Here is a 115343-nt window from a genome sequence, read left to right on the forward strand (position 1 = left end):
ACTGATCGCCTGCCTGTGGCACATCATTTAATCCAGTAATTTCTACCGGAGTAGATGGACCAGCCTCATTTACCCGCTTCCCAATATCACTGACCATTGCGCGTACGCGGCCATATGTGTTACCAACTACAACAGATTCCCCTACACGCAATGTACCATTTTGGACAAGCAATGTTGCCACGGAACCTCTTCCTCTATCCAATTGGGCATCAATAACTGTACCAAATGCATTTGCTTTTGGATTTGCTTTTAATTCTTCTACTTCTGCAACCAAGAGAATCATTTCCAGTAAATCATCAATTCCCTCACGTTTGATGGCAGATAGGTTAACGAAGATGGTGTTTCCGCCCCAATCCTCAGGAATTAATTCGTATTCTGTTAATTCCTGCATCACACGATCTGGATTAGCTGTTTCTTTATCCATTTTATTGACAGCGACAATAATTGGTACTTCTGCCGCTTTTGCATGACTAATTGCTTCAACTGTTTGTGGCATTACACCATCATCTGCAGCAACAACCAGTACCGCAATATCCGTAACCTGTGCACCACGTGAACGCATGCTTGTAAATGCAGCGTGGCCTGGTGTATCCAAGAAGGTTACTTTCTTACCTTCACTTTCCACTTGGTATGCACCAATATGCTGCGTGATTCCTCCAGCTTCACCTTCCGTTACCTTTGTATGACGAATCGAATCAAGTAAAGTTGTTTTACCATGGTCAACATGCCCCATAATCGTTACAACAGCTGGACGTTCTACTAGATTCTTTTCATCTTCTTCTTGAATATATTTATCAAAATCTGTATCTTCTAAAATAATTTCCTTTTCAACCGCTACGCCAAACTCTTCACAAATTAACTCAATTGCATCATCGTCAAGATCCTGGTTTTTCGTAGCCATTACACCAAGAAACATCAGCTTCTTAATAATTTCTGTCGCATCTTTATTAAGCTTTTCAGCCAGCTCACTAACGGTTAATGTGCCGCTATATTTTATTTCTTTTGGCGTCTCTTTCACAACAGGCTGTTGCTGCTGTTGTGGGGCTTTTCCTTTTTTACCCTTTGCTCGTTGTTGATGCGGTTTTTGCTGCTGTTTATTTCCTTGTCGCTTATTCGGATGCTGCTTATTTTGTTGCTGTGGATTATTTTTAGCCTGTGGGCTCTGCTGATTTTGCTGTTTTTGCTGCCCTGAAGCTTGTTGCTTTCCCTGTCCTTTACCCTGCTTATTTTGGGATTGCTGTTGCTTGCCCTTTGACTGGCCAGATTGCTTTGATCCCTCTTGTTGGGTACGTTGTGGCTGTTTAGCACGTTGTCCGTCCACTTGTTTGTTTGATTTTGAGCCGAATTTTTCATCCAGCTTAGATTTTACTTGTTCACTGATCATAGACATATGATTAGAAACTTCTACATCCATACTTTTCAAAAATTGAATTACTTCCTTGCTTGTCGTATTATTTTGTTTTGCATATTCATAAACACGCATTTTACTCATACGTTCACCCCCGGGTTTAATTGCCGAGCAGCGATTGGATTTTGGCTGCAAATCCCGCATCCAAAATAGCGATAGCTACCCGTTGTGACTTTCCAATAGCGTGGGATATTGTCTCCCGATCGTCCACTATCGCAAAAGGCACCTGGTATGACTTACATTTATACGTAATTTTCTTCATTGTTTGGGGACCGGTATCGTTTGCCAGCAAAACCAGCTTCGCACGATTACGCTGAATATCTTTCACAATCGTTTCTTCTCCAAGTGAGCATTTTCCAGCCCGGATAGCCAAACCTAACATATTTAAATAATTATTTTTCATTGTTTCTTATTTGCCAGTTGTTTAAGTTCTTCATAAATGGCATCCTCAATTTCAGTTTGAAGCTGACGATTTAATACACCTGATTGTTCTGCTTGATTGATGACATCTAAATCAATCGTAAGATACGCACCGCGTCCATTCTTTTTACCAGTTGGGTCAACAAATACTTCCCCGTCTTTATTACGAACCACACGAATTAATTCTTTTTTCGGCTTCATTTCATTCGTTACGATGCATTTCCGCAGTGGCACTTTTCTTTTCTGTACCATAAGGCATCCTCCCCCTTTTAACATCAGCTTATTCTATTAAAAAAGGCATTATGGAAGCATTCCATCAATGGAGGTTTTATTGAAACAGGTCATCCTCGAAAGCATCTTCCTCAAATTCATCAGGCTCATCCATTTTCAATGCATCTTCATCCAATAATCCTTGTTCTTTCGCTTCTGTTTCACTTTTAATATCAATCTTCCACCCTGTTAGCTTAGCTGCCAGTCGTGCATTTTGACCACGTTTTCCAATTGCCAATGACAGCTGATAATCAGGAACAATAACAGTCGTTGCTTTTTCTTCTTCATCAACAATTACATCGACAACTTTAGATGGACTTAATGCATTTGATACATACACTACTGGGTCCTCTGACCATTCAACGATATCGATTTTTTCACCTTTTAATTCATTTACAATTGCTTGCACACGCTGACCCTTTTGGCCAACACACGAACCAACTGGATCAACATCTGGATCCGGTGCATAAACCGAAATCTTAGAGCGGTCTCCCGCTTCTCGTGCAATCGATTTAATTTCTACAATACCATCAAAAATCTCTGGTACTTCCATTTCAAATAGTCGTTTTAAAAGGCCGGGATGCGAACGTGAGATAAAGATTTGTGGACCTTTACTTGTATTCTCAACCTTCGTTACATAAACTTTAATGCGGTCATGTACATCGTATTCTTCAGTTGGCATCTGTTCTGTATCTGCCAGCTTAGCCTCGATTTTCCCAAGATTAACATAAACAAATTTGGAATCTTTTCTTTGAATAATACCTGTCATGACATCTTCTTCACGATCCGCATATTCATTAAAAATGACGCCACGTTCAGCTTCACGTACACGCTGCGTAACAACTTGTTTTGCTGCTTGTGCCGCAATTCGACCGAAATCTTTCGGAGTTACTTCTACCTCAATAACATCTTCAAGCTCATAATTAGGATCCATGTCCTTTGCAGACGCTAATGAAATCTCCTGTTGGCTATCTTCTACTTCATCCACAACTGTTTTACGGGAAAACACCCGCATCGTACCAGCAGTTTCATCCAAATCCACTCGGACGTTTGATGCTGATTTAAAGTTTTTCTTATATGCTGAGATAAGTGCTGCCTCTAATGCTTCCAATAGCACTTCCTTTTCAATCCCTTTATCCTTTGCCAAATATTCAATTGCTTCAAATAACTTGCTGCTCAACTTTTTTCTCCCCCTTAAAATGCAACTGCAAGCCTTGCCTTTGCAATTTTATCAAATGGTATTTCAATTTCCTTCGTTCGTGTTTTTACCTTATAGGAAACTACGGCAATTTCATTATTAAAATCCTTCAAAATACCTTCAAATTCTTTTTCGCCATCGATCGGGCTATAAAGTTTTATCAGGACGTTTTTTCCAATGTTATTAGCAAAATCCTGTTTGGTTTTCAATGGGCGCTCTACTCCAGGTGAGGAAACCTCCAAGAAGTATGCATCCTTAATCGGATCGACACGGTCGAGTTCTTCACTTAGAAGCTCAGATACTTCTCCGCATTCTGTTATATCTATCCCGCCTGGTTTATCAATATAAACACGCAAAAACAGATTCGGACCTTCCTTTACATATTCGATGTCAACCAATTCCAGATTTTTCTTCGTTAAAATCGGTATCACTAATTCTTCCGTTGTTTTAATTACAGCGCTCATTGCTCATCCTCCTTCACCTACATATTCCTATTATGGACTAATAACCAATTTTTCATTTGAAGCTCATCAATATAAAACCCTTGCCGGTAAGGGATGGCAAGGGAATGTCAGCGCTAGATGGGTGGTAATAAGACGAAAGAGTGGGGAAATCCCACTCTTTTAACGAACATATTGCTACGTACAATATGAATATAACATAAGTAAAAAAATCATGCAACAATGAGCATTGCCAGCACTTGGGTGTCTTTTTATCGTTGCAATTGTAATTGATTAAGGCAAATAAGCTTCTATGATTTCCCATTCTGCAGGTTGCCCATTTTTTATCTGGTATTTTAGGAGTAAAGCGCCTGCTGCTGTGCTGTTTACCACTGGTGCATAGACCCATTCATGCGATAGCACAATAATATCCCCAGCCGGATAAAACTGTGCCGTTCCATCTTCATTCCAAGCATCTGGAATGATCTCAGGATGTGCTGTAACTTCGTGTTGAATATCTGTTAGAGTACCTTCAAAGCCTAACTTCCTTAACTCCTCAATGGTTGCTTGTTCAGGTTGTAATCGTTCATCCAAGAAAGTTTCATCCGATTCCTCCTGTGATTCTGCATCATCAAAATGCGTCGCATCATACTCACTACTATCTTCTAAACCATATTGCTGTGGCTGCTGAAGAATGTTATAAAAGATAAACCCAAATACACAAACTGATACTAGAATTCCTAATGAGACAGCAAGATGGTAACCTGTTCTTTTTCTGGGCTTTGGCTGCTTCGTCTGTGATAGAATGTGTTGTTTTTGCTGCTCTGTAAAGAAGGGTTCTTCACCTAGAACCTGCTTAATGCCTGCTTTAATATCTTTTCTATCCATTGTGCATTCCTCCTTCAAGCCCAGTCCATAACGTCTTCAGCTTTATTCTAGCTCGGCGCATTCTTGTTTTAACTGTGTTGGAAGAACAGCGTAGCAGCTGTGCTATCTCGTCTACAGAAAAATCTTCATAATAATAAAGGATAATGACCTCTCGGTACAATACGGGTAGTTTTAAAATTGCTTGACCAAGTGCTTCCTTTTGATCCAGCTTTATTGCTGTTTCTTCCGGTTCGTTCCCCTTAGAAAATATACCAGTTATTTTATCCGTTAAAATCATGTTCCGATACGACCAACTACGAAAATAATCATGGCAACGGTTAATCGTCATTCGGTATAGGTATGTTTTATAGGTCGACTGTTGTCGAAATTGATGAATCTGTTCAAATGCTTTCATAAAAACATCCTGAATGATGTCTTCAGCAACTGCTCTATTTTTTACATATAAATAAGCAAGCCTTGTCAATTCTTCCCCATGCTGTTCCATTAATCGTATAAACAAGGAATCTAATTCTTTATTATTTATTTCAGACTGTTCTTCCATGCACCTGACCCCCTATACCCTTATGATTAGACGAAACAGAATCAATTAAGGTTTCATAACGTTAAATTGTCTCATACTAAACCAATTCACTACTCCCCAGATGCTTTATGATTAAAAAGGCAGACAAAACACGAATGTGTATGTCTGCCAATCTGTGCTTAAAATAAGGATAACTGATTTTTTTCTTCCATTCCTTCTAAACAGCCGTGCTGATCCAAGTATTCGAGTACAGTTTTGGAAATTTTACTTCGTTCCCGCAAGTCTTCCTTGGAGAGAAACTCTCCCTTCTTTCTTGCTTCCACGATATTGATTGCTGCATTTGTTCCAAGTCCGTCAACTGCATTGAATGGTGGAATCAAAGCATTACCATCTACTAAAAATTCGGTTGCACTCGATTGATATAGATCTACTTTTTTAAAGGAAAATCCTCTTTCACACATTTCCAATGAAATTTCAAGCACAGTCAGTAAGCTTTTTTCTTTAGGCGAAGCATCATTTCCTTTAGCGATGATCCCATCTATTCGCTGTTTTATTGCAGCAGATCCTTTAATCATTGTATCCAATTCAAAGTCACTGGCACGAACGGTGAAATAAGCTGCATAAAATAAAATCGGATGATGCACTTTAAAATAAGCAATTCGGACTGCCATTAAAACATATGCGGCAGCATGTGCCTTTGGAAACATGTATTTGATTTTTTTACAGGATTCAATATACCAATCTGGAACACCTGTTTTCTTCATTTCTACAATCCATTCATCCTGTAAGCCGCGACCCTTTCGCACAGATTCCATGATTTTAAACGCAAGCGATGCTTCGAGTCCTTGGTGCATTAAATACACCATAATATCATCACGACAACCAATAACATCTGGAAGCTCACATATTCCTTCGTTGATTAATTCTTGCGCATTTCCGAGCCACACATCCGTACCATGGGAAAGTCCCGAAATAATAACAAGCTCCGAGAAAGTATTTGGTTTTGTATCCTCCAGCATCTGACGGACAAACCGTGTACCAAACTCTGGCACACCGAGTGTACCTGTTTTACAGTCAATTTGCTCTGGGGTTACCCCTAGTGACTCTGTACCAGAAAATATCTTCATCACTGCTTCATCATCGATAGGAATCGTTTTCGGATCCATCCCGCTTAAATCCTGCAGCATCCGAATGACAGTTGGATCATCATGTCCAAGTATATCGAGCTTTAAAAGATTTTCATCAATGGAATGGAAGTCGAAATGCGTTGTACGCCATTCACTATTTCGGTCATTAGCCGGAAACTGGATTGGTGTAAAATCAAATATTTCCTTGTTATCTGGAACAACGATAATACCACCAGGGTGTTGACCCGTTGTTCGTTTCACACCTGCACAGCCTTGGACAAGCCGCTCTACCTCAGCATTTTTAAATACAAGCTGATGATCCGATGCATAGCCCTTTACATAGCCAAAAGCTGTTTTTTCCGCAATGGTTCCAATCGTTCCTGCTCGGTAAACATAATCCTCACCAAATAGTTCCTTTGTGTAATGGTGTGCCATCGGTTGATATTCACCGGAAAAGTTTAAGTCAATATCCGGCACCTTGTCTCCTTTAAAGCCAAGGAATGTTTCAAATGGAATATCTTGTCCATCTTTTAATAGCTCAGAGCTGCAATTCGGACATGATTTATCCGGCAAATCAAAGCCGCTTCCATAGGAGCCATCGGTAATAAATTCATGGTAATTGCATGATTCACACACATAATGTGGCGGAAGTGGGTTCACCTCTGTTATTTCGGTCATAGTTGCTACAAGGGAAGACCCTACAGAACCACGCGAACCGACTAGATAACCGTCATCCAATGATTTTTTTACTAGTTTATGAGAGATTAAATAAATTACCGCAAAACCATTATCAATAATACTTTTCAATTCTTTTTCCAATCGATCGGTGACAATTTTGGGAACAGGATTACCATAAATCGCTTCTGCCCGTTCGTAACAAAGTCGCTTAATTTCTTCTTCTGCCCCATCAATTTTCGGGGTAAATAAGCCGCTTTTTACCGGTGATATTGCTTCAATTTGATCAGCTAGAGCATTTGTATTCGTAACAACAATTTCCTTAGCTAATTCATCTCCTAAAAATGAAAAACATGTCAGCATTTCATTCGTCGTACGGAACGGTGTATCAGAAAGCGTTTGGCGGTTTAATGGGTTTCCCGCCTGAGAAGCAATAAGGATTTGACGATATAGCTTCTCATGATCATCAATATAATGAACATTACCTGTCGCAACGACCAGCTTATCCATTTGCTTCCCCAGGTCAACCAGTTTGGTGATGATTTCCAATAGCTGTGCTTCATTTTTGACGAGTTCTTTTTCAATCAAATGTGCGTAATTTGCCGGGGGCTGTACTTCTATATAATCATAGAATTCAGCTGCTGATTCAGCTTCTTCTGCTGATTTTTGCATCATTGTTTCAAATACTTCCCCTTGATCACAAGCTGTGCCAACCAATAATCCAGCACGATATTTCTGTAACAATGATCTAGGTATTCTTGGAACGCGATAAAAATAATCAATATGCGCGTAGGACACAAGCTTATATAAGTTTTTTAAGCCTTCCTCATTTTGAGCCAATAGCGTGCAATGGTAAGGGCGGGAACGTTGATATGCATCTCCTTCCCCCATATGGTCATTTAAATGGATGTGATTCGTTATGTCCTTTTCGATAAGCTTTCGAATCATTTTCCAGAATAGATAACCTGTCGCTTCCGCATCATAAATCGCTCGGTGATGTTGGGTGAGTTCCACATCCATCAGCTTACACAAGGTATTCAAACGGTGGTTTCTAAGTTCTGGAAATAAGAATCGAGCCAGCTCTAACGTATCAATAACTGGATTCTCTACTTTGTTGTAATCAATTCGTTTATAGCCTTGATTTAAAAACCCGATATCAAAGCTGGCATTATGCGCAACAAGTGCTGAATCACTTGACCATTCATAAAAGTCCTTCAAAACATCTTCAACCTCAGGTGCATCCCGTACCATATCATCCGTAATACCTGTTAAGTCCGTAATGGTTTGCGAAATCGGCTTATGTGGATTTGCAAAGGATTCAAAACGGTCAATTATTTCCCCATTTTGTATCTTTACACCTGCTAGCTCAATGATTGTGTCATAAATAGCAGATAAACCCGTTGTCTCTACGTCAAATACAACATACGTAGCTGATTCCAGTTCAAGGTCTTTTTCGTTATAAGCAATTGGTACACCATCATCAACGATATTGGCTTCCACTCCATAAATCACTTTCATATCATGCTTTTGGGCAGCGCCATGTGCCTCAGGGAAACCTTGCACAGCCGCATGGTCGGTTATCGCTATTGCAGAATGCCCCCATTTTGCTGCTTGCTCCACCAATCTAGCGGGAGAAACAACAGCATCCAACTGACTCATCGTCGAGTGCGCATGAAGTTCAACCCGTTTTTCTCCTTCGGGTGCTTCGTCTTTACGCAGTTCTACCTTCACTTCCATTAAATCATTTGCCATCATTGCCAATTCATTCGTATACATATCTGTTTGGATGCTACCGCGCGCTTTGATCCACATTCCTTTTTTAAGTTGTTCAAACTTAGCTGCGTCTTCATCATCTTTGGAAAACATTTTGATTTGAAGTGAATCCGTATAGTCTGTTGCCTTTGCAATAAGAAGACTTCTACCTGAGCGAAGTTTGCGTATTTCTACAGCAAAAACATAGCCCTGTACAGCAACACGGCGTTCTTCATCCTGGATATCTTCCATTTGCATTGGTTCATCTTGGATTTGATAACCGATTGCAAATGGTTTGTTTTGCTCCTGATCCATTCTGTTTTGGTCACGTTTTTCCTTATCACGCATCGTTTTCATCACAAGCTGCTTATCTTCCAAAGCCTTTTGCTCACGAAAACTTTCCAAATCAAGGGCAGACTGATCAATATTAATTTCCAAAGTGAATTGCGGTAAACCAGCTTTCGTACAGTATTGACGAAAACCTTCTTCCACTCGTTTTTTGAGTGCTGATGCTTCTGCTTCATTTCTTGCAGTTAATAAAAGCTTCTTATGCTCAAGCTTCGGTGTTTGGTTCTCAACCAAATCTTTATAAGCTGGCGATAGTCTTGCACTTGTTTGTAAAAACATCCGCCAATAATCACAAATGAGCGCCTCTTCACAGTCCGGGTTAACCGATTTAATAGTAACCTCTACAGCAGCAGTATGCTGAAACGTATGCTGTAGCTTCCCTACTAATAATTGATAGATTTCAATAGGAAGTACTTGTTGGACAGTCAAATGAAAATGCCAAAGCTTTTGTTGCCTGTACACCTCCAATTTATCCAAATATGCATCTTTAAAATATGTATGCATATCATCCTCAGACATTTCCAATTGCGTTAGAAGATGATGTAGTTTATCACTTTTAGAAATGTTCATGGTAACCTCCTGTAACAATGCAAATTCAGCTGCTTCCCTATCGGTGGAAAAACTCTACCTTTATATGGTAAAACCCTTGTCAAAATGGCAGGACAAGGGTTTTAAACAGCATAAACATTCTTATTTAAATCCATTATAGAAATAATCTTTGGATGTCATTCCATGTGACAACGATCATTAAGAGCATCAGCAGTGCAAATCCAATAAAATGCACCAACCCCTCTTTTTGAGGATCAACCGGCTTGCCTCGAACTGCTTCAATACCGACGAACAAGAGACGTCCGCCATCAAGAGCAGGAAGTGGAACCAGGTTAATAATCCCTAAGTTAACACTTAAGATAGCTGTCCACATTAAAAAGTTATGAAAGCCCGTTTGCACTACCTGATCTGTTATATCATAAATACCAACAGGACCAGAAAGCATATCAATTGAATATTGCCCTGTTACAAGCATAAATAGATTGGTCAATATTAGAGAAGTCGTTTCATACGTTTGAACAAAACCATATTTCAAAGTGCCCATCGCTGATTTTTCAAAAGCTCGTTGCACACCAATTTGACCAATTTTATCCCCTTGCTGAGATTCCACACTTCGTGGCACCACCGTTAAATCGATGACCTCTTTACCTCTCGAAACGGACATGTTCAATTCCTTATCCGGGCTTTTTATGACAATACCAGTAAATTCCTCCCAGGTGGAAATTGGTGTTCCATCGATTGCCACAATTTCATCGCCATCTTTAAAACCTGATGTGGCAGCAGGACTGTCTGGCTGTACTTGGTCAATCAATGCTTTTTCAGCTGGTACGCCTTGTATGACACCCAAAATAAAGAACAGCACCATCGCCAATAAAAAGTTCATCATTGGACCAGCAAATAATTGCATCGCACGTTGCCCAACACTTTTGGAAGCAAACTGACGATCAAAAGGGGCAATCTGTGTTTCTTTTTCATCCATGATAAAGAAAGCTTTCTCATCCACATCAAAGTGCAGCTTTTCATCTGTTTCATCAACCTCATAGCCTTCGATAACCAGTTGATGATCCAAATCAACATGCTCTACTTCAATTACCCTAGCTTCAGGATGCTTTGATTTATTGTTTACGATAATTTGATTGACCTTACCTTGATCATTGAACGTCAAACCGATATGGTGTCCCGGTTTTAATTCAATGATTTCCGGATCCTCCCCGGCAACACGAACATAGCCTCCTACCGGAAGTAGTCGAATCGTATATAATGTTTCATTTTTGGTAAAGGAAAATATTTTTGGCCCAAAGCCAATCGCAAATTCACGTGCAAGCATGCCTGCGCGTTTAGCAAAAATCAAATGACCTAGCTCATGGATAAATACGAGCAAGCCAAACATAAATATAAATGCAATGATTGTATTCAAAAAGATACACCATCCTTTTTCCATGCGCAAAGCGGAGCCGAGTCACGCATCATTCATTCCTAGTTTACCTCTTTTTCCTCTGATTGTACAAGTGACATTTACTATCCTATGCCAGTACTATTTTGGAAATACGGTTCATTAGAAAAAATGTATAAAATATAGCATTGGAAATACAAATAACAGACTATCAAAACGGTCTAGAATTCCGCCATGACCAGGAAGTAATTTACCTGAATCCTTCACTTGATAATGTCGTTTAAATGCCGATTCAACTAAATCACCAAGCTGCCCAAACACGGAAACAAGGATAGTCACCCCAATAATAATCCAAATCGAGTAATCAAATGGGTGAACCAGATGAAAAATGATACCAACAACTACTGCAAGCAATACGCCGCCTAATGCACCCTCAATTGTTTTTTTCGGACTTATTTCCGGCCAAAGTTTATGTTTACCATAAGCTCGTCCAAAAAAGTAAGCACCAGTATCAGTTGCCCACACAACAAAAAGGACATAAAAAATATTAGCAAGGCCTGCAGCCCGTGTTTCTGAAAAGTAGAAGAATCCCATCCCTACGTAAATAATCGACAATAACACAAATCCTGTGTCATCAAAGGTAAATTTATTCTTCACTAATACAGAATAGCTTAAAAGTAAGACTACGAAAATCATGATGAAATCGGATTTAGCAAATCGTGAGTAATCTGTCAATTCAATTGTACTTGGTAACAGAATCACCCATAGCAAAATTATTGCAAATAACGATGCAAAGGATAGCAATTGTATTTTTCGCATTCGTAATAATTCTAAAAGACCAATGGTTGCCAGTAAATATATAAAAATTGTAAATGGCCATCTTCCATAAATGACAAAAGGTACAAAGATAATTATGGCAATAATGGCTGTAATAATGCGTTCCTTCATAAACCATTCACCACCCTATAAACCTCCGTAACGCCGTATGCGCTGATCATATTCTACAAGCGCCTGATAGAAAATCGTTTCATTGAAATCAGGCCATAATGTATCTGTAAACCAAAATTCTGAATAAGCCAATTGCCATAACAGAAAATTACTTAATCGTTGTTCCCCACTCGTACGGATAAGTAAATCAGGATCTGGTAACCCGTTTGTAAATAAATAACGGGAAAATACAGATTCATCGACAGCATCTGCCTGTAGTTCCTTATTTTCTATATCAGCAGCCAGTTGTTTCACTGCCTTCATAATTTCAAATCTGCCACCATAATTAATGGCAAAGTTTAATAACAACCCGTCATTGTTTCGGGTCTTTTCTTTTGCATGATTAATTACTTTTTTGGTTCCTTCCGGTAATCCTTCAAAATCACCAATTGTCTCAATACGCACATTATTTTCAATGAGTTCAGGGAGATATACATGCAAAAATTCCTTTGGCAGCTTCATTAAAAAATCTACCTCAGGTCTTGGACGCTTCCAATTTTCAGTCGAAAATGTAAAGAGCGTTAAAATTTTTATATCATACTTGATTGCTGTTCGTACCGTATTCTGTACAACGTCCATTGCAGCTTTATGTCCTGCAATCCGAGGTAATCCTCGCTTTTTAGCCCATCTGCCATTACCATCCATAATAATTGCCAGATGATGTGGAACTTTACTTAATTCCGTATTTTTTAACACTTTTATTTGTTTGTTTTTAAAAAAAGGAAGTTTCATTGACATCGTTTGTCCTCCAGATCCTGCTTAACAGGTCATGAATCACATAATCCATTAAGCATGAGAGCATATCATGCCTGCAAAATTTTCTTCAACAGGTGTACGAAGCCACCTCTTTGTAATGCGGTTTAGACCATACCCCTATTCATGCAAGCAATAACTCAAAAGTATAGTGCTTATACCTAACCTCTAAATGTAGGCAAGCGAAACCTCATTATATCATTTTACCATACTTATTATAACGATTTTTACACAGGTTGGGAAATTTTTTTTATGTAAGGTTGTTTGAGAGGACATGAATGTTTGTATGCCATTATGATTAGCAGGCTTTTTCACTATTATTATATGTGATGGTATCGATAGTTAGTTATTCTTTTTCTTAATCGGTGAACTTAAGGAAAAATTAGTGCATGAAAAAAATTACAGTACATTCAAATCATAGGATAAAAACATTTTCTTTTTGTATTTCCAGGACTGATTTAAATCCAAATTTGAACATCTATTAAACTCAAGAAAAGCCCTCTATTACAAGAGGGCTCATAACTCTTTTACTTATGGATGATTATACTTCCATAATTTCATTTTCTTTTGTTTTAACCATTTCATCAATGGTATCGATGAACTTATCTGTTTCCTTCTGTACGCTGTCCTGTGCATGACGTAGTTCATCTTCGGTCAATTCCGCATTTTTCTCTGCCTTACGTAATTGATCGTTAGCGTCACGACGAATATTTCTTACTTGGACACGTGACTCCTCTGCATATTTCCCGACAATTTTAACGAGATCTTTACGACGTTCTTCTGTTAAGGCAGGGATACTAATACGAATCACATTTCCATCATTAGATGGGGATAATCCAAGGTCCGCTTTTTGAATCGCTTTTTCAATATCATTTACTGCTGATTTATCATATGGTGTAATCATCAATAGTCTTGGTTCTGGTGCGGAAATAGTGGACAACTGGTTTAATGGTGTAGTTGCCCCATAATAATCAACAAATACATTATCCAAAAGGCTTGGATTGGCACGACCTGCTCTAACGGTTGCCAAGTTTTTTGCAAATGCTTGGGTAGCCTGATCCATTTTATCGCGCATCTGTTTCATAATTGAGTCTGTCAATGTTATTTCCCCCTTATCGTTGTTCCGATGGTTTCACCTTGAACAACCCTTTTAATATTACCTTCTTCTACTATTGAAAATACAATTAATGGAATATCATTATCCATGCATAGTGTGGAGGCTGTTGAGTCCATTACACCAAGTCCTTCATTAAGCATGTCCATATACGAAAGCTCATCATATTTACGCGCATCTTTATTGGTTTTAGGATCATCTGTATAGACGCCATCCACATTATTTTTTGCCATTAAGATAACTTCAGCTTCTATCTCCGCCGCGCGCAGAGCAGCCGTTGTATCTGTGGAAAAATACGGATTACCCGTACCTGCTGCAAAAATCACAACACGTTTTTTCTCCAGATGACGGATTGCTTTCCTTCTTATGTATGGTTCTGCAACCTGTCTCATTTCAATTGAGGTTTGTACCCGAGTAGGAATTCCAATCGCTTCCAGGCTATCCTGTAATGCCAGCGAATTCATAACTGTAGCGAGCATTCCCATATAGTCGGCGGATGCACGATCCATGCCCATTTCGCTGCCTACTTTACCGCGCCATATGTTACCGCCACCTACAACTACAGCAACCTCTACACCAAGTTCAGCTACTTCCTTCACCTGGGTTGCAATGGATTGAATAACCTTTGGCTCAATCCCATAGCCTTGACTGCCGCTTAATGCTTCTCCACTAAGTTTCAGAACGATTCTATTATAACGAGCTCCTGACATAATAACCTCCATGGAATGTATATTTAGATGTTTGATACATGCTGTCTGTCTCTTTATGGTGAAATAGGGAACATCATATGTTCCCTATTTCGACCCAAAGCATCTGCATGCAGCAGATGCTTTGGATTCCCATGCATTATTTTTTAATTTGGCTCATTACTTCGTCAGCAAAGTTTTCTTCACGTTTTTCCATGCCTTCGCCAACCTCATAACGGGCAAATGCTTTTACAGTTGCATTATTATTTGCTACGAAAGTTTTCACTTTTTCATCCGGATTCTTTACGAAGTTTTGCTCAAGCAAGCAAATTTCTTCAAAGAATTTACCAAGACGACCTTCTACCATTTTTTCTACAATTTTTTCTGGCTTACCTTCGTTCAACGCTTGTGTTTTCAATACTTCGCGCTCGCGGCTTACTTCGTCCTCTGCTACATCATCACGGGAGATGTAACGAGGATTAACTGCAGCAATATGCATAGCAACGTCACGTGCAACTGCTTCATCAGTTGTACCTTCTAGTAATGTCAATACACCGATTCGTCCACCCATGTGGAGGTAAGAACCGAAAGCATCCTGATCTGTTTTCGTTAATAATGTAAAGCGGCGTAAAGAAATCTTTTCACCGATTTTAGAAACGGCAGTATTGATCAATGCATCTACAGTTTCACCTTCACCATGCAGTTTTTGTTGTAAAGCTTCCTCTACATCAGCAGGCTTTTGGCTAGCGATGTGCTTCGCAATGTCAGATAGTAATTCTTGGAATTGCTCATTTTTTGTAACGAAGTCTGTTTCACAGTTTACTTCGATTAAAACGGCAGTATTGTTATCTACTTCAATATAAGTTGAGCCTTCAGCAGCAATACGGCCTGCTTTTTTAGCAGCAGAAGCCATTCCTTTTTCACGTAGAAAGTTAATTGCTTTCTCCATGTCACCGTTCGTTTCAGTGAGTGCTTTTTTACAATCCATCATACCAGCACCAGTTTTTTCACGAAGTTCTTTAACCATTTTTGCAGTAATTGCCATGTTCATTTCCTCCTTAATTCGATTTCGTCACCTATTGAATCCTCTTAAAAAAGGTGATAAAAGGCTTATCCTCTTATCACCTGACCTTTTTTTAGAAATTATGCTTCTTCCGTTTCTGCTGCTTCTTCTGTAGCTTCAGCTTCCACTTCTTCTAATTCTTCACCCTGTTTCACTTCCAAAATTGCATCAGCCATCTTGGATGTTAGCAATTTAACGGCGCGAATCGCATCGTCATTTGCAGGGATTACATAATCAATCTCATCTGGATCACAGTTCGTATCAACGATTCCGATAATCGGAATGTTCAATTTATGAGCTTCTGCAATCGCAATACGCTCTTTACGAGGGTCGATTACAAATAGAGCATCTGGAAGTTTTTTCATTTCTTTAATTCCGCCCAAGAATTTTACAAGACGGTCTTTTTCCTTCATAAGCTCTACAACTTCTTTTTTCGGAAGTACTTCAAATGTACCGTCCTCTTCCATACGCTCGATATCCTTCAAACGATTGATACGTTTACGGATGGTTTGGAAGTTTGTTAGTGTACCACCAAGCCAGCGTTGGTTAACATAAAACATTCCAGAACGTGTTGCTTCATCGCGAACAGAATCCTGTGCTTGTTTCTTTGTACCAACAAATAGAATGGTTCCACCATTTGCTGCGATTTCCTTCACATAATTATAAGCTTCATCAACCTTTTTAACAGTTTTCTGCAAGTCGATGATGTAGATGCCATTTCTTTCCGTGAAAATGTATTTTTTCATTTTCGGATTCCAACGGCGTGTCTGATGACCAAAGTGGACACCAGCTTCCAGCAATTGTTTCATTGAAATTACTGACATGTCTATTCCTCCTAATTGGTTTTTTCCTCCGATTGCATCATCTCTGTTTGAACACCAGCCCTCGGGACTGACACCAGTCAAACAAATCAGCAAACGTGTGTTTTTTTATAGTTGTCCATGACATACTATTTACACCAAAAATTAATATACCATATACCGCTCTGCCAATCAAGCATTTCTTATCCTTTTTTTTCATGTAGTTTTACGATTAATTCAACCTCCGTTTTACCGATACCAAGTTTTTTTGCGATCTCTGTCTCTGTTATTCCGTCTTGATGTAATTGAAGCACCTTTGATTCTACGGAGGCTTCCATCGTATCATTCACCTCGGTTGATAATAGAGGAAGTTGAAAATCCTCCATTTCCTCATTCAAAGCGGTACCGCGGGGAATCTCTTCTTTCTCATTGTGTGTGGTTAATGCTTCAGATGGCTGTGCGCTCGTTGCTGTCTCGTCAAATTGTCGTTCCATTCGTTTATTTTCTGCTCTAATTTCTGCCAATGTTTCTTCAAGAATAGAATGTAACACTTCATTTTGCGACTGTTCCTGCTCTCGCACTCGAACTTTCATAACCAATTGATAAATAATTGCGAACGTCACTATATGCAAAAGAAAACTAATTAAAAATAAAAATGATATCATGTTCATGCCTTCTTTCTAACCATTTAGATCTATACGTTTACCAAGATAAGGATGTGATGCTCGTTGTTCATTTTTGTCTGAAGGCTGATTTTCTTTATTATGCTGATGCTGGGATTGTTGTTGTGATGGGTCTTCTTTATTTTTTCCAAGTGCTGCTTGTTCCACATCTTCAAATGTAACAACCTGTTTCCTTTTTAATTCTTCCTCTTTTAATTGGGTTTGGGCAAGTGATTCTTGAAATTGCTGGTTTTGTTTCATTTGTTGTTCTTGAAGCTTCCCCGCATCCTGTGCCCGAGGCAAAGCAACTTGCATTTCAACTGATTTCCAGCTCATTGAAACGACTTCCCTTCCTGATTAAATGCATGGACATCATTTAGCCTCTAGCCTGTACAGAAATCTCCTGATCCGCTAAACAAATTCGAACTGCCTGATGGTTTGTCTTGATGATTCTCTTGTATTTTCCAAATGCTATAATAACATTCGGATACAATTGATTGCGTACCACGATACTTGCTTCGCGTTCACTGCCCAAAAATGCATTGATACGTAGAAGCTGTTCCTCCACATCGTGTAGCTTAGCTTTTGTTTTTTGATACGAATTTTTTTGTCGTAGCATCGTAATTCTCATCTTAGCATCCATATCTTCTGGATTCGTTTGGGCAAGTTTTTGACCAATGTAATCCAATTTCGATAGCGTTTCCTTTAATTCTTTTTCTTTTGCACGCAATGTCCTCTCATGTTCCAGTGTAGCATAATCGCGTCCAATACATACTTCCGTTTTAGTGCTAAGACGGTTTCCAATATCCTTTGCATCTACGAGCTGTCCAGCTGAAATAACACCACCAATAATATTACCTTGCTGGCATTTAATCATTCCACGTGCCGTACATTCACTATGAATAATAGACTGTGATACAATTATATTTCCCCTCGCATATGCCTTACCTTGATTCATATAACTAATATGTATGTCTTCTGTTGCCTTGAGTTCCCCTTTTTTAACACCTGACATGCCTTCAGAAATATAAATGGAGCCACCAGCGATAATCGACGCAGCCTCAACCATGCCAAAAATCTTCACATCTCCTGCGGCTTTTACCGTATAACCAGATGGAACATCACCACGGATGACAACGGAACCAATAAAGTCAATATTACCTACCTTCATGGAGAGCGATTCATTCACTTCATATACGGCATAAACATGTAAATAAGGACTATTCAAACTAATTTGACCATCTGCAGTTGCATAAAAGCTCGCATCCTCTTCACGATAGACAACATTTTTCCCTGCTTTTAAAACAGCTTGTTTTCCGGGCTTGGCTGCCACTTGTTTCCCGAAAACATCATGACCTGGCTCCCCTGCTTCAGGAGGAATTAATCTAGCTAATTTTTGGCCTTGTTTGACGGTTGGGATTTGCATCATATCACGAAAGCTAATCACATCATCCTTCGAAATATGTTTCTCTGTTGATAAGTCCAATGCAAAGTCCACCTGGCCATCCTTGCCTGCAATGGGGTGTTTACCAATCGCAATTTCAACTGGAAAAACGTCAGAAGATGGCTTTGCAACAATTGTTTCAATTGCATCCTGCTGAATGCCATCTACAATCTTATGTTTCTTCAATAATTCATGAATCATCGCTTCACTACATGTCCAATCTGCACTGCTGTAAGCATCCGTACAATCAATCTCAGCTCGCATCCCATCTGCCGAGGAGCGGATAATCAAATACGTATGAATAGACGACAAATCGATTCCCCCTTTGTTATAGAACTACATATAGCTCTTTAAGGTTTTTCTCAACTTGCTAATGGCAGTCTTATGAATTTGGGAAATTCGTGATGTTGTAAGATCCATGACTTTTCCAATTTCCGTTAAAGTTAACTCTTCATGATAAAGTAAACTAACAACCAGCTGCTCATTTCGATTCAATTGTTTAATAGCTTGGATAAGATTTTCATTTGTTTCTTCCTGGAGCAAATGTTCTGCTGGCAAAATTGCTGTATCATCAGGGATAACATAGCCAATTCCTTCCATCTCCTGATCAGCTTCTACCATTGTTTTGTTTTCAATTGACACGACACTCGCATACAATGTATCGCGCATGACCGTTTCCACTTCAGGTATGGTCATCCCGATTTCATTTGCAATTTCCTCCATATTTGGTGATCGATGAAGCCTTTGTTCCAGTATTTGGGTAATGGCTTCTATTTTTTTCACCTTTTCACGTGCTGTTCTTGATAATCGATCTTCCTTGCGTAATCCATCAATGATTGCCCCACGGATTCGAAAGGATGCATAAGTGTCAAACTTTAAATCTCGAGCTGGTTCAAACTTTTTTAGTGCATCAAACAATCCCATCAGCCCAAAACTTACCAAATCATCCCTTGAAACATTACGTGGCAGATGGCTCGCAGTACGATCAACATGGAAATTAACTAAATACATATAATGCTGAATGAGCTCGTTTGCAGCATGATTGTTCTTTGTCGTTATCCAATTATTCCATAATCGTTCTTCTTCTAATAAAGAATACTCCGCACTCATAACGTAGTTCCTCCCATCTATTCCTCATTTATTCCCCATCAGACATTCCATTAAATGTAGCTTTCACCTTGATTAACGGTTCGGATTAATAGTTTTCCGGTTTCTGGATCAAATTCAATCGTTCTTCCACAATTTCCACCAACATCTGAAGCAATAATCGGTATTCGCAATTCGTGTAGCTTTTCTGTTACTGCATCAACATTTCTCGGGCCGATTCGCATGATGTCAGAACCAGACGACAACTGAAACATTTGTGCTCCGCCTGCCAGCTTAGCTTGAAGCTTGTACTTTCTAGCTCCAGCAAGGATTAATTTTTCTACTAGGGCAGCTACGGCAGTATCTGCATATTTTGCTACATGAATGTTTTTTTGCTTAGCCAAACTGGAATCCGGAAGCATAATATGTGCCAATCCACCAATACCGTTTCTTGCATCATAGATGACAACACCGACACAGGATCCAAGCCCAGATGTTCTTATCACATCTGGCGTTTGCACGATATTCATATCGGAAATTCCAACCTTTACAATGGTTTGCAGCTTAGTCATGATCAGATACTCCCAATGCTTGAAATATTTTCTTAAATGAATCCGGAGTTGGTAATAACAAAATTTGGCCACTCATTTTATTGGCTTCTCCCACATCATTCATTTTTGTATCTATGATGATGGCATCATCAGTGTAAGGTGATAATTCCATTAAACCAATGGATAAGATTGCACCTGCCATATCCATCAACACTTGTGGGACAGATGGATGGATATGGATATTTATAAAATCGGAAAGTGCTGTTAAATAGGAACCAACGATGATATTCCCAGCTTCCTGTAATACGGATAACAGCATGTCATTTGGCACTGTCTGAAAATCAACTTCTCCTTCAGCGTCCGGAAATAACTTATGGATTAAATAATTTGCTTCCTCTCTTGTCAATAGAAAGTAAACCATACCAGCTGTGTCACCTTGAATTTGAAATAAAATGGCTACCATTGGTTGCTCAGGACCACCAACCAAGTCGACCACATCTTCAAATGGGACTACTTGAACGGAAGGAATTTGCATATCTATTCTTTCATTTAATAATACGGACAAAGATGTTGCTGCATTTCCAGCACCAATATTTCCAACCTCTTGGAGAATCTCTTTTTGCCATTCCGATAGCTTATTTGGTTCCATTGATTTGTTCCTTTTGGCGCCATTCTTCCAAATCAGCTACTGATAAAATATGTGTTAAATCCAATATATTAATTAACTGATTATTCATTTTGGCAACTCCAGCTATATATGCGGAAGTTTCCATATCAATTACCTCTGGTGGTGGCTCTATATTTGCTTTAGGTATATCAAGAACATCCTTAGCTTCATCTACGATTAACCCTACATTTATATCATCAACGGTAACGATTATAATCCTTGTCTGTGTATCATATGCTTTTTCCGGCATCCCAAACTGGATACGTAAATCAATAATTGGTGTAACAACACCTCGTAAATTGATGACACCTTTCACAAAACGGGCGGTCTGCGGAACCCTTGTAATTGGTAACATCTGTTCAATTGAACCAATATGGTATACAGAAATTGCATAGGCTTCATTCATCAATTGAAAAACAATCACTTTTTGATTAACTTCTGCTGCTTTTAACATGGTCCATCCTCCTCAATCATTAATAATTATCTACCAGTAGGGTGATTAATCATATCAACCATCGTTTTACCGATTTGCTGTAAAAGAACCATTTCATTTACAAGATTCGTTTGTGCTGCCGCTTTCGGCATGCCATATATCACTGCAGATTCTTTGGACTCTGCTATAACGATTGTTTCCCTGTCCATCCGTTTCATCTGTGTGATACCTGCCGCACCATCATTTCCCATACCGGTCAGCACAACTGCTATTTTATTTATTTGTTTTAATTCAGCAATCGATTGAAATAGGTAATCTACAGATGGCCGATGCCCCTTCAATGGTGCATCCTTCGTTAATTCAATGAACATAGATGTACCCAATTGGCGAATCGTCATGTGAAAATCACCGGGCGCAATATAGGCCGTATTTCTCTTCAGCTTTTCACCATGTTCTGCCTCTTTCACATGGATATTAGCCAAACCATTCAATCGTTTTGCCAGTGAAAGCGTAAACCCTGGAGGCATATGCTGAACGATAACAATTGGTGGCATCCCTATTCCCGGCAAATCGCAAAGCACCTGCTGAAGCGCTCTGGGTCCACCAGTTGATGTACCAATCGCTATGAGCGTATGGGCATGTCGATGGTTTTTAGTTAAATGTTGTCCATCTACAACTGGCTTCGATATGGTAGCAGTGGCGAAATTGACTTGAGAAGCAGCAACCACCTTGGTAATAATTTTTTCCTTTATTTTGTGAATATCCAATGATATGGCACCAGATGGTTTTGCAATAAAATCAACAGCTCCATTGGAAATGGCCTGGACAGTCTTTTCAGCAACACCACTGGTTTCACTTGCGAGCATGACAACAGGAAGAGGTTGCTCCTCCATGATTTTTGCAAGTACGGTCATCCCGTCCATAATTGGCATTTCCACATCCAGTGTAACTACATCTGGTTGAAGCTCTTTTATTTTCACAAGCCCTTCTTCACCATTTCGTGCGGTGCCTATCACTTCAATTCGCTGATCAGAAGATAAGATTTCCGAAATCATTTTACGCATAAATGCGGAATCATCAACAATTAATACACGTATCTGCTGCAACTAGACTACCTCTCCTTCAAGAAAAAATATTTCATTTTTTGAATGAACGAATCGGCATCTTTTTCCGCAACAGGTTGTGATTCAAATCCATACTTTTCTACAGTCTGTTTAATTGCCTTGGAAAAAGGTGACTTTCGTTTGGAGCAGACAACTGGCTGCTGTCGAATGACCGCCTGAGTGACCGCTTCATCATTCGGAATAATGCCAAGCGGTTTCACATCTATATTTAGAAATTGCTGAACGACCAAACGAAATCTTTCTAAAGCAGCATGTCCTCCTTTAGGAGAAGTAGAACGGTTCATAACAACTTGAATTGGCATCGATCCATTGTGATGAATGATATGTTTAATCATCCCATACGCATCTGTGATTGCAGTTGGTTCAGGGGTGGTTATGACAATACAAGCATCTGCAGCAAGGATAAAATACATACTATCAGCAGTTGCTCCAGCCCCCATATCCAACACAATATGGTCAAAACATTGAATCGCCTGTTGAAGCTGACTGGAAAAATGATCCATATATCTTTGATCCATACGAAAAAAATCAGATAAAGCGGATCCCCCTGCTATGAATGCCAATCCATTTGGACCATGTTCTACAATGTCATGCAGCTCTAGCTTGTCTTCGAGCATATCAACAACAGTTTTCTTAGCCTGTTGTCCCAATAATATTTCCACATTTCCCATCCCTATATCTAAATCCAGTAGTAATACTTTGTTACCTTTTGCTGCTAATTCCAAAGAAAAATTAATTGCGATATTGGACTTGCCTACACCGCCTTTTCCACTAACAAACGCGACAGTTTTAGCCTGTTTGATCTGCGCATTTTGTTTCATTTTTTTCCGAAGGTTTTCCGCTTGATCATTCATCGGCTACGTCCTCCAGTAACAAACCGCATAACTGCTCCGCTGAAAAAACATCTATATCCTCCGGTACGTCCTGACCAGCTGTAACATATGAAATGCCAATTTGTCTATCGAAAGCAAGTGATAGCATACTTCCAAACTGCCTTGTTTCATCTAGTTTTGTAAAAATAAAGCCATATATAGGAACATCTTCAAACTGGCGATTAATCGCTTGTAAGTCTTGTTGTTTTGCCGATAGGGATAATACTAAATAGGTCTCCATCTCAAATGGCAACTCTGTTAATTCTTTTACTTCATCCATATATTGTGCATCACGAAAATTTCTTCCCGCTGTGTCTACTAGTATGAAGTCATAGGCAGAAAACTTTTCCAATGCTTTGTTAAAATCGGTACTCGCGTAGACAACCTCCAAAGGTATATTTAATATTTTGGCATAGGTTTTTAGTTGTTCTACTGCTGCAATTCGATACGTGTCCATCGTAATGAGTGCTACTTTTTTCCCGTCAGTCAGCTGGGCTTTCGCGGCTATTTTGGCAATTGTCGTTGTTTTCCCTACACCTGTGGGGCCAACAAAGCGGACAATCTTTTTCGTATACGATAACCCTTGAAACGGAATGTCTGATAGCTGATGCAGTATCTCTGTTTTAACAGCAGTTACCGTCTGATCAAAGGTTAAGCTTTCAGCCTTTCCATCTGCTTTCTCTACAGCAGCTGCAACGAGCCGAAACGCTTGCTCCGCCTCTACCTCTTGGTTTAGTAAATGTTTATAAATCGTTTGAAAATGGTCCATAAACAAGGATTTTCCCTGTAAACCAACTACCTGCATATATTGCTTCATTTCCCGTATTTCTTTTAGAACTTCCTGACTTGTTGGTGATTCCTCCAACTGATTCATGTTGGAGACAGTCTTTTGTTTGGTTATCTTGTCAACTTTCAACGGTTGCTTCATTTGCTTCGGAGTCCGTTCATTCCTTCTGATTGGATTTGGGTCCAACCCCGCGATAACTTCTATTTTTCGTTGTTTAAAAAATCCAAGAAAGCCACCGTCAAGAATCTCCTTTGATTGCAGGATGACTGCATCTGGTCCCATTTCTTTTCGAATGGATTGCATCGCTTCCGGCATGGATTGCGCAATAAACTTTTTTACCTTCATGCTACATTCACCACCCCAACACTCTGAATTTGTACGGTAGGCTCCAATTCGTTATAAGAAAGCACAACAACCTGTGGTAGGAAGCGATCTACTAATTGGCGCACATACATCCGAATTGCTGGGGAGCATAAAATAATCGGTATCTCCTCCTGAATTTCCAGCTTTTCTACTTCCTCATGGATCGTTTTAACAATGACCTGCTGTGTTTCAGGCTGTAACGCCAAGTAACTGCCATGCTCTGTTTGCTGAATGGCCTCTGCAAACAACTTTTCTACTTTACCTGAGACGGTCAGCACCTTTAATGACATATCATCCTGTACATACTGCTTCGTTATTTGTGGTGATAAGGATTGTCTAGCATATTCGCCAAGCAATTCAGGATCATTCGTTAGCTTGGAATAATCAGCTAACGTTTCAAAAATAACTGGTAAGTTACGGATAGATACATTTTCCTGCAACAGCTTGCCCAATACCTTTTGAATATCACCGATTGCGAGCGGTTCTGGTGTAACCTCTTCTACTAAAATTGGATTATTTTCTTGCAGATGATCAATTAATTGCTTTGTTTCCTGTCGACCTAATAAGGTGTGCGCATATTTTTTAATGATTTCTGTCATATGTGTGGATACAACAGACGATGGATCCACAACCGTATAGCCGGAAAGCTCTGCTTCGTCCTTCAACTGTTCACTAATCCATTTAGCAGGCAAACCAAATGCAGGTTCTTTCGTTTCGATTCCTTCAATATCGTCACTAAAATCTGGTGTCATCGCTAAATAATGATCTAATAATAACTCGCCGCGTGCTACTTCATTTCCTTTGATCTTCAAACGGTATTCATTCGGATTTAACTGGATATTATCCCGGATTCGAACAACTGGAATAACCATTCCCAGTTCTAATGCTAGCTGGCGACGAATCATAACCACTCTATCCAATAAATCTCCACCCTGCTTTGCATCTACAAGTGGAATTAATGCATAACCAAATTCAAATTCAATTGGATCCATATTTAATAAACCAACAACATTTTCCGAGGTTTTCATTGCCTCGCCTTCTGCCTCTTCCAGCTCCTCTTCTTCTGGTATCTCTGGTTTTTCGGCTTGCTTTAATAATAAATAGCCACTTACTGCAAGAAAACCAGCAATAAAAGTCGTTAAAAAGAAATTAATCGGTGTTAACCCTAAGAAAAAGATTGTTCCAGCAGCAATAAACAATAGTTTAGGATATTGCAATAATTGTTCCGTAACAGCCGTACCAAGATTGCTACTACTTGTCGATACACGTGTGACAACGATACCTGTTGCTGTTGAAATAAGCAGTGCAGGTATTTGACTCACTAATCCATCCCCAACCGTTAGTCGCATAAAGGTATTAACAGCTTCGGAAAAAGACATATCCATTTGAACCATACCAATAATCAGACCGAAGACAATGTTAATCAGTACAATGATAATCCCTGCAATGGCATCCCCTTTTACGAATTTACTTGCACCATCCATCGCCCCATGAAAATCAGCTTCATTCTCTACTTTTTCACGTCTTTCCTTTGCTTGCTGCTCGGAAATTAAACCTGCGTTCAAATCAGCATCAATACTCATCTGTTTACCAGGCATAGCATCAAGTGTAAATCTAGCAGCTACCTCTGAAACTCGCTCGGCTCCCTTTGTTATAACTAGAAATTGAATAATTACTAAAATGATAAATACAACAAAACCAACCAATGGATTATTTCCGATAACAAAGCTACCAAATGTATCTACTACTCCACCTGCATTAGCTTCAGATAAAATAGAACGGGTGGTAGAAACATTTAGGCCAAGTCGAAATAAGGTAAGCAATAGCAAAAGCGAAGGAAAAATGGAAAATTGCAATGCTTCCTGTGTATTCATAGACACCAATATAACAATCAATGCCAATGAAATATTGCATAGGATCAGCACACTTAACAACCAACCTGGCAATGGAATCACTAGCATGATAATAATTAGAATAACACCAATTAGGACGGATAAATCTCGGGCTTTCATGGAACTGTCTCTCCCTTATTGCTTAAACTTTTCTCTCCAACCGATAAACATAAGCCAGTATTTCTGCAATCGCTTGATAAAATTGCTCTGGTATCGCCTCCCCAATTTCCACCTGGGCATATAGGGAACGGGCAAGCGGTCTATTTTCAACAGTCATGATTTGATGAGCTTTTGCGACTTCTTTGATTTTTTGCGCTGTTAAATCTACACCCTTTGCAACAACATATGGTGCACTGGAAATTGCCTCATCATATTTAACTGCAATGGCATAATGGGTCGGATTCGTTATGATGACATCAGCGGTTGGCACCTCACTCATCATACGCCGCATCGCCATTTGTCTTTGTTTTTCTTTAATTTTAGACTTAATTAGCGGGTCTCCCTCAATGTTCTTATGCTCATCTCGGATATCCTGTTTTGACATACGCATGTTTTTCTCATAATCAAAACGTTGATAAGCATAATCAAACACCGCCAGAAACAACAAGGCAATCGTGGCAGCAATTCCCATGATTAACATCGTTTTTCCAAAAAATGCGAGGGAACTGTCTACACTTTTGAAAGCCATCATCATCATGTCATCCTTGTATATCCAAATCACAGCAAAGGTAACGACTCCAATGCAGACAATTTTCAATAATGACTTAAGTAATTCAACCAAGGCACGAATGGAAAATATCCGTTTTGCTCCTTGGATCGGGTCAATTTTCTTCAAATCAAATTTCAATGGTTCAGACGTAAATAGGAAGCCAATCTGCATTAAATTCGAAGCCAACCCTGCGACTATGGCAATTAATGCAATGGGTGCAATTATTTTTGCTGCATCCATTGCTGCCCCAGAAAAGATCTGGTGGACGGAATGCTCCGTAACTTCCCAATTGATTCTTTCGGTAAAGGTGTGATAGTAAAGTGAAACCATGCCATCCTTCATAAATGGAGCAAATACCATCAGCACCATAAAACATGCTAGCAATAATATGGCTGTATTGACATCTTGACTTTTGGCTACCTTCCCTTTTTTACGTTCATCTTCTCGCTTTTTCGGGGTTGCCTTTTCTGTTTTCTCACCGGCGAAAAATTGTATATCAAGCCTGAGTAGCATACTAGATTCCTCCAAATAACTTCATCAAGCCATGCATCGCCTCAAACATGGCAGCAAAAAGATTTTTGGCAAGTGTCATATACAAGCCCAAAAAGACGACCAATACAGCAAAGCTGACAAATATCTTCAATGGTAAACCAACAACAAATACGTTTAATTGCGGAACTGTCCTTGCAATGATTCCTAAAGCCACATCCACCAAAAACAAACAGCCAACAATCGGTATAGACATCTGAAAAGCAATTAAAAATAACTGATTAAAGATACGCATGATAAATTCTGGAAGTCTTCCATCCTGAAACGGTACAAATGCATCAATTGGAATGAGCTGATAGCTATAAAACATTCCATCTATTAACAAATGATGTCCATCAACCGATAATAAAAATAATAGCGCAATGATATAAAAATACTGTCCAATTAATGGGCTTTGTGCACCTGTTTGTGGGTCCACAACGTTTGCAATCGCAAACCCCATCTGGAAGTCGATAAACCCTCCTGCAATTTGGACGGCTGCCAGGATAAGATAAGCTATTAACCCGATAAGTAATCCAACAATGATCTCTTTGGCAAGCAGAAATAAATAATTTTCATCCAATACAAATCCGGATGTGTCCACTGTGGTGTACATAAGTAATGCAATGAAAAAGCTTATTCCAATCTTAAAGGGCAAAGGAATCGTCCGATAAGAAAATAACGGCATTGTTATGAAAAAAGCCAACACCCTTACCAATAACAGCATGAAGATTGGAATGCTTTGAACCTGAATAATTTCTAGCATAACGCTAACCTACAAACTGATTTAAATTTTGGAATAATTCCAATGTAAATTGAACCATTTTTGATAACATCCATGGACCAAAAAAGACTAAACCAACAAGAACAGCAACAATTTTAGGAATAAATGCTAGGGTTTGCTCCTGAATTTGTGTTGTTGCTTGAAATATACTGACCAGTAATCCAACTGCTAATGCCAATATAAGCAACGGTCCCGCAACAAGTAGGATCGTATATATTCCCTTTTCAGCTAATGCCAGTACAAATTCACTATTCATGATTCATTAACCCCTTGTATATTCCATTCTTATTGATTAAAAGCCACTTAATAAGGAGTGGGTAATTAAATACCAGCCATCGACCAAAACAAATAATAATATTTTAAATGGTAAAGAAATCATCACTGGTGGCAGCATCATCATTCCCATCGACATCAATACACTTGCCACAGCCATATCTATCACTAGGAACGGAATAAAAATCATGAACCCCATTTGGAAGGCTGTTTTCAGTTCACTGATGGCAAACGCAGGCACAAGTGTCGTCAATGGAATATCCTCTAAAGTTTCTGGCTTATCGCCGTTGGTGTAATTCATAAATAATGCCAAATCCTTTTGTCTCGTATGTTTGGCCATAAAACCTTTCACTGGTGCACTTGCACGGTCATATGCTTCATCCAATGTTATTTCTTCTGCGAATAATGGCTGTAATGCATCGTTATATACATCCCCAAATGTCGGCGCCATGATAAAAAAAGTAAGAAAAAGTGCTAAGCCAATTAATACTTGGTTTGGCGGCATCTGTTGGGTTGCTAAAGATGTCCGTACAAACGATAAAACAATAATGATTCTCGTAAAACTTGTCATTAATATTAAAATACTCGGTGCCAGCGATAAAACAGTTAAAAGTAGTAATAATTTTACCGATGTGGAAACTGCGGACGGATCACTGCTCGAAAACATATCCATAAATTCATTCATATCGATCCGTCTCCTGTTTCTTTTGTTCTAACTGCTTACGATTTTGCTTCAGCTTGTTTAGCTCCCTCGAAAACAAAGCAGTAAAATCCTGTTTTCCTTCCTTGGAATGATCATCTTTCTTTGAAGCTGGGAGGGAAAGGAATGGTTTTAAAAAGGAATGAGATGTTGCTTCATCCTTTTCTTGTTCCATCATTTCCTGTATGACGGATTCATCTGTAATTTCTTGAAGCATTTCCACATTATCCCCTACACCGATGATATAGAGTCTCGAACCAATCCGTACAAGCTGTATTGACTTATTCTGGCCAACTGAGATTCCACCTAAATTTTCCAGCATCTTTACCTGCTGAAACATTTTATTTCGTCGGTTCATCAGCTTTAATAAAATATAAATCAATGCAAGGACGAGTAATAATGCAAAAAACATTTTTACCACACTAAATGTCAATGATTCAGAATCTGCTACCTCGCCAATGGTTTCTGACTGATTCTCTTGCTGGGCTGGCTCATTTTCTATACAATCTGCATCTTCTTCCAAACACTCGTCCAAGTACTTATCCTTTGCACTTACCGAAGAAAAAGGAATGTAGAATAACAGCAATACGAGCATAAAGCTGATGCTAAGTTTTTTTAGCATGTTATTCACTCTTTTCTTAGTTCAGCACTTTCTGAATTGCTTCTATGACACGATCAGCCTGAAATGGTTTTACGATGAAATCCTTCGCACCCGCTTGGATAGCATCGATGACCATTGCTTGCTGGCCCATCGCAGAACACATAATTACTTTCGCACTTGAATGGATATTTAAAATCTGTTTCAAAGCTGTAATTCCATCCATCTCCGGCATGGTAATATCCATTGTTACTAAATCAGGTTCCAATTCTTTATACTTTTCGACCGCTTGCTGGCCATCCTGTGCTTCACCAACTACATCGAAACCATTTTTTACTAAAATATCTTTGATCATCATTCGCATAAATGCTGCATCATCAACAATTAAAATCCGTTGTCCCATTTTTCATTCCCCTTATTATTTAAGATTTTTTATTCTATCTGATTGGCTAATAATACCTGTCACCCGCACACCGAAGTTTTCTTCAATTACAACAACCTCTCCGCGAGCTATTAATTTCTCATTTACAAGAATATCAACCGGTTCTCCGGCCAGCTTATCTAACTCCACAATAGAACCAGACGTTAATTCCAAAATATCTTTAATACTGCGTTTGGTCCTTCCTAATTCAACCGTTACCTTTAACGGAATATCCAATAGCATATCTAAATTTCTGCGTTCCGATTGATTAAATTCCACCTGTTCAAAATTAGAAAAGACTGCCTGCTGTACATTTGATTGGTTGTGATCAACTGGATTCCCCATGTATTGTGGTGCACGCTCCTTTCGATCTACCGGCATCGCTGTTGGCTGACTCACAGGTTCTTCGGAAAAAACATCCTTTGTCATAGCTTCACTTTCAAATGGAGCTGAAGAATCTTCCTCCTGAGGCTCATCTAGTAATTGGCCAACCAAGCTTTTTGCAAAGTCAATAGGCATCAGCTGTTTGAAACAGGAATCGATTAGATTTCCAACCTTTAACTGGAAGGATACCTTCACAAATGTTTCCGCAGTACCAATTTCTTCACTATCAGCTTGTTCATTTTCCTTTGTTAATTGAATCGCAGGTGGTGAAATGTCCACACGCTTGTTAAATATCGTAGACATACTGGTTGCTGCTGCACCCATCATCTGATTCATCGCTTCTTGAACAGCACTCAAATGAATGTCGGTCAGCTCCTCATCAGGATTTGTTCCATCTCCACCAAGCATAATATCTGAGATGATGGACGCGTCCCTCGATAAAATCACCAATACATTTTGTCCGGAAAATCCTTCAATATAATTCACTTGGATATTCACACGATCAAAGTTAAAAGATTCAATGAGCTCTTCTCTGCTGACAACTGAAACGGTCGGTGTCGTTATTTCTACCTTTTGATTCAGCAAAGTGGATAGCGTAGTAGCAGAGCTGCCAATCGATATATTGCCTATTTCTCCAAGCGTATCGATTTCGATATCGGTTAATTCATTCATTTCATCCGCTTGATCTTCTGCTTCGCTTATTTTTAATAGCGCATCAATCTCATCTTGGGAAAGCATGCTATCATTCATTCTGTTCATTCCCTTCCTCTATATCTTCCAATATCTGTACCGAAATTTTGTTTTTTAGCTTTCCAGCTTGGACATGGAATTTGGCTTCATCATTAATCAACAGCTGTAACGGCTGTTCAATTGGCTGATTCAGCGAAATAATGTCATTGGATTGCATATGAATAAAATCCTGTACACTAATATTTGTTTCACCAAGTAATGCCTTGACCTCAACATTGGCAGCTTGTATATTTGCTGACAGTTTCTCATAGACTGCCTCATCCCGCTCTTTCTTGGCTGTTTGCATCCAATAGTGGGCAGATAGCTTTGGAATGATTGGCTCCAACACAATATGCGGAATACAGATATTGATCATGCCGCTCGTTTCACCAATCATCGTATTCAGCGAAACGACTACAACTGTTTCATTAGGAGATATCATTTGAAGGAATTGTGGATTCACTTCAAAGTCCTCCAGTACTGGATCTATAGAGACAATAGAGGACCATGCCTCCTTTAAGTTAACGCTAGCTTTTTCAAACAGCTGTGACATTAAAATGGTTTCAATTTCTGTTAAACTATCAACCTTATTTATTCCATCCCCTCTACCACCAAGCACCCGATCCAGCAGGCCATAGGCAATATTCGGATTGATTTCCATAATCATGCGCCCATCCAGTGGTGCAAGTTGGTACACGTTCAGTACAGTAATTTCAGGTATGGAACGAATAAATTCCTCATATGGTATTTGGTCTACCGATGCAACATTGATACTCACATATGTACGTAATTGCGCTGAGAAAAAGGTTGTTAGTAACCGAGCATAGTTCTCATGAATTCTGCCAATGCTACGGATTTGATCTTTGGAAAATCGTAACGCACGTTTAAAGTCATACACACGGACTCGCTTTTCTTGTTCGTCTTTCTTTAACTCATCCGCATCCATTTCCCCCGAGGTCAATGCTGATAACAATGCGTCGATTTCATTTTGTGATAGTACTTCGTCAACCAATTCGGTCACCTCCAACTTGGACAAACTTTTGAAGCATATGTAGAATGCACCCACCGACAGGATCGTTATTGCAGGATTTTGCTAATGGTATATACACCTGTAACTTCGCCTTCTGTCATTAGTTCATTCAGCTTGGTCTGAAGCTGTTCTTCTAATTTTCCTAGACCTGATTTAAAATCTGCTTCTTTCATTGTTGCTAGTTCTTTAATAATTTGGTTACGCACTTGGAATTCCCGTTTGGTAATTTCCTTTTTCGCATCCTTACTATCCAGGATCAATTGGAATTGTATCCGAACGAAGCTTCCATCCTCCAAATCCGTTGTTACTTCAGGTGTTTCATAGGAAAGCTCGACCATTTCATCAATAGACTGTGCATCCGTTGTTTTTTCATTGTCCAGTACATATAAAACAATAAAAGCTGCAAGTGTCCCAATTAATACAATACTAATAATCGAAGTTAGCATTGTTTTAACCAATTTACTCATTTGACTCACCCGCCTTACTGATTAATTGCTGTAAACCAATCTGTTGATAATAGGAAGTAATCATTTCCGAAACAGCATCCACCTGTTCCCTAACGACAATCTTCTTACCATCTATCAATGTGATGGTCGTATCTGGAAGAGACTGCAATTCTTTAATCATTAAAGCATTTAATAAAAAAACATCGCCATTCAATCTAGTTAATTCAATCATGGTTTGATGTGAGGGGCGCCCTTAGAAGCGCCCCCACCTCCTTTTATCGTTTTAGGTTAACGAGTTCTTGCAAAATCTCATCAGAGGTTGTAATAATTCTCGTATTTGCCTGGAAACCACGCTGAGCAGTAATCATTTCGGTAAATTCTTCTGATAAATCTACATTCGACATTTCTAATGCACCGCTAACGATTGTTGCTGCACCATCACTTTCTGGCGCAATGATTGTTGGCTCCCCATCTGTTCCAGTACCAGCATTGCTTGTAGCACGATATAAATTACCGCCAATTTTTTCTAATCCACCTGGGTTAGCAAAAACAGCAATTCCGATTTGCGCTCGCTCGCTTGGATTGTTATCATCTCCAACAACAGTAATCACACCATCTTTACCGATACTAATGCTATTCGCTTCGCTTAAATTAATACGATCTCCGTTGACATCTAATACAAAATATCCATCAGCATTTACCAGATTGTCATCCCCATCTAAGTAAAAGTTCCCGGCACGGGTATATACTCTGCCTTCTGGTGTATCAAGGATAAACATGCCGTCTCCTTCTAACTGCAAATCCAATGGGCTGTTTGTTGTTTGGCTAAATCCTTGTGTATGGATATTGTCGATGGAACCAATTTTCGAACCTAGTCCAACTTGGGAAGGATTCGTACCACCTCGTACATCCGTAGGAGCATTAGCACTTACCATCGTTTGACTCATAAGATCCTGAAACGTAACACGACCTTTCTTAAACCCAACTGTATTGACGTTGGCAATATTATTTCCAATTACATCTAGCTTCGTTTGAAAACCTTTCATTCCTGAAATTCCTGCATACATTGAACGTAACATGTTTCATTTCCCCTTTTAGGTTATTATTTTGATGTGTGCTGCATCTGTCAGTCAGCAGCTTTGGCCTCCCTAATGGGTCCAGCCTATTCTTCCATTAAAATGGTTCCATTAATATTCGTAAAAATCCGATCCTTCGCTTCCGCTCGATCCATTGCTGTCACGACGGTATGATTACTTGCACTAACAAGTAGTGCTGCGTGATTCATGATAACGAGAGAATCCGTAATTCCTTTTTTTCTTGCTTCAGTGACCTTCTCACCGATTGCTGCCCATTGCTGATCATTAATATGAATATTTCTTTCCTGCAAGCGTTCTGTAGCATGCTTGCTAATCTTTAAATCCTGAGCGCCCTGTAAAACCTGTTTAAAATCAATACTTGTTTGTTTGGGTCGCTGTGCAGAATGGATATGCAAGGAATGCTGACCAGGTACTTGGTGGATACGATGGTCCACTACGTATCACTCCTTCTGTGATGGAGCATCATCTTCTTCTGGCTCATTGGTTTCTGTGGATGCATCCTTAATTTCCAAAATGGAGTCAGCATATATTTTTTCGCCATTATCCAGCTCCAATATCGCCCAGCCTTCTGATTGACTTACTGAGATAACTTTTGCAGTAATCAAATCACCTTTTTTACCAGTTTCTTCATCATAATCCTGGTAGGAGACAGTCTTGCCAATCATATGACTATACTGAATCACAGGAGACATTAATTGACTCTGTACGAGTGTGTCAATAGACTTCGACATGTTCATCATTTGTTCCAATGAAGAAAATGTAGCCATTTGTGCTATGAAATCCCGATCTTCCATCGGATTTAATGGGTCCTGATTTTGAAGCTGTGTCATCAAAATCTTAATGAATTCGTCTTTCCCTAGTTCCGTACTTGGCGTTCGATCGGTCGTTTGATTCTTTAAATAAAAGGATGGATCGATTGTATTCATCATTACTCACCTACACTTTCTCATCTAGCGCCTCTTGAAAAGTCTGTGCAAAATCATGTTTCTCTTGATGTGAATGACCTGAATGGGATCCACTAGCATGCTCTTGATCTTGTTCTTCAAAAGACTGATCGGCTTGTTCCTGCTGTGCTTCCTGTGTTGTTTGAATGGTTGGCTCTTGCCTTTCAATAACAACCTGATGCGGCGAAAACATATGCTTTAATTGATGCAAGTTGGATTCAAGCATTTCTTTAGCTTGTGCTGTTGCAACAACCATCTTCACGGTCATTTCGCCATTTATTTCAGTAAATCGAATGAGAATATCCCCCAGATTACCCGGATTTAATGCAATCGTTAACTGGCTTCTCCCTGGTGACTGTAGAAAACCTGTCGTTTGAATTGCTTTTTCAAACTGGGACATCAATTGTTTATCAACCGTTGGCGAATCCTGTGTCAATTGCACATGTACAACATATTGCTCCAACTTAGACATTGGTAGAACAGTACCTGCAGCATGAGGCTGTGTCACTTCTGTTGGTTTCGTAATCGTTTCTGGCTCCAACTGCATTTCATGAATGAGCCATTTGGCAATATCTTTACTTGTCAGCTCTGCATTCATTGGATAATGCTGCTGGACTTTAGAGTGACTGCGTTTTTCAAATAGATGTATTAACTTTTCTCTTATTCCCTGCTCTTCTGTATCCTGTGTTGGAAACACTTTTTCTCTGTTTACTTCAGCGGTTATTTTGACATCTGCCCAATCTTCAACCGGGACTGGCTCATATGGCCCAATTTGAATGGGGATAGGTTCGTTGGGCCTATTCCAATTTGGATGTACCGCCTCCATTGGTGTAGACGACTTCGCTCCCAATGCATTTTGTTGCTGCATAAGCAGTGAGTATTGTTCAAGCAATTGTAGCAGCTGGGGTGCATGTTCCAGTGCCTCCTGCATTGTCGTTACACGAGCCAAAATGGCGTCCAGTTGCTTCTCTAGCTGCTTCAGTTGATTATCCAGCTCTTCTTCTGTCGCTGTTATATGCATGACCTGCTCCGTATCGGCAATTTCTTCTACATGCGATATCCCCTCTATCGGAACGGCAGCTGACAGTTCTTGTAACGAATCACTCGGTTGAGCCAAAGCGCCTGTTTGAACGAGGATATTTTCCAGTTGAGCAATCCCATCCATGTTCCACGGCATAGTTGGAATAGGCTTGGTAGACCATTCATCCTGGTTTTCTTCCAATTCCATCGTCATGCTTTCCTTCTCATTGGCAGTCATTTCCTTTTCAACCGCTTCCCTATCAGTTGTCGTCACATCTTGTAATGCTGCTAATTGTTGTCCGAAGGTAGATGTACTTGAATCGGCACTTTCCTTTTCCGCTAACCTACCATCCGATAAAGATATACCTGAAGTGAATAATGTATTCATCTGGATCATTTTTTCACCCCCTTTCAAGGTCGTGATGTTGATATTTATTGTTGAAGCATGTTTTTTGTCAGTTTGGCGGCTATTTCCGGGTCCATCGCACCTAAGATTGATCCGCGAACCTTAGAAGAAACCTGTGCTAAAATAGTTGCAGCCTCCTGATGACTCATTTTCTCAAGTATTTGTGCTGCTTGCTTACCTTCCATCGTTCGAAAGGAAGCAGCCAGTTCCTTGAGCATGTCCTTTTCTTCGGTAGCTGTGCCCTCTGGAAGATCAGATGCAGCTACTTTCGCTTCCAAATGTTTTACCTTTTCTTCCAACTGGGTAATCGTGCCATGTAAATCTTCATTTTCCTTCTCGATTAATTTAAGATCCGCATTCTTCACTGCAATATCCGTTTCCAAATCTTCAATAACTAATTCAAGTGAAGGCCCTGCCTCTTCATCCGGAATCATCTTGGAAACGACAGGAATATTTCGTCCTTTGTCCTTTAACCAATCCATTACTTCAAAACCCGCGAAGGATAGGGCAGCGATGATCAGCGCTATCACGATCATAATTGGAATCACAATTGCAAAAACGACCCATAAAATGGGATTGGAGCGTTTTTTATGCTTGCTATTCATTTTCCCTGCCATTTTCATCACCTATTATTCTGGCTCACATATTGCTGGATAGATACTTCATCCATTGCCATTGTTTCCTGTCTACGCACCGTTTCCGCAAATTCCTTTTCACGTATTTCAATGATTTTCTCGAACTTTTTCACTTCCACATGTGCGTCAGTGAGCGTAGCTTGTCTTGCCTCCATCTCGGAACGAGCAAGTTGTACTTTTTTCTGCAATTCCATCATTTGTCGATTTAGCACTTCTATGTAAGCTGCTTGCTCTTTCATGACATCAATTTGAATCGTATGTTGAAGGGAATCTTCATAAGACTCCTCTGCTTCTTCTTTTTGTTTAAGCAAACGATATAATTGCGTCGCAGCATCCTCGAAAAACTGCATTGCTTGGCTATAGGCTGATTGCGCTTCATTTTTTTCTCTTTCTCGTATATGAAGTATTTTTGATAATGCAACCGTATTTGTCATGACGTGACACCCCCATGTAACAGCCTTTCCATTTGCAGCACGGAGTCTGATAAAGGCTGTGTTTCATAAACATCCTGCTTTAAAAAAGCTTGTATTTTTGGATAGTAAGCAATTGCCCGATCGATTTCTTGACTTGTTCCCCTTTTATAGGCACCTATTTGGATCAATTCACTATTTTCCTCATAGGAGGCCATTAACGTACGTAACTCCTGCGCGTTCTGCCGATGATTTTCGTCTACGATAGCATGCATGACACGACTAATTGACTTCAGAGCATTGATTGCTGGAAACTGCCCACGTTCTGCTAATTTTCTATCCATGACGAAGTGCCCATCTAAAATTCCTCTTACCGTATCCGCAATCGGTTCGTTCATATCATCCCCATCGACCAATACCGTGTAAAAAGCTGTAATAGCGCCTATTTCATTTGTACCAGTTCGTTCCAATAACTTAGGTAATGCTGCAAAAACCGATGGCGTATAGCCTTTCGTCGTCGGTGGCTCTCCAACTGCTAACCCTGTTTCTCGCTGTGCCATTGCAAATCTGGTCACAGAATCCATCATGAGATTAACTTGGTAGCCTTGGTCACGAAAATATTCACTAATTGCTGTAGCGGTATATGCACCCTTGATTCGCATTAGCGCGGGCTGATCTGATGTCGCTACGACAACAATTGATTTTTTTAAACCTTCTGGGCCAAGATCATTCTCGATAAATTCACGTACTTCACGACCTCGTTCACCGATAAGCGCAATCACATTCAAATCCGCTTCACTATTTCTGGCAATCATCCCAAGTAAAGTACTTTTACCAACACCACTACCCGCAAAAAGACCAACCCGTTGCCCTTTTCCAACGGTTAGTAAACTATCAATAACCTTTACACCGACCTGAACCGGTTCCTTTATGGATGCACGTTTCAGTGGGTTTGGTGGCGATTGCTCTGTTGAATAGGATACCAACCCCTTCGGTAATGCTGATTGATCCAGTGGCTTTCCCAGTGAATCTAGCACACTTCCAATTAAGCTTCTGCCTACTTTAATTTTTAGCGCCTTTCCTGTAGATTCAACAAGACAGCCTGGCCCAATCTCTGTTACTTCACCAAAGGGCATGAGCAGCATTTTTTCTTGGTTAAAACCAACAACCTCAGCCACTACAGGTTTACCTCTTTTTGAGGAAGGATGGATGTAACATACTTCACCAATGTTCGCGGCAGGTCCTTTTGATTCAATCATCAACCCAACTACCTGCTGCACACTTCCATAACGTTTATATGTATCCATATTTTTCATATCGGATAAAACCTGCAGTCTACTCATTTACTCGTCTCCATTTAATACTTCCTGTAATTGGATGCGGATTGATTCCAGCTGTGTATCAATACTGGCATCGATTTTCCCATATGGATGTTCGATGACACAGCTTCCTGCTGACAATGAATCATCTATACCAATCGATAACGTTGCATGCTGATCCAGCATCCGCATGAGCTCATCCTTTTGCGCCAACACGTACTCATAATCATCTGGATGCAAATAAATCGAAATGGCTGGCTGATTTTTTACTTCCTGAATGGCAGCTCTCACAAGCGGCAGAAAGGTTGTTCTATCTTCATTGATGGTTCTCTTCATTATTTTTCCTGCGATTTGAATGCCAATTTCCAAAATATCTTCTTCCGCATGGTCAATTGTGTCATGATAGTCATTCCGTGCGGAGGCGACGATGTCATTCATCTGCTGAATTAAAGCTTCATATTCCTTTGCACCAGCCTGCTTCCCCAGGTTTAATCCCTCTTGAAAACCAGCTTGCTTGGCTTGGTCTATCCACCCCGCTTTTTCGGTTTCCCAGTCTTCACGTTCTTTTTCTATCTGTTCTTGCGTTTCTTTTAGTAGCTGGTTCTTTTGTGCACGCAATTCCATCAATTCATCCTGCAAGAGCTTCAATTCTTGCATACTGCTTTGCTTGGCGGATTGAACATTATCCTGTAGTTGAAACTGTTGACGCACGGTCTTCATGGACTTAATTTTAACGATGCGTCCATTAGATGCATGTTCATTTTCCTGTGGATAATCAGACAATGATATCATCTCCTCCACCTCTTGCAATGACAATTTCGCCAACATCTTCTAAGCGCCGGATAACAGAAACAATACGCGTCTGCGCTTCTTCCACATCCCGCAAACGAACAGGACCCATGTATTCCATTTCTTCTTTAAAGGTTTCTGCCATTCGCTGTGACATATTCTTAAAGACAATATCCTTTACTTCATCACTTGCTACACGTAATGCTAAACGCAGGTCTTCATTTTCCACTTCTCGAATCACGCGTTGGATGGCACGATTATCCAGAATAACAATATCCTCAAAGACAAACATCCGTTTTTTGATTTCTTCCGCAAGTTCTGGATCTTGTATTTCAAGTGCGTCCAGAATAGTTCTTTCAGTACTTCGATCTACTCCATTCAAAACTTCCACAACAGCTTGAATTCCACCAGTTTGCGTATAATCATCTGTAAAGGATGAAGATATGTTTTTTTCTAATACCTGTTCCACCTGACTAATGATTTCCGGTGAAGTTGAATCCATTGTTGCGATTCGTCTGGCAATATCCGCCTGCATATCCTGGGGCAGCTCCGAAAGTATTTGACCCGACTGCTCTGAATCCAAATAGGATAATACAAGTGCGATGGTTTGCGGATGCTCCCCTTGAATAAAGTTCAGTAATTGCTGTGGATCAGCCTTGCGTGCAAAATCAAACGGACGCACCTGTAAAGAAGAAGTAAGGCGGTTAATGATATTGGTTGCTTCTTCCTTACCAAATGCCTTTTCTAATACCGTTTTGGCATAACCAATTCCGCCTTGAGATATATAATCCTGAGCCAATGCGATTTGGTGAAATTGTTCCACCACATCCTCTTTCATATCTGTGTCTACTTTTTTTACAGAGGATATTTCAAGGCTAAGCTTTTCAATCTCTTCTTCTGTCAAATGTTTATATACTTGGGCCGACACATCCGGTCCCAATGAAATTAGTAGAATGGCTGCTTTTTGTTTCCCTGTTAAAGCACCCTTTTGCCTTGCCATAGAAACACCTCCTAATCTTCCCCAATCCAACTTCGAAGTAGCTTCGCAAAATCATCGGGTTTTTCCTTCGCCATTTTTTCCAATTGCTTTTTACGGACAATTGCTTCTGTCTCCTCGGTATCGCCAATATCTGGAACCTGGATATTTACTGCAGGAGTTGGTACCTCCATGATCGTTTCCTCTTCTACCGTTTCACGTTTTCGAAGCAGCATGATGAGCAATAGCGCAATCAGGATTAGCAATGCCCCACCAGTAACATACATCCATAACGGAATACCTGTTGGTTCTGTTTGTGGTAAGGATGCACTTTCACTAAATTCCTGGAAGACGATGGATATATTCTCTTCCGGTGTAATTGCTTCGTATTCTTTATCAATTGACGTGCGAACAATGGATTGAAGAATAGAGGCAATTCCTTGTTCTACGAGTGCTTGATCGTTTTGTGACAGGTACTCTATTTTATCTCCATCTCGTTCTTTCACGCGGTTAACGACAACCTGAATCCCTAAATCTCTTACTTTATACGGACTTTCTACTATTTCCTTTTGAATCCGATTGAATTCATTGTTAATTGTTTCCTTCACAAGCTCATAATCGCCATCTTCATCTTCCGTTGCTTGATAAGTACCTGCCGTGTCCTCTTCACCAGTTCCCGAAGTTCCACCAGGCACTTGCCCTCCAGTGTACGTCTCATGAATCGATTCAATGCTGACAGGCAAGCCTTCCATCGTTTCTTCATCAACTGGATCAACTAATTCTTCTACTCGGTTTTCCTGTGTGAAATCCACATCTGTTGTCACGGATACAACAACATTTTCCATGCCGACCATCGAACCTAGCATGTTTTGTACACGGACCTGAAGATCACGTTCAATGTCTTTTTTCACACCTTGCTGGTAGGCAAATCCTTCTTGTGCCGTTCCTTCTTTGCTATTTCGCTCAAAGCTCTCTAAATATTGGTTCGTAATAACAATATTATCTGGTGTCACATTTGGAACAGCTTTTGAAACGAGATGATACAATGCATCAATTTGATTCCCTTGAAATTGATAGCCTGGTTTTGTGTGAATCTTAATCGCAACACTTGCCGGTTGTTCTGCTTCACTCACAAAAACTGTTTCCTTAGGCATCGTAATCATTACCGATGCATTTTCTATACCATCAATGCCCTTGATTAGATTAGCCAATTCTGTTTGCATGGCATCCAATTTAATAACATCGAACTCGTTGTCGGTTATTCCCCAAGAGGCATTTTCACTAAAAAAAGAATAATCAATGTTACCACTATTTGGAATTCCTTGGCCTGCTAAATCAATAAGTAACGAATCGACCTGGTTATCTGGGACTGTTATCGTTGTTCCGCCATTAGCAATTTCATATGTAACTCCTCTGGCATCCAATTCCGTTTTGATTTGACCAGCCTCTTGGGCAGATAAATTGCTATATAACGGCACTAAATTCGACTGATTTGCAAAAAATAAAATAATGCCAATAAGCATTACGACCAGTACAGTAGAACCGATAAATACGCTTTTTTGCACCTTCGACCGATTTTGCCAAAACGAAGTCAGTGTGGTCTGCATTTGTTTCAAATTTTCTTTCATATAATCCCCTCTATACTACAACGACAATATCTAACATATAAAAGCAGTACAAAAGTTCAGTAGGTTTCCAGCCACCTGAACCGTTAACAAACATTCATTCTTTTTATGTATTCCACTAGTCATGACAAATTACCTGAAGCCATACAGATGATGCTATTTATACTTGCATTCTCATAATCTCGTTATAAGCATCAATAACCTTGCGTTGAATTTGCACAGATGTTTCCAATGTAATGCTCGCCTTTTGTGACTGAATCATCACCTGATGTAGATCATCAATGTTTCCGTTTATCAGTGCTTTCGTCGCTTGATCGGATTGTTGCTGAGCTGCATCTACCTGTTCAATCGCTTTTTTTAATTCCTGCGCAAAGCCCTGTGTCTTATTACTTTCAGTTGAAGCTAGTTTAGCTGACTGTAATGGCTGTACACCTATAGACTGTAATCCCAATATTTGCTGGTTCATATATATCTACTCCTGCCTATTTTCCAATTTCCAAAGCTTTCATCAACATACTTTTACTAGCGTTTAAAGCCGTAATATTTGCTTCATAGGAACGAGTTGCTCCCATTAAATCAACCATTTCCTTTAAAGGATCGACATTCGGCATTTGGACGTAACCTGACTCATCCGCATCTGGATGGTTCGGATTAAACACAAGTTTAAATGGTTCTTCATCCTCTACGATTTTAGAAACCCGTACGCCCTCTGCAGCATTTCCACTTGATGCTTGTTGAAGTGCTGAGCGAAAGCTTTGTCCATTTATCGGTTTCATATGTACTAACTTTCTGCGATAAGGCTCAAACTCGCCTGCCTCATTCACTGTTGCTCTTGTGGAATCTGCATTAGCAATATTGGATGAAATAACGTCCATACGAAGTCTTTGGGCTGTCAATGCACTTCCACTTGCGTTTATCGCATTAAATATCGACATCGTTAACGCCCTCCTCTTATAACAGTTTGCAAATTATTAAATTTACCATTCATTCGATCTACTAATGCTTGATAATAAATTTGATTTTTAGCTAGCTCGGACATTTCTTTATCGATATCCACATTATTGCCGTTGTGATTATAGGACGTTTGTCCCCTTTGCACAATTTGATAAGGTGTAGTTGGCTGTCCGAAATCGATATGCTTGCTATGTGTACGCTTTGTTTTCACTGTACCGAACATCGCATTGTCTAGTACATTTTTGAAAACTACTTCTTTAGACTTATAGTTTGGTGTATCAACATTTGCGATATTTGTTGAAATAGCACGATTTTTGGCCGATGAATAATCTAGAGACTGTGATAATGACTGAATTGTTTTACCAAACAAATCGATGATCATCCACTCCTTTTACATTTAGTTCCATTTATACAATAATTAAATCTTCTTAAACAGTTGATACATAAGCATTCAATCGTTTGTGAAACAAGTTAAAAATGGACACCCATAAAATTTTTAATCACTACGAATATTGTATGTTATATCTTTTTCAAAGTCTATCGTTATTCGACACAATTCATATTGGGAAAGTGAAATGGATATAAAGTCCTAGTACTTTTAACTCATTATTCAACCATTAAATGTATTTAATGCCACTTAATTGTAAAATTAATGAATACAAAAGAAATCTTTTCCTTTGTAATTTTGTGAAAACGGACCAAGATTAGACATAAATTAGGTAATTAGAACTACAACTAAAAACCCATTATCTTATTTATACCATAAATTTCGTTCGGCATAGCAAACTATTTTAATGCTAAATAATTTTGTAGCTAACATCTTTTCATATAGACAAATAAATTTGTTTGTCAGCGTTACATCAGAAAAATCTATATCAAAGGGAATTTATATCACTGTGCTGTACAAGGTAGGACTATGTCATCTGGCAATTAATGAAGGATTGCGTTCAAAAAAAGACCCAAATCTCTGGTGGAGGGTGAAAGCAATTACAAGTTGCACGTGCATTACTTTATGGCAAAGAAATTCTAGTGGTGGACGAAGCTTTATCTGGGTTAGATGAGGACAGTGCGAATCGCTTAAATCAATTAATCATGCGTTATCCAGGAACTGTGATTGATATCGAGCATCGACTGGATGAGAAAATGAGGAGGCGATTTAATAAAATAATTGAAGTAAGCAAAGTTACCGCACAAGTAAGTTACGAAGGATAAGGTGGCATAATTGCATCTATAATTACATTTTATTAAAAAAAGACAGTTGAATTTTCATTCTAACTGTCTTTTTCAATTTTTCAATACATGTATGTCTTGTTTATCACAGGTTAACTGGCTGTGAGACCCCCTCTTCAAGTATTTTTGCGTTGATAACAAGAAATGATAAGTCGGGAATCAACAGCCAGTAAAGACCTGATTGGTTCAACTAACAATGAGTGGGGGAAGTGCAAAAATCCCCACTGATTGAAGTTTGAAGTTTCACTTTATCTGGAACGAAGCTTATCTAGTTCTACTAGGAATTTATCGTTCAATACTTTGATATATGTTCCTTTCATACCTAGGGAACGTGATTCAATAACCCCAGCACTCTCTAGCTTTCTCAATGCATTTACGATAACGGAGCGAGTGATTCCTACGCGATCTGCAATTTTACTTGCAACAAGTAAGCCTTCATTGCCGTTCAATTCCTCAAAGATATGGTCAATAGCTTCTAGTTCACTATAAGATAAAGAACTGATTGCCATTTGAACAACCGCTTTACTTCTAGCTTCCATTTCAATTTCTTCTGTTTTCTCATGTAAGATTTCCATACCAACCACAGTTGCACCATATTCAGCCAATAACAGGTCATCTTCATTAAAGCTTTCTGTTAGTTTACCTAGTACAAGTGTACCTAGACGTTCGCCACCACCAATAATAGGGACAATCGTTGTTAAACCGGACTGGAACAATTCCTTATTCTCTACTGGAAAAACTGTGTATGGACTTGAAATATCCAGGTTTGCAGTTGTTTCATGAATATTAAATAGTCCTTGTGTATATTCTTCTGGGAACTGTCTATCTTCCAACATCGATTTCATACGGTCATTATCAATTTCTTGGTTAATGGCATAGCCTAGAAGCTTTCCTCTTCTGCTGACAATGTATACATTCCCTTTCAATACATCTCTTAAGGATGCAGACATGTCATTAAAGTTAACTGACTTTCCTGTTGCCTTTTGTAGCATTGCGTTAATTTTTCTTGCACGGTTTAATAGTTCCATGATAATCCTCCATTCAATATTTGAATTTTACATATTTTTTACAATATAAATTGACTTAAATCTTTATCTTTTACAATGGAATTTAATTTGCCGTCAACATACTCCGGTGTTATTTCAATGGTTTCCAATGTAATGCTTGGTGCCTCAAAGGATAAATCCTCTAATAGCTTTTCCAAAATAGTATGCAATCGTCGTGCACCAATATTATCTGTTTCCTGATTAACTTGATAAGCAATTTCTGCCAGTCTTTTAATGGCTCCATTTGTAAATACAACATCAATATCTTCTGTTTTCAACAATGCCTGATACTGTTTTAGCAATGCATTAGAAGGTTCTTTTAGAATACGCTCAAAATCTTCTACAGACAGTTTTTCAAGCTCCACACGAATGGGGAATCTCCCTTGCAGTTCTGGAATTAAGTCAGATGGTTTACTCATATGAAAAGCTCCGGCAGCAATAAATAGCATATGATCTGTTTTAACAGGTCCATGCTTCGTGACTACCGTTGAACCTTCCACAATCGGCAAGATATCACGCTGAACCCCCTCCCGCGATACATTCGGAGAGTTATCTTCCTTGCCTGCCACCTTATCAATTTCATCCACAAAAATAATCCCGGACTGTTCTGCCCGTTCAATCGCAATTTGAGCTACCTCTTCCATATCGATCAGTTTCTGGGCTTCCTGCTGTGTTAATACCTTCCTTGCCTCTGATACCGGCAGCTTACGTTTTTTCTTACGCTTCGGCATAAACTGTCCAAAGGCATCTTGCATATTCATCCCCATTTGTTCCATACCCGAACCTTGTAGCATGTCAAACATGGAAGGGGGAACTTCTTCAATTTCAACAGTTACGATATGGTCTTCCAATTCACCTAATGCTAATTGATGAGCTACTCGTTGGCGCTTGGTTCTTACCTCGTCATCCTTGACGTGATCCTTACCATCTTCCTCTGTTTGAGATTGCCCGGAAAATAGCATCTCCAACGGATTTTTCATATTGGATTGTTTTTTGGCCTGCGGAACAAGCAATTTAACAAGCTTTTCATTTGCTTCTTTTTCCGCACGATCCATCACGCCTTCAAGCTGTTCTTCTTTCACCATGCGCATCGCCATTTCCACGAGATCGCGCACCATGGATTCTACATCACGTCCAACATAACCGACTTCTGTAAACTTCGTTGCTTCCACTTTTACAAATGGTGCACCAACTAGCTTAGCTAGTCTTCTAGCAATTTCTGTTTTACCTACGCCTGTTGGACCAATCATCAATATATTTTTTGGAACAATCTCATCTTTGATTTTTTCGTCCAGCTTCGTACGACGATAACGATTACGAAGTGCAACAGCAACTGATTTCTTGGCAGTCTGTTGTCCAATGATATATTGATCCAATTGCTCAACAATTTGTCTTGGGGTTAATTCCATTCCCATCTTTGCAATCGGCCTCCTCACTCCAAAACTTCCAGTGTAATTTGGTCATTGGTATAGACACAGATTTCACCGGCAATTGTCAATGCTGCCTGCGCAATTTCTTTTGCAGATAAATGATCCGAGTATCTGACTAATGCCCTGCCGGCACTTAATGCATAATTGCCACCGGAACCGATAGCAAGAATGCCATCATCTGGTTCAATGACTTCACCAGTACCAGATACAAGTAACATATTGGACTTATTCATCACAATCAGCATTGCTTCGAGCTTACGAAGCACGCGATCGCTGCGCCATTCCTTAGCAAGTTCGACAGCAGCCCGTGTTAGATTACCATCATATGCCTCCAGCTTGCCTTCGAATTTTTCAAATAATGTAAAGGCATCTGCAACAGATCCTGCAAATCCTGCAAGCACTTTCCCGTTATACAAGGTTCGTACTTTTTTCGCTTTATGCTTCATTACGACAGCATTGCCTAAAGTTACCTGACCGTCGCCACTCATGGCACATTGACCATTGTGACTGACAGCAAATATCGTTGTTGCATGCATTTCTTGTACCAAACAATCACCTCTTCACTCAGCTTGGTCAATCATTTGCCCGTGGATGGGCCTTTAAGTAAACGCTACGCAGATGATCCTTTGTCACATGTGTATAAATTTGTGTGGAAGAAAGATTCTCATGCCCTAATAATTCCTGGACAGTTCGTAAATCCGCTCCCTCGTTCAGCATATGTGTTGCGAAGGTATGTCGCAGCTTATGTGGATGGACATGTACAGTTAATGCTGCTTTTTCCACCATTTTATCAAGTATCATACGAATCCCTCTCGCTGTCAGTGGTTGACCACGAAAGTTCAAAAACAAATCATTTGTTGGCTGTGATGTTTTACCTGCAAGTTTCCCTCTGCCGTCTTGGATATATGTTTCCAATGCCATTTCCGCATAACTACCAAAAGGCACATAACGTTCTTTTCGTCCTTTACCAGTGACAAGCATCGTACCAATTGCGAAGTCCACATCGTGAAGCTGTAAACCTACACACTCACTCACCCTGATACCTGTCGCATATAAGGTTTCCAATATGGCTTGATTTCGCTGACCCAATGGATCAGTTACATCATTCACCGCAAACAGCTTATCGAGCTCTTCCGTATAAAGGAAACCAGGTATGGTTTTGCTCGTTTTTGGTAAGTTAATTTGCTGAAATGGATTATTTGACACGTTTCCTTGTCGCTCTAAAAATCTGTAAAAACTACGTAAGCTTGATATTTGCCGCGATACCGTTCTCCTGCTCAATTTTTGCTCGTATAAATAAGCCAAAAATAAACGGACAACATGATGATCAACCTCTTGAAAGCTTTCCACATTTTCACGCTGCAAAAACAAATGTAGTGTTTCCAGATCATTCAGATAATACTTAATTGTATAGGGTGAAGCATTTTTTTCAATCTGCAAATATTCGACAAAATCCTTTTGATTTACGGCATAGTCCTCCATTTGCATTACTCCTTAGTGAATGGCGAATAAAGCATATCATATATTAATTTTCAAATCAATAAATTTAACTAAATTGTAACAACATTCAGAAAGACACTGAAAATGGATTCGTTTTACTTGCTAAATTGCAAAAACTTTATGTATGCACGTTCACATGCATCCATATGTAAATTTTTGTATAAAAAATGGTCCTATTGGAATGGTGTGCAGCATCCCTACATAACAGGCTTGTCATGGAAAGCTATATATATCCACAAACAAGCTGTCAAGTAAATTTCCTTTCCAATAGGATATTATATCTATTTGGTTCATAATAGTCAATAAAAACAATTCATGCATTCATAAACTTTACAATTGTTTCTATAAGCCAATGTATTCTAATTATTGCCATGGGTTTCGTTGATTATTCCCATTTCTCTCATTTTTTGTTTTGTATCATCTGTTCCTAAAAGATAAATGCGGCGATAAATTTCCATTAAATGTGCGTCATAACCATATCGTTCATCATCAACACTGAATTCATCAAATGGTTTTGCCAAATATTCTACTGCCTTTACAGCATGTGATTTTTTCTTTTTAAATAAATCTCGAATTTCCTCTACTTCATCTGTAGATGCTTCAATTTCAAATTCAATGCCACTATCTGGTACAGACATGGTACGAATATCTTCCTTATCTACTGTTACATAATAAATTTGTTTTTCATTCATCAAGAAACCCTCCCTTACCAAGTAATTCCCTTTTTGCTTTACTTAAAACATGCAGCCTCCTCCATCCTCGCATTGTCCTTATCACCATGCAAAAGTGCTGCCTTCATAAAAAAACACCACCACATTCCATTTTGGAATGATGGTGGTGTCTCTTTTAATACAGCTGTGAATGTCTAGCCTTGAGGCGCTTCTTTATAATCACATTTTGTACATTGAATTTGTGTTTGTTTTTTAATTTTTTTCTCTACAAGTAATGATTCGCATTTCGGGCATGGACGTGATATCGGCTTATCCCAAGAAACAAAGTCACATTCCGGGAATCGATCACAGCCATAAAATGTACGCCGTTTTTTGGATTTTCTTTCTACGACTTCACCCTTTTTACAGGTTGGACATTGGACACCTATTTTCTTTAAAATCGGCTTTGTATTTCGACATTCCGGAAAATTAGAGCAAGCAAGGAATTTACCATAGCGGCCCATTTTATAGACCATTTCATGACCACATTTCTCACAATCAATTCCAGCAGGCTCATCCTTGATTTCAATTTTTGCCATTTCTTGTTCCGCTTTTTCCAAACGAATGTGGAAGTCCTTATAGAAATCATCCAATAACTGGATCCACTCTGTTTTACCTTCCTCGATGGAGTCAAGATCACTTTCCATCTTCACCGTGAAATCAACATCAATGATTTCCGGGAAAAATTCCTGCAGCATTTCTATAACAATGACACCAAGCTCAGTTGGAATAAACCGCTTGTTATCAATGCTAACATAGCCACGTCTTTGAATCGTATCTAATGTCGGTGCATAAGTTGATGGACGGCCGATTCCCTTTTCTTCCATCGTTCGAACCAGGCGAGCCTCTGTATAGCGTGGCGGTGGCTGTGTAAAATGCTGATTCGGTTTAATATCCTTTGCTTGTACAACTGTTCCCTCCTCTAACTCTGGCAAAAATGCCTGATCTTTCTGTTTAGAATCATCGCTACTTTCAATGTATACGCGCATAAACCCTTTAAACTTTACCTTTGAGCCAGTTGCTCGGAATTCAATACGACCATTTTTCAAATGGACTGTCATTGTATCCAATACAGCCTGTGCCATTTGACTTGCCAAAAAACGTTCCCAAATGAGCTTATAAAGACGAAGCTGATCCCTGGATAAGACTGTTTTCAATGAAGAAGGTTCGCGCATTACGGATGTTGGACGAATTGCTTCGTGGGCATCCTGTGCACCTTCTTTTTTCTTTGTAACACGCTTGGTACCCAGATATTCTTTCCCATATGCATTTTCGATATATTCAGCAGCTTCCTGCCTGGCTACATCGGATATTCTTGTTGAATCGGTACGCATATAAGTTATCAGACCGGTAATACCGCCTGCTTTTTTGCCTAAATCTATTCCTTCATATAATTGCTGGGCAAGCATCATTGTTTTCTTTGCACGGAAATTCAGTTTTCGTGCGGCCTCTTGCTGCAAGGAAGACGTAATAAACGGAAGGGCGGGATTACGCTTTCGCTCACGTTTGTTTACTTTATCAATTGTAAATTCTTTTGATTTCAACTCATTCAAAATTTCTTTTACATCTGCTTCTGATTCGAGCTTCTTTTTCTTACCATCTAATCCGTAAAAAGCACCTTCGAATTGTTCCTTATCCTTTAGAAAGTCAGCTTCAATGGACCAGTATTCTTCCGGCTTAAAGTTTTCAATCTCTTTTTCGCGATCAATAATCATTTTTAAGGCTACCGACTGCACGCGTCCGGCACTTAGACCTTTTTTCACTTTTTTCCATAGTAATGGACTGATGTTGTACCCAACTAATCGGTCCAGTATACGTCTTGCCTGTTGCGCTTCTACTAAATCGATATCAATCGCTCGTGGATGCTTAAATGATTCTTTGATGGCATCTTTCGTAATTTCATTAAATACGACACGGCATGCTGAGTCTTCATCAACATTGAGCGCGTGCGCCAAATGCCAAGCAATTGCTTCCCCTTCGCGATCCGGGTCAGCCGCGAGATAAATCTTTTTGGCTTTTTTTGCCGAGCTTCTTAGGTCTTTTAAAATATCACCTTTACCACGAATCGTAATATATTTAGGTTTAAAATTATCATCTGGGTCAACACCCATTTGGCTTTTCGGTAAATCAATAACATGACCCATGGAAGCCTTTACTTTATATTTCTTTCCTAAATAACGTTCTATCGTTTTCGCCTTAGCTGGCGATTCCACGATTACTAAATAATCTGCCATTATTTTTCCTCCCAAAATGAGGTACAATCAATTTTTTTATCTGTTGCCCCTTCATGAGCCGCTCATTTTATCTTGATGGATATAAAAATGAACCATATACAACAATAGATTACAAATCTTCACTAATAGTAAATATATATATCCTTTTTGTCAAACAAACTGTTGGAAGTCTTCTTAAAAACACATCATTAATTGTTCCAACATCGCGACAATTGCTCCCAATCTTCCATAATATCTGTTGCCTCATAAACAAGCTTTGCACCATCCTGAATCATTTGATGGCAGCCAATAGTTTGTGGTATGAATGGGGATCCTGGAATAGCATAAACCTCTCTGCCTTGATCAAGTGCTTGATCCACTGTAATCAAAGTTCCGCTTTTCATCGCAGCTTCGACAACCAGTGTACTGAAGCTTAAGCCACTGATAATGCGATTTCTTTCCGGGAAGTAGTATGGTTTTGGTGGCTCGTTAGGTGGATATTCAGAAATTACTAATCCGCTCCTAACTATTTGCTGAAATAATGCTGTATTCTGTTTTGGATAAATGTGCTTTAAACCACAGCCTAATACAGCAATTGTTCTCCCTTTAACTGCTAAAGCTGCCTGATGTGCAAAACTATCAATTCCTTTTGCCAGTCCGCTAACAATCATCCAGTTTCTTTTAGCTAAAGGAATCACCAAATGATTGGTTTTTCGTCTTGCTTCTTCGGAGGGATTTCTTGTTCCAATCACACTAATTGCAGGTTGTTCATGAAGAAATGAGGCATTTCCTAAACCATATAATACGATTGGGGGATCTTTAATTGTTTTTAACATAGATGGATAGTGTGCGTCAACTATTGTAAACGTATGAAATTGATTCGCATCGATTTTAACACGGTGTTTTAGGTGTTGATCATGCAGGTCATGATAGAGATTGGTGGCACGTTTTACCGGTATGGAAAAGTTTTTGGTAATCTCAGATGGAGTAAGCTCATATACGTGGTGTAATGTGGGGTCTAAACGGTATAAGAGGCGAATGAACCTTCTTGTCATCCCTCGACAGCGATGTAAATGAAGCAAGCGCATTCTCTTCGTGTTCAATAAACCACATCCTTTTTTAGTATAAGGAATCCAGAAACATACACTGCTTCTGGATTCCCATGATCCTATTAATGTGTTTTACATTTTTCTTTTAAATTGTTTTCTTCCAGTACACGGATCATTGTTTCACCCATGACTGCAGGTGTTTCTGCAACCTGGACGCCACATTCATTCAGAACACGGATTTTCTCCGCTGCAGTACCCTTACCGCCAGAAATAATCGCTCCAGCGTGACCCATACGTTTTCCTGGAGGGGCTGTTGCACCACCGATAAAGCCGACAACCGGCTTCTTCATATTAGCTTTGATCCATTCCGCAGCTTCTTCTTCTGCTGTTCCGCCAATTTCACCAATCATAATGACAGCATAGGTTTCAGGGTCATCATTAAATGCAGATAATACATCGATGAAATCCGTACCATTCACTGGGTCGCCACCAATTCCAACTGCTGTTGTTTGACCATAGCCAGCTTCTGATAGTTGATGAACTGCTTCATATGTGAGAGTTCCTGAACGAGAAACAACTCCAATATGACCTTTTGTATGAATGTATCCAGGCATAATACCAATTTTACATTCATCCGGTGTAATCACACCAGGGCAGTTCGGTCCAATTAATCGTGTTTTCTTACCTTCCATATAACGCTTCACTTTGACCATATCCATGACTGGAATATGCTCTGTAATACAGATAGCGAGATCTAATTCTGCATCAACAGCTTCTACAATTGCATCTGCCGCAAATGGCGCAGGAACATAGATAACAGATGCTGTTGCACCAGTTTTTTCTACCGCTTCCTGAACTGTATTAAAAACAGGAACACCTTCAACCTCTGTTCCACCTTTTCCAGGTGTAACACCAGCAACAATTTTCGTTCCATACTCTAGCATTTGTTTTGTATGGAATTTAGCGGTGCCACCGGTAATTCCCTGGACAATTACTTTTGTATCTTTATTTACATAAACACTCATTCTCGTCCGTCCTTTCTAAGCAATCTATTTTGCTGTTCACCGTTACATTCCTCTAATTTGAACGTTTTTTACTGTACCATGGAGACAATTTTTTGTGCACCATCAGCCATGGAATCCGCAGATGTAATGTTTAAGCCGGATTCATCCAGAATTTGTTTGCCGAGCTTCACATTTGTACCTTCTAAACGAACTACAAGCGGAATGTTTAGGCCAACTTGCTTTGTTGCTTCAACGACACCTTCTGCAATGACGTCACATTTCATGATACCTCCGAAAATGTTCACGAAAATACCCTTTACATGTTCGTCTGCAAGAATAATCTTGAATGCTTCGGTAACTTTTTCAGCAGTAGCACCGCCTCCAACGTCAAGGAAGTTAGCCGGATCACCTTGATAATGCTTAATGATATCCATTGTTGCCATTGCAAGACCTGCACCGTTAACCATGCAACCAATGTTTCCATCTAAAGAAACATAGCTTAAATCATGCTTAGATGCTTCTATTTCCTTTTCATCTTCTTCATCCAAGTCACGGTATTCCATGACATCCTTTTGACGGTACAATGCGTTATCATCGAAGTTCAGCTTCGCATCCAAAGCCATTACTTCACCATCACCTGTTGTAACAAGTGGATTGATTTCTGCAATGGAGCAGTCTTTTTCAACAAATGCTCGGTAAAGACCAAGCATAAATTTAACTGCTTTATTTACCAATTCTGCTGGAATATTAATATTAAATGCTAATCTTCTAGCTTGAAAGGCAGATAGACCAAGAACAGGATCGATAACCTCTTTAAAGATTTTCTCAGGTGTAGCTGCTGCCACTTCCTCAATCTCTGTTCCACCTTCTTCAGAGCCCATCATGACGACACGTGAAGTTGCACGGTCCAATACCAAGCCTAAATAATATTCTTTTTTAATATCGCAGCCTTCTTCAATAAGTAGGCGCTTTACTTCTTTACCTTCTGGACCAGTTTGCGGAGTTACAAGCACTTTGCCCAAAATTTCATCAGCGTATGTACGTACTTCCTCTTTGTTTTTGGCAACCTTTACGCCACCTGCTTTACCACGTCCGCCCGCGTGGATCTGCGCTTTTACTACTGCTACATCAGTGCCAAGTTTTTCAGCTGCTTCAACAGCTTCATCAACTGTATATGCAACATGTCCATTAGGAACTTTTACACCGTAGTTGCGTAAAATCTCTTTGCCCTGATACTCATGAATGTTCATGCTATATCCTCCCATCAAATTTCACTGCATTTATATTGTATTAAAAAACAACAAATTTCACAACACTTTGCGACCTTTGTTGTTTTTTGTTCCATATGAATCTATTTTTTATATAGGTTTTTGTGAACGTTGATCATTCCATCGATTGATCTGTTCGATAGATAAATGCAAATACTTCTGCAACTGCTTGGTAAAGCTCTTCAGGGATTGTTTCATTTAAGTTCAGTTCACTAAGTAGCTCTACCAAAGCCGCGTCCTCCAAAATAGGAATATGGTGTTCGCTAGCTTTTTCAATCATAGTATCTGCGACAAGACCTTTCCCAATTGCCGTCACTTTAGGAGCGATATGTTTTTCCCGATCATAACGAATTGCAGCCGCTTTTAATCGCTTATCCTTCATATTCGATAATCGACTCCATTTCTACCAACTGTTGGCATATGCCTTGTTGTTTTTTCCACTGCTTCCGTTGTTCTCACTAGGGGTTTAAACATTAATGATGATAGTTGATAATCCAATTTTTTCATACCTTGTTTTAACCCTGGTGTAAATGCTGCAGCATGCTGTTCAAGTAATTCAGCATCATGGTATACCGATACAGCGACCATTCGTTTTTGAATATGCATATCAATTAATATTTGATTCAATTTCGGTAATTCTATATCAAATACAATTCGACAAAAATCCGGATTAATCTGCCCATCCTTTGTTTTCTGTCCTTCTATATCCAGTTTCACATCTTTTTCCAATCCGAGTGGGCCGCCTGGTAGTTGTACAGCAGCTTGAATAAATTCCGCCGTCTCATCAACTGCCTGCAGTTGCAATCCATGAATGATGTGCATCAGCTGTTGTGCACGTTCCTGGGGCAATACGTTTGCTTGGGTTAATCGTGCTAATACTGACTTAATTGTATCCTGTGCTAATGTATGATGTTCAGCGGATTCCAGATTGATATTATGAGACAATCCTAATAATATTTGCGCCTGTTTGACATATTGCAAAAATTGTTGTACAGGTTTTGCCTGCAAATCGGCTTCCGCTTGTATTACTTTATCCAATAATGCTGTAACTGTCGTAAAGCTATCATTCTCTTGCAATACGAAAAGCGACTGATGCAATTTTTCCAAAATGCGTGGGCTATGATCTACATTCTTTAATAGCGGCTGTTGGGCAGTTAGTGGAAGCAATGGCAACATTTCCTGTTTAAAGGCATCAACTAACGTTTTGGTATTCATATGTACGGTTGATTCAGTCATGATGTGATTGAGCTTAGGTGCTGCAATGAAATCATTTACAAGTCGTTTGGCAGTCGATGTGATTAACTGCTGTTGATGTAGCAAAGCTTCCAATGCTTCTTTCACCGTAGTGAAGGTTGCCTTGATTGGGGTCTGCTCCAGTGCAGTGCTCGGCTGGTATGCGGTTTCCCAAGTTCGTTGCCAATCACTCATTTCTTGGTCTAGCGAAACCAATCCAGTCATCTGCAAAAGCATAAATAAGGTCGAATTCTTTTGTGCAACTTCCGTACGAATTTGATTTAAAATGATTGCATCTCCTACACGAGGTTGCTCCGTTAATGTTCGAAGCTGTTGAAGCAACACTCGTTGTTGCTCGGTAGGTGCATCCATTTTTAACAGCGGATCCATCCATTTTTGCAGCTGTTCTGCAACCGATCCCTGTTTTAAAGATAGGAGCGCATGAAAAATAGCTTCATTTACCGGATAACCCTTCACCAGGATGTGATTAAGCAGTTCAATTGCCACTGATTTATCGGGCGCGTTTTCCAGCAAATTCAATGCCATTACAAGCCCTTTTTTTGGAAAGGGAATTTGTTGATCCAGTATTTTTTGTACAAACGTTTCATTCGCTTTATTCGTTTTAAACCCAAGCTGTTCGAGCAATTGTTTGGCAATTGGTTGATGTGTATCCATTCCACTAATGATTTTAAGCTCGATGGACGGCTCTGTTTCCTGTACTTGCATCAAATAAGTTGTCCCGACCTGCATGGGTACTTCCAATTGAGCAATCACTGTTTGCCCGTTCATTTGAATTGCTGCATGTTGGTTCGGGTATAATTTCAAAATCTGTCCCTTCAGCATTTGACCTTTTTTCAAAGCCGAACGTATATCAATTACTTGCCGAATTCCTGTATGTTGTATATCTGTAATCTTAATATTACCCATTCGGCACCTCCTTGCTCGATGTTAAATCGATTCTTTCACAGGTGAAAATGATCTACGATGGTAAGGGGATGGACCGTGTTCTTTAAGCATGTCTAAATGGTGCTTAGTCCCATAACCCATATTGGATTGAAAATCATATGCTGGATATTCCGCATGAATTTCGGCCATCAATTGGTCACGAGTAACCTTTGCCAACACGCTCGCTGCAGCAATTGAAATACTTCGTTGATCTCCTTTGGTAAGAATCTCTGATGTGCAACCAAGATCATTTAATTTTACGGCATCAATTAGCACATGCTGTGGACTGGGTTTGAGCTGTTCACATGCATCCTTCATTGCGAGCTTCGTAGCCTCGAATATATTGACTTTATCAATAATATCATTACCAATTATTGATATGCCGTAGCTAATCGCCTGTTCTTTAATCACGGTAAAAAACGCATTCCGCATCCGTTCTGAAAGCTGCTTGGAATCATTTAATCCAAGTAGCATAAAATCTGACGGCAAAATTACTGCTGCCGCTACCACTGGCCCAGCCAATGGCCCTCTACCAGCTTCATCGATCCCTGCCACGAATTGTTTTCCCATTGCATTTGCCTTTCGTTCAAATTGCGACATTTGCTGAAAAGCATTTTTTTGCAGGGCTAGCTTTTGTTGTTTGCGTTCGTATGTACGGAGTAATGCCTGAACCCCTTTACGTTCATCCCGCTTCAGTTGCTCTAAAAACTCCTGTGACATCTCCTGTTCGAGTAGCTGCTGTTTAATAGCAGCAATTGATAATTGTTTCATCAGATCATTACCCCTCTTATCCCTATATCGGTTGATTTTCTATTTTATAAAAATTTATAGCTGTTATTTTTTAAAATATATATAAGCTGTAGAACTTTGTTTATGTATTCATCTATGTCATACAAAAATCATGTTAAAAAAGCATTCCTGGCGCGATGCATCATGTCCGGAATGCTTAACATACTATTGACGTGGTCTATTATTAAAAAGCATGCAATCCAACCACGTTATATTTTATACCTGTCCATTTGATTGCGGCTCTTCAGACGTATCTCCCGTCACGTCATTTGCAGAGCTTTCCAAAGTGATTCTTCCTAATCTTCCCGTACGAAGATCCCGCAGAATGATTTCTGCCACTTTATCAAAATTAACGTGACCACCACTTTCCAGGGCGCCGCGTTTTTTACCAATGTGAACGAATAAATCCCACATATCATCCATTGCCGATTCCATCACATAGCGTTCCAATACGATTTGCGGATAGTGTTCTTGCATATAACGAAGCACAAATGCTGCAATATCTTGAAGCGATAATAACTGATCTTTAATCGTTCCAATTGCAGCAAGCCGCTCTGCAACCTGTTGATCCTCAAATTTTGGCCATAATATGCCGGGCGTATCCAATAACTCAAAATCCTTCTTTACTTTTATCCAGAGCTGCTGTTTTGTTACCCCTGGTCTATCACCTGTTTTGGCAATTTTTTTATTGGCAAGTCGATTGATTAAGGTGGATTTACCTACATTCGGTATTCCAACAATCATGACACGTGCTGCACGTGGTTGAATGCCTTTCTTTTGCAGCCTTTCCATCTTTTCTTTTCCTAATTCTTTTGCCATTAAAATGACCTGCTGTATATCTGCTTTTTTATTCGCATCAATGGCTAGTGCAGGTATACCATTTGCTTTAAAGTGGGCAATCCAACGCTTTGTTTCTTCCGGGTCTGCCAAATCCTTTTTCATCATTACAATCATCTTTGTTTTATTCGATAATACTTGCTGAAGCATCGGATTTTGCGAGGATAGTGGCGCACGTGCATCAACTAATTCCATAGCAAAATCAACAAGCTTTAGTTTTTCTTCTACCTCTCGTCTGGCTTTCGCCATATGGCCAGGAAACCATTGAATTGACATCGTATCACCTATCCAGTTCATTCATTTTATTCATTTGCAGCTTTTTGTGCATCCAACACTTGCCAGCGCTTATACGGCCAATATATCAAATTCGTTTTTCCGACAATCTGATCCTTTGATATTAATCCAATTGTACGACTATCTGTAGAATTATTGCGATTATCTCCTAGTACGAGGTAGTATCCCTCTGGTATGACATCATAATTCCCCGGTAATTCTTCCAATTCAAAATCATTACCTATTGGTTGAAAGATTGAATCACCTGTTTTGACATCTCCGAGAAATGGTTCATCAACCTTTTCACCATTAATATATAGGACATTATCCGTTACCTTCACATGCTCTCCCGGCAAGCCAATAACACGCTTAATAAAATCTTTCTTTTCCGAAGCATGAAACACAACGATATCAAATCGCTTTGGGTCATTGAACCGATAATTAATTTTATTGACAATCATTTGATCGCGGTCTTGTAGGGTAGGAAGCATAGATGGTCCGTCCACCACAATGGGGGCAAAGAAAAACGTACGGACAATCAATCCCAAAATTAATGCAATCAGCAATGCTTTGATCCAATCTAGCCAGTCATTCTTCTTCTTTTGTTTTGCCATATTTTAACCTCCGACAACAATTTCCATATCCTTATCATCATCCAGGATAATTTAGCGATACAAATGATATTCTTAAAGATGAACAAAAAGGAGCTTGTGCATATTGCCAAGCTCCTTTCCATAAATTTAATATTAGCGGCGTTCTTTAATACGCGCTGCTTTTCCGCGTAGATTGCGAAGATAGTACAATTTAGCACGACGTACAATACCACGTCTAACTACTTCAATTTCCGCTACCCGAGGTGAATGCACTGGGAATGTACGTTCAACACCTACACCGTAAGAAATCTTTCTTACTGTAAATGTTTCGCTGATTCCACCATTTTGGCGCTTGATTACAACACCTTCAAAGATCTGGATACGTTCACGTGTACCTTCAACAACCTTCACATGAACTTTCACTGTATCTCCGGGGCGGAATTCAGGATGGTCCGTACGAAGCTGATCCTTCGTAATTTCTTCCAATAATTTTTGCATCCTGCTTCACTCCTTCCAAACCAATGTTCATGCCATTTAGAAAGAGCAGCGGAACATCGTTTATAAAGCTTAAGACATACTTAAGCACAATAGTTAATATACCATAATACATTTGCTAGTTCAACCGTTTATTTATTTTTTATTTCCGCGTTTAACCATTCCCTTTCTGCATCAGTTAACGCGGCCTCCTGTATCAATTCTGGACGGCGTTGCAATGTTCGCTTTAAGGACTCTTTCTTACGCCATTCCGCTATTTTCCCATGATCTCCGGATAATAAAATTTCAGGAACCGCCATCCCACGAAAATTCGCTGGACGTGTATAATGTGGGTGTTCCAGCAGTCCAGTGGAGAATGAATCTTCTTTAGCAGATGCTTCATTTCCCAACGCATCCGGTAACAGCCTTACCACACTATCAACTACGACCATGGCACCAAGTTCACCACCGGTCAATACGTAATCACCAATCGAAATCTCATCCGTCACTAGATGCTCACGAATTCGTTCATCATAGCCCTCATAATGACCGCAAATAAATACAAGATGCTCTTCTTCCGCCAATTCTTCAGCCTTTTTCTGTGTATATGGCTCCCCTTGCGGACACATTAAAATAATTCTTGGCTTTTTGTTCGCTTTTTCTTGAATGGCATCAACGGCATCAAATACCGGCTGTGGTGTTAAAACCATGCCAGCACCACCGCCATACGGATAATCATCCACTTTTTTATGTTTATTTTCCGTATAATCCCTGAAATTGATTAATTGATAGGTGAAGGACTCTTTTTCCTGCGCTTTTTTCAAAATGGATGCTTCGAATATGCCTTCAAGCATTTCAGGAAATAATGTTAGAATATCGATATGCATTATTCTAGTAGTCCCTCCATTAATTCAATCATCACTTTCTTTTCATGTACATCAACGTCTTTTACTACATCCTCTATATACGGAATATAAACTTCGGAACCATCTAGTCGTTTTACCACCCATACATCATTGGCACCAGGGGATAATATCTCGGTAATCTCGCCAATTTGTTCCCCGAAATTTGTAAAAACGGTACAACCAATGATTTCACGATAATAATACTCGCCTTGTTCAAGCGCTGTTTGTTGCGCTTCAGCTATTTGTAAATGCAAGCCTTTAAAGCTTTCCACATCATTTACATTGTTGTAACCTTTAAACTTTAGGAGATCAAATCCTTTATGCACGCGATGACTGGTTATTTCTAATTCTACAGGCTCTGATCGATCATTTGCCAAAAGCAACTTACTGCCAACCTGAAATCGATCCTCGAAATCTGTAATTCGATAGACCTTGACTTCTCCGCGTATACCGTGTGTATTAATGATTTTTCCGACATTATAGTATTTTTGTTGCATGTACTCACCTTCCATCATTCAATCCGAATGACAGTGTCATCCTTAATAATAATTGCTTTGTTAGCCATTCGCCCATCCCAATGCATTCCAACCTCTACTTCAACAAGAGCTTCAACTTCTTTTTCAATAATTTCGCTGCCAATTTCAAGTAATTCCAGCTGTTCTAGTTTAAAATCGATGAGCTGTATTTGGTTCTTACGATTTTGAATTTCCTGCTGAAATCTTCCAGCAATTTCTTGCTTGGAAACGCCTGTTTTATTTTGAAGCTTTCGCTGTTCAAATAACAGTTGTTGACACTCTTGTTCAAGTCGCATTTGGCGAGCTTCAAAGCTATCTTTTAACTTACCCTTACTATTCTCTGTCACAATTTGTTTTACAAGCACCTTTTGGATAATTTTCACGGCGGATTTTTCACTCCTATCCTGCTTCATCCAGTTTGGTTTCCACAATAGACAGTTCGCCCAGCAAGTGGAAAAAGGGAAAGGTATTCCCTTCCCCTTTACATAATATCAAGATAAATTCGCTTGGTTGCATCCGTTTTAGCTGCATAAACAACTGTACGAATGGCTTTGGCAATTCGCCCATTTTTACCGATAACCTTACCAACATCTTCTTGATGGACGGCTAGATGATAGACGATCTTTGTATCCTCTTCGTTAACTGTCACAACAATGTCCTCTGGATGATCGACGAGTGGTGTTACAATAGACTCAATTAGGGCTTTCATGATATCACACTACTTTACTTTTGATTTTTCTGGTCGTGGAATTTTTTCATGATGCCTTCTTTAGAAAAAAGATTGCGAACTGTGTCACTTGGTTTTGCACCGTTAGCCATCCAGTTAAGAGCTTTTTCTTCATCTATTTTAACCTCTACTGGATTAACTACTGGATTATATGTTCCAATTTGCTCGATGGAACGTCCGTCACGTGGTGAACGAGCGTCAGCCACAACAATACGGTAGAATGGATTTCTTTTGGAACCCATACGCTTTAAACGAATTTTAACAGCCATTTCTTGCACCTCCAATTAATTGTATTACACAAGTTTAGATTCTAACAGATTTTTTATAGCCTGTAAAGTATTTTTACATTACATGAAAGGAAGCTTGAATCCTTTGCCTTTTTTCCCTTTTTGCATGTTTGTCATCTGCTTCATCACTTTTTTCATTTCTTCAAATTGCTTTAACAAACGATTGACCTGTGAAACGGTTGTACCAGAACCTTTGGCAATTCTTTTTTTACGACTGGCATTCATCAATCCTGGTTCCTGCCGTTCTGCCTTGGTCATGGATTGAATAATCGCTTCTACTTGACCAAGCTGACGTTCGTCAATCTGGGCATTTTTCAGCCCTTTCATTTTATTTGCACCTGGAATCATCGCCATCAAGTCTTCCAGTGGTCCCATATTTCGAACCTGACCCATTTGCTCAAGAAAATCATCAAACGTAAATGACATGGTACGCATTTTTTCTTCCATTTCTTTTGCTTTTTTCTCATCTACGTTGGTTTGGGCTTTTTCAATTAATGTTAGAACGTCACCCATACCTAAAATTCGGGAAGCCATTCGATCTGGATGGAAGGGCTCAAGCTGGTCCAGTTTTTCACCCATACCAGCAAATTTGATTGGTTTATCTGTTACTGCTTTAATGGATAACGCTGCACCACCACGCGTATCTCCATCCAGCTTTGTCAAAACTACACCAGTAATATCAAGTTGGTCATTAAAGCTTTCAGCAACATTAACAGCATCTTGTCCTGTCATTGCATCAACAACGAGGAAGATTTCATCTGGTTTTACTTTTTCTTTAATTTCTGTAAGCTCCTGCATTAAATCGCCATCTACATGCAATCGTCCTGCCGTATCCACAATGACATAATCCTGGTGATCTGCCTTTGCTTGTTCCACCGCTTTTTCTGCAATTTCAACTGGGTTTGCATCCGTTCCCATGGAAAATACAGGCATATTCAATTGCTGGCCAAGTGTTTCCAGTTGATTGATTGCCGCCGGACGATAGACGTCACAGGCTACTAGCATTGGCGTTCGATTGTGATTTTTTCGTAAGTGATTGGCAAGCTTACCAGAGGACGTTGTTTTACCTGCCCCTTGTAAACCGACCATCATAATGACAGTCGGAGGTCGGTCAGCAACAGCAATTCTGCTCTGCTCCCCCCCCATTAAAGCAGTCAACTCTTCTTTCACAACCTTAATAACCTGCTGACCAGGTGTAAGGCTCTCTAATACTTCCTGACCAATCGCACGTTCTTTAATTCGTTTAATTAAATCTTTCACAACGCGAAAGTTAACATCCGCTTCCAGCAATGCAAGTCGTACCTCGCGAGCCATTGCATTGACATCTTGCTCTGTTACTTTACCTTTACCAGTAATTTTTTTAATTGTACTTTGTAAACGGTCGGCCAATCCTTCAAATGCCATAGAAGGTGTCCCCCTAATCCAATTCTTTTAATCGAGCAATTTCCGTGCCCAGTTTTTCAAAATTCTTTTCAGATAACGCCGTTTCCAGCTGATCCAATATCGCAATGCGCTTCTGAAACTTATCATATAAATGCAAGGTTTCCTCATAGGATTCAAGCATTGCTTCTGTACGTTTGATATTATCATAAACAGCCTGTCTGGATACTTGTGAAAGATCGGCTATTTCACCTAAGGAATAATCCTTCAAATAATACATTTCCATATAATTCCGCTGTTTCGGGGTTAATAGTGCTTGATAAAAGTCAAGCAAATAATTCATCCGAATCGTTTTTTCGATCATTTACCTCACCCCTTGTTAAGTGAAAAACCTTTACAACTATCTATAATAACGAAACTACACGCTTTTTTCAAGCTGTTCTCCTGCTTTTCGTAACAGCGTTATACCAATGAAATTACTCCTCTGGTTCTTCCAATATGTCAGCAAACAAACCATATACAAACGCATGTGCATTAAAATGCTGCAAATCCTCAACCTTTTCACCGAGTCCAACATATTTTACCGGGATATTCATTTCATTGCGAATCGCAAGTACAATTCCACCTTTAGCAGTACCATCCAGCTTCGTTAATACGATACCGGAAACATTTGCAGCTTCTGAGAATGTTTTCGCTTGGCTTAAGGCATTTTGTCCTGTTGTCGCATCCAATACAAGAAGCACTTCATGAGGAGCACCTGGCACTTCCCGCTCAATTACGCGGTTAACTTTCGACAGCTCGTTCATTAAGTTTACTTTATTTTGCAATCGACCTGCTGTATCGCAAATGAGGATGTCTGCACCACGAGCTTTCGCTGATTTAATACCATCAAAGATAACAGCAGCAGGATCACTTCCTGCACCTTGTTTAATGACTTCCACGCCAGTCCGTTCGCCCCATACCTCCAACTGTTCAATTGCACCAGCACGGAATGTATCTCCAGCAGCTAGCACAACATGCTTTCCTTCTTGTTTTAGTTGATTGGCAAGCTTACCTATGGAAGTGGTCTTACCAACTCCATTCACGCCGACAACGAGGATTACCGTCAAGCCCTCTTCTTGAATGTTCAATGCTTCAATTTCTTCAGCTTCTCCATCATAATAGATCTCTACCAGCTTTTCAGAGATCACCTCTTTCATTTCTCCGGTATCCTTAATATTACGACGTTTCACTTCCATTTTTAATTCGTCAATTAAATCCATTACGGTTGTGACACCAACATCTGCTGTTATTAAAACTTCTTCTAATTCTTCGAAAAAATCCTCATCTACACTCCGGTAACGAGCGATTAAATCATTGATTCTACCCGAAAAAGACTTGCGGGTTTTTTCCATACCTTTTTTATATTTATCCGAAACTTCTTCCGCCGACTCTGTCTTTGTAAAGCTCTGCTTCAGCTTCTTAAAAAAACTCATATTCTATTTTCCTCCTAAGATTCGATTAATTCTTTCGTATCCTCTAAGCGGACAGATACCAAACGGGAAACCCCAGATTCCTGCATGGTAACGCCGTATAGAACATCCGCTTCCTCCATCGTTCCTTTACGATGTGTGATTACGATAAACTGTGTTTCTTTGCTGTGCATCCTGACATACTTTGCAAATCTAGCCACATTTGCTTCATCCAATGCAGCTTCTACTTCATCCAGCACACAAAATGGCACAGGTCGAACACGCAAAATGGCAAACAATAAAGAAATGGCTGTCAACGCTCTTTCCCCACCAGATAATAAACCAAGGTTTTGTAATTTTTTTCCTGGTGGCTGTGCAATGATATCGACTCCAGTCTCTAACATATTTTTAGGGTCTGTTAATTTTAACGCTGCGTGTCCCCCACCAAATAACGCCTTAAATACAACGGAAAATTCTGCTTGAATTTGAGAGAAAGATGCCTCAAAAAGCTTTTCCATTTCCTCATCCATTTCAGAAATCACCGCAAACAAGGTTTGTTTCGCTTCTACTAAATCCTGTTTTTGTTCACTTAAAAATGTGTATCGTTCAGAAATACGGTCATACTCATCAATGGCACCGATATTAACAGTGCCAAGTCGCTCTATCTGGGTTTTCAAATCTTTTACTGCGGTTTGCGCAGCAGTAAGGTCTTCTACCTTTTCATAGCTTTGCTGTGCACGCTCAAAGGTAATCATATATTCTGTTTGAAGATGGGAAAGTTTATTTTCTAAATCAACATCCAGTCGATTTGCTTTGACCTCTTTCTGCTGAATGGATTTTATCTTTTCTTGATGCTCTCGTCCTTCTTCCTTCAATTCACGTTCTGCATCTTGTAATAATTGTGTTCGCTTTTGGCGATCACCACGTTGCTCTTGAATTTTAATCAATAATTGTTCTCGTCTATCGGTGTGTGATGCAATTTGCTCATCCATCGTTATCCCAGACTCTTGCTTTTCATGCAGCTCCTCTAATTCTTTCAATTCACCTGCTGCTTCTTCATACGATTGTCTTGCTTCCTCCAACCGTTTCATTTGACCAGCTGTTTTTTCTCTTTGGTATCGTTCCCGTTCTTCCTGCTCAGCAAGTGCGATTTCAGCCTGGTGTAAATGTTGCTGCAACTGCTGACGATTGTCTTTGAAGGCTTCCAAATCCTTCGTTCGCAGGTCTATCTGATGTTGAAGTTCTGCAAGACGGGCCTCTATTGCTGCCAAATCTTGCTGCAATTGTTCATCCCGCAATTCAAATGCCTTATCATCTTCAGCAAATTGCTGTTGATCCCGATCATAAAGTGTTAAATTTTCTTGTAAGACTTTAAGCTCTGTTTGTTGTGTAGTTTTTTCCGCACGGAGCTTTTGTAATACAGTTTGTGTTTCAGCCATGTTTATTTCCAATTGTTTTACTTCATTTGCTTTATCTATTGCTTCACGTTTTAGTTGATTCACATTTTGCTCAAACGTTGCAGCACGTTGCTCGTAAGTAGCTAGTTTAGCAGTAATATCCTGTAAATCCTTTTCCCTTGTAAACAAAGATTGATTCGTCTTTTTTTGTGCTCCGCCGGTCATGGCACCTCCAGGATTAACAACGTCTCCTTCTAATGTAACGACTCGATAACGTCGATTCAATAGCGCAGCAATCGCATTGGCGTCTTTTAAAGTCTTAGCAACTACGACATGTCCCATCACATGTTGGATTGCCTTCACATAGGAATTTTCTACATCGACTAAGGCTGCAGCAACACCAACATAACCATCATGCTGATCCACTTGACGGATTAAATCAGCTGGGATGAATCGCGGCTGTAAGACATCCAATGGCAAAAAGGTTGCCCGTCCATTATTCGTTTGTTTCAACCATGTAATCGCTTCACGCGCAGCCTGTTCATGTTCCACCACGACGTGCTGTGCCTGACCACCCAATACCGTTTCAATCGCAGTAATATATTGTTTGGGTACCTGGATCAAATCAATTATTGCACCGTGAATATTTGTAAGCTGCCCTTTTTTTCTAGCTTTTAAAACAGCTTTTACGCCATGAAAATACCCTTGATAATCAGCTTTCATTTCTTCCAGCATTTCTTTTCTGGATCTTAGTTTTTCAATATGCTGCAAGCCTTGATATAGTTTATGCTGGGATTCCTCTGCTCGTTTTCTATCTTGCTCAAGATCTGTTTTCAATTGGGTATAAGCAGCATTTTGCTCTGTAGCAACCTGTTCCGCTTTTTCTAGTTCACCCTTTGTTTTGGCAAGCTTTTCTTCCCAGGATGATCGTTTTTTTAACAAGGAATGAAACTGGTCTGACTGATTGTTTTGTTTCACTTGCATTTGCTGCTTCTGTTGGTTTATCGACTGTCTTTCATTCCGCTTTGCTGCTTGTTCATTTAAGTATTCGATATAGTCCGATTTCATGTTTTCTATTTGCGCAGCGATATCATCCTGTCCTTCTTCCAGTTGTTCTTTCCATTGTAAAACCTTATTCTTGGTCGATTTCTTTTCCTTTTGCAATCCATTCAAAACTTCTTTTTCCGTTTGCAGTTGCAACTCCATTTGGGATATTTTTTCCGACCATTCTATTTTTTGTGTTTCTAATTTTTCCTTGTTTTCGGCATAATGCTTCGTCCGTTCTAAAAGCAAACGTTTCTTCCCCTCAAACTGCTCTAATCGCTGTGTCGCCTCTAATAAATCTGCTTGCAAGACTTCGATTGCCTTATCTAACTGGTCCAATTCTGAACGTTCTTTTTCTAATTTCGATTCTGTATGCTGCATCGCCGTTTTCAGTGCAATTTCCTGTTGTTTTTCTTGTTCCAAAAGATGTAATAATGACTGCCATTCTTCATGCAATGCTTCTATTTCAGTCACTAAACAGGAAATTTCATGGTCCTTTAAACGGCCCTTAAGCTCTACATATCGTTTTGCCTTCGCGGCTTGTTCTTCTAACGGTTCAATTTGTTGTTCAATTTCATGAATGATATCATCCACGCGATTTAGATTTTCTTCTGTCTCCGCTAGTTTATATTCTGCTTTTCTTTTACGCTGTTTGTATTTTAAAACTCCTGCCGCCTCTTCAAATATCGTCCGTCGTTCCTCAGCTTTTGAGCTTAATATTTCTTCTACTTTTCCCTGACTTATAATTGAGAATGCTTCACGGCCTAAACCGGAATCCATAAACAATTCAACAATATCTTTTAGGCGACAGGATTGCTTATTTATATAAAACTCACTATCACCAGAACGATAAACTCTTCTGGTAACACTAACCTCCTTATAATCAAGCGGCAATGATTCAGAGGAATTATCTAAAACAAGTGTCACTTCAGCAACATTCAATGGTTTCCGTGTATCGCTGCCTTGAAAGATAATATCCTCCATCTTTGCACCACGCAACGTCCTGGCCGACTGCTCACCAAGTACCCAGCGAATCGCATCCGTAATATTACTTTTCCCACTGCCGTTTGGTCCAACAACAGCTGTCACACCGGGAACAAATTCAACTTGGATTCTCTCGGCAAATGATTTAAAGCCAACACTTTCTAATCTTTTTAAATACATATACATTCTCCTAAGCTATGAGAAACACGCTTTCATCTATTTTAAGACGTGATAATTTTCAGATAGATTTCTAATAACAACTTGGCAATTTAACGCATTTATTTTATCATATTGTTATTGACAAAAGAAGCAAGCAGTATAATCTATTTTGTTGAAATTCCTGTATGGACTGAGGTGTTAACATGAATTTAGATCAACCATCCAAAGAAAATCTAACATTTATCTTGGAAGAATTATCTGAACGGCTTGCAGTTGCAAATCGCTTCATCATGGATCCGGATGGGTATGATTTAGACCGATATGACGACTTAAAGTTTATGTATGATGTCGTTATCCAAAAGGGCCGGCTAAGTCCTTCCGAAACGCAAGCATTCATCGAGGAGCTACGTGCTGTAAGAAAATAAAATGAAACTTCAATTAGTGGGGGATTTTCACTCTTTCCCCACTGATTGTTAGTTGAACCAATCAGGCCTTTACTGGCTGTTGATCTGTGATAAATCGTATGCACAAATCCATTATGACGAGGAAAAAGACTGTTATTCTTGTTTGATGAATGACAGCCTTTTTCCTTGTTTATTGCTTATGATTCTTTGAGTTGGTCCAGCGCATGTTTCGCAGCACGCTGCTCTGCTTCTTTTTTCGTACGGCCGGTTCCTTCACCTACTGGCTGCAGCTGAATGAGTACTTGTGATACAAATTCACGATCATGAGAAGGACCCTTTTCCGCTACAATTTGATACTCAATCGTTTGATTTTTAGTTTGCTGTACAATCTCCTGTAATCTGCTCTTATAATCCATCGCATGCGAAAAAGCACCTGTATTTAACTTCGGAAAAATAAAACGTTCAAAAAAACGAAGTACCTCTTGAAAACCTTGGTCTAAATAAAACGCACCTAAAAAAGCTTCAAATACGTCCGCCAGCAAAGCAGGTCTTGTCCGTCCACCTGTTTGTTCTTCACCTTTTCCGAGTAAAACAAAATCATTGAAATGAAGTGTTCTGGCAAATTCAACCAATGATGCCTCACATACAATTGCAGCACGTAATTTAGTCATTTCTCCTTCACTCATATCGGCATTTTCATTATATAAATAATTAGAAATAGCCAATTCCAACACGGCATCACCGAGGAATTCCAAACGCTCATTATCCGAAAATAATTCATTACGATGCTCATTCACATAAGATGAATGGGTAAAAGCCTGTTTAAGGAGCTGCGTATTTTTGAATTGAATGCCTAGCTGTTTTTCCAACTGTTCAAAATGCATGCAGGTCTCACCTCTATTTGGTAGGATATGCAGAAAGTCCCGCGTCATGCGAGACTTTCCCTTTCATATCGAGTGTATACTCGAACAATCATCCTTGGGTACTGTTTATGTAATTAACAGCATCACCAACGGTATTAATCTTTTCAGCTTCTTCATCAGCGATTTCCATATCAAATTCATCCTCAAGCTCCATTACAAGCTCAACAACGTCGAGTGAATCTGCATCAAGATCATCTTTAAATGATGCTTCCATTGTCACTTTAGACTCTTCCACATCAAGCTTATCAACGATAATTTCTTTTACACGATCAAATACTTCTGCCATATCGCTTCACCTCCTTTCAAATCGTTCATATCCCTAGCTATCATACGAGGGAATTTTATCACATAACCATGCCACCGTCTATATGAATCGTCTGTCCAGTTATGTAATCAGCATTGGCCGATGCCAAGAAGCCAACGACCCGCGCTACGTCTTCTGGTGTACCAAGTCTTGCCAAAGGTATCATGGCAAGCATGTTTTCCTTTTGCTCCTCTGTTAATGCATCTGTCATATCAGATGAGATAAAACCGGGTGCTACAGCATTTACAAGTATATTTCTAGATGCCAATTCCTTTGCCGTTGTTTTCGTTAAACCAATGACCCCAGCTTTTGCAGCTACATAATTAGCTTGTCCCGGATTTCCACTTACGCCAACAATCGATGCAACATTAATAATTTTCCCTGCACGCTGTTTCATCATTTGTCTTGTTACCGCCTTCGTACAGAGGAAAACTCCTTTTAGATTGGTATTAATGACTTGATCAAATTCATCTTCCTTCATACGCATCAGCAAATTATCTTTTGTAATCCCAGCGTTGTTGACAAGGATATCTAATCCACCAAGCTCTGTCATGGTTTCCTTCACCATTTGCTTTACACTGTCTTCAGATGAAACATCTGCCTGAATTTTACAAGCTTTACAACCCATTGCCTCAATTTCTTCTACTACGGCCTGAGCTTTAGCCTCACTGCCAGCATAATTTACTACAACGTGTGCACCCTGAGAAGCTAATTCCAATGCAATCGCTCGTCCAATTCCACGGGAAGCCCCGGTAACAAGTGCTACCTTATCTTTTAACATGATGAAACCTCCTTATGCCATTCGATAAATTCCTTTAAAGATGCCTCGTCCTGAATGGTAAAAATGGTTGCTTTACGGTTAATTTTTTTTACTAATCCACTTAATACCTTGCCATTACCCACTTCAACAAAAACATCTACCCCATCCTCCATTAATTGACGAATCGATTGTTCGAATCGTACAGGTGAATATAATTGTTGGATGAGCAATTCTTTAATTTCTTCTTTGGCAATTACTGGAGCCGCTGTTACATTCGCATAAACTGGGATGTTGGCATCCTTCACTTCTACCTGTTTTAAATGACTGGAAAAAGCTTCACTTGCAGCTTCCATTAATCGAGAATGAAATGGCCCACTCACATTTAATGGAATGACCCTTCTTGCTCCTTTTTCTTTTAATAGCGCAGATGCTTGCTCTACGCCTGCAACTGATCCAGAAATAACAATCTGACCTGGGCAGTTTAAATTAGCGATATCAACTACTTCATCTGTAATTTCAGCTAATGCATCCAAAATAACAGCCTCTTCCAAGCCCAGTACAGCAGCCATTGTGCCCTGACCTTTTGGAAATGCTTCCTCCATTAAGCGACCACGTGTGGCTACTAAAGGAATTGCCGCTTCCAACGCAATCGAACCAGCCGCAACAAGTGCACTGTACTCTCCCAAACTATGTCCGACCGTTGCAACCGTACGAATACCTTCCGCTTTAAGGATTTGCTGAAGCGCAATACTGGACAATAATAAGGCAGGTTGTGCATGCTCCGTTTCAGTTAATGTTTCCTTTGGCCCATCAAACATTAGCCCCTGTAAATCTTTACCTAACACGTCATTTGCATGATGATACAATGCCTGTACCTCTGGATAAGCATCGTAAATCTCCTTGCCCATTCCGACATCTTGAGAGCCTTGACCAGGGAACATCAATGCTATTTTCTTCATGACTTCACTCCTCACCCGTATCCAATGATTCCATTGTCTCTTTTATTGTCTCTGTCACCTGATGCTCTACCATATGACAGGCTTGTTTAATCGCATTATAAATGGCTCTCCCATTAGAGGACCCGTGGGCTTTGATCACAGGAGCCGCTAACCCAAACAATCCAGCCCCACCATATTCTGAATAATCCAGTTTGCTTTTCAAGGCGCCCAAATCACCCTTGACCATTGCTGCAGCAAGCTTTGTTTTCATCGATGACATAAATGTTTCCTTCAATAGGGAGAACATCATTAATGCCGTTCCTTCAATTGTTTTCAAAGCAACATTTCCACTAAACCCGTCAGTTACTACTATATCAGCAGCACCAGTCAATAAATCTCTTGCTTCCACATTGCCAATAAATTGGATAGGTGCATCTTGCATCAAAGCAAAAGCCTTCTTTACCAAATCATTTCCCTTACCATCTTCCGTTCCTACATTTAATAAGCCAACAGTCGGGTTATGAATACCACGAACCTTTTCCGTATAAATGGAACCCATAATGGCGTATTGTAATAAATGCTCTGCCTTTGCATCCACATTGGCTCCCACATCGAGCAGCAAAAATCCTTTACCGTCTGCAGTTGGTAATGTTGGACTTAATGCCGGGCGGGAGATTCCGGGAATTCTACCAACCCCAAACAATCCCGCACTCATTAATGCGCCAGTATTTCCTGCTGAAATACAGGCATCCGCACGACCTTCTTTCACTTCCTTCGTCATCAGAACCATAGAAGCATTTTTTTTACGACGTACAGCCCGTACTGGTTCATCCTCTCCAGTAATAACTTCATCTGTGTGTAAAATTTCGATACGAGATGGATCTGATAAATGCTGTTTAATAAGCTGTTCATTACCGATTAATGTAATTTGCAATTCAGGTATCTTTGCTACAGCCTCCATCGCACCTTCCACTATCGCTTGAGGAGCGTTGTCTCCACCCATTGCGTCTATTGCAAGTCTCATATAAAAGCTCCTTTATTAAACATGATCGGAATTCTCAGTGGATCGATACATTTGAAATGTACCCGTAAATACTTTTTCATTCTCTACATAGCTATTTACAGTAACGGTCGTCAAATTCTTTTCACTTATTCCTTCAACTGTTGCTTTGGCTACGACTCGTTCACCAAGTTTTACCTGCCTTCTAAACCGTATATCTGCCTTAGCCGTTAAAGCAAGTTCATCATTTATTACCGCAACTGCTAATGAGTTCGCTTGCGCAAATAAATGATGACCACGTGCAATATGATTTCGTGAAAATACATGTTCACTTCCAATATCTAAAATAGAAATTGCTTTATGATCCAAGTCCAGATCAATTATTTCTCCAATAATTTCTTCTAACGGGAGCGCACGAACTGTTTCATTCCATTGATTGGTCGCAACCGATTTGATACGTTCACGCAACTCCGGTATGGCAAGCTCCAATCGATCCAAACGAATGGTTTGAATACTAACAGAGAACTTCTTCGCCAGTTCTTCATCTGTAATAAATGGTGTATCTTCTATCGTTTGTTTTAATAATTGTTGACGCTCCAGCTTTGGTCTTCTCATCTACAGCACCATCCAAACTAACCCATTTCTACGGTCCAATCATAAAGATTATGACTTGGTCCTAATAGTAATATATAATACCAGGAGGTTGATTGCAAGCATGTTTTAGTCCAGTTTTAATGTATAAACGCCTTCCGATTCAAGATAGCTTCGAATTGGTTCAAAGGCAGGATTGTTATCTAAAGCATTGGTTTCAATAACTTCTGCTGCATCCTTTCTTGCTGTTTCCAATGCACGATAATCATGAATCATATCTGCAACTTTAAAGTCCGGTAAGCCGCTCTGTTTTTTTCCAAAAAAATCACCGGGACCACGAAGCTTTAAGTCCTGTTCTGCTAATTCAAATCCATCGGTTGTTTCTGACATGATTCGCATACGTTCTTTCCCGGTTTCACTCTTGGGGTCAGCGATTAGAATACAATAGCTCTGCTGGTCCCCTCTACCTACCCTGCCGCGAAGCTGATGAAGCTGTGAAAGGCCAAACCGCTCCGCATCATAGATCACCATAATCGTTGCATTCGGTACATTGACACCGACTTCAACCACCGTCGTAGACACAAGAACTTGTATTTGATTCGATGCAAATTCACGCATGACTTCTTCTTTTTCGTCAGAGGAAAGTCTGCCATGCATTAATCCGATTTTCATTTGTTCTGGATAGTAGTCGATCAGCATTTGATGGAGCTCAACTGCGTTTTGAATATCTAATTTATCTGATTCCTCAATAAGCGGGCAGATGACATATGCCTGCTCCCCCATCTGTACATGCTTTTGAATAAATTGCAATACACGTTCCAATGTATTTTCCTTTGTCCAGTAGGTTTCGACTGCCTTTCTTCCCATCGGCATTTCATTAATTACCGATACATCCATATCTCCAAATGCGGTAATAGCAAGCGTTCTAGGTATTGGAGTAGCCGTCATAAATAACACATCTGGATGCATTCCCTTATCACGTAAGATCCTGCGTTGTTCTACACCAAACCGATGCTGCTCATCAACAATCGCAAGTCCCAAATCATGGAAAAACACATCATCCTGAATTAACGCATGTGTACCAACAATAATATGCGCTTCATTGGATTTCAAAGCCGCTAATATTTCACGGCGTTTTTTCCCCTTAATGGAGCCCGTTAATAACACAACATTGGCAAGCCCTGCAAATAATTCGGTTAACGACTGGTAGTGTTGTTCTGCCAAAATTTCTGTTGGAACCATTAAAGCTCCCTGCTTGTTAGCTGTAACAGCAGCGAATAAACCAATTGCGGCCACAGCTGTCTTTCCAGAGCCAACATCTCCCTGTAATAATCGATTCATACGATAAGGAGATTGCATGTCAGCGAGAATTTGTTGTAAAGCATGTGACTGTGCATTTGTCAGCTCAAAGGGAAATGATTGGATAAATTGTTGAACCGCATTTTCATCATATTGCTGCGCATTCCCAGTAACCGCCTCACGTTTTATTTTACGTAATAACTGCATCTTCAGTTGAAATAAGAAAAATTCCTCATATGTAAACCGCCTGCGGGCATGCTTTAAAGCAGTACGATTTTCCGGATAATGCATTGTTTTTAAAGCTGCTCCCCGGGTAGGTAATTTATAAGCCTCCAAGTAATTTTGCGGTAGTATTTCTTTTAATTCGTCGCTATATGTTTGTAATGCTTGCTTCATTAATTTCTTTAGCCGAGCACTAGTCACATTCCCTTTCACCGAATAAATTGGTTGAATTTCAGCCTGAGCACCAGCCTCACCCATTTTATAGTTGTCAACTGTTATTTGCAGACGATGGGCATCCCATTTACCAGTCAAGGTAATCGTTTCATCAGCATGAATGTGTTTTTTGGCAAAAGCCCGATTAAACATGACTGCCCGCACTGCTACTCCTTCTACTTCCACATTAAAGGAGAGTTTTGATCGTTTGCGTCCATAAAAAGACAGGGAAGGTTCATAAAGTACCCTTCCCTCAATGGTTGCCTTATCATCATGAATGATTTCTGCAAGTGGCTTTACTTCATAAAAATCATATCGGAACGGGAGATGAAAAAGTAAATCCTCTATCGTTCGGATCCCCATTAGTTCCAAATCAGCTGCAAATTTCTCTCCAACCCCTTTTAATCTATCCACTGTATCTTCTAGCAATATAACCACACCTTTTAATCATCCTGTTTCGAATAAAAATTGCTCCATCAGTTCATACCTTACCTAACCTTTATGTGCAAAAACGAAACACATTTTTATACAGATAAACCAAATATTTTTTCTTTTAACATCCGTCCTGTCGGTGTATCCGCTAGTCCGCCTTCCCCTGTTTCTCTTAATGCGGAAGGCATTGTTTTACCGATACGATACATCGCACCAATTACTTCATCACAAGGAATTCTACTTGTAACACCAGCAAGTGCCATATCTGCAGACACAATAGCCAAAGATGCCCCGGCAGCATTTCGTTTGACACAAGGAACTTCCACCAGACCAGCAACAGGATCACATACGAGTCCCAGCATATTTTTTAACGTGATCGCAAATGCCTCAGCAGATTGTTGTGGTGTTCCACCAGCCATTTCTACAATTGCAGCTGAAGCCATCGCACCGGCAGATCCAACCTCTGCCTGACAACCACCAGCAGCCCCAGAGATAAAAGCATTATTGGCAACGACAAAACCGAATGCACCTGCAGTAAATAGATAACGAATCATTTGCTCTCGGCTTGGTTTAAGCTGATTTTTTACAGCAAATAATGTTCCCGGAACACATCCAGCACTTCCAGCAGTCGGTGTTGCGCAAATCGTTCCCATTGCTGCATTCACTTCGTTTGTTCCCATTGCTTTACTCACCGCATCCATCATTAATGGACCTGATAATGGTGTTTTCTCTTTCATGTAGGTTTGAATACGAACAGCGTCACCACCTGTTAATCCCGTTACAGATTCTACACCTTTCAAGCTATCTTCTATTGCATTTTCCATTACAATTAAATTTTTTTCCATATCTGAAAGAACGTCTTCACGAGCGCGCTCCTTTACTTCCATTTCCTGGCGAATCATCACTTCTGAGAGAAGGATGTTCTCACGTTCAGCAATTTCCACCAATTCAGCAACTGTACGAAACATCGATATGCCCCCTTTCCCATTCAACTTACAATTTTAGAAATATGTCCAATATATTCAGACGCTTCCAATTCCTTTAATATGGAATCGTCAACATTTTGATCCACTTCAATAACCATCAACGCTTCCTGTCCAACATCTTTTCGATTTACTTCCATATGACCGATATTCACCTCATGCTTCGCTAGTACACTTGTAACAGAAGCAATTGCCCCAAATCGATCATTATGTGTAATCAGCAGTGCAGGGTGGTTACCGGATAATCGTAATTCGAAGCCATTTAATTCCGTAATCTCTACCTTACCTCCGCCGATGGAAATACCCACAAGCTCCACTTGATCCTGGTCATCCCCAATCACAAGTCGTACTGTGTTTGGATGACTAGTGGCCGCGGTATCCTCGACGAATTCATACGTCATCCCATTCGCCTTGGCAAGCTCCAATGATTTACTCATTCTAGAATCGTCCGTTTCAAATCCTAATAAACCACCAATCAACGCAAAATCTGTACCGTGTCCTTTATAGGTTTTCGCAAAAGACTCATATAAGTAAATCGTCGCCCATTTCGGTTCCCGTCCCAACAAATTACGTGCAGCTTTACCGATTCTTGCTGCACCTGCTGTATGTGAACTGGACGGACCTATCATGACCGGACCGATTATATCAAAAACAGAATTAAATTTCATAAACATGCACCACCTTATTCATGATAAAAGCATTGCTTTCTCATCCTTTCTATTATAACAAATATGGCATCTTTATTCATTTGTATAACGTCATATTGGTTACAAAATCATATGGTACAAATGTAATCTTTTTTAATAACTGGGAATATACTTGCAAATACACACATCCAATATTGAATTACCAATTAATAGTCGTGATCCAAAGTTACTTAAATAAATCGCTAATAGTGCGATAACGGATTAGACATCTTTTTTGTATGATATTGTAGGATTAAAAATCCCCCTTCATTTGGTTTAGTCAACCAATATATAAGGGGGAGTTTTATTTATGGAATGCAAATCTATGGAAAAATGGTAATTCCTATCGTACGACTTGCTGCTTTTTCTGTTGATTTTCCGTAATACTTTATCATTAAATCATTTAAATCTGCCTGAAAATCCTGGAACGTTTGATCATCTAATTGAATATCAACCACAGATAAAGTTGAAGCATCTTTTATATCTTCTTTTTTTATATTATTTAAATAGGTTTGATATTGATTAAAAAGTGCAATTTGAAAATAAAAAAAGTAATCTAATTTCTCTTCTATAGAATAAGCTTCCCACTCTTGCGGGCTAATACTCGTTTCTTCTATATTTACGACATAGTATTTTTCAGTTACAGCTCGTACCTTTTCCTCTTTTAATACACGGATAATATTCGCATCGGCAAGCTTTTGTATATGACGGTACAACGTTGCCTGTGATACATCCTGGATAATTTTCACCATATCCAATGGTGTTAATCCCTCTTTATTGTACCCCATTAAAGTACGGACAATTTTCATTCTTACAGGGTGTAATAATACCTCAGCTTTATCCACCTTTATCGCCTCTTTAGCTAGTCATTAAGTTAAGCAAAAGCCCATGCTATCTTGATATTATCATAGTTAATCATAAATTGATATGATGCCATCTTATATTTCACTTCCAATTTATTTATGTTATCATTATTGATAATGATAACATAAAGAGGTGCAAATTATGAAGAAAATTTTAATATTATTTGGCATGCTATTGTTCATGTCACCCATTTCTACTTTTGCAAATACAGCGAAAATCCCCTCAGGGTTACCCTTAAACGAAGTAGAAACTTCAATTAATGAAATTATGGAAAATTATGTTGGAGAAAATAAGGAAATTCCCGGTGCAACTATTTCTATTGTCAAGGATGGTGAAATCATATTTGAAAAGGGGTATGGCTACTCAGACTTGGAAAAACAGACAAGCATAGACCCAAAGCAAACTGTCTTTGAAGCGGCATCCATTTCAAAAGTGTATACATGGACTGCAATAATGCAGCTGGTTGAACAAGGCAAAGTTCATTTACATGATGATATTCGTGATTATTTACCTGATGATTTTTTAGAATTAGACTATCCTGATAAGGTCAGCATACTCGATTTAATGAATCATACAGCAGGGTTTGAAGATACAACAGAGGAATTATTAACGACGGATCCAAATAAAGTCATTCCCTTACAGGATTATCTATCTGATAAGCATGAGCAGCCTTCCCAAGTGTTTCGACCAGGAACTGTGACAGCTTATTCAAACTATGGTACATCCTTAGCTGGATATATCATTGAACGTGTAACAGGAGAAGATTATGCATCATACATGCAAGCGAATATTCTGGATCAGCTTGGAATGAACCTTTCTTCCTTTCAAGCTGATTACAGTGACTTGACCATGATTACAAATCATAAAAGCAAGAGCTATGTAAAAACGAAAGATGATTTTGAAACGGTGGATTGGTCATATGTCAATGATGCCCCAGCCGGTGCTCTAAATACAACCGTACATGATATGGCTAAATTTATGCTGGCTCATTTAGGAACAGGTTACGATCAGTTATTTGAAGATGAGGCAACTTTAGCCGAAATGCATGAACAAACGTCCAGCTTCACGGGAAATGCACATGGTTTTTGGGAACGTAGCGTAAATGATTATAGTATTCTCGAACATAGTGGAAATGCAGTTGGTTATACAACACTGATGACGCTTGTACCGGAAGAAAACTTTGGCGTTGTATTATTTATGAATGTTGGAGAAGAAATGTCCGGCTTAAGAGTAGAATTGTTAAATGCATTGATTGGTGAACAAGAAAAACCTGAAAGGGTACATAGAAGTCCAAATGATGAAAAGGTGGAAGGAACTTATCGAATTGCCAGGGGAATATACACGAACTTTCTCAAGCTGTTACCAATAATCGGAAATTCAGATGTTACTGTTAAACAACATGCATCTGGTGGAATTACGCTACAAACAGCCGCAGATCTCGAACCAATTCTGTATACTGAAACGGATGATTTTGTTTATGTTCGTGTGGATGATACCGTACCACTAATGGATAAGGCGGGAATGGATACGAGTAAAGTGTATTTTCAACTGGATGAATCAGGTCATCTGAAAAAAATGACCTATGGAATCGTGAGTGACTTTCTCCCTGTACCTGCGAAGGATCGTGTAGAGGTCCATATGTTGATCATTATGGTTAGCGTACTGGCGTTCATTCTCTATACACTGGTTGTGCTCATCCAGTGGATTATTCGTAAACGAAAGAAAACCAGCAGGGTAAACATGTTTCCAACCACCGGCATCCTATCCATTATTGGATTGGCAGTGACAATCAATATCATTATTTTATTCGGGCGATTTATGATGGATCCGTTTCAAAAACTAGCAACACTCCGCGTCCATTTGTGGCTTAATATGCTATTGCCAATTTCCATCCTTGTCTGCGGTTATTTTATGTGCAAACAGTGGAAAGACAAAACACGCCTGCAAAACATCGCTCGAACCAGTTTACTGCTTATCAGCTGCATATTCACCCTATTTCTCTATTATTTCCATTTATTGTGGTAGGAATAAGGTAGAAGAAAGTGGATTGCCCTTAAGTAATCCACTTTTTTAATACACCGCTCTATTACATGGAAAATGCTAATGTTTTAATTACTCCCTATGTGGTCTCTAAACAATTAGAATCTACTTTATCACTTCTTACCATCTCAAATCCCCAAATACTCCTTGGTTAGCACGTCCTGGACAATACCAATACTATATAGGGATTTCTCCGTTTTGGTCGTTGCGATCATTAATGTTTGTTCAATACTTTCATCTGTAAAACTCATATAAATCGGTGTGTTTGGAAAGGTCTCGGATAAATCAATTCCTTCCATCAAATCGATGTAATCCTCATCAAAACAAATAAAAATGTGTGTCAGTTTATGTTGATGTTCATCAATGACGTTTTTTAAGGAATCCTTCTCTATTTGAAAAGGAATTTTTTCGATATGGTTCGAATGGGTTATCTTCGGAAACGCATCCAATATGGTCACATTCAAAGGATATGCTGGACTATGTTCCCGATAAATTCGTTCTGCCTCCTGTACGATTTGTTTACCTAATGCATGATAACCAACAATTAGAAAATGATACGGACGCGGTTCCTCGAATAGAGACAAATGTTGTTTCCAAAATCTTTTTGCTAACGCTTCGTATACATTAATGACCTCCACTGGAAATGAGAAATGCTCTACTTTCTCCAGAAAAGAATTTAATTCTGCTTTATACCGATTATCATCAATATGAATCAATAGCTTCTTAAATGATAATTGGATATTTTTTTCCCGAGCAAACTTTTCCAAATTCATTAGAACGGTTAAACTATCTTGATCGCTTGGATGAAAAAGAGAGATAGATGCTGCTTTTTTCACTCCAGTGACTTGAAATATCGTCTCATCCCGTATAGGTGCTTGGATAACAATGACCTTCATATCCTCAAGCATGTTTTGTGTTTTTGGCGTGATTTTTTCATCTACTACAATTACACTCTCGCGGTTTGCACATAAATTCTGAATCAAATCATGACTCTTTTCATTATAACTAAAAATGATATGATGATTCCCCATTACCTGTGCTGTGAAGAGTGATATTTTTTTCTCCAAGGTCCGATACATAGCAATGAAAATGGTCGTAATCGTATAAGAAGCAGCAGTCCATCGTGCTATTTCCAATAAAAGCGGATAACGAATGGGACTGGAGCCATCTACCGTAAAAACATCTGCTAAATCTAGTAAATAAAGCCGGAATGTAAAATAGAGCGCATTAGAAATAGAGTGCTGATCCACCGAATAATGGTAGAATCCATAAAAACCAGCTATAAAAGCCAATAAAAATAAAAAAACATGCAATGCATATCGCAAAGTACATAACAATACCATTGGGAAAACAAGTAAGTATACACATAAAATCAATTTAATGGTGGAATCCATGGATGCATCCATTGGCACAAAAAAAGTGAAAAGCAAAATCACGGCACCAATTACCACATAATATAAAAGGATGATATGTTGTATAGATTTAAATTTGTCCCGCAAAATAATCACTCTTTTCCTTCCAGTTCACGTAATGCAACTAACGTGTTTAACGCAACTGTTGGTCAATAAAATGAATCGTTTGCTTTAGGCTTTCCTTCGCTTCCGTTAACTGATAATTAAACTGATATTCATGTGAAATTTCCTTATCAAGATCTTTAAAAAATAAGGTTTGAACAGGAATACCAAAGTATTTCAATTCCGCCGCAAAAGCAATACCTTGATCTTGAAAAGAGAACGTATTTCCATCTGTAATATAAGTTGGCGGAAAATCTGTAGTAATATATTCCTTTACCGAGGCTTGCTTTATCTCATCACTCTCTTTCCAATCTTTCGTTCCTATAAAAGCCCTGGCAACCGTGCTCGTAAAAAATTTCATAAAAGGATCACTGGACTGTACCGTTGTCATTTGCTGTAGATCCAATGGGCCACTGAAGGAGATAAAAGCATGAATAGAATCTTTAGGAATAATTTGTTCCACCCCCATCTCCTTTGCATATGTGTCGTTTGTTTGTAAAGCAACATACTGGCCAGCGATTTGGGCACCAGCAGAGTCACCACCAAATAATACCGACTGAAGGTCTAACATCGGAAAATCCTTCCTATGTGCATGTATATAGCGATAGACTTCATCTAATTGTTTGATTTGACCTGGATATTGTAAACTTGGCGCCTTTTCATAATTCATAGCAACTACCGCTATTTGATTACTAGCGGCAATGTAAGTAGAAAACTCAGCAACCCCTTCTTTATCTCCACCAACATATCCCCCACCATGCACCCAAAATAATACCGGCCTCGCTTCATCCACACCATCTGGATAATAAATATCAAACGTATTATTGTCGTAACGGGATGTATATGCAATATCCTCTAATTTACGCACTTGAGAAGCAGCTGTTTCATAATGTGCCTGATCGGTAATGGTAATTGGTTGATCAAACATACGCTGGATCAGAAAAACTCCTGGTTTTACCGATACTTTAAATGCTATAAGGATACCGATGATAGCGATGCACACCAAGCCTATAAATCCTAAGATGATTTTCCAAAAAACTTTCATACTTACCCTCCTTTATACATCCACCATTCCATAGGAAGAAACATCAAATCCAAGGATGAATTTGATGTTTCACTTTATCACAGATTAACTGGTTGTAAGACCCCTACTTCAAGAGTTTTGTTGATTACAAGAATAGTAAGTGGGGGTTCAACAGCCAGTAAAGGCCTGATTCGTTCAACTAACAATCAGTGGGGGAGTGCGAATCCCCCACTGATTGAAGGTCACTTTATTTATTCTTTTTCGGATTTAATTTAGCTACATGATCAAAGTAGAAATTGCGTTTACCTCCTTTCCATAAAACAAACACAACATGAATGAACAGAACAGCCCACATCAAGATCAGAATGAGTAAAATAATGACTGCTCCCCATACATGGTAGAGATAAAAAACAGATTCCATATCAATCTTCATTTGGGACACACCTTGATGTATACGCACCAATAAAAGCGGCAAAGATATGGCGATGGTCCGTTTCATTAACGCAACCGATAACGGCTGATTTTCAGGAACTGTGGTCAATTTAAATCGCATAAATCCTGTTCCAATTGTTTGTCCATTTCCAATCAAAGGAATGACATAGAATACAATGATAAACGCAACGATTGTATAGATAAATTCAATAAATCCGTTATGAATAAATAACCCAATCGTAAGGGACCAGCTTAGCTTAATGACAAGATAATCGATTAATATCGCCAATAATTGGGAGAGGGGTGGAACAAGCTTCTTTTGCTCTCCCTTCGCTATGACAGCCTCCTTGGAAGGGAATAGAGCCAGCAAAATGGGGGCAATTAGAAAGCCGAATAATGCCCCAGTGCTATTTAATAGTAAATCATCCACATCAAAAATACGGTATGGACAATTGTAAATCCCATAAATTCCAGTAACCTGGGTGATTTCGTAAAATAAAGATAAAGCAAACCCTAATCCGAATGCGCTAATCCAATGGCGGCGCTTATTCATGAAATACCTTAAATAGACACCAAATGGCAATAATAATAAAAAGTTAAATGCAGCCTGGATAAAAGCATTTTGTTTTAAAAGATTTATATAAGTTGATGGCTGAGACAACACGACTGAACCATCTTTAAATATATCTTTTATAAAAGTGAATGGTGTTAAGGAATAATGTACGGTATCTGCAGGCTGCATGGAACAAGTATCTCTAGTAGACGGAAGTGGTAACAATACCAAAAATAATGCAGTTAACATATAATATGCAAAGGAATAAACTACAACCGACTGCCACAGGCTTAAATAACCATATTTTCGATAGCTGTATATGAACCATGGAATCATAAGCAGAAATCCTAGAGGAATAAAGATAAGAAAAGCAATATGTATGGATTCAAAATAAGTAGACATGAAAAAAGCACTCCTTTAGCAAACGGGCCATTACAATTTATCTTGTAATCTTTATACCCATTTTCCCCACGGGATACTCATAAATCAGCGACTCTTCTATTTTCTAAAATCCGATTAAGAAAATATTTGCAAGCACAAAAATTGTAATCATGAAATAACCAAATAAAATAATAGACATATGATATTTCTTCTGCATATAAATGACCCCAATAAATTCGCGGATTAAAGCATTTAACCAAAAATAAAATTTCGTTTTTGCCCCAGCACCATCACTTTTAAGCTTCACTTTTCGAGCCCATAACAAAGCTCGGAACACATGAAAATTATTCGTTACAGTTATGGTGTGATAGGTATTGGAATGTTCCTTAACAGACGCATCTGCTTCTATCAACCGCTTCGAAAACAATAGATTTTCATACGTATTTACGGCTTTGTTTTCAATGATTATATGTTCCTTTTCCAGACCTTTTTCAAGTGCATATGCAGCCATCGCTTCTCCCTCTGCCAACGCTTCATCTGAGCCTTGTCCTCCAGTAAAAATAACCTTCACTGGATGAGTGTCAGTATGAAAGCGACGAAACAAGGCAATTCCTTTATCAATTCGACTTGCTAAAAGCGGCGGAACCTTATCACCAATTAATCCACTGCCCAAGACAATGATATAATCATATGTTTTAAAAGGCATCGGAATTCGATTAAGTAATGAAGAAACAGCAAATAGTAATAATAAACCAATAAAATAATAGACACTAAATGTAATCAATAAATAAAACGCCATCCAAAAAGGATTCGTCCATTTGGAAACAGAAAAAAACGGAGCAACAATAGCCCAGACGATAAAAAATACACCAAGTGCGATTGACAAAAAATTCCGTAGCTTTGTTCCTTCCTTTTTGATGAGCTGAATCCCCGAAGAAATTAATAAAATAATAAATGATGCAAAATAAAATGGAAATAAAACAACAACAGGTGCAACCACTATCAATGCAAAAATTAGTGCAATATGTTGTTCATATATTTCTAACGTAATAATGATAAATACAATTAAAGTCATGGCCCAACACAAAAATACAGCTCCAAATAGTAGCGATCGTCGTTCAACGTAGAATAATAGTAATAAAACAATGGTGAGTACGATAGTAATGGCGCCTAACATATTGTCCTCCTAGCAGTAAAAGTACGTTATCTTATGGATAATTATAGCAAACAACATTTGACAATACATCTCTGACCCAAATTTGACAGCTTGCCAATTTCAAATGGTTATCATACATAGGTTATAGCTTTTAATTTTTGATGCAGCCATGCTTACAAAAATCAATATGAGCACAAAAAAATACACCCCAAATGATTGTAATCATTGGAGTGCAGTTCATCACTTCCTATCATTCGACTGCGAATATATAGGAATAAATTGGCTGGTTACCTTCATGTACCTCAATTTCAATGTCTTCGTACGCTGCTTCAATATATGCAATTAACGCATCCATTTCTGCTGCATCCGATTCTTCACCTTGAAGAATGGTGAGGATTTCATCATCTTCTGTAATAATTTCCTTGAGCATTAATTTAACAGTCTCTAAGCGGTTTTCATGGGATGCTTTTATGTCGCCATCAACAATTCCCATGAAATTTCCTTTTTCAATGGTAATTCCATTGATTTGTGTATCACGCACAGCATAGGTAACTTGTCCTGTTTTTACGCGGCCACATTCTTCCTGCATGCGTAATTGGTTATCCTGCATACTGCTTTCCGGCTGGAAGGAAAGTAAGGAACTAATTCCTTGTGGGATTGTTTTGGATGGGATCACCACAACTTCTCCATCTGCCAGTTCCGCCGCCTGTTCCGCAGCCATAATTATATTTTTATTGTTTGGCAAAATATATACTTGCTTTGCATTTGCTTGCTGGATAGCATCCGTAATATCCTTTGTGCTTGGGTTCATCGTCTGTCCGCCTTCGATAACAACAGTCGCTCCCAAGCTTTCAAACAAAGCCTTTATTCCGGAACCCATTGCAACCGTAATGATGGCATGTTCTGATTGTTCTTTTGACTTGGCGTCCTCTTGTTTGGTTCCAACGATAGAAGAATGCTGCTCACGCATATTTTCGATTTTCATATTAATGAGGCTGCCGTACTGCTGACCAAGCGTCATTACTTTTCCAGGATATTCGGCATGAATATGTACCTTAACAACCTCTTCATCAGAAACAACAAGCAGGGAGTCACCATATTCGCTCAATTCATTTCTAAATTGTTCTTCATTAAATGGTGAATTACTTATTTTTTCATCCTCGAATTTCACCATAAATTCTGTACAATAGCCAAATTCAATTTCCGAGGTATCCATAAAGTCCTGAGCAACCTTATGATGTTCTGCATTAATCATTTCGTCCATTTCAATGGTATCTGCAGTTTCCGGCAGGTCCTCACCTTTCAATGCAGCAAGAAAGCCTTCATAAATTGTTACGAGCCCTTGTCCACCTGAGTCCACTACTCCGACTTCCTTTAGAACCGGTAATAATTCTGGTGTCCGTTTTAAAGAAGCTTTCGCCTCATCGAGCACCTTCTCTAAAAAGATGGTAATATCTGCTTCCTTTTTTGCTTCGGATACTGCAAAATTCGCTGCATCCTTTGCTACAGTCAAAATAGTTCCTTCAACAGGCTTCATGACCGCTTTATAAGCGGTCGTTACACCACTTTCCAATGCAGCGGCTAAATCTTTAGAAGTAGCCGTTTGCTTTTGCTCCAGACCTTTAGCAAATCCACGAAAAAGCTGTGAAAGGATAACACCAGAATTTCCACGTGCACCCATCAACAGCCCTTTTGAAAATGCTTGGGCCACCTCCGAAATGTCATTACTCGCGGCTTGTCTAACTTCCTTAGCACCAGAAGTCATAGATAAATTCATGTTCGTACCTGTATCTCCGTCTGGCACGGGGAATACATTCAAAGCATCGATCATTTTCGCGTTATTCGTTAAATGATGTGCGCCAGTGGCAATCATCTGCCCAAGCATGGCTCCATCAATTTGTTCTAGCTTCACGTTTCTTCCTCCTCATTACTGCACATAAGCATTGAAGAAAATTATTCCTTCGCTACACGCACTCCTTGTATGTAGATGTTTACAGAATCAATTGTTAGTCCTAATGATTGATTAAGCATATACTTCACTTGAGACTGCACGTTATGAGCTACTTCAGATATTTTGGTTCCGTAGCTGACAATAATATACATATCAATATCCAGTCGATTGTTTTCCTGACGAACGACTACTCCACGAGAGAAATTTTCTTTTCGCAAAATTTCTGCAATACCATCTCTGATCTGACTCTTGGAAGCCATACCAACAATTCCATAGCACTCTACGGCAGCTCCACCAGCAATAGTAGAAATGACTTCATTCGTGATCGTTACCAGGCCATCCTTCGTGTTTAGTTCGATGGACATATTCATCCTCCTTAAAAAAACTGTATCCTATGCCTATTTTACTATAAGCGTACCCATTTTTAAAGCAGACTCCATATTTTTCCCAATATAACAATGACGTATATCCTTTGTTCTGTCAAGTTATAATTCTTGATACACGTATTGCAATCTCGAATAACATATGGTAAATTGTATAAGTATTCATATGACACATGTTAGAGTAGGAGGGATTAACATGGCAAGAAAATGTGTGATTACCGGTCGTCAAACGCGAACTGGAAACCAACGCTCCCACGCCATGAATTCCAACAAACGCAGTTGGAAGGCGAACGTACAAAGAGTCCGTATCATGGTAGACGGAAAACCAAAACGTGTTTATGTTTCTGCACGTGCCCTTAAATCAGGTAAAGTAGAACGCGTATAACATAATGAGGACAAATGAAAAAGACACCCCTGGTTTATCAGTGGGTGCTTTTTTAATGGACAAATTTAATTCTTCTATTCGTTAAGATTCAATCAGGTTGTACAAAAAAAGTGCTTCTGCCAAAATCAATTGACAAAAGCAGAAAGTCCTATTTTTCCTTTTTAAAAACACCTATAACAACACGAATGAATCCACCGATGAATCTTGGGAGTTTAATTGTATAAAATCGCATTGCATCCCCCTCCTCCATATCCAAACAGCCCTAACGCAGAATCGTATTCTCACTCGCATCACGACTCTTTATTAGTAATAGTATGCCTTCCTTATAAAAAAAAGTACCACTATTTGCTTGAAGCTTATTGGATATACAAAGCGTGGATCCCATCGTTAATGTTGTGTCTTCAAGTGGATAGAGAAAACCAGTCAATGTAAGCCCTTCTACAACAGGTGTAGCGGGAATAAATGAGATATGTGTATAATGCGAATCTGACATCACCTGATGCATACCAGGTTTTGTTACCTCTACATAGTTATCTTTATCTATTAATATGCCTGTAATACCACGATCTTGAATTAATATGAGGGTCTGCATATTAATAAACATATGATCCAGCCTGCCTCCGGTTGCGCCAAATAGAAAAATAGCATCCGGATGAAGCTTAAACGCTTGCTGAAGGGCCAATTCAAGATCTGTTTCGTCCTTCATGGATGGATGCGTTTGGATTGTATCCGCATGTTTCTCAATTTCTATAAATTCTTCTCTAGCTACGGAATCAAAATCTCCAATCGCAATGGACAATGGAAGTTGACTTTGTAAGATGGATAATGCTCCACGGTCTGCACCAATCCACACGTCTACGTCATTCCGATAAGCATTTAAATTCGGGAGTAGCGATGCTGGTCCATTGGCTACAATACCTATTGTCGTCATTTACGCCTTCGCAGCCTGTCTGATTGCAGCAATAGCTTGCTTACGATCGGTTTGATTAAACACGGCACTTCCAGCAACCAAAACATCTGCGCCAGCTTGCGCGCATAACTTAGCTGTTTCAGGGTTCACGCCGCCATCAACTTCAATTTCAAAGGTAAGCCCCAATTCCTTACGCCAATCTGCAATATGTTTCACTTTATCAAGCGCCAATGGAAGGAAGGATTGACCACCAAATCCTGGATTCACAGACATTATAAGTACTAAATCCACATCTGGTAATATATCTCTTATCATCTCGACAGGTGTACCAGGATTGATGACAACACCCGCCTTTACGCCAGCTGCTTTAATCTGTTGCAAAACCCGGTGCAAGTGAATACACGTTTCCTGATGAACAGTAATAATCGTGGCACCCGCTTTAGCAAACGTTTCAATATATGCTTCCGGATTGTCTATCATTAAATGGACATCCAATGGAAGGGCAGTTACAGGGCGAATCGCCTCCACAATAAGTGGACCAATGGTAATGTTTGGTACAAAATGACCGTCCATAACATCTACATGGATATAATCTGCACCTGCTTCTTCAACCTCTTTTATTTCTTGACCAAGTTTCGAAAAATCAGCTGATAGAATGGATGGAGCAATTTTTATCATATTAATACCTCGGCTTTCTCGATTGAATTTCTGCTAAAAAGTCTACATAATGCTCATACCGAAATGATGGAATCTCCTGTGAGGCTACTCCAGCCTTAATTGCACATTGTGGCTCTTTCACATGCAGACAACCACGAAATTTACACATACCGGTTCGTTCTCTAATCTCTGGAAAGCACCCGCCAAGTTCCTCTGCTTCCAGTCCTTCGAAATCTAATGCACTAAATCCAGGTGTATCCGCTACTAATCCGCCATTCACTTCAATTAGCTCGACATGACGCGTCGTATGTTTCCCCCGCCCAAGACTTTTAGATATATCTGCTGTCTTTAATAATAACGAAGGCTTGAGTGCATTTAACAAAGAAGATTTCCCTACACCAGACTGGCCTGCTATTACGGTTACCTTATTCGTAAAAAGTGCTGCAATCCGTTCTGGTTGTGCAGGCTCCTTGGATGAAAACAACTCGACATGATAGCCTAGTTGTTCATAGCTCTGTTTATATGCTTGAAGGGCTGCTTTTTCTTCCTCTGTAGCCATATCCATTTTCGTAATAAAAATGATTGGCTGAATTCCCTTTGCTTCAATTAAAACGAGAAAACGATCTAGTAATGTACTGCTAAAATTAGGCATGGCTGCGGAACTGACAATCATAGCCTGATCAATGTTTGCTATTGGTGGACGTACCAATTCATTGTGACGCGGTTTAATTTCCGTAATATATCCTTCTTGATTTGAATCCAAATCAAAGGATACAAAATCACCAACAAGTGGGGTTATGTTTCGTTTCCGAAACACACCCCGTCCTTTACATGGATAAACTTGATCTTCTGTCTGCACGTAATAAAATCCACTTAGAGCTTTTACAATACGACCTTCTGCCATTTATTCACCTTCCTTATAGGGCTCTGTCTTATCAATGATAACTTCATCATCACGAAGTACTTTATATTCTGCATGGCTATTTGGAGCAATGGTTAGTGTAAAGGTGAACTCCCCGTCCTCTGTAATCTTTTCTTCCTTATAAACGTCAGTAATAGAGTGGTCCATGTCACCGATGTATATTTTCACATTCTGTTCAATCGGATCTTCCCCTTCTTCGGGTTCTTCTTTTGGATTATATGGAACTTTCACCGTAATTTCCCGTGTTGCAGGCGGTAATTCCTTTGGTCCGATTGAAAAGACGACTTCAATGGTTTCATTTTTTTCCAATTGTGTGTTCGCTGCTGGCTTTTGCTGAATCACTTCACCTTTTGGTACGGTATCGGAATTCTCTTCCTTCATATTCATGTGTAATCCAACCCGATCCAAATAATCTCGAACTTCTTTTTCTGTCATCCCTTTTAAGTTGTTCAAGCTAATGAGCTCCGGTCCACTGCTTACTTCGAAAATTACTTTCGTTTCACTCGGGATTACTTTGGTACCTGGAGACGGCTGAATTTGACCGATTATTTCCCCTTCTGGACGATCAGAATGTTTTTCATATGAAATAACTTCAATATAATCATCCTCCAATAATCGCTTGATTTGATTAAAATCTTCTCCTACATAATCTTTAAACTCAATTTGTTCTTTCCCTTGGCTTACAAAGACTGTAACGGTATCGCCTTCTTTTGCGGTTCGCCCAGGCCGTGGATCTGTTTTCACCACTAAGCCTTCCTCTATTTCTTCATCCCATACAAGCTCTCTTTCTGCCTCGAGCTTAAATTTAGCTAATTCATCCACCGCATCACTATATTCCAATTCCGTCACATCTGGTACGGTGACGTCTTTAGGCTTCATGATGCCAGGAATAATAAATAATGCTGCTACTCCGGCTACTAATAAAAGGAAGATAATCAAAAGAATAATCAACCATTTTTTCTTTTTGTTTTTCTTTTTAGGCTTCTTTTCTTTTACTTTTTTTGATTTTTTAGCTTTTTTTCCTTTAGCTGGTTTTGCTTTCGGATCATCAGGAACTTTTATGGTCTCACTATCTGCATGATGAACTATCGTATCACCATTTGATTCACCATGAAGCTGATCATCCGTAATAATTGGAATAGCCTTCGTCTCCGCTCCTTCTTCTACAGGCGGGGCAAATTTCTCCACATGCAAATTACTTGAATCCAGTGCATGCACAAGACTATATTCCATTTCTTCCACGTTACGATAACGATGGAATGGATCTTTCGTGGTTGCCTGTAACACAATGTTTTCAACACTTTGTGGAATTTCCGGATGAGACTGTCGAATCGATGGTGTCTCACTTTGTAAATGTTTGAGTGCGATAGAAACTGGCGATTGTCCAGAAAACGGCAATCTACCTGTTAACAGCTCAAAAAATACAATACCAAGCGAATAAATATCCGATTTTTTAGTTGCCATTCCACCTCTAGCTTGCTCCGGTGACAAATAATGTACGGAACCAAGTATCGAATTTGTTTGTGTTAAGGCAGTAGCACTAAGGGCTATCGCAATCCCGAAATCCGTCACCTTCACTTGTCCATATGTATCAATCAATATATTTTGTGGTTTTATATCCCGATGGACAATTCCGTTTTCATGCGCATGACTGATTGCAGAAGTAATCTGCTTCATAATATTAATTGCTTCTTCCACATCCAATGGGCCATTGCGCTGGATGTATTCTTTTAGGGTCATACCATCTACATATTCCATGACCATATACAATATATGGTCTTCTTCACCAACATCAAATATATTTACAATATTGGGATGGGAAAGGCTTGTTGCTGATTTTGCCTCTCGATCAAAGCGCGCAATAAATTCTTCATCATTCGCATATTCCAATCGAAGTACCTTAATTGCTACTTCTCGATGTAATATCGTATCTGTCGCTAAATAAACGTTGGCCATCCCTCCGCCACCAATTGTTTCCTTAATTTGATAGCGATCACCTAGTAAATGTCCATTCAGCATGATGATTCACCCGCCTTTTCCAAAGCGTCGTATTGAATCAGGATGAGAGAAACATTATCTTCGCCACCGCGTGCATTGGCTAAATCGACCATTTCTTGTCCTACCTTTTCCAATCCATCAGACGACTGCATGAAAGACTTCAGCTCATCATCAAGTACTTTATCACTTAAACCATCAGAGCATAGTAAGAGCTGATTTCCTTGATCCCAGCTGATCGAACGAATATCCGCAGTGACATGTTGATCGGTTCCCAGCGATTTCAATACAACATTTTTGCGGGGATGTGACTGTGCATCATCCTTGGTAATTTCTCCGGACTGAACAAGTGCATTAACCAAGGAATGATCTTCGGTTATTTGGGTAAACCCAAAATCGTTCAACAAATAACACCTGCTGTCACCGATATGGGCAACACTAATGAAATCCTGTGCACAAATTGCTAACACAACAGTGGTGCCCATCCCATGGCACTCCTCATTGGCAATGGAACGTTCATAAATTTTTTGATTCATATATTGTAATGCTTTTGAAAGCCATGCTTCTGCATGCTCTGGACGTAATTGTGCTTCAGCATTTTTCCACTGTTCATCGATGAGCTGAACGGCCATTTTACTAGCTACATCGCCAGCCTGATGCCCACCCATGCCATCCGCAATGATTGCCAAAAGCTGTCCAGAATGATTATAAAAGATGCCACCTGCATCTTCATTATGTTTGCGCACTTGGCCTCGATCAGTCAAAAACTTTGCCTGCATCCTTCCACCCCTTTTCCAACCTGCCATTTCTTCTATTTTCTATCATTAGTATTACATAATTTCACAAAGAAAAGAATGATAATCTCTTCTATCATCGACGAATATGTCGGATTTTAAAGCTACTTCCTTCCATGACGTACAAATCGAACGAGAAAGAAGCCGTCTGTTTCATATTGCTGGGGGAATATTTGTAAACCGTATTTACTCACTCCAATGGATTGCTGCAATGTATCTGGCAATTCAGTGAAAAATGTCGGGTCTACTTCATAATCTGGATGTCGATTCAAAAACTGACTTACTACTTCTGTATTTTCTGCTGGATCCACTGTGCAAGTACTGTATACCAGCTTGCCACCTTGCTTTAATAACGGGGCAACCGTTTCTAAAATATCCGATTGTATTATAGACAGCCGTGCAATGTCCGCTTCTTGTTTACTATACTTAATATCTGGTTTCCCACGAATCACACCAAGTCCTGAACATGGTGCATCAACCAATATTCGGTCAAAGCTTTCAGGTGAATATAAAGAGCCTAATTTGCGGGCATCCATGGCTGAAGCGTCAATAATGGATAGCTGTAACTGCTTCGCTTTTTCTTTTATAAGACGGATTTTCTTATCATGCAAATCATGGGCTTTTACGGTCCCCATATTTTCCATCAATTCCGCAAGATGGGTCGCTTTACCACCTGGTGCACTGCATGTATCAAGCACTTGCATTCCTGGAATCGGAGCTAGCATTTGCCCAGCAAGCATCGAGCTTTGATCTTGAATGGTGAGCAGGCCGTCCAGGAAAAGTGAAGACTTCAATATATTCCCTTCTTCAATAGTGATTCCTTGTTCTGATATTGGCGAGGGTTTAACTGTAAATCCTTCCTGTTCCAACTGCTTCATTGCTTCTTGACGTTGAATGCGTAGGGCTTGTACCCGTACAGATATTGGCTTATGGTTTAAATTCGCTTGGCACATTGCCTCTGTTGTGTCATAGCCATAGCTCTTCACCCAGCGCTCAACCAACCATTGAGGATGGCTTGTTTCAATTGCAAGCCTCTTGATTGGATCCTTTATGCTATCTAAATTAGGTCGTCCTTGACGTTGGACATTTCGCAATACACCATTCACCAGTGATGCGATACCACGATGCCCACGTTGTTTAGCAATCTCAACCGCTTCATGAATGATGGCATGATCTGGCACTTTGTCCAAAAAGAACATTTGATAAATAGACATGCGTAGCAGCATCCGTACCCATGGCTTTAACCGTTGATTTGACTTCACAAATTCGTCAATCACATAATCCAAATAAAGCTTATGCTGTAGGGTGCCATACACTATTTCCGTTAATAGTCTTTCATCGATAGCGGCAATCTGGTTTTTCTTCAGTTCATGATTGATTAGTAGATGACTGTAGCCACCTTGTTCATCAATACGTATAAGCACATCAAGGACCGTATTCCGTAACGCATATTTACGCATGACCATCCCCCATGACTATTCCTGTCTCAATCCGTTTTTCAGAGCCAAGCAAGTATTCCTTCACGGTCATTCGTTTACTTCCCGCCGGTTGAATATCTGTTATTCTCAAAGCCTTTCCATTTCCACATACAGTTGTGAAAGAGTCCTCATCCTTTTCAACTATGGTACCTGATTGGATGCCATCAAATAATTTGTCTACAGGCTCTGCCCACCATATTTTCATATTTTTATGTTGATAGGTCGTAAAAGCCACTGGCCAGGGATGCAACCCTCTAATTTGATTATAGATTTCATGATGGGCTCGATTCCAGTCAATTTTCTCCTGTTCACGACGAATATTGGATGCAAACGTCGCTTTCGTATCATCCTGTTTTTGGGCAGTTATCTCCCCTGCAAATAATAATGGCAATGTATCAATAAGCAGTGTTGCTCCAACTGCAGATAGCTTATCATGCATGGTGCCAACATGATCATCCCACACGATTGGAATTGCTTGCTGTGCAAGTACATCACCTGCATCTAATTTTTCGGCCATGTACATAATGGAAATACCAGTCTCTTGTTTTCCTTCCATAATGGCATAATGAATCGGCGCACCACCCCTTAATTCCGGTAGCAATGAAGCATGTACATTGATACATCCATATGCAGGGATATCTAGTACGGCTTTCGGCAGTAATTGGCCATATGCGGCTGTTACAATTAAATCCGGCTTGCAGTCAACTATTGGTTGAAAGTCCGCACCCAGCTTTTCCGGTTGAAAAATCGGTATCTCATGCTTTAAAGCCTCTACTTTGACCGGTGGTGGTGTAATGATTTTCTTTCGACCTTTTGGACGGTCAGGTTGGGTGACCACCATCACAATTTCATAATTGGATTGAATCAGCTTTTGTAATACAGGCACGGAGAAATCCGGTGTCCCCATAAATACAATTCGTTTCATGTTCATTCCTACTTTCCTTGAAGACAACATATTGTCTTACATTAATTGATACGGCTGCATATCTACAGTAACCAGTAAATCCTTGCTGCGTTGTTCACGCTCGATTTGTTCCAGTATCTTTCGAATGTTCGTTGCCAAATGTGGCTCTTTCTTATATTTGATCATACATTGATAACGATATCTATTTTTTATTCTAGCAATTGGAGAAGGGGTTGGTCCAAGGACAACCGTATCTGATCCAATCACTTGGTGCAACAGCTGAACAATTCGCTGGGTCGCCTGTACCGCTTGCACATGCTCAGGATGGGATGCAGTAATCAATACTAGAAATACATATGGCGGATATTGAAATGTTCTTCGCAAACGCATTTCGTACTGATAAAATGCTGTAAAATTATATGCAGCTGCCATTTCTATACTATAATGCTCCGGGGTATACGTCTGGACAATTACTTCACCAGGGAGCTGATGCCTGCCAGCACGACCACTCACTTGGGTGAGTAACTGAAATGTTTTTTCCGATGAGCGAAAATCTGGTAAATGGAGCATGGAATCTGCAGTCAGGACACCAACCAATGTAACATTCTCAAAATCTAATCCTTTTGCTATCATCTGGGTACCAAGTAAGATTTCTGCTTGTCGATTAGAAAATTGGTTGAGTAATTTTTCGTGCGCACCTTTTTTACGGGTCGTATCTACATCCATACGAATCACACGTGCATCGGGCATCAGCTGGGTCAAACTCTCCTCAACGCGCTGCGTACCTGTCCCAAAGTAACGAATGAGGTCACTATTACATTCGGGACAATTTAAAGGCATCGGTTCTTCATATGCACAATAATGGCATTTCAACAGATTACTATTCTTATGATAAGTTAATGCGATATCACAATGTGGACATTCTTTTACATGTCCGCAATCCCTGCACATCACAAAGGTTGAATAACCGCGCCGATTTAATAGTAGGACAACCTGTTCCCCTCTTGCTATTGTTTGCTCCATCTTATCCATTAGTGCTCTTGAAAACATGGAGCGATTTCCTTCATGAAGTTCCTTACGCATGTCCACAATTTCAACGTCTGGCATAGCTTGTTGATTGGTTCGTTGGTCCAAGGTTGCCAGCTTGTACACGCCTTTATTCGCTCTTGCATAGGATTCAAGCGTTGGCGTTGCACTGCCAAGAACAACAGGGCATTGATGGCTTCTACCACGGTGAATAGCAACATCTCTCGCATGATAGCGTGGCTGATCCTCCTGTTTATAAGAAGTCTCGTGCTCCTCATCAATGATAATGATTCCAAGATTTTCGAATGGGGCAAAGACAGCAGATCGCGCACCGACAACAACCTGGACTTCCTTGCGCAGTACTTTTCGCCATTCGTCATATTTTTCCCCACTGGATAATGCACTATGCAATACCGCAACCCTTGAACCGAATCTTCCTTTAAATCGGCGCACCATTTGTGGGGTTAATGAAATTTCTGGAACGAGCACAATCGCTTCCTGCCCTTTATCCAGTACATCTTGAATGGCTTGTAAATAAATCTCCGTCTTTCCACTTCCTGTAATACCATGTACCAAGAAAACATCATGCATATGATCCTGAATCGATTGCTTAATTGGTAGTATGGCTTGCTGCTGTTGTTCTGTCAGCTTTAATGGTTCGGTTCTAGCAAAGGATTCTTCATCATATGGATTCCGATATATTTCTACTTGGAATTCCTGTAACATGCCTTTATCCAGTAAAGCTTTCAATGTAGCACGATTTGTTTCCAATGATTTTAGCAGCTTGGTTTGCTGTATTTCGGTAGGATATTCAATAAAATATGCAAGAATTTGCTTCTGTTTTACCGCTATTTTTGGTAAATCCATATATGCTTCCTCTAATAAATGTACCTCTCTAGCCGGCTTAATCATCGTTACTTTTTTCTTTGTTGCTTTAGAGCGAACGATATAATCGACAGTCACATTGCCAGCTTCTATTTCTTTTTGCAGCATAGATAATCGGATTGGAGCATGTTCAAATTCTTCATACGAAATCACGTCCCGCCCAGCAAAGAGCAACTCCAATGCTTCTGCGAGTATAGCCCCTTCCGTACGAACCAGTTCTTTTTTATATTTTGCTTTTAACACTTGAGGCAGCATCGCTTGATAGGCAGTAATATAGATACTTAATGTTTCATCTGCCAACCATTGACCAAGCTCGAGCAACTCCTCCGTCAGTACTGGCGTAAGATCAAGGACATCCTCTATTTCTTTTAAACGTTTAAACTCCGAACGATCGCCTATCTCCAGCACAAAGCCCATAATTTTACGAGGGCCAAATGGAACAATGACACGCATCCCTGGCTGTAACATGTCTAACAAACGTTCAGGTACAAGATAGTCAAACGTCTGATTCACTTGTTTATGTGGAACATCAACGATTACTTGGGCTATTTTCACGGTTTTCATCCTTTATATCACGATCAATGAGTCGTAGAATTCGTTCTGCCACTTCTCGTTTGGATGCAAGTCCAATCTCATCTTGATGCCATTTTTTATTTAAATAGGTGGCAATATTCGTATCCCCTTCAAAACCTGCACCTTCAGTACCTACATTATTAATAACAATTGCATCCAGCCGCTTCTTTTTTAGTTTTTCCTTCCCATATTCCAACGGCTTGTCTGTTTCTGCAGCAAATCCAACCAAGTATTGGCTCGTTTTCCGTTCCCCCAGCGCTGCAAGAATATCAGTCGTTCTTTCCATTTCTATAGAGAGGTTCCCGGGCTGTTTTTTCATTTTTTGATGATGCACATGTTTCGGACGATAATCCGCAACAGCAGCAGATTTAATGACGATATCTTTGTCCTGGAAATTAGCCACTGCAGCCTCATACATATCTGCTGCTGATATGACGTTTATACGCCTAATATTTGGATGTGATGTTTCCAAATGAACAGGTCCAGCAACCAAGGTGACATCAGCGCCATATCTTGCCGCTGCTTCTGCCAAAGCAAAGCCCATTTTCCCAGAGGATCGATTGGTGAAAAACCGAACTGGATCGATTATTTCTCTCGTCGGGCCAGCGGTAATTAATACTTGTTTACCAGCCAATAACTGGTCTGTACCTATATGTTCATTTATCGTTGCAATAATGGTTTCTGGTTCTTCCAATCTTCCTTTTCCAATCCAGCCACAGGCTAAATATCCTGATCCCGGCTCAATAAAATGATAACCCCATTGTTCTAGTTTTTTCATATTATTCATAACTCCGGGATGACTATACATGTTCACATTCATCGCGGGTGCCACATAGACAGGTGCTGTGGTAGCAAGTAAAAGCGTTGATAACATATCGTCCGCAATACCGCTCGCAATCTTACCAATCATATTTGCTGTAGCAGGGGCTAAAATAACGATATCAGCCCAATCAGCAGTATCAATATGAGAAATATATTTAGGATCCTTTTCCTCAAAGGTATCTGTATAAACATGATTCCGAGATAATGCTTGAAAGGTGAGTGGCGACACAAATCGAGTTGCATTTTCCGTCATAACAACCCGGACGTCAGCCCCTTGTTGGACAAGCTTACTCGTAAGTGCACAAGCCTTGTATGCGGCAATTCCACCTGTTACACCAAGTAACACTTTTTTATTTTTCATCATTTGTTATGTCTCTCCTTCATGGAGCATTGGCTCTACGTTTATTTATACCATATTCCACTAAGAATAAGCATGATGTACACGAGTCATTTATCCGCATGAAAGAAAAGCCCTCGCTGTGATTAAACTGCGAGGACTTATCAATCATTCATCATCTTCTAAAGTTAATATCTCTGCTTGAATTTCTTCCAAAGCCATACCAACAAATTTTACAGATTTCGGATGCTCTAGCATACCGTTATGAAGATCACGAATTTGTCGTGCTCTTTTCGCTGATAATGTAACAAGTGAGTATTTTGATTTTATTTTCTCTTGCAAAGCATCAATTGATGGTTCTAGCATCATAGTTCATCCTCCAAAATTTTTTTATACTGTGAAGCGATTCGCTCACGCTTTAAATGTTCGCTTTGAATGATTGCTTGTACTTTTTCTACTGCGAGTCCAACATCATCATTAACGACAACATAATCATATGCATCCATTAATTCAATTTCATTGCGGGCTTCTTTAAGACGATTCAACACCAATTCTGTCGATTCTGTCCCACGACTAACGATACGGTTTTTCAATTCCTCTAAACTAGGTGGAAACAAGAAAATAAATACACCGTCCGGAAAGTTTTCCTTTACTTGCAAGGCGCCTTGGACTTCAATCTCCAGAAAAACATCATGACCTTCTTCTAACGTTTTCTCGACATAGTCTCTTGGAGTCCCATAATAATTATTAACATATTCCGCATATTCCAACAGCTTATTTTGTTGAATAAGCTGTTCAAATTCTTCTCTTGATTTATAAAAATAATCTACCCCGTCCACTTCACCAGGACGTTTATTTCTGGTTGTCATGGAGATAGAATATTTTAGATCTGTTTTTTGCTGAAATAATTCTTTCCGTACCGTACCTTTGCCAACGCCGGAAGGTCCAGAAAGAATAAATAAAATTCCTTTTTCCTCTATCAACATATTTCCTCCTATACCAATTCGCCTATGTATTATTCATCTGGTATTTCATCATGACTTAGCACTCGCTGACCAACAGTTTCCGGCTGTACTGCAGACAAAACAACATGATCACTATCTGTAATAATGACAGCTCGAGTCCTCCTGCCATATGTAGCATCCACTAATTTATTATTGTCCCTGGCAACTGTAATAATTCGTTTTATCGGTGCGGATTCCGGTGAAACAATTGATATCACACGATTGGCTGATACGACATTGCCAAATCCGATATTAATTAATTGTAATCCCAAATAGATTCTCCTTTCAACAGCAAACCATACTGCTTGTTTCCATTTCCATTCCATATCATACTGCAAATGGAAAGAAATGAATAGCTGATTGCTTAAAACTATTCAATATTTTGTATCTGTTCTTTCACTTTTTCCAAATCACTTTTAAGCTGTACAGTCAGCTTTCCAATGGACTTATCCGATGATTTAGAACCGATTGTATTTGCTTCCCGATGCATTTCCTGCAAAATGAAATCAAGGGTTCTTCCAATCGCTTCCCCACGGGCCAATGTTTCACTAAAGTGATCCAAATGGCTCTTCAGGCGCGTAATTTCTTCCGTTATATCTCCTTTTTCAGCAAGGATGGCAATCTCCTGTTGTAGACGTCCTTCATCCAAATTCGATTGACCTGCGATATAATCTTCAATTCGAGCATGAATTCGCGCACGATATTCTTCGATAACCCGTGTGCGAAGTTCTTCTATTAATAATACCATATCCTTGATATTTTTCATTCGTTTTTCAATATCCGCTTGTAAAAATGTCCCTTCTTCTTTACGCATCACATACGCACGTTCGCAGGCATTTCTTACTGCAGCTAATAATCCCTCACCAAGCTGATTGGTATGTAAGTCCTCTTCCTGTATCATCATTAAATCTGGATGAGAAGCAATGCTCGCTATAGGAACGTCACCTGATAGCGTATAACGCTTTTTCATTTCAGACATATGCGACATATATTGGTCCATCAGTTCCCAGTCCACTTCCAGACTTCGTTTTGTCAATCCACTGCCTTTCAAGTCTATAAAAACTTCTATTCTTCCACGACCAAAGCTAGCGGCCGCAATTTTTTTCATTTCGTCTTCCAAATAGATTATCGAACGTGGTATCTTCGGGCTAAAGTCAAAAAAACGGTGATTGACTGTACGAACCTCTACCGTTGCTTGTATGTCCGAACAACGAAATACGTCTCTACCATATCCAGTCATGCTTAACACCATGCACATCACACCTATCCTCATACTAATAAACATTATAACAAATCATTATTCTATGTGCCCCTATTAATTGCTAATTAAACCCGTGTAGAAATAAAGTAAATATGTGAACCACCTTCCAAACAGCGGTTATTAAAAAACACCAGCGACCAGAATTGTAAAATCGACTTGTATTTTAAAAGCTGAGAGGATTTTATATCCATTCATTATTCCCTTAAATAATGATGTTTCCAATCAAAGAAAAGCAGCTTCTCGAAAGAAACTGCTTAATGGTGCAACACGCTATTTCGTTATGATTTATTTTTACTGACTCCGAATAATACAGTTGGTAATCCACTTAATCCGATAACGAGCAGCCAATCATGTAATCCAAGTGCGGTTGTATGGAATATAGGCTGCATTGGCGGCCAGTAAATAACTACGAGTAGAAGCAGTAAAGATGACAATACCGCAAAAACGAGATAGAGATTCCCGAATGGATTCCGCTCAAATATAGAATGCTCGCTACGGCAATCAAACACATGAATTAACTGTGCCATGACAAGGATGGTGAAAGCCATTGTCCTTCCGTAAACGAGATGATCCGGATCATTATTATACGTGACCATAAAGCCGATTAAAGTAACAATTCCTATTAATATACCTCTACTAATAATCTTTTTACCTAATCCCCTCGCAAAAATACCTTCTTTCGGACTTCTTGGGGCTCGTTTCATCACATCACTTTCAGGCTTATCCAGTCCAAGCGCCATCGCAGGCAGCCCATCGGTAACTAAATTCACCCAGAGAATTTGTACAGGTACGAGTGGCAATGGCATGGCAAGCAACATTGCAAATAACATCACCAATATTTCACCTACATTCGAAGCGAGAATATAACGAATGAATTTTCGAATGTTTTCATAAATATTCCGTCCTTCATTAATCGCGTGTTTAATAGTTGCGAAATTATCATCCATTAAAATCAATGAGGAAGCTTCCTTCGTTACATCCGTACCGCTTCTTCCCATACTGATTCCAATATTACTCGCTTTAATTGCAGGTGCATCATTTACCCCATCCCCTGTCATAGCGACGATATGGCCTTTTTTCTGATAGGCTTCCACAATTTTTAGTTTATGTGCAGGGGTAACACGGGCAAATACATATACATCTTCAATCACATCAGACAGTTCATCTTTTGTCATCTCGTTCAATTGTTGTCCTTCTAGTACCAACCCTTCAGCAGGCAGCATATTCAATTGATCAGCAATTGCCCGAGCGGTCTTGACATGATCACCAGTAATCATGACTGTCTTAATGCCAGCCTCCTTACATTCCTGAATCGCCTGTTTGACCTCTTTTCGCGGTGGATCAATCATGCCGTATAGTCCCATAAAAGTCAGTTCTCTTTCCAGTAAGGCATCCTGAATCTGTTCCGGACCAGACAGCTGACGATAGCAAATGGCAATCGTTCTCAGGGCTTGATCTCCCATATTTCCAATTGCTTCATCAATGCGTCGTCTGTCACGTTCCTTCATGATTTTACGACCACCATCATCCACCAGGTAATTCGTCCGTGGCAGTAATACATCTGGAGCACCCTTCGTGATTAAAAAGTATTTACCCTGCTCATCCTGTACAACCATGCTCATCCGTTTTCGATCCGAATCGAAAGGAATTTCTTTTAAAATGCGAAAGTTTTCTTCATGTCCGGCAGCAAGTCCCCATTTTCTTGCTGCAACAATTAAAGCCCCATCAGTTGGATCTCCGTCTACATAATACTTTCCTTTTTTTATAAACAATGAAGCATGATTACAAATGGACCCATATAACAGCATATTTTCTAAATAAGCTGCATGCTTACCTATCTTATATTTACCGTCAAAAAAATCACCTCGAATATCGTAACCGTCGCCAGTTACAGTAATATGCTTGTCATTAACAAATAACTGTTTTACGGTCATTTGATTTTCTGTCATTGTACCAGTTTTATCAGAACAAATAATCGAGGCACAACCTAATGTTTCCACTGCTGAAAGCTGCCGAACGATTGCTTTTTTACGAATCATACGCTGCACACCGAGAGACAATGCCACGGTAACAATAGCAGGTAGACCTTCCGGAATTGCAGCCACTGCAAGTGAAATACCCGCTAAAAACATTTCATACGTAGAATGTCCTTGGTAAATTCCAATTCCGACAACCAGTAATGTTAAAAATACAGCAACTGCAATTAATATTTTACCGAGTTCAGTCAGTTTTCTTTCCAACGGGGTAATAGCTTTTTTAGTATTGTCCATCAAAGATGCGATTTGTCCCATCACTGTTTGCATACCTGTTGCGACAACAATTCCAATTCCATATCCTCTAGTAACCAATGTGCCCTTAAATGCCATATTCACTTGGTCCTGGGCATCTAAGCCATCCCGTACAATCGATTCAGTCGATTTTTGCACAGGCAATGACTCACCGGTCAATGAAGATTCTTCCGTCTCCATTCCCATTGATTGTACGATACGACAATCAGCGGGTATACGATCACCACTTGACATTTTAACGATATCACCGACTACTACATCTCCAGAAGGAATCCTTTCCCATTTTTCCTCTCTAAATACATGTGCCACTGGGGCGGCTAGCTCTTTAAGTTTTTCCAATGATTTTTCGGCTTTTTGCTCCTGAAAATAGCCAATACAGCCATTCAGAATAACAATAATCATAATGGCAATGGCATCGATGTATTCTCCAAGTAATCCAGCAATCAATGTTGCAGCCAAAAGCACAAGCACCATAAAATCCTGAAACTGCTTTAAGAAAATGAGCCATCTCGGTGTTTGCTTCTGACCTGCAAGTATATTCTTACCGAAACGTTTTTGCCGCTCTGTTACTTGCTTTGCATTTAATCCCCTTTTCGTTAGTACATGCAGTTTCTGTTCAACTTTTTCCTGATCCAGCTGATACCATTTTTCCACCATTCATTCCCCCAGTTCGCATAAAAGCGGATGCCAAATTCGGCCGCATATGATCATTTATGTTCACCAACAACATGTAATTACGCTGTACGCTCATTTGATATCTATGCAGACTTGTCCTTAAAAATGCTATAATTACAAATGAGGTGAACGACATGCCATTTGATGGAATTGTAGTAAAAGCAACAGTAGAGGAATTGCAGGAGACCCTCCTACAAGGAAAAATAACAAAAATACACCAGCCTACCGACACTGAGCTGATTTTGACCATACGCAGCAATCGAAAAAATCATCCATTACTCTTATCTGTTCATTCCACCTATGCACGGATGCATCTAACAGATGATCAATTTGACAATCCACCAGAACCAACGATGTTTTGTATGGTTTTAAGAAAGCATCTCTCTGGAGCCATTTTGGATAGCATAGAACAGCTTGGTATGGAAAGAATAATTGAATTCTCCTTTCAAGCACGTAATGAAATTGGGGACTGGACAGCAAGAAAGTTAATCGTAGAAATCATGGGAAGACATAGTAATATTATTCTGGTGAATGAAGAGAAAGAAGTTATTATCGACAGCATCAAGCATATTTCTATGGCCCAAAACCGCCATCGTACCATTTTGCCTGGAGCAGATTATAAATTGCCGCCTAGTCAGCATAAATGGAATCCATTGGAACTGAATAGCGCTGATTTCATTAAGAAACTGGATTTTAATGCTGGGAAGTTGGATATGCAAATGGTTCAATTATTGGAAGGTGTATCATCAATCGCCGCCAGGGAAATCATTGAACAGGCACAATTGGGCTCCCAGCAGGCATATGAACAAGCATATCAACATTTTCAAACACAATTACTGCAGCGCAGCTATCAACCAACTATTTATCGTAACAAAAAAGAAGACTTTCACGTTATTCCGATATCGACTATGCAAGGCGAACAAGAACAGCATGATTCCACCAATGCGATGCTGGATGCATTTTATTCTGGCAAAGCAGAAAGGGATCGTGTCAAACAGCAAGCTAGAGATTTATACCGGTTTATAAAAAATGAAACCGATAAAAACATTCGCAAAAAAAAGAAGCATCAACAAGCCATTAATAAGGCAAAAGACGCAGATCGCTACAGAAAATATGGAGAACTATTGACTGCTAATATGCATCTGGTGAAGCCTGGCGATACTTCCGTACAAGTACTGGATTATTATGATCCTGAGCAGCGTGAGGTAACGATTAAGCTCGACCCACGTAAAACACCGAGCGAAAACGCACAAGCTTTTTTCAAATCGTATCGCAAACTAACCAATTCTAAGAAAATGCTGCAAAGAGAATTAAAGAAAGCAACGTTGGAAATTAACTACTTGGAGCAGCTGCTGCAACAATTAGATGTTGCGCGAACTTCTGATATCGAAGAAATTCGTGAAGAGTTACGCGAGGAAGGATATTTAAAAAAACAGGCGAAACGAAAACAAAAACGAAAGCCAGCACAACCTGCGCCTGAAGTGTATACCGCATCTGATGGTACGACCATTTTAGTTGGGAAAAACAACAAACAAAATGAATATGTCACGACAAAGCTTGCCCATCGGGATGATGTATGGCTGCATACCAAGGATATCCCAGGATCACATGTCGTTATCCGTTCCAAAGAGCCAGCAGAGGAAACCTTATTAGAAGCTGCACAGCTTGCTGCCTACTTTAGCAAATCACAGCAATCATCATCTGTTCCCGTTGACTATACAACGATTCGGCATGTAAAAAAACCAAATGGTGCCAAACCAGGTTATGTAACCTATGATAATCAAAAAACAATCTTTGTTACACCAGACAAAGCTGTAATCGATAAACTTAAAAAATAACAACCTATCGACATCGCAACATAGAGGTTGCTTTCTCGTTCAGAAGGTCTGGTACACCGCAAACACTAAATCTTGAGGGGTAGCACCGATGTACCCCTCTTTTTACTATTGAAAAGTCGTTTCCAACAAGGCTGTAATAAATTGATCCACCTGTGGCAGTTGACGTGCCCCTTCTTGATAACAAGCCCACGTATCCCGCTTCACCCTTCTGCCATTCAGTTTCAAAGGTAGGTTCGGATATTCATCTTTCATCGAGGCAGATACGCTCTCCGGTAAAACAGCCATACCAATTCCCTGCTTCATAAATTGCTTACAAGTCTCAATCTGATCGACTCGAATTGTTTTTTCCGGCTTAATCTTTTCATAATGATGATGTAGCCAATTATCCACCAATTCGTGCATACTATCATCACTTTTAAAAGAAATTAATGGTCGCTCTTTTAATCCATGCTTTGGAAAAGGTTCCGTATCAAAAATATATAGTGGATCTTCAAAAAGCCGGACACATGTACTTTCCTTCAGTTTATCCCCACGAATGATGCACACATGATAATCAGCATGGTTTTGTTTAATATCCTCACTAATACCTGTTACTAAATCTATGGCAACCTTGGGGAACCTCGCCGTATACTCCCCAAGAATAGCTGGCAAAAACTGCTGACTTACGAGAGAAGAACATGCGATAGAAAGTGAACCTTGAATTTCCTTACTCGTTTGTGCCAATTTATTGTGAATTTGCTTTTCCTCTTCTATTACCTGTTTTGCATGGGCCAAAATTATTTCACCTGCTGGTGTTAACACAAGCCGTTTCGGTGTACGAATAAAAATAGCAGCATCAAAATATCCTTCAATATACTTTAAACGCTGTGTCACTGCAGGCTGTGAAATGAGGACAGCCTTGGCGGTTCCACGAATGGTACCAACCTCCTGCAATTTCAGCAACAAGCTATAATCATCTATTTTCATCAAAACCCCACCTTGTTATAAGTAATCATAATATACTTTCATTATAATTGTAATAATTACTTATTGCACGTCTAACATCGAGCTGGTGGAAGTGTTGAGGGTTTATTAAAAAAGGAAAAAGGGAGTTAATCACACTCCCTTTTAAAGTAGCCCCATACTTAAATAACGTTCACCTGTATCGGGTGCGATACAAAGAACTCGCTTACCAGGGCCGATTCGTTTAGCTACATCCAATGCTGCACATACGGCTGCCGCACCAGATAATCCGGTAAATACACCTTCCAGTCTAGGCAATTTTTTAAAATAATGGATAGCCTCCTCATCCTCAATTTGCATAATCTCATCATAAATAGTTGTATTTAAAATTTCAGGAATAAACCCAGGGCTTGTGCCAACTAATTTATGTTTCCCAGGTTTTCCCCCAGATAAAACTGGTGATCCTTTTGGCTCAGCAACCGTTATAAATAGCTGTGGAAGGTGCTTCTTTAATACCTCTCCAGTACCGGTAATCGTTCCCCCAGTTCCAGCTGTACATACGAAAGCGTCCAGCTTCCCATCCATTTGTTGTAAAATTTCACGTGCTGTTGTATGTCGGTGTACGTCAGGATTTGCTTCATTTTCAAATTGCTGTGGAATGAAACTACCAGGAATTTTCTTTTGCAATTCCAATGCTTTTCGAATAGCACCAGGCATTCTCTCCTCACTAGGTGTCAGTACTACCTCTGCGCCATATGCCCGTAGTAAATTACGTCGTTCTTGTGTACTGTTATCCGGCATGATTAAAATAGCTTTATAGCCTTTTGCAGCAGCATTCATAGCAAGACCTATTCCTGTATTTCCGCTTGTAGGTTCAATAATGGTAGCACCAGGCTTTAATTTCCCCGTCTTTTCCGCCATTTCAATCATGTGAGATGCCGCCCGATCCTTTACACTTTTTGAAGGATTCATCGATTCCAGCTTGATGAAAACGGTTGCAGCATTTTCCGGTACAATACGATGCAATTGAATAATCGGCGTATTGCCAATCAGCTCCGTTATATTATGAACCACTTGCATGCTATTTTCCTCCTCACCTATAAACCAATAATTCCTATTAGTTTACTATACTTTTTATATGGATTGCAACGTCTTTTGTACACCTGTTTTTGCAGAATTATAAAAAAATTAGGGATTCGCCTATTGAAAGTAATTCCGATACATGCTAAAATACATTTCAATTCATAGTAAGTTGATATGTTTAATTATATTTTAAAACACAACTACTTTTCATAAGGAGCGTCCAGGTATGACTTTAACTATAGATGGGGTTTCCAAACAATTTAATCAAACAGGAAAGACTCCTGCCATTGTGTTGAAGGATATTGATCTGACCATTCCAAATGGGCAATTTGTTTCTTTGCTAGGACCATCAGGCTGTGGTAAATCAACCCTCTTATCCATTCTCGCTGGCTTGCAAAAACCAACGTCTGGAAAAATTTTTTTAGATGATGTACGAATTACAACACCAAGTCCAGATAAAGGTGTTGTCTTTCAAGAGGCAGCACTATTCCCTTGGCTAAATGTATTAGAAAATGTCATGTTTCCCCTACGGAAAAAAATGCCTAAGAAGCAGCAAACAGAACGCGCGAAGCATTTCTTACAAATGGTCCAGCTTGGAAAATTTCTAGAGCATTATCCCCATGAATTGTCGGGTGGCATGCAGCAGCGTGTTTCTATTGCAAGGGTGTTGGCGATGGATCCAACCTTATTATTAATGGATGAACCTTTTGGAGCCTTGGATGAACAGACAAGAATTATTTTGCAGCAGGAAGTAGAAAAAATCTGGCTAGATACTAAAAAAACAGTACTATTTGTTACACATAGTATTCGCGAAGCTATTACATTATCAGACCGCATCCTTGTTATGGGAGCAAGACCAGGAACCATTATTAAGGATTTTTCAGTAGATTTGGCAAGACCTAGAAAAAAAGCAGACATGGCGCCTCTTGAGGAAACGATTATGGACCTATTAAAAACAGAGATTGCCAAAGTGATGAGAGAGGAATTAAGCCATGCAAGTAACGATTAAACGAATCATCTTTTTTCTGTTATTAATAGCCATTTGGCAGGGCATTGTCCTAATGGAAATCTGGCCACAATCTATGATTCCAAGTCCGTTTTCTGTTTTTCACACATTATATCTGGGGTTTGCTGATTTAACGCTCGTGTATGATTTACTTGCGAGCTTCCGACATTTATTTATTGGCTTAGCCATTTCTATTTGTATTGGAACTGCAGTAGGCATCTTACTTGCCACTGTAAAAACGGCAGACGAAACCTTAGGAACCATGATTTTGGCCCTGCAAAGTGTTCCAAGTATTGTATGGGTTCCACTTGCGATTATTTGGTTCGGATTTGGTGAAACTGCAATTATTTTTGTCGTAGTCATTGGGGGTACTTTCGTTATGACGATGAACATACGTACTGGAGTACAAAATGTTGCTCCCATATTTCTAGACGCTGGCAAAACGATGGGGTCAAAGGGGGTGGATTTATTTATAAAAATAGTATTACCTGCCTCTGTACCATATGCAGTTACAGGTGTACGGCTCGCTTGGGCATTTAGCTGGCGTGCACTCATGGCCGCCGAATTATTAAGTACAGGTCCAGGTCTTGGTTTCACACTTTCATACGCGTCTGATTTTAATAATATGAGTCTCGTCATTGGGATTATCATTATCATTGGTGCAATCGGGTCTATCATGGATCAGCTTGTTTTTCAGCGAATGGAACAAAAGGTGTTAACACGATGGGGATTACAAAAAACATAAATGAAAAAATGCCTAAATATAGACGAGGAGGAAATTATTGATGAGAAAGTCATTTTTATGGTTATTTATTGGTTTATTGCTCATTCTTGGTGCCTGCAGTTCAGAATCCGCCGCTAAAAAGTCTGAAGGTGATACAAAAAAAGAAAAAATAGTACTTGGATATTTCCCAAACTTAAACCATGCCCCAGCATTGGTTGCTAGGGAAAAAGCTTTATATGAGAAACAACTTGGTGATGATGTCGAAATAGAATATATGACATTTTCTGGTGGATCTGATTTTATGACAGCCCTTGCAGCAGGTGAAATTCAAGGAGGTCTAGTAGGTCCAGGGCCAGCAATGAACAGTTATATTTCGGGAGTTGATGTCCAATTAATTGCCGGTTCCTCTACTGGGGGTACTGTCATCGTATCTAGAAAAGACAGTGGCATTGAAAAACCGGAGGATATTACGGATGCCACATTTATCTCCCCGCATGTCGGCTGTACCCATGACGTTCAATTTGAAACCTATATGAAAGAAAAGTATGGTAAAACCTCTAATCGCACTGGCGGCACCATGAAACATGTTACTGGCAAGCCCGCACAATATACTACCATGTTTGAAAACGGGGATGTCGATGTTGCGACAGCGCCTGAGCCTTGGGCATCTGTTCTTGAGGCTGAGCAAGATGCTAATGTGGTGATCGATACACCTGATATCGCATTTGGTGAAACACTTCCGGCTGCTATTTTTGTTACGAGCAGCGAATTTATCAAAGAAAACCCTGAAAAGGTCCAAAGCTTAATAGATGCGCATAAAGAAGCAATTGATTTTATCAATCAGAATGCAGATGAAGCGATAGATATAACGATTCAAGCCATCGATGACATTACCGGTCAGAAATTAGAAAAATCCATTTTGGAAAATGCATGGAAACGGACTTTCTTCGCTGCTGATTATGAAGCGGATGTCATTCAAGCGTTTGGAGATGCCTCCTATGATTTGCAATTTTTAAAAGAGCAACCTGATTTTAGTGGATTTATTAATAAGAAGTTTTTGGATTAATACCAGACAAAAACTTTTGATAAATACCGAAGATTATACAAGCGTTAAAAATGATAAGCTACTCATCGAACATTAAGACTGAATAGCGAGAGAAAACGCAAATACCTACAGGGAAAATATGCAGGTGGAATCAAATAAAAGATTCCACCTGCATATTGTCTTGTATGAACCATCTCTACATTTGATATGGAATAATCATGTTCATAAATAACTGTCTGTAGAATAAAAAAGAGGCTGGGACAAAACTAGCCTAAAAAATGGTTCTAAGCATAAAATATTGCTTGGAACCATTTTTTTGTTAGAAATATTTTCTCTCCAGACGTAGAAGGTGCTTTTTGGCGGTATACTTTCTCAAGTTTACCGCCATGAGCGCAAACCCTAATTCATTTTTCACATTTTCTTTGCCCCTAACGGACATTCGAGTGAAGCACAAATTAGCCTTCAGAAATCCAAAAACTGGCTCCACATCGATTTTTCTTTTTTTGTAGATTTCACCAGTTTTCTCGTCCGAAAGCTTCGCTTTGACATAAGCTTTTTGAGATTCCCATTTTTCATTACGGAGTACTTTTCGATTGTTTCCTTCTTTTGCTTTGGTGCATAAGGCGCGTAATGGGCACCCAGAACAATCTTCACATTCATAAACTTTGAATTGTCGTGTGTATCCATATCGATCAGTCCGATGTGACAGATGGCTGAACAATACTTTTCTTCCGTTTGGACAAGTGAAGGCATCCTCTTCCTCGTTGTACTCCCAGTTGTCGACGTGAAAAACGTTGTTTTTATGCTTCTTTTTCTTCTCCTTTCGATATTGATTATAAGTGATTAAAGGTGTGAGTTTACGATGTTCAAGTATATCCGTGTAGTTTTGTTCACTTCCGTAGCCAGCATCCGCCACCAGATATTTCGGTAATTCGAAGAAGTGTTTCTCGATAGTATTCAAAAATGGGATTAAAGTGCGGGTGTCCGTAGGATTTGGAAACACATCATAAGCGAGCGCATACTGACCGGATGTCGCAAGCTGTACATTGTAACCAGCTTTCAATTGACCATTTCGCATATAGTCATCCTTCATTCGCATAAAGGTCGCATCGGGATCCGTTTTTGAATAGCTATTACGTTCTCTAAAAATCTCCATATCCTTTTGATACTTCTGCTTTCGGAAGATAAAGTCTTCGAATTGCTTCCGGTATTGTTTTGGTAATTTCCGTTTAGATCTTATACGTTTCCGCTCACTTCCTAATTCGCTCGCTTCAATTTCTTTGTCGTAGGTTTCAATCTTTTCACTCAGTTTTTCTACAATTTCTTTCATCTCTTCAACGGATAATTCACCAAAATCATCCCGCTCAATTTCTGGTATGATTTGCTTTTCAACTAGTTCCTGGTACATTTGATTAGACTTTTCAATAAGTTTTTGACTGTATTTTTCAATGGATTTTCGCCAAACAAATGTGAATTTATTGGCATTGGCTTCAATCTTCGTGCCATCAATGAAAATGGCTTCTTCATCTATGAGCTTTTCTTTCACCAGCCGGCTTCGAAATTGTATAAAACACTCTCGAAGGAGTTTGTTCATTTCTGGATGTACACGGAAACGATTGATGGTGCGGTAACTTGGCTCATAACCTTGGGCCAACCACATCATTCGTACACTGTCTTTTACCAGTGCCTCAATTTTCCGTCCAGAGAATACAGTTTGAGTATAAGCGCATAAAATAATTTTCATCATCATTCGGGGATGGTAAGAAGGTCGCCCGGTTTGACGAACGAATCCTTGAAAAGCTTCTTCTGGAATACTTTCCACCAATTCGTTGATAGTAAAAGCAATATCGTTTTCCTGTAACTTTATTTCCAAATCCAGCGGCAAAACTACTTGATTCATGGTATAATGTTTAAACATAAGGACACTCCTCTTTTAGGTTATTGTTTGGTCACTTTAATTCTATCAAAGGGTGTCCTTTTTGTTTACTAAAATAAAAAAAGCCGTTAGCCTACACATTATTGTGTAAGCCGACGGCTTAATTTATTTGAGGGTTTTGTCCCAGCCTCTTTCCTACGATTAGTCAAGTCTAATTCGATAATTCCTGAAACTATTTTTAATTAAAATTGGGTATAATAAATAAACCTCAGGTATTCTATTTTTTTAACTGAGGGAGAATATGTGATATAATACGAATTAATTAATGGTCCATAGAGATCGCGTACGAGTAATCGTACTTTGTATTGTTCCTGACCATGGAATGGATACATTTTAGTAGTTTGTTCATGCAAGCTACTACGGCAACCTTGTCCTTTCCTACGATTAGTCAAGTCTAATTCGATAATTCCTGAAACTATTTTTAATTAAAATTGGGTATAATAAATAAACCTCAGGTATTCTATTTTTTTAACTGAGGGAGAATATGTGATATAATACGAATTAATTAATGGTCCATAGAGATCGCGTACGAGTAATCGTACTTTGTATTGTTCCTGACCATGGAATGGATACATTTTAGTAGTTTGTTCATGCAAGCTACTACGGCAACCTTGTCCTTTTTAGGATGAGGTTGTTTTTTTAATTTGTAATAGTAATCTACAATGTGATTTGGTGCTGCCTTCTGTTGGCGTATCATGTTTCGAACAATGAAGTATAAGATTTTCCTTCCTTTTGGATTACCCCGCTTATTAATGTGATCTTGGCCTGCATATTTTCCAGATTGATATCTTCGTATATCAATACCAATAAAGGCGTTGACTTTTTTGTGATTTGAAAAACGTGTAATGTCACCAACTTCTCCGATGAAGAGTGCTGCACTGATTTCACCGATCCCTGGAAAGCTAGTGAGTACTTCAAACTCTAGAAGCTGTTTAGCTTTCTCTATCATTTGTTTAGAAATATTCTCTTTTTCTTCTAATAGTCGATGAAGATGCCTTGCGTAATATTGCACTTTTTGAGTTTGAACGCTGTTTGGAGAAACAGCTGGATAAGACTCTTTGGCGTATTCAATAATTTGATTTGCCTTTTGTTTCGCGCGATTCTCCGATATTTTTTTGGTCGTACTTTTCATTAATAAATTTTTGATTTTTGTTTTACTACTTTGTAACACATATTCTGGATGCGGAAACAAGTTAATTAGGGTTAGCGCATATGGTGTGACTCTGCTTGAAAAGAATCGTTCAAGCTCAGGAAAACTTAATTGCAATGCATTATGTAAGTACATCCGTGTGCGTTTTATATCATCTTCTATTTCTTGATAAAAACGGGATAAATCACGTAGTTCATTATAGATGTTTGACTGTTGTGTTTTTTCTGGTCGGTCATTCTGTTGATGAACTTGTGCCAATTTATGGGCGTCATGCTTGTCTGTTTTCCAACTTCGTAAAGTTCCTTGTTCTAATTGTTTTTTCGCTGCAAGAGGATTTAATAAGCAATAACGTATCTGGTTTTTTTGGCAAAATGCTTCGATTGGTTTGGAGTAAATGCCAGTAGATTCAAACACAAGCATTAAATCATCTGGAAGAGTTTGAATTTCGTTCAATAGCTCTTGAAAACCAGTTTGATTATGAATAACCTCACCTTCAGAAAGACAACTTTGATCATTATAAACAACCTTATAGCTTTTCCCCATCGCAACATCTAAAGCCATTACTGTTCCCATTTTACTACCTCTCTCTTTTGTTTGTGTGAAAGATCTTCACTTATTCATTTCGATTCCAATTTCCTATACACGAGCTCTGATGGCCCCAACATACTTAAACCTGATTCAAAAATGAAAGTGAAGAAGCCCAGTTTTTTATTCGGATTCGTAATCCCTGAGGCTTCGGTCGGGCTTTCTTTCACTCCTCACTATAACTCAAAAAAGAAATAGTGGGTAAGATCACCCGTCGATGACCTTACCCACTAATCTTAGTATGTTTTTGTGAAATTATTATTTACAGAAATATTTTAATTCAAAAAAATTGCAAAAACTTGGTGATTATTTCATTATAGGTTATGATACGAAGAAAGATATCCAATATATTGGAGCTGGGAAGGTGATTCGATGCGACTAGAGAAGGGAGCAACTCCTATTCAAGCAAGAAGCACGACAAAGATGTTAACGGTGACAGCTGCACTTGTTGCGGTGAATTTAGTATTAAATCAATTTACCCTTTCTTTTGGACCTTTACTCGAAATTGGTTTTGCATTTCTACCGATTGCTGTTCTTGCCTATTTTTATGGTCCGATGAATGCGGGGATTGCA

Annotated in this window: 117 protein-coding genes (2 of these 117 cut by a window edge); 9 read left to right on the forward strand and 108 right to left on the reverse strand. The window is 39.5% G+C overall.

Annotated features, from left to right (window positions below):
- The 49 genes from infB to flgB form a co-directional block, all read right to left on the reverse strand.
- Positions 1-1492, reverse strand: partial view of a translation initiation factor IF-2 gene (gene infB, locus DX933_RS04410; RefSeq protein WP_123315272.1) — the 5' portion only. Its footprint begins 746 nt before the window's first position; the window shows 1492 of its 2238 coding nt (coding positions 1-1492); its start codon is at positions 1490-1492; its stop codon lies beyond the left edge, outside the window.
- Positions 1493-1508: 16 nt separating this feature from the next.
- Complete coding sequence (locus DX933_RS04415; protein WP_123315273.1) at positions 1509-1811, reverse strand: L7Ae/L30e/S12e/Gadd45 family ribosomal protein; 303 nt, start codon at positions 1809-1811, stop codon at positions 1509-1511.
- Positions 1808-2080, reverse strand: coding sequence for an RNase P modulator RnpM (rnpM, locus tag DX933_RS04420; RefSeq protein ID WP_123315274.1), 273 nt, complete (start codon positions 2078-2080; stop codon positions 1808-1810). Before rnpM ends, DX933_RS04415 begins: the two co-directional genes overlap by 4 nt.
- Positions 2081-2156: 76 nt before the next feature.
- On the reverse strand, positions 2157-3278 hold the full coding sequence (gene nusA / locus DX933_RS04425; protein ID WP_123315275.1) for a transcription termination factor NusA: 1122 nt from the start codon (positions 3276-3278) through the stop codon (positions 2157-2159).
- Between the two features lie 14 nt (positions 3279-3292).
- Positions 3293-3760, reverse strand: coding sequence for a ribosome maturation factor RimP (gene rimP / locus DX933_RS04430; protein WP_123315276.1), 468 nt, complete (start codon positions 3758-3760; stop codon positions 3293-3295).
- Positions 3761-4030: 270 nt separating this feature from the next.
- A complete protein-coding gene (locus DX933_RS04435; protein WP_123315277.1) occupies positions 4031-4624 on the reverse strand; it encodes a hypothetical protein in 594 nt (197 codons plus the stop codon).
- Complete coding sequence (locus DX933_RS04440) at positions 4617-5165, reverse strand: sigma-70 family RNA polymerase sigma factor (protein ID WP_223805873.1); 549 nt, start codon at positions 5163-5165, stop codon at positions 4617-4619. The genes DX933_RS04435 and DX933_RS04440 overlap by 8 nt, the downstream gene beginning before the upstream one ends.
- Positions 5166-5323: 158 nt before the next feature.
- Positions 5324-9616, reverse strand: a complete 4293-nt coding sequence (locus tag DX933_RS04445) for a PolC-type DNA polymerase III (protein WP_123315278.1) — start codon at positions 9614-9616, stop codon at positions 5324-5326.
- Positions 9617-9749: 133 nt separating this feature from the next.
- Complete coding sequence (gene rseP, locus DX933_RS04450; protein ID WP_123315279.1) at positions 9750-11012, reverse strand: RIP metalloprotease RseP; 1263 nt, start codon at positions 11010-11012, stop codon at positions 9750-9752.
- A 138-nt stretch (positions 11013-11150) separates the two neighbouring features.
- Entirely contained in the window at positions 11151-11936 is a 786-nt protein-coding gene (locus DX933_RS04455; RefSeq protein ID WP_123315280.1) for a phosphatidate cytidylyltransferase, read from the reverse strand.
- A gap of 15 nt (positions 11937-11951) precedes the next feature.
- Positions 11952-12713, reverse strand: coding sequence for an isoprenyl transferase (locus DX933_RS04460; protein ID WP_123315281.1), 762 nt, complete (start codon positions 12711-12713; stop codon positions 11952-11954).
- Between the two features lie 556 nt (positions 12714-13269).
- Complete coding sequence (gene frr / locus DX933_RS04465) at positions 13270-13812, reverse strand: ribosome recycling factor (protein ID WP_397315990.1); 543 nt, start codon at positions 13810-13812, stop codon at positions 13270-13272.
- A 17-nt stretch (positions 13813-13829) separates the two neighbouring features.
- Positions 13830-14552: a UMP kinase gene (gene pyrH, locus DX933_RS04470; protein WP_123315283.1), complete on the reverse strand. Its 723-nt coding sequence runs from the start codon at positions 14550-14552 to the stop codon at positions 13830-13832.
- A 136-nt stretch (positions 14553-14688) separates the two neighbouring features.
- Positions 14689-15573, reverse strand: coding sequence for a translation elongation factor Ts (gene tsf, locus DX933_RS04475; RefSeq protein ID WP_123315284.1), 885 nt, complete (start codon positions 15571-15573; stop codon positions 14689-14691).
- 98 nt (positions 15574-15671) lie between these two features.
- Positions 15672-16415: a 30S ribosomal protein S2 gene (rpsB, locus tag DX933_RS04480; protein WP_123315285.1), complete on the reverse strand. Its 744-nt coding sequence runs from the start codon at positions 16413-16415 to the stop codon at positions 15672-15674.
- A 179-nt stretch (positions 16416-16594) separates the two neighbouring features.
- The gene (locus DX933_RS04485; protein ID WP_123315286.1) at positions 16595-17056 is read right to left on the reverse strand and encodes a DUF6115 domain-containing protein; all 462 of its coding nucleotides are present in this window, start codon (positions 17054-17056) and stop codon (positions 16595-16597) included.
- Positions 17057-17071: 15 nt separating this feature from the next.
- Positions 17072-17389 (reverse strand): hypothetical protein, encoded by a 318-nt coding sequence (locus DX933_RS04490; RefSeq protein ID WP_123315287.1) that lies wholly within the window; start codon positions 17387-17389, stop codon positions 17072-17074.
- 40 nt (positions 17390-17429) lie between these two features.
- On the reverse strand, positions 17430-18809 hold the full coding sequence (locus DX933_RS04495; protein ID WP_123315288.1) for a DUF342 domain-containing protein: 1380 nt from the start codon (positions 18807-18809) through the stop codon (positions 17430-17432).
- A gap of 24 nt (positions 18810-18833) precedes the next feature.
- Positions 18834-19607, reverse strand: a complete 774-nt coding sequence (locus DX933_RS04500) for a FliA/WhiG family RNA polymerase sigma factor (RefSeq protein ID WP_123315289.1) — start codon at positions 19605-19607, stop codon at positions 18834-18836.
- A 50-nt stretch (positions 19608-19657) separates the two neighbouring features.
- Positions 19658-20155 carry a chemotaxis protein CheD gene (locus DX933_RS04505; protein WP_123315290.1) on the reverse strand — a complete coding sequence of 166 codons (498 nt, stop codon included), beginning with the start codon at positions 20153-20155 and terminating at the stop codon, positions 19658-19660.
- On the reverse strand, positions 20148-20783 hold the full coding sequence (locus DX933_RS04510; RefSeq protein ID WP_123315291.1) for a chemotaxis protein CheC: 636 nt from the start codon (positions 20781-20783) through the stop codon (positions 20148-20150). Before DX933_RS04510 ends, DX933_RS04505 begins: the two co-directional genes overlap by 8 nt.
- Positions 20770-21255, reverse strand: coding sequence for a chemotaxis protein CheW (locus tag DX933_RS04515; protein ID WP_123315292.1), 486 nt, complete (start codon positions 21253-21255; stop codon positions 20770-20772). The genes DX933_RS04510 and DX933_RS04515 overlap by 14 nt, the downstream gene beginning before the upstream one ends.
- Before the next feature lie 26 nt (positions 21256-21281).
- Positions 21282-22340 (reverse strand): protein-glutamate methylesterase/protein-glutamine glutaminase, encoded by a 1059-nt coding sequence (locus tag DX933_RS04520; RefSeq protein WP_123315293.1) that lies wholly within the window; start codon positions 22338-22340, stop codon positions 21282-21284.
- Positions 22341-22345: 5 nt separating this feature from the next.
- Positions 22346-23212, reverse strand: coding sequence for a MinD/ParA family protein (locus tag DX933_RS04525; RefSeq protein WP_123315294.1), 867 nt, complete (start codon positions 23210-23212; stop codon positions 22346-22348).
- On the reverse strand, positions 23205-24362 hold the full coding sequence (flhF, locus tag DX933_RS04530; RefSeq protein WP_123315295.1) for a flagellar biosynthesis protein FlhF: 1158 nt from the start codon (positions 24360-24362) through the stop codon (positions 23205-23207). Before flhF ends, DX933_RS04525 begins: the two co-directional genes overlap by 8 nt.
- A complete protein-coding gene (flhA, locus tag DX933_RS04535; RefSeq protein ID WP_123315296.1) occupies positions 24359-26392 on the reverse strand; it encodes a flagellar biosynthesis protein FlhA in 2034 nt (677 codons plus the stop codon). Before flhA ends, flhF begins: the two co-directional genes overlap by 4 nt.
- A 22-nt stretch (positions 26393-26414) precedes the next feature.
- A complete protein-coding gene (gene flhB / locus DX933_RS04540) occupies positions 26415-27494 on the reverse strand; it encodes a flagellar biosynthesis protein FlhB (RefSeq protein WP_123315297.1) in 1080 nt (359 codons plus the stop codon).
- 1 nt (position 27495) lies between these two features.
- Entirely contained in the window at positions 27496-28275 is a 780-nt protein-coding gene (fliR, locus tag DX933_RS04545; RefSeq protein WP_123315298.1) for a flagellar biosynthetic protein FliR, read from the reverse strand.
- Between the two features lie 4 nt (positions 28276-28279).
- Positions 28280-28549 (reverse strand): flagellar biosynthesis protein FliQ, encoded by a 270-nt coding sequence (fliQ, locus tag DX933_RS04550; protein WP_123315299.1) that lies wholly within the window; start codon positions 28547-28549, stop codon positions 28280-28282.
- A gap of 36 nt (positions 28550-28585) precedes the next feature.
- The gene (gene fliP / locus DX933_RS04555; protein WP_123315300.1) at positions 28586-29251 is read right to left on the reverse strand and encodes a flagellar type III secretion system pore protein FliP; all 666 of its coding nucleotides are present in this window, start codon (positions 29249-29251) and stop codon (positions 28586-28588) included.
- On the reverse strand, positions 29244-29888 hold the full coding sequence (locus DX933_RS04560; protein ID WP_123315301.1) for a flagellar biosynthetic protein FliO: 645 nt from the start codon (positions 29886-29888) through the stop codon (positions 29244-29246). Before DX933_RS04560 ends, fliP begins: the two co-directional genes overlap by 8 nt.
- 16 nt (positions 29889-29904) lie before the next feature.
- The gene (locus tag DX933_RS04565) at positions 29905-30267 is read right to left on the reverse strand and encodes a response regulator (protein ID WP_123315302.1); all 363 of its coding nucleotides are present in this window, start codon (positions 30265-30267) and stop codon (positions 29905-29907) included.
- A 15-nt stretch (positions 30268-30282) separates the two neighbouring features.
- Positions 30283-31419, reverse strand: a complete 1137-nt coding sequence (gene fliY, locus DX933_RS04570) for a flagellar motor switch phosphatase FliY (RefSeq protein ID WP_123315303.1) — start codon at positions 31417-31419, stop codon at positions 30283-30285.
- Positions 31412-32410 carry a flagellar motor switch protein FliM gene (gene fliM / locus DX933_RS04575; protein ID WP_123315304.1) on the reverse strand — a complete coding sequence of 333 codons (999 nt, stop codon included), beginning with the start codon at positions 32408-32410 and terminating at the stop codon, positions 31412-31414. Before fliM ends, fliY begins: the two co-directional genes overlap by 8 nt.
- 65 nt (positions 32411-32475) lie before the next feature.
- On the reverse strand, positions 32476-32895 hold the full coding sequence (fliL, locus tag DX933_RS04580) for a flagellar basal body-associated protein FliL (RefSeq protein ID WP_123315305.1): 420 nt from the start codon (positions 32893-32895) through the stop codon (positions 32476-32478).
- Positions 32888-33106, reverse strand: a complete 219-nt coding sequence (locus tag DX933_RS04585; protein WP_123315306.1) for a flagellar FlbD family protein — start codon at positions 33104-33106, stop codon at positions 32888-32890. The genes fliL and DX933_RS04585 overlap by 8 nt, the downstream gene beginning before the upstream one ends.
- Before the next feature lie 43 nt (positions 33107-33149).
- Positions 33150-33953, reverse strand: coding sequence for a flagellar basal body rod protein FlgG (gene flgG / locus DX933_RS04590; RefSeq protein WP_123315307.1), 804 nt, complete (start codon positions 33951-33953; stop codon positions 33150-33152).
- 83 nt (positions 33954-34036) lie between these two features.
- Positions 34037-34405 (reverse strand): TIGR02530 family flagellar biosynthesis protein, encoded by a 369-nt coding sequence (locus DX933_RS04595; protein WP_123315308.1) that lies wholly within the window; start codon positions 34403-34405, stop codon positions 34037-34039.
- Positions 34406-34411: 6 nt separating this feature from the next.
- On the reverse strand, positions 34412-34897 hold the full coding sequence (gene flgD, locus DX933_RS04600) for a flagellar hook assembly protein FlgD (protein WP_123315309.1): 486 nt from the start codon (positions 34895-34897) through the stop codon (positions 34412-34414).
- Positions 34898-34907: 10 nt separating this feature from the next.
- A complete protein-coding gene (locus DX933_RS04605; RefSeq protein ID WP_123315310.1) occupies positions 34908-36332 on the reverse strand; it encodes a flagellar hook-length control protein FliK in 1425 nt (474 codons plus the stop codon).
- A gap of 35 nt (positions 36333-36367) precedes the next feature.
- Positions 36368-36958 carry a MotE family protein gene (locus DX933_RS04610; RefSeq protein ID WP_190279413.1) on the reverse strand — a complete coding sequence of 197 codons (591 nt, stop codon included), beginning with the start codon at positions 36956-36958 and terminating at the stop codon, positions 36368-36370.
- A 5-nt stretch (positions 36959-36963) separates the two neighbouring features.
- The gene (gene fliJ, locus DX933_RS04615) at positions 36964-37410 is read right to left on the reverse strand and encodes a flagellar export protein FliJ (RefSeq protein WP_123315312.1); all 447 of its coding nucleotides are present in this window, start codon (positions 37408-37410) and stop codon (positions 36964-36966) included.
- Positions 37407-38729: a flagellar protein export ATPase FliI gene (fliI, locus tag DX933_RS04620; RefSeq protein ID WP_123315313.1), complete on the reverse strand. Its 1323-nt coding sequence runs from the start codon at positions 38727-38729 to the stop codon at positions 37407-37409. Before fliI ends, fliJ begins: the two co-directional genes overlap by 4 nt.
- Positions 38730-39488, reverse strand: coding sequence for a flagellar assembly protein FliH (gene fliH / locus DX933_RS04625; protein ID WP_190279414.1), 759 nt, complete (start codon positions 39486-39488; stop codon positions 38730-38732).
- On the reverse strand, positions 39481-40494 hold the full coding sequence (gene fliG, locus DX933_RS04630; protein WP_123315315.1) for a flagellar motor switch protein FliG: 1014 nt from the start codon (positions 40492-40494) through the stop codon (positions 39481-39483). The genes fliH and fliG overlap by 8 nt, the downstream gene beginning before the upstream one ends.
- An 11-nt stretch (positions 40495-40505) precedes the next feature.
- Entirely contained in the window at positions 40506-42098 is a 1593-nt protein-coding gene (gene fliF / locus DX933_RS04635) for a flagellar basal-body MS-ring/collar protein FliF (protein ID WP_123315316.1), read from the reverse strand.
- 157 nt (positions 42099-42255) lie between these two features.
- Positions 42256-42561 (reverse strand): flagellar hook-basal body complex protein FliE, encoded by a 306-nt coding sequence (gene fliE, locus DX933_RS04640; RefSeq protein ID WP_123315317.1) that lies wholly within the window; start codon positions 42559-42561, stop codon positions 42256-42258.
- A 16-nt stretch (positions 42562-42577) separates the two neighbouring features.
- A complete protein-coding gene (gene flgC / locus DX933_RS04645) occupies positions 42578-43030 on the reverse strand; it encodes a flagellar basal body rod protein FlgC (RefSeq protein ID WP_123315318.1) in 453 nt (150 codons plus the stop codon).
- Between the two features lie 2 nt (positions 43031-43032).
- Positions 43033-43425, reverse strand: a complete 393-nt coding sequence (flgB, locus tag DX933_RS04650; RefSeq protein WP_123315615.1) for a flagellar basal body rod protein FlgB — start codon at positions 43423-43425, stop codon at positions 43033-43035.
- 656 nt (positions 43426-44081) lie between these two features.
- Between flgB and DX933_RS04655 the strand changes: the two genes are divergently transcribed.
- The gene (locus DX933_RS04655) at positions 44082-44261 is read left to right on the forward strand and encodes a P-loop NTPase family protein (RefSeq protein ID WP_123315319.1); all 180 of its coding nucleotides are present in this window, start codon (positions 44082-44084) and stop codon (positions 44259-44261) included.
- Positions 44262-44527: 266 nt separating this feature from the next.
- Here DX933_RS04655 and codY read toward each other — a convergent pair whose 3' ends face one another.
- The 24 genes from codY to smc all read right to left on the reverse strand — a co-directional run bounded on the left by codY (position 44528) and on the right by smc (position 68513).
- Positions 44528-45307, reverse strand: a complete 780-nt coding sequence (gene codY, locus DX933_RS04660) for a GTP-sensing pleiotropic transcriptional regulator CodY (RefSeq protein WP_123315320.1) — start codon at positions 45305-45307, stop codon at positions 44528-44530.
- Positions 45308-45345: 38 nt separating this feature from the next.
- On the reverse strand, positions 45346-46740 hold the full coding sequence (gene hslU, locus DX933_RS04665) for an HslU--HslV peptidase ATPase subunit (RefSeq protein WP_123315321.1): 1395 nt from the start codon (positions 46738-46740) through the stop codon (positions 45346-45348).
- Between the two features lie 17 nt (positions 46741-46757).
- A complete protein-coding gene (gene hslV / locus DX933_RS04670) occupies positions 46758-47303 on the reverse strand; it encodes an ATP-dependent protease subunit HslV (protein ID WP_123315322.1) in 546 nt (181 codons plus the stop codon).
- Between the two features lie 25 nt (positions 47304-47328).
- Positions 47329-48237: a tyrosine recombinase XerC gene (xerC, locus tag DX933_RS04675; protein WP_123315323.1), complete on the reverse strand. Its 909-nt coding sequence runs from the start codon at positions 48235-48237 to the stop codon at positions 47329-47331.
- A gap of 377 nt (positions 48238-48614) precedes the next feature.
- Entirely contained in the window at positions 48615-48947 is a 333-nt protein-coding gene (locus DX933_RS04680; RefSeq protein WP_123315324.1) for a hypothetical protein, read from the reverse strand.
- Between the two features lie 173 nt (positions 48948-49120).
- On the reverse strand, positions 49121-51199 hold the full coding sequence (gene topA, locus DX933_RS04685) for a type I DNA topoisomerase (protein WP_123315325.1): 2079 nt from the start codon (positions 51197-51199) through the stop codon (positions 49121-49123).
- 188 nt (positions 51200-51387) lie between these two features.
- On the reverse strand, positions 51388-52281 hold the full coding sequence (dprA, locus tag DX933_RS04690) for a DNA-processing protein DprA (protein WP_123315326.1): 894 nt from the start codon (positions 52279-52281) through the stop codon (positions 51388-51390).
- A 68-nt stretch (positions 52282-52349) separates the two neighbouring features.
- Entirely contained in the window at positions 52350-53252 is a 903-nt protein-coding gene (sucD, locus tag DX933_RS04695; protein WP_123315327.1) for a succinate--CoA ligase subunit alpha, read from the reverse strand.
- Between the two features lie 68 nt (positions 53253-53320).
- Entirely contained in the window at positions 53321-54481 is a 1161-nt protein-coding gene (gene sucC / locus DX933_RS04700; RefSeq protein ID WP_123315328.1) for an ADP-forming succinate--CoA ligase subunit beta, read from the reverse strand.
- 133 nt (positions 54482-54614) lie between these two features.
- On the reverse strand, positions 54615-54881 hold the full coding sequence (locus DX933_RS04705) for an EscU/YscU/HrcU family type III secretion system export apparatus switch protein (protein ID WP_123315329.1): 267 nt from the start codon (positions 54879-54881) through the stop codon (positions 54615-54617).
- Positions 54878-56659 carry a hypothetical protein gene (locus DX933_RS04710; protein WP_123315330.1) on the reverse strand — a complete coding sequence of 594 codons (1782 nt, stop codon included), beginning with the start codon at positions 56657-56659 and terminating at the stop codon, positions 54878-54880. Before DX933_RS04710 ends, DX933_RS04705 begins: the two co-directional genes overlap by 4 nt.
- A gap of 21 nt (positions 56660-56680) precedes the next feature.
- Positions 56681-57448 (reverse strand): ribonuclease HII, encoded by a 768-nt coding sequence (locus DX933_RS04715; protein ID WP_123315331.1) that lies wholly within the window; start codon positions 57446-57448, stop codon positions 56681-56683.
- Positions 57449-57682: 234 nt separating this feature from the next.
- On the reverse strand, positions 57683-58579 hold the full coding sequence (gene ylqF / locus DX933_RS04720; protein WP_123315332.1) for a ribosome biogenesis GTPase YlqF: 897 nt from the start codon (positions 58577-58579) through the stop codon (positions 57683-57685).
- 26 nt (positions 58580-58605) lie between these two features.
- On the reverse strand, positions 58606-59190 hold the full coding sequence (lepB, locus tag DX933_RS04725) for a signal peptidase I (RefSeq protein ID WP_123315333.1): 585 nt from the start codon (positions 59188-59190) through the stop codon (positions 58606-58608).
- A gap of 132 nt (positions 59191-59322) precedes the next feature.
- A complete protein-coding gene (gene rplS, locus DX933_RS04730) occupies positions 59323-59667 on the reverse strand; it encodes a 50S ribosomal protein L19 (protein ID WP_123315334.1) in 345 nt (114 codons plus the stop codon).
- Positions 59668-59795: 128 nt separating this feature from the next.
- The gene (gene trmD / locus DX933_RS04735; RefSeq protein ID WP_123315335.1) at positions 59796-60530 is read right to left on the reverse strand and encodes a tRNA (guanosine(37)-N1)-methyltransferase TrmD; all 735 of its coding nucleotides are present in this window, start codon (positions 60528-60530) and stop codon (positions 59796-59798) included.
- Entirely contained in the window at positions 60530-61045 is a 516-nt protein-coding gene (rimM, locus tag DX933_RS04740) for a ribosome maturation factor RimM (RefSeq protein WP_123315616.1), read from the reverse strand. Before rimM ends, trmD begins: the two co-directional genes overlap by 1 nt.
- Positions 61046-61059: 14 nt before the next feature.
- Complete coding sequence (locus tag DX933_RS04745) at positions 61060-61476, reverse strand: YlqD family protein (protein ID WP_223805874.1); 417 nt, start codon at positions 61474-61476, stop codon at positions 61060-61062.
- A gap of 68 nt (positions 61477-61544) precedes the next feature.
- A complete protein-coding gene (locus DX933_RS04750) occupies positions 61545-61772 on the reverse strand; it encodes a KH domain-containing protein (protein ID WP_123315336.1) in 228 nt (75 codons plus the stop codon).
- A gap of 14 nt (positions 61773-61786) precedes the next feature.
- Positions 61787-62059 carry a 30S ribosomal protein S16 gene (rpsP, locus tag DX933_RS04755; RefSeq protein ID WP_123315337.1) on the reverse strand — a complete coding sequence of 91 codons (273 nt, stop codon included), beginning with the start codon at positions 62057-62059 and terminating at the stop codon, positions 61787-61789.
- Between the two features lie 78 nt (positions 62060-62137).
- Positions 62138-63481: a signal recognition particle protein gene (gene ffh / locus DX933_RS04760; protein ID WP_123315338.1), complete on the reverse strand. Its 1344-nt coding sequence runs from the start codon at positions 63479-63481 to the stop codon at positions 62138-62140.
- 13 nt (positions 63482-63494) lie between these two features.
- Positions 63495-63821 carry a putative DNA-binding protein gene (locus tag DX933_RS04765; protein ID WP_123315339.1) on the reverse strand — a complete coding sequence of 109 codons (327 nt, stop codon included), beginning with the start codon at positions 63819-63821 and terminating at the stop codon, positions 63495-63497.
- A gap of 112 nt (positions 63822-63933) precedes the next feature.
- The gene (gene ftsY, locus DX933_RS04770; RefSeq protein WP_123315340.1) at positions 63934-64932 is read right to left on the reverse strand and encodes a signal recognition particle-docking protein FtsY; all 999 of its coding nucleotides are present in this window, start codon (positions 64930-64932) and stop codon (positions 63934-63936) included.
- Positions 64933-64946: 14 nt separating this feature from the next.
- Positions 64947-68513 (reverse strand): chromosome segregation protein SMC, encoded by a 3567-nt coding sequence (gene smc / locus DX933_RS04775; protein WP_123315341.1) that lies wholly within the window; start codon positions 68511-68513, stop codon positions 64947-64949.
- 182 nt (positions 68514-68695) lie between these two features.
- On the opposite strand from smc, the gene DX933_RS04780 reads away from it, so the two are divergent.
- Positions 68696-68917 (forward strand): DUF1128 domain-containing protein, encoded by a 222-nt coding sequence (locus DX933_RS04780; protein ID WP_123315342.1) that lies wholly within the window; start codon positions 68696-68698, stop codon positions 68915-68917.
- A 176-nt stretch (positions 68918-69093) separates the two neighbouring features.
- Here DX933_RS04780 and rnc read toward each other — a convergent pair whose 3' ends face one another.
- From rnc to DX933_RS04830, 10 genes are all read right to left on the reverse strand, one after another.
- Positions 69094-69780, reverse strand: coding sequence for a ribonuclease III (gene rnc / locus DX933_RS04785; RefSeq protein WP_123315343.1), 687 nt, complete (start codon positions 69778-69780; stop codon positions 69094-69096).
- Positions 69781-69868: 88 nt separating this feature from the next.
- Complete coding sequence (gene acpP, locus DX933_RS04790) at positions 69869-70105, reverse strand: acyl carrier protein (RefSeq protein WP_123315344.1); 237 nt, start codon at positions 70103-70105, stop codon at positions 69869-69871.
- A 58-nt stretch (positions 70106-70163) separates the two neighbouring features.
- Entirely contained in the window at positions 70164-70904 is a 741-nt protein-coding gene (gene fabG, locus DX933_RS04795) for a 3-oxoacyl-[acyl-carrier-protein] reductase (protein ID WP_123315345.1), read from the reverse strand.
- On the reverse strand, positions 70898-71842 hold the full coding sequence (gene fabD, locus DX933_RS04800; protein WP_123315346.1) for an ACP S-malonyltransferase: 945 nt from the start codon (positions 71840-71842) through the stop codon (positions 70898-70900). Before fabD ends, fabG begins: the two co-directional genes overlap by 7 nt.
- A gap of 4 nt (positions 71843-71846) precedes the next feature.
- Positions 71847-72845, reverse strand: a complete 999-nt coding sequence (gene plsX / locus DX933_RS04805) for a phosphate acyltransferase PlsX (RefSeq protein WP_123315347.1) — start codon at positions 72843-72845, stop codon at positions 71847-71849.
- Positions 72846-72860: 15 nt separating this feature from the next.
- A complete protein-coding gene (gene fapR, locus DX933_RS04810) occupies positions 72861-73436 on the reverse strand; it encodes a transcription factor FapR (protein WP_123315348.1) in 576 nt (191 codons plus the stop codon).
- A gap of 105 nt (positions 73437-73541) precedes the next feature.
- Positions 73542-75575, reverse strand: coding sequence for an ATP-dependent DNA helicase RecG (gene recG, locus DX933_RS04815; protein WP_123315618.1), 2034 nt, complete (start codon positions 75573-75575; stop codon positions 73542-73544).
- Positions 75576-75670: 95 nt separating this feature from the next.
- Positions 75671-76546, reverse strand: a complete 876-nt coding sequence (gene sdaAA / locus DX933_RS04820) for an L-serine ammonia-lyase, iron-sulfur-dependent, subunit alpha (RefSeq protein ID WP_123315349.1) — start codon at positions 76544-76546, stop codon at positions 75671-75673.
- A gap of 20 nt (positions 76547-76566) precedes the next feature.
- Complete coding sequence (gene sdaAB / locus DX933_RS04825) at positions 76567-77229, reverse strand: L-serine ammonia-lyase, iron-sulfur-dependent subunit beta (RefSeq protein WP_123315350.1); 663 nt, start codon at positions 77227-77229, stop codon at positions 76567-76569.
- A 341-nt stretch (positions 77230-77570) separates the two neighbouring features.
- A complete protein-coding gene (locus tag DX933_RS04830; protein WP_223805875.1) occupies positions 77571-78092 on the reverse strand; it encodes a helix-turn-helix domain-containing protein in 522 nt (173 codons plus the stop codon).
- A 160-nt stretch (positions 78093-78252) separates the two neighbouring features.
- Between DX933_RS04830 and DX933_RS04835 the strand changes: the two genes are divergently transcribed.
- Positions 78253-80136 carry a serine hydrolase domain-containing protein gene (locus tag DX933_RS04835; protein ID WP_123315351.1) on the forward strand — a complete coding sequence of 628 codons (1884 nt, stop codon included), beginning with the start codon at positions 78253-78255 and terminating at the stop codon, positions 80134-80136.
- A 143-nt stretch (positions 80137-80279) separates the two neighbouring features.
- Here DX933_RS04835 and DX933_RS04840 read toward each other — a convergent pair whose 3' ends face one another.
- From DX933_RS04840 to DX933_RS04865, 6 genes are all read right to left on the reverse strand, one after another.
- Positions 80280-81659: a hypothetical protein gene (locus DX933_RS04840; RefSeq protein ID WP_123315352.1), complete on the reverse strand. Its 1380-nt coding sequence runs from the start codon at positions 81657-81659 to the stop codon at positions 80280-80282.
- Positions 81660-81696: 37 nt separating this feature from the next.
- Positions 81697-82710 carry an alpha/beta hydrolase gene (locus tag DX933_RS04845; protein WP_123315353.1) on the reverse strand — a complete coding sequence of 338 codons (1014 nt, stop codon included), beginning with the start codon at positions 82708-82710 and terminating at the stop codon, positions 81697-81699.
- 226 nt (positions 82711-82936) lie between these two features.
- Positions 82937-84076 carry a VanZ family protein gene (locus DX933_RS04850; protein WP_123315354.1) on the reverse strand — a complete coding sequence of 380 codons (1140 nt, stop codon included), beginning with the start codon at positions 84074-84076 and terminating at the stop codon, positions 82937-82939.
- A gap of 103 nt (positions 84077-84179) precedes the next feature.
- On the reverse strand, positions 84180-85232 hold the full coding sequence (locus tag DX933_RS04855; protein WP_123315355.1) for a YdcF family protein: 1053 nt from the start codon (positions 85230-85232) through the stop codon (positions 84180-84182).
- A 229-nt stretch (positions 85233-85461) separates the two neighbouring features.
- Positions 85462-87123: a DAK2 domain-containing protein gene (locus tag DX933_RS04860; protein ID WP_123315356.1), complete on the reverse strand. Its 1662-nt coding sequence runs from the start codon at positions 87121-87123 to the stop codon at positions 85462-85464.
- Between the two features lie 41 nt (positions 87124-87164).
- On the reverse strand, positions 87165-87527 hold the full coding sequence (locus DX933_RS04865; RefSeq protein WP_123315357.1) for an Asp23/Gls24 family envelope stress response protein: 363 nt from the start codon (positions 87525-87527) through the stop codon (positions 87165-87167).
- A 214-nt stretch (positions 87528-87741) separates the two neighbouring features.
- Here DX933_RS04865 and rpmB point away from each other — a divergent pair, with 214 nt between their 5' ends.
- On the forward strand, positions 87742-87930 hold the full coding sequence (gene rpmB / locus DX933_RS04870) for a 50S ribosomal protein L28 (protein WP_123315358.1): 189 nt from the start codon (positions 87742-87744) through the stop codon (positions 87928-87930).
- A gap of 148 nt (positions 87931-88078) precedes the next feature.
- On the opposite strand, the gene spoVM is transcribed toward rpmB, so the two are convergent.
- From spoVM to DX933_RS04945, 15 genes are all read right to left on the reverse strand, one after another.
- A complete protein-coding gene (spoVM, locus tag DX933_RS04875; protein ID WP_317843077.1) occupies positions 88079-88180 on the reverse strand; it encodes a stage V sporulation protein SpoVM in 102 nt (33 codons plus the stop codon).
- A gap of 12 nt (positions 88181-88192) precedes the next feature.
- A complete protein-coding gene (locus tag DX933_RS04880; protein ID WP_123315360.1) occupies positions 88193-88861 on the reverse strand; it encodes a thiamine diphosphokinase in 669 nt (222 codons plus the stop codon).
- Complete coding sequence (gene rpe, locus DX933_RS04885; RefSeq protein ID WP_123315361.1) at positions 88862-89518, reverse strand: ribulose-phosphate 3-epimerase; 657 nt, start codon at positions 89516-89518, stop codon at positions 88862-88864.
- Between the two features lies 1 nt (position 89519).
- Complete coding sequence (gene rsgA / locus DX933_RS04890; RefSeq protein ID WP_123315362.1) at positions 89520-90401, reverse strand: ribosome small subunit-dependent GTPase A; 882 nt, start codon at positions 90399-90401, stop codon at positions 89520-89522.
- Positions 90402-92438 (reverse strand): Stk1 family PASTA domain-containing Ser/Thr kinase, encoded by a 2037-nt coding sequence (gene pknB, locus DX933_RS04895; RefSeq protein ID WP_123315363.1) that lies wholly within the window; start codon positions 92436-92438, stop codon positions 90402-90404.
- Positions 92432-93193: a Stp1/IreP family PP2C-type Ser/Thr phosphatase gene (locus DX933_RS04900; RefSeq protein WP_123315364.1), complete on the reverse strand. Its 762-nt coding sequence runs from the start codon at positions 93191-93193 to the stop codon at positions 92432-92434. The genes pknB and DX933_RS04900 overlap by 7 nt, the downstream gene beginning before the upstream one ends.
- Before the next feature lie 119 nt (positions 93194-93312).
- A complete protein-coding gene (rsmB, locus tag DX933_RS04905; RefSeq protein WP_123315365.1) occupies positions 93313-94668 on the reverse strand; it encodes a 16S rRNA (cytosine(967)-C(5))-methyltransferase RsmB in 1356 nt (451 codons plus the stop codon).
- The gene (gene fmt, locus DX933_RS04910) at positions 94661-95611 is read right to left on the reverse strand and encodes a methionyl-tRNA formyltransferase (protein WP_123315620.1); all 951 of its coding nucleotides are present in this window, start codon (positions 95609-95611) and stop codon (positions 94661-94663) included. Before fmt ends, rsmB begins: the two co-directional genes overlap by 8 nt.
- A gap of 36 nt (positions 95612-95647) precedes the next feature.
- A complete protein-coding gene (priA, locus tag DX933_RS04915; RefSeq protein WP_123315366.1) occupies positions 95648-98056 on the reverse strand; it encodes a primosomal protein N' in 2409 nt (802 codons plus the stop codon).
- Positions 98031-99260, reverse strand: a complete 1230-nt coding sequence (gene coaBC / locus DX933_RS04920; protein ID WP_123315367.1) for a bifunctional phosphopantothenoylcysteine decarboxylase/phosphopantothenate--cysteine ligase CoaBC — start codon at positions 99258-99260, stop codon at positions 98031-98033. The genes priA and coaBC overlap by 26 nt, the downstream gene beginning before the upstream one ends.
- A gap of 141 nt (positions 99261-99401) precedes the next feature.
- The gene (gene rpoZ / locus DX933_RS04925) at positions 99402-99602 is read right to left on the reverse strand and encodes a DNA-directed RNA polymerase subunit omega (RefSeq protein ID WP_123315368.1); all 201 of its coding nucleotides are present in this window, start codon (positions 99600-99602) and stop codon (positions 99402-99404) included.
- Positions 99599-100216, reverse strand: coding sequence for a guanylate kinase (gmk, locus tag DX933_RS04930; RefSeq protein WP_123315369.1), 618 nt, complete (start codon positions 100214-100216; stop codon positions 99599-99601). Before gmk ends, rpoZ begins: the two co-directional genes overlap by 4 nt.
- 32 nt (positions 100217-100248) lie before the next feature.
- Complete coding sequence (gene remA / locus DX933_RS04935) at positions 100249-100509, reverse strand: extracellular matrix/biofilm regulator RemA (protein WP_123315370.1); 261 nt, start codon at positions 100507-100509, stop codon at positions 100249-100251.
- A 98-nt stretch (positions 100510-100607) separates the two neighbouring features.
- Complete coding sequence (locus tag DX933_RS04940) at positions 100608-101489, reverse strand: YicC/YloC family endoribonuclease (RefSeq protein ID WP_190279415.1); 882 nt, start codon at positions 101487-101489, stop codon at positions 100608-100610.
- 287 nt (positions 101490-101776) lie between these two features.
- Positions 101777-104440, reverse strand: a complete 2664-nt coding sequence (locus DX933_RS04945; protein ID WP_223805876.1) for a calcium-translocating P-type ATPase, SERCA-type — start codon at positions 104438-104440, stop codon at positions 101777-101779.
- 155 nt (positions 104441-104595) lie between these two features.
- On the opposite strand from DX933_RS04945, the gene DX933_RS04950 reads away from it, so the two are divergent.
- Positions 104596-106299: an Rqc2 family fibronectin-binding protein gene (locus tag DX933_RS04950; RefSeq protein ID WP_123315373.1), complete on the forward strand. Its 1704-nt coding sequence runs from the start codon at positions 104596-104598 to the stop codon at positions 106297-106299.
- A 105-nt stretch (positions 106300-106404) separates the two neighbouring features.
- Here DX933_RS04950 and DX933_RS04955 read toward each other — a convergent pair whose 3' ends face one another.
- Both DX933_RS04955 and cysK read right to left on the reverse strand, forming a co-directional pair.
- Complete coding sequence (locus tag DX933_RS04955) at positions 106405-107265, reverse strand: LysR family transcriptional regulator (RefSeq protein WP_123315374.1); 861 nt, start codon at positions 107263-107265, stop codon at positions 106405-106407.
- Positions 107266-107406: 141 nt separating this feature from the next.
- Positions 107407-108321, reverse strand: a complete 915-nt coding sequence (gene cysK / locus DX933_RS04960) for a cysteine synthase A (protein WP_123315375.1) — start codon at positions 108319-108321, stop codon at positions 107407-107409.
- Between the two features lie 229 nt (positions 108322-108550).
- Between cysK and DX933_RS04965 the strand changes: the two genes are divergently transcribed.
- Genes DX933_RS04965 through DX933_RS04975 form a run of 3 tightly spaced genes read left to right on the forward strand, consistent with a single transcriptional unit; the run spans position 108551 to position 111120 of the window.
- Positions 108551-109333, forward strand: a complete 783-nt coding sequence (locus DX933_RS04965; RefSeq protein ID WP_123315376.1) for an ABC transporter ATP-binding protein — start codon at positions 108551-108553, stop codon at positions 109331-109333.
- Positions 109317-110075 (forward strand): ABC transporter permease, encoded by a 759-nt coding sequence (locus tag DX933_RS04970; RefSeq protein ID WP_123315377.1) that lies wholly within the window; start codon positions 109317-109319, stop codon positions 110073-110075. The genes DX933_RS04965 and DX933_RS04970 overlap by 17 nt, the downstream gene beginning before the upstream one ends.
- A gap of 40 nt (positions 110076-110115) precedes the next feature.
- The gene (locus tag DX933_RS04975; RefSeq protein ID WP_123315378.1) at positions 110116-111120 is read left to right on the forward strand and encodes an aliphatic sulfonate ABC transporter substrate-binding protein; all 1005 of its coding nucleotides are present in this window, start codon (positions 110116-110118) and stop codon (positions 111118-111120) included.
- Positions 111121-111418: 298 nt separating this feature from the next.
- Here DX933_RS04975 and DX933_RS04980 read toward each other — a convergent pair whose 3' ends face one another.
- The gene (locus DX933_RS04980) at positions 111419-113017 is read right to left on the reverse strand and encodes an IS1182 family transposase (RefSeq protein WP_123315379.1); all 1599 of its coding nucleotides are present in this window, start codon (positions 113015-113017) and stop codon (positions 111419-111421) included.
- Between the two features lie 523 nt (positions 113018-113540).
- Positions 113541-114758: an IS110 family RNA-guided transposase gene (locus DX933_RS04985; protein WP_123315380.1), complete on the reverse strand. Its 1218-nt coding sequence runs from the start codon at positions 114756-114758 to the stop codon at positions 113541-113543.
- A 384-nt stretch (positions 114759-115142) separates the two neighbouring features.
- Between DX933_RS04985 and DX933_RS04990 the strand changes: the two genes are divergently transcribed.
- Positions 115143-115343 carry the 5' portion of a folate family ECF transporter S component gene (locus DX933_RS04990; protein ID WP_123315381.1) on the forward strand. It continues 327 nt past the right edge of the window, so 201 of the gene's 528 nt are visible here — the first part of the coding sequence; its start codon is at positions 115143-115145; the stop codon falls past the right edge of the window.

It is taken from the genome of Ornithinibacillus gellani, assembly GCF_003730295.1.
GTDB lineage: Bacteria > Bacillota > Bacilli > Bacillales > Amphibacillaceae > Ornithinibacillus_A > Ornithinibacillus_A gellani.

What these genes read in the sequence shown, in the direction of transcription:
- DX933_RS04780 (WP_123315342.1), top strand. Translation starts at nt 68,696, where the DNA reads ATGAATTTAGATCAACCATCCAAAGAAAATCTAACATTTATCTTGGAA.
- rpoZ (WP_123315368.1), bottom strand. Translation starts at nt 99,602, where the DNA reads ATGATGCTAGAACCATCAATTGATGCTTTGCAAGAGAAAATAAAATCA.
- fliL (WP_123315305.1), bottom strand. Translation starts at nt 32,895, where the DNA reads ATGAGTAAATTGGTTAAAACAATGCTAACTTCGATTATTAGTATTGTA.
- sdaAA (WP_123315349.1), bottom strand. Translation starts at nt 76,546, where the DNA reads ATGTTTCGTACAGTTGCTGAATTGGTGGAAATTGCTGAACGTGAGAAC.
- hslU (WP_123315321.1), bottom strand. Translation starts at nt 46,740, where the DNA reads ATGGGAATGGAATTAACCCCAAGACAAATTGTTGAGCAATTGGATCAA.
- DX933_RS04605 (WP_123315310.1), bottom strand. Translation starts at nt 36,332, where the DNA reads ATGATCCAGATGAATACATTATTCACTTCAGGTATATCTTTATCGGAT.
- rpsP (WP_123315337.1), bottom strand. Translation starts at nt 62,059, where the DNA reads ATGGCTGTTAAAATTCGTTTAAAGCGTATGGGTTCCAAAAGAAATCCA.
- DX933_RS04415 (WP_123315273.1), bottom strand. Translation starts at nt 1,811, where the DNA reads ATGAAAAATAATTATTTAAATATGTTAGGTTTGGCTATCCGGGCTGGA.
- sdaAB (WP_123315350.1), bottom strand. Translation starts at nt 77,229, where the DNA reads ATGAAATTTAATTCTGTTTTTGATATAATCGGTCCGGTCATGATAGGT.
- plsX (WP_123315347.1), bottom strand. Translation starts at nt 72,845, where the DNA reads ATGAGACTTGCAATAGACGCAATGGGTGGAGACAACGCTCCTCAAGCG.
- flgD (WP_123315309.1), bottom strand. Translation starts at nt 34,897, where the DNA reads ATGAATACAATCGATCCATCCTTTTATTTAAAGAATCAAACGACCGAT.
- fliG (WP_123315315.1), bottom strand. Translation starts at nt 40,494, where the DNA reads ATGGCAAGGCAAAAGGGTGCTTTAACAGGGAAACAAAAAGCAGCCATT.
- DX933_RS04900 (WP_123315364.1), bottom strand. Translation starts at nt 93,193, where the DNA reads ATGCAGGCAAAGTTTTTGACTGATCGAGGCCAAGTGCGCAAACATAAT.
- DX933_RS04880 (WP_123315360.1), bottom strand. Translation starts at nt 88,861, where the DNA reads ATGACGACAATAGGTATTGTAGCCAATGGACCAGCATCGCTACTCCCG.
- DX933_RS04460 (WP_123315281.1), bottom strand. Translation starts at nt 12,713, where the DNA reads ATGTCAATGAAACTTCCTTTTTTTAAAAACAAACAAATAAAAGTGTTA.
- DX933_RS04950 (WP_123315373.1), top strand. Translation starts at nt 104,596, where the DNA reads ATGCCATTTGATGGAATTGTAGTAAAAGCAACAGTAGAGGAATTGCAG.
- rplS (WP_123315334.1), bottom strand. Translation starts at nt 59,667, where the DNA reads ATGCAAAAATTATTGGAAGAAATTACGAAGGATCAGCTTCGTACGGAC.
- DX933_RS04485 (WP_123315286.1), bottom strand. Translation starts at nt 17,056, where the DNA reads ATGATATCATTTTTATTTTTAATTAGTTTTCTTTTGCATATAGTGACG.
- DX933_RS04940 (WP_190279415.1), bottom strand. Translation starts at nt 101,489, where the DNA reads ATGGTGTTAAGCATGACTGGATATGGTAGAGACGTATTTCGTTGTTCG.
- DX933_RS04985 (WP_123315380.1), bottom strand. Translation starts at nt 114,758, where the DNA reads ATGGGAACAGTAATGGCTTTAGATGTTGCGATGGGGAAAAGCTATAAG.
- DX933_RS04525 (WP_123315294.1), bottom strand. Translation starts at nt 23,212, where the DNA reads ATGAATGATCAAGCGGAAAACCTTCGGAAAAAAATGAAACAAAATGCG.
- DX933_RS04705 (WP_123315329.1), bottom strand. Translation starts at nt 54,881, where the DNA reads ATGAAGGATAAGCGATTAAAAGCGGCTGCAATTCGTTATGATCGGGAA.
- DX933_RS04970 (WP_123315377.1), top strand. Translation starts at nt 109,317, where the DNA reads ATGCAAGTAACGATTAAACGAATCATCTTTTTTCTGTTATTAATAGCC.
- flhA (WP_123315296.1), bottom strand. Translation starts at nt 26,392, where the DNA reads ATGAAAGCCCGAGATTTATCCGTCCTAATTGGTGTTATTCTAATTATT.
- frr (WP_397315990.1), bottom strand. Translation starts at nt 13,812, where the DNA reads ATGAAACAGATGCGCGATAAAATGGATCAGGCTACCCAAGCATTTGCA.
- DX933_RS04435 (WP_123315277.1), bottom strand. Translation starts at nt 4,624, where the DNA reads ATGGATAGAAAAGATATTAAAGCAGGCATTAAGCAGGTTCTAGGTGAA.
- DX933_RS04750 (WP_123315336.1), bottom strand. Translation starts at nt 61,772, where the DNA reads ATGAAAGCCCTAATTGAGTCTATTGTAACACCACTCGTCGATCATCCA.
- fabG (WP_123315345.1), bottom strand. Translation starts at nt 70,904, where the DNA reads ATGTTAAAAGATAAGGTAGCACTTGTTACCGGGGCTTCCCGTGGAATT.
- fabD (WP_123315346.1), bottom strand. Translation starts at nt 71,842, where the DNA reads ATGAAGAAAATAGCATTGATGTTCCCTGGTCAAGGCTCTCAAGATGTC.
- flhF (WP_123315295.1), bottom strand. Translation starts at nt 24,362, where the DNA reads ATGAAGGTAAAAAAGTTTATTGCGCAATCCATGCCGGAAGCGATGCAA.
- trmD (WP_123315335.1), bottom strand. Translation starts at nt 60,530, where the DNA reads ATGCATATCGATATTCTAACATTATTTCCTGAAATGCTTGAAGGCATA.
- DX933_RS04965 (WP_123315376.1), top strand. Translation starts at nt 108,551, where the DNA reads ATGACTTTAACTATAGATGGGGTTTCCAAACAATTTAATCAAACAGGA.
- DX933_RS04610 (WP_190279413.1), bottom strand. Translation starts at nt 36,958, where the DNA reads ATGGCAGGGAAAATGAATAGCAAGCATAAAAAACGCTCCAATCCCATT.
- rnpM (WP_123315274.1), bottom strand. Translation starts at nt 2,080, where the DNA reads ATGGTACAGAAAAGAAAAGTGCCACTGCGGAAATGCATCGTAACGAAT.
- DX933_RS04835 (WP_123315351.1), top strand. Translation starts at nt 78,253, where the DNA reads ATGAAGAAAATTTTAATATTATTTGGCATGCTATTGTTCATGTCACCC.
- rpe (WP_123315361.1), bottom strand. Translation starts at nt 89,518, where the DNA reads ATGATAAAAATTGCTCCATCCATTCTATCAGCTGATTTTTCGAAACTT.
- DX933_RS04855 (WP_123315355.1), bottom strand. Translation starts at nt 85,232, where the DNA reads ATGTTAGGCGCCATTACTATCGTACTCACCATTGTTTTATTACTATTA.
- rnc (WP_123315343.1), bottom strand. Translation starts at nt 69,780, where the DNA reads ATGCATTTTGAACAGTTGGAAAAACAGCTAGGCATTCAATTCAAAAAT.
- sucD (WP_123315327.1), bottom strand. Translation starts at nt 53,252, where the DNA reads ATGAGTGTTTATGTAAATAAAGATACAAAAGTAATTGTCCAGGGAATT.
- DX933_RS04455 (WP_123315280.1), bottom strand. Translation starts at nt 11,936, where the DNA reads ATGAAGGAACGCATTATTACAGCCATTATTGCCATAATTATCTTTGTA.
- flgG (WP_123315307.1), bottom strand. Translation starts at nt 33,953, where the DNA reads ATGTTACGTTCAATGTATGCAGGAATTTCAGGAATGAAAGGTTTTCAA.
- rimP (WP_123315276.1), bottom strand. Translation starts at nt 3,760, where the DNA reads ATGAGCGCTGTAATTAAAACAACGGAAGAATTAGTGATACCGATTTTA.
- topA (WP_123315325.1), bottom strand. Translation starts at nt 51,199, where the DNA reads ATGGCAGATTATTTAGTAATCGTGGAATCGCCAGCTAAGGCGAAAACG.
- DX933_RS04445 (WP_123315278.1), bottom strand. Translation starts at nt 9,616, where the DNA reads ATGAACATTTCTAAAAGTGATAAACTACATCATCTTCTAACGCAATTG.
- DX933_RS04845 (WP_123315353.1), bottom strand. Translation starts at nt 82,710, where the DNA reads ATGAAAGTTTTTTGGAAAATCATCTTAGGATTTATAGGCTTGGTGTGC.
- DX933_RS04955 (WP_123315374.1), bottom strand. Translation starts at nt 107,265, where the DNA reads ATGAAAATAGATGATTATAGCTTGTTGCTGAAATTGCAGGAGGTTGGT.
- codY (WP_123315320.1), bottom strand. Translation starts at nt 45,307, where the DNA reads ATGGAACTATTAAACCGTGCAAGAAAAATTAACGCAATGCTACAAAAG.
- DX933_RS04680 (WP_123315324.1), bottom strand. Translation starts at nt 48,947, where the DNA reads ATGAATGAAAAACAAATTTATTATGTAACAGTAGATAAGGAAGATATT.
- fliI (WP_123315313.1), bottom strand. Translation starts at nt 38,729, where the DNA reads ATGAGTAGACTGCAGGTTTTATCCGATATGAAAAATATGGATACATAT.
- spoVM (WP_317843077.1), bottom strand. Translation starts at nt 88,180, where the DNA reads ATGGAGGAGGGGGATGCAATGCGATTTTATACAATTAAACTCCCAAGA.
- DX933_RS04865 (WP_123315357.1), bottom strand. Translation starts at nt 87,527, where the DNA reads ATGTCCATCGAACTAAACACGAAGGATGGCCTGGTAACGATCACGAAT.
- pknB (WP_123315363.1), bottom strand. Translation starts at nt 92,438, where the DNA reads ATGCTGAATGGACATTTACTAGGTGATCGCTATCAAATTAAGGAAACA.
- rimM (WP_123315616.1), bottom strand. Translation starts at nt 61,045, where the DNA reads ATGCAACAAAAATACTATAATGTCGGAAAAATCATTAATACACACGGT.
- DX933_RS04560 (WP_123315301.1), bottom strand. Translation starts at nt 29,888, where the DNA reads ATGCTAAAAAAACTTAGCATCAGCTTTATGCTCGTATTGCTGTTATTC.
- DX933_RS04745 (WP_223805874.1), bottom strand. Translation starts at nt 61,476, where the DNA reads ATGAAGCAGGATAGGAGTGAAAAATCCGCCGTGAAAATTATCCAAAAG.
- xerC (WP_123315323.1), bottom strand. Translation starts at nt 48,237, where the DNA reads ATGGAGGACTATGCCGTAAATCAAAAGGATTTTGTCGAATATTTGCAG.
- DX933_RS04505 (WP_123315290.1), bottom strand. Translation starts at nt 20,155, where the DNA reads ATGACTAAGCTGCAAACCATTGTAAAGGTTGGAATTTCCGATATGAAT.
- rsmB (WP_123315365.1), bottom strand. Translation starts at nt 94,668, where the DNA reads ATGCGTAAATATGCGTTACGGAATACGGTCCTTGATGTGCTTATACGT.
- pyrH (WP_123315283.1), bottom strand. Translation starts at nt 14,552, where the DNA reads ATGTCAGGAGCTCGTTATAATAGAATCGTTCTGAAACTTAGTGGAGAA.
- DX933_RS04710 (WP_123315330.1), bottom strand. Translation starts at nt 56,659, where the DNA reads ATGGGTAATATTAAGATTACAGATATACAACATACAGGAATTCGGCAA.
- rsgA (WP_123315362.1), bottom strand. Translation starts at nt 90,401, where the DNA reads ATGGCAGAAGGTCGTATTGTAAAAGCTCTAAGTGGATTTTATTACGTG.
- DX933_RS04975 (WP_123315378.1), top strand. Translation starts at nt 110,116, where the DNA reads ATGAGAAAGTCATTTTTATGGTTATTTATTGGTTTATTGCTCATTCTT.
- tsf (WP_123315284.1), bottom strand. Translation starts at nt 15,573, where the DNA reads ATGGCAATTACTGCAAAAATGGTTAAAGAACTTCGTGAAAAAACTGGT.
- ftsY (WP_123315340.1), bottom strand. Translation starts at nt 64,932, where the DNA reads ATGAGTTTTTTTAAGAAGCTGAAGCAGAGCTTTACAAAGACAGAGTCG.
- fliF (WP_123315316.1), bottom strand. Translation starts at nt 42,098, where the DNA reads ATGAAAGAAAATTTGAAACAAATGCAGACCACACTGACTTCGTTTTGG.
- DX933_RS04510 (WP_123315291.1), bottom strand. Translation starts at nt 20,783, where the DNA reads ATGGAACCAAATAAGCTATCGGAATGGCAAAAAGAGATTCTCCAAGAG.
- cysK (WP_123315375.1), bottom strand. Translation starts at nt 108,321, where the DNA reads ATGCAAGTGGTTCATAATATAACGGAGCTGATTGGCAATACGCCGATT.
- smc (WP_123315341.1), bottom strand. Translation starts at nt 68,513, where the DNA reads ATGTATTTAAAAAGATTAGAAAGTGTTGGCTTTAAATCATTTGCCGAG.
- DX933_RS04765 (WP_123315339.1), bottom strand. Translation starts at nt 63,821, where the DNA reads ATGATCGAAAAAACGATTCGGATGAATTATTTGCTTGACTTTTATCAA.
- DX933_RS04585 (WP_123315306.1), bottom strand. Translation starts at nt 33,106, where the DNA reads ATGATTGAATTAACTAGATTGAATGGCGATGTTTTTTTATTAAATGCT.
- fliP (WP_123315300.1), bottom strand. Translation starts at nt 29,251, where the DNA reads ATGAATGAATTTATGGATATGTTTTCGAGCAGTGATCCGTCCGCAGTT.
- fliR (WP_123315298.1), bottom strand. Translation starts at nt 28,275, where the DNA reads ATGCTAGAAATTATTCAGGTTCAAAGCATTCCAATCTTCATGCTGTTA.
- ylqF (WP_123315332.1), bottom strand. Translation starts at nt 58,579, where the DNA reads ATGTCAATTCAATGGTTTCCTGGCCATATGGCGAAAGCCAGACGAGAG.
- DX933_RS04980 (WP_123315379.1), bottom strand. Translation starts at nt 113,017, where the DNA reads ATGTTTAAACATTATACCATGAATCAAGTAGTTTTGCCGCTGGATTTG.
- DX933_RS04490 (WP_123315287.1), bottom strand. Translation starts at nt 17,389, where the DNA reads ATGAGCTGGAAATCAGTTGAAATGCAAGTTGCTTTGCCTCGGGCACAG.
- DX933_RS04500 (WP_123315289.1), bottom strand. Translation starts at nt 19,607, where the DNA reads ATGAGTGCGGAGTATTCTTTATTAGAAGAAGAACGATTATGGAATAAT.
- fliJ (WP_123315312.1), bottom strand. Translation starts at nt 37,410, where the DNA reads ATGACAAATACGGTTGCATTATCAAAAATACTTCATATACGAGAAAGA.
- fliY (WP_123315303.1), bottom strand. Translation starts at nt 31,419, where the DNA reads ATGAATGATAGCATGCTTTCCCAAGATGAGATTGATGCGCTATTAAAA.
- DX933_RS04715 (WP_123315331.1), bottom strand. Translation starts at nt 57,448, where the DNA reads ATGAAACAATTATCAATTGCTGCTATTAAACAGCAGCTACTCGAACAG.
- DX933_RS04440 (WP_223805873.1), bottom strand. Translation starts at nt 5,165, where the DNA reads ATGGAAGAACAGTCTGAAATAAATAATAAAGAATTAGATTCCTTGTTT.
- rpsB (WP_123315285.1), bottom strand. Translation starts at nt 16,415, where the DNA reads ATGTCAGTAATTTCAATGAAACAATTGCTGGAAGCTGGTGTCCACTTT.
- coaBC (WP_123315367.1), bottom strand. Translation starts at nt 99,260, where the DNA reads ATGATGAAAAATAAAAAAGTGTTACTTGGTGTAACAGGTGGAATTGCC.
- lepB (WP_123315333.1), bottom strand. Translation starts at nt 59,190, where the DNA reads ATGGCAAAACAAAAGAAGAAGAATGACTGGCTAGATTGGATCAAAGCA.
- fliE (WP_123315317.1), bottom strand. Translation starts at nt 42,561, where the DNA reads ATGAACCAGCAAATATTGGGATTACAGTCTATAGGTGTACAGCCATTA.
- DX933_RS04565 (WP_123315302.1), bottom strand. Translation starts at nt 30,267, where the DNA reads ATGGGACAACGGATTTTAATTGTTGATGATGCAGCATTTATGCGAATG.
- fmt (WP_123315620.1), bottom strand. Translation starts at nt 95,611, where the DNA reads ATGAAACGAATTGTATTTATGGGGACACCGGATTTCTCCGTGCCTGTA.
- flgC (WP_123315318.1), bottom strand. Translation starts at nt 43,030, where the DNA reads ATGTCGATATTTAATGCGATAAACGCAAGTGGAAGTGCATTGACAGCC.
- DX933_RS04850 (WP_123315354.1), bottom strand. Translation starts at nt 84,076, where the DNA reads ATGTCTACTTATTTTGAATCCATACATATTGCTTTTCTTATCTTTATT.
- acpP (WP_123315344.1), bottom strand. Translation starts at nt 70,105, where the DNA reads ATGGCAGAAGTATTTGATCGTGTAAAAGAAATTATCGTTGATAAGCTT.
- ffh (WP_123315338.1), bottom strand. Translation starts at nt 63,481, where the DNA reads ATGGCATTTGAAGGATTGGCCGACCGTTTACAAAGTACAATTAAAAAA.
- flhB (WP_123315297.1), bottom strand. Translation starts at nt 27,494, where the DNA reads ATGCTACTCAGGCTTGATATACAATTTTTCGCCGGTGAGAAAACAGAA.
- rpmB (WP_123315358.1), top strand. Translation starts at nt 87,742, where the DNA reads ATGGCAAGAAAATGTGTGATTACCGGTCGTCAAACGCGAACTGGAAAC.
- fapR (WP_123315348.1), bottom strand. Translation starts at nt 73,436, where the DNA reads ATGAGAAGACCAAAGCTGGAGCGTCAACAATTATTAAAACAAACGATA.
- fliQ (WP_123315299.1), bottom strand. Translation starts at nt 28,549, where the DNA reads ATGAATAGTGAATTTGTACTGGCATTAGCTGAAAAGGGAATATATACG.
- sucC (WP_123315328.1), bottom strand. Translation starts at nt 54,481, where the DNA reads ATGAACATTCATGAGTATCAGGGCAAAGAGATTTTACGCAACTACGGT.
- DX933_RS04515 (WP_123315292.1), bottom strand. Translation starts at nt 21,255, where the DNA reads ATGTTAAAAGCAGCAGAAGTTAATCAAAAAGTGATTGTTTTTCAATTG.